The 115,343-nt window shown below is 51.2% G+C and carries 94 protein-coding genes and 1 riboswitch (2 of these 95 cut by a window edge); of the genes, 58 read left to right on the top strand and 36 right to left on the bottom strand.

Going from position 1 to position 115,343, the window contains the following annotated elements; all coding sequences use genetic code 11:
- From folE to mglC, 6 genes are all read left to right on the top strand, one after another.
- A protein-coding gene (gene folE, locus OH773_RS06990; RefSeq protein WP_270144252.1) for a GTP cyclohydrolase I FolE crosses the window boundary here: on the top strand, positions 1–38 show its 3' end. The gene continues 628 nt to the left of window position 1, outside the view; the window shows 38 of its 666 coding nt (coding positions 629–666); its start codon lies beyond the left edge, outside the window; the stop codon is at positions 36–38.
- A gap of 19 nt (positions 39–57) precedes the next feature.
- The gene (gene yeiB / locus OH773_RS06995) at positions 58–1,215 is read left to right on the top strand and encodes a DUF418 domain-containing protein YeiB (RefSeq protein WP_270144254.1); all 1,158 of its coding nucleotides are present in this window, start codon (positions 58–60) and stop codon (positions 1,213–1,215) included.
- 155 nt (positions 1,216–1,370) lie between these two features.
- Entirely contained in the window at positions 1,371–2,393 is a 1,023-nt protein-coding gene (gene galS / locus OH773_RS07000; RefSeq protein WP_270144256.1) for an HTH-type transcriptional regulator GalS, read from the top strand.
- Between the two features lie 290 nt (positions 2,394–2,683).
- A complete protein-coding gene (mglB, locus tag OH773_RS07005; RefSeq protein WP_270144258.1) occupies positions 2,684–3,682 on the top strand; it encodes a galactose/glucose ABC transporter substrate-binding protein MglB in 999 nt (332 codons plus the stop codon).
- Positions 3,683–3,757: 75 nt separating this feature from the next.
- Positions 3,758–5,278, top strand: coding sequence for a galactose/methyl galactoside ABC transporter ATP-binding protein MglA (gene mglA / locus OH773_RS07010; protein ID WP_270144259.1), 1,521 nt, complete (start codon positions 3,758–3,760; stop codon positions 5,276–5,278).
- A gap of 19 nt (positions 5,279–5,297) precedes the next feature.
- Complete coding sequence (gene mglC, locus OH773_RS07015) at positions 5,298–6,308, top strand: galactose/methyl galactoside ABC transporter permease MglC (protein ID WP_270144261.1); 1,011 nt, start codon at positions 5,298–5,300, stop codon at positions 6,306–6,308.
- A 153-nt stretch (positions 6,309–6,461) separates the two neighbouring features.
- Here mglC and sanA read toward each other — a convergent pair whose 3' ends face one another.
- The 5 genes from sanA to ldtB all read right to left on the bottom strand — a co-directional run bounded on the left by sanA (position 6,462) and on the right by ldtB (position 10,759).
- Positions 6,462–7,181, bottom strand: coding sequence for an outer membrane permeability protein SanA (sanA, locus tag OH773_RS07020; protein ID WP_183269921.1), 720 nt, complete (start codon positions 7,179–7,181; stop codon positions 6,462–6,464).
- A 234-nt stretch (positions 7,182–7,415) separates the two neighbouring features.
- The gene (gene cdd, locus OH773_RS07025; protein ID WP_270144264.1) at positions 7,416–8,300 is read right to left on the bottom strand and encodes a cytidine deaminase; all 885 of its coding nucleotides are present in this window, start codon (positions 8,298–8,300) and stop codon (positions 7,416–7,418) included.
- Positions 8,301–8,443: 143 nt separating this feature from the next.
- A complete protein-coding gene (locus OH773_RS07030; RefSeq protein WP_270144267.1) occupies positions 8,444–9,139 on the bottom strand; it encodes a CidB/LrgB family autolysis modulator in 696 nt (231 codons plus the stop codon).
- Positions 9,136–9,537, bottom strand: a complete 402-nt coding sequence (locus tag OH773_RS07035) for a CidA/LrgA family protein (protein WP_270144270.1) — start codon at positions 9,535–9,537, stop codon at positions 9,136–9,138. The genes OH773_RS07030 and OH773_RS07035 overlap by 4 nt, the downstream gene beginning before the upstream one ends.
- 301 nt (positions 9,538–9,838) lie before the next feature.
- The gene (gene ldtB / locus OH773_RS07040) at positions 9,839–10,759 is read right to left on the bottom strand and encodes a L,D-transpeptidase (protein ID WP_270144272.1); all 921 of its coding nucleotides are present in this window, start codon (positions 10,757–10,759) and stop codon (positions 9,839–9,841) included.
- Positions 10,760–10,992: 233 nt separating this feature from the next.
- Between ldtB and OH773_RS07045 the strand changes: the two genes are divergently transcribed.
- Entirely contained in the window at positions 10,993–12,588 is a 1,596-nt protein-coding gene (locus tag OH773_RS07045; RefSeq protein WP_183269916.1) for an ABC-F family ATPase, read from the top strand.
- 104 nt (positions 12,589–12,692) lie between these two features.
- On the opposite strand, the gene OH773_RS07050 is transcribed toward OH773_RS07045, so the two are convergent.
- Positions 12,693–15,056, bottom strand: a complete 2,364-nt coding sequence (locus tag OH773_RS07050) for a glycoside hydrolase family 31 protein (RefSeq protein WP_270144274.1) — start codon at positions 15,054–15,056, stop codon at positions 12,693–12,695.
- A gap of 17 nt (positions 15,057–15,073) precedes the next feature.
- Entirely contained in the window at positions 15,074–16,375 is a 1,302-nt protein-coding gene (locus OH773_RS07055) for an MFS transporter (protein ID WP_270144276.1), read from the bottom strand.
- Between the two features lie 300 nt (positions 16,376–16,675).
- Between OH773_RS07055 and OH773_RS07060 the strand changes: the two genes are divergently transcribed.
- Complete coding sequence (locus OH773_RS07060; RefSeq protein ID WP_270144278.1) at positions 16,676–17,749, top strand: LacI family DNA-binding transcriptional regulator; 1,074 nt, start codon at positions 16,676–16,678, stop codon at positions 17,747–17,749.
- On the opposite strand, the gene moeB is transcribed toward OH773_RS07060, so the two are convergent.
- Positions 17,737–18,498 (bottom strand): molybdopterin-synthase adenylyltransferase MoeB, encoded by a 762-nt coding sequence (gene moeB, locus OH773_RS07065; RefSeq protein ID WP_270144280.1) that lies wholly within the window; start codon positions 18,496–18,498, stop codon positions 17,737–17,739. The two genes, OH773_RS07060 and moeB, sit on opposite strands and share 13 nt — an antisense overlap.
- 2 nt (positions 18,499–18,500) lie before the next feature.
- Positions 18,501–19,733, bottom strand: coding sequence for a molybdopterin molybdotransferase MoeA (gene moeA / locus OH773_RS07070; protein ID WP_270144282.1), 1,233 nt, complete (start codon positions 19,731–19,733; stop codon positions 18,501–18,503).
- Between the two features lie 323 nt (positions 19,734–20,056).
- Here moeA and OH773_RS07075 point away from each other — a divergent pair, with 323 nt between their 5' ends.
- The 6 genes from OH773_RS07075 to OH773_RS07100 all read left to right on the top strand — a co-directional run bounded on the left by OH773_RS07075 (position 20,057) and on the right by OH773_RS07100 (position 26,604).
- Positions 20,057–21,004, top strand: a complete 948-nt coding sequence (locus OH773_RS07075; protein ID WP_270144284.1) for an isoaspartyl peptidase/L-asparaginase — start codon at positions 20,057–20,059, stop codon at positions 21,002–21,004.
- Positions 21,004–22,854: a glutathione ABC transporter ATP-binding protein GsiA gene (gsiA, locus tag OH773_RS07080; protein ID WP_270144286.1), complete on the top strand. Its 1,851-nt coding sequence runs from the start codon at positions 21,004–21,006 to the stop codon at positions 22,852–22,854. Before OH773_RS07075 ends, gsiA begins: the two co-directional genes overlap by 1 nt.
- A 16-nt stretch (positions 22,855–22,870) precedes the next feature.
- Entirely contained in the window at positions 22,871–24,409 is a 1,539-nt protein-coding gene (gsiB, locus tag OH773_RS07085; RefSeq protein WP_270144288.1) for a glutathione ABC transporter substrate-binding protein GsiB, read from the top strand.
- A 106-nt stretch (positions 24,410–24,515) separates the two neighbouring features.
- On the top strand, positions 24,516–25,436 hold the full coding sequence (gene gsiC / locus OH773_RS07090) for a glutathione ABC transporter permease GsiC (protein ID WP_270144290.1): 921 nt from the start codon (positions 24,516–24,518) through the stop codon (positions 25,434–25,436).
- A 2-nt stretch (positions 25,437–25,438) separates the two neighbouring features.
- Positions 25,439–26,350 (top strand): glutathione ABC transporter permease GsiD, encoded by a 912-nt coding sequence (gene gsiD, locus OH773_RS07095; RefSeq protein ID WP_270144292.1) that lies wholly within the window; start codon positions 25,439–25,441, stop codon positions 26,348–26,350.
- Positions 26,347–26,604, top strand: a complete 258-nt coding sequence (locus tag OH773_RS07100) for a hypothetical protein (protein WP_270144298.1) — start codon at positions 26,347–26,349, stop codon at positions 26,602–26,604. Before gsiD ends, OH773_RS07100 begins: the two co-directional genes overlap by 4 nt.
- A gap of 425 nt (positions 26,605–27,029) precedes the next feature.
- Here the strand turns inward: OH773_RS07100 and rimO are convergent, their stop codons facing one another.
- On the bottom strand, positions 27,030–28,343 hold the full coding sequence (gene rimO, locus OH773_RS07105; protein ID WP_270144300.1) for a 30S ribosomal protein S12 methylthiotransferase RimO: 1,314 nt from the start codon (positions 28,341–28,343) through the stop codon (positions 27,030–27,032).
- Positions 28,344–28,552: 209 nt separating this feature from the next.
- Here rimO and OH773_RS07110 point away from each other — a divergent pair, with 209 nt between their 5' ends.
- The 4 genes from OH773_RS07110 to OH773_RS07125 all read left to right on the top strand — a co-directional run bounded on the left by OH773_RS07110 (position 28,553) and on the right by OH773_RS07125 (position 31,834).
- Positions 28,553–28,861 (top strand): hypothetical protein, encoded by a 309-nt coding sequence (locus OH773_RS07110; RefSeq protein ID WP_270144303.1) that lies wholly within the window; start codon positions 28,553–28,555, stop codon positions 28,859–28,861.
- On the top strand, positions 28,862–30,082 hold the full coding sequence (locus tag OH773_RS07115) for a serine hydrolase domain-containing protein (protein ID WP_270144306.1): 1,221 nt from the start codon (positions 28,862–28,864) through the stop codon (positions 30,080–30,082). It abuts the gene before it with no gap.
- A 143-nt stretch (positions 30,083–30,225) separates the two neighbouring features.
- Complete coding sequence (locus OH773_RS07120) at positions 30,226–30,609, top strand: biofilm formation regulator BssR (RefSeq protein WP_270144308.1); 384 nt, start codon at positions 30,226–30,228, stop codon at positions 30,607–30,609.
- A 106-nt stretch (positions 30,610–30,715) separates the two neighbouring features.
- The gene (locus tag OH773_RS07125) at positions 30,716–31,834 is read left to right on the top strand and encodes a PQQ-dependent sugar dehydrogenase (RefSeq protein ID WP_270144310.1); all 1,119 of its coding nucleotides are present in this window, start codon (positions 30,716–30,718) and stop codon (positions 31,832–31,834) included.
- Positions 31,835–31,837: 3 nt separating this feature from the next.
- Here the strand turns inward: OH773_RS07125 and OH773_RS07130 are convergent, their stop codons facing one another.
- Positions 31,838–32,464 carry a glutathione S-transferase family protein gene (locus OH773_RS07130; protein WP_270144312.1) on the bottom strand — a complete coding sequence of 209 codons (627 nt, stop codon included), beginning with the start codon at positions 32,462–32,464 and terminating at the stop codon, positions 31,838–31,840.
- A gap of 248 nt (positions 32,465–32,712) precedes the next feature.
- On the opposite strand from OH773_RS07130, the gene dacC reads away from it, so the two are divergent.
- Complete coding sequence (gene dacC, locus OH773_RS07135; RefSeq protein ID WP_270144314.1) at positions 32,713–33,918, top strand: serine-type D-Ala-D-Ala carboxypeptidase; 1,206 nt, start codon at positions 32,713–32,715, stop codon at positions 33,916–33,918.
- A gap of 3 nt (positions 33,919–33,921) precedes the next feature.
- Here dacC and deoR read toward each other — a convergent pair whose 3' ends face one another.
- On the bottom strand, positions 33,922–34,686 hold the full coding sequence (gene deoR, locus OH773_RS07140) for a DNA-binding transcriptional repressor DeoR (protein WP_183269898.1): 765 nt from the start codon (positions 34,684–34,686) through the stop codon (positions 33,922–33,924).
- A 90-nt stretch (positions 34,687–34,776) separates the two neighbouring features.
- On the bottom strand, positions 34,777–35,385 hold the full coding sequence (gene ybjG / locus OH773_RS07145) for an undecaprenyl-diphosphate phosphatase (protein WP_270144317.1): 609 nt from the start codon (positions 35,383–35,385) through the stop codon (positions 34,777–34,779).
- 199 nt (positions 35,386–35,584) lie between these two features.
- Between ybjG and OH773_RS07150 the strand changes: the two genes are divergently transcribed.
- Positions 35,585–36,805: an MFS transporter gene (locus tag OH773_RS07150; protein ID WP_270144319.1), complete on the top strand. Its 1,221-nt coding sequence runs from the start codon at positions 35,585–35,587 to the stop codon at positions 36,803–36,805.
- An 88-nt stretch (positions 36,806–36,893) separates the two neighbouring features.
- Here OH773_RS07150 and OH773_RS07155 read toward each other — a convergent pair whose 3' ends face one another.
- From OH773_RS07155 to metG, 4 genes are all read right to left on the bottom strand, one after another.
- Positions 36,894–37,613 (bottom strand): autotransporter domain-containing protein, encoded by a 720-nt coding sequence (locus tag OH773_RS07155; RefSeq protein WP_270144321.1) that lies wholly within the window; start codon positions 37,611–37,613, stop codon positions 36,894–36,896.
- Complete coding sequence (locus OH773_RS07160; RefSeq protein WP_270144323.1) at positions 37,568–39,016, bottom strand: hypothetical protein; 1,449 nt, start codon at positions 39,014–39,016, stop codon at positions 37,568–37,570. The genes OH773_RS07155 and OH773_RS07160 overlap by 46 nt, the downstream gene beginning before the upstream one ends.
- A gap of 364 nt (positions 39,017–39,380) precedes the next feature.
- Positions 39,381–40,070: a helix-turn-helix domain-containing protein gene (locus OH773_RS07165; RefSeq protein WP_270144326.1), complete on the bottom strand. Its 690-nt coding sequence runs from the start codon at positions 40,068–40,070 to the stop codon at positions 39,381–39,383.
- A gap of 236 nt (positions 40,071–40,306) precedes the next feature.
- On the bottom strand, positions 40,307–42,340 hold the full coding sequence (gene metG / locus OH773_RS07170) for a methionine--tRNA ligase (protein WP_270144328.1): 2,034 nt from the start codon (positions 42,338–42,340) through the stop codon (positions 40,307–40,309).
- A 160-nt stretch (positions 42,341–42,500) separates the two neighbouring features.
- On the opposite strand from metG, the gene apbC reads away from it, so the two are divergent.
- The gene (gene apbC, locus OH773_RS07175; RefSeq protein WP_183269891.1) at positions 42,501–43,613 is read left to right on the top strand and encodes an iron-sulfur cluster carrier protein ApbC; all 1,113 of its coding nucleotides are present in this window, start codon (positions 42,501–42,503) and stop codon (positions 43,611–43,613) included.
- A 78-nt stretch (positions 43,614–43,691) separates the two neighbouring features.
- Here the strand turns inward: apbC and OH773_RS07180 are convergent, their stop codons facing one another.
- Entirely contained in the window at positions 43,692–44,144 is a 453-nt protein-coding gene (locus OH773_RS07180; RefSeq protein ID WP_270144331.1) for a GNAT family N-acetyltransferase, read from the bottom strand.
- A 123-nt stretch (positions 44,145–44,267) separates the two neighbouring features.
- Between OH773_RS07180 and OH773_RS07185 the strand changes: the two genes are divergently transcribed.
- From OH773_RS07185 to OH773_RS07195, 3 genes are all read left to right on the top strand, one after another.
- Positions 44,268–45,956, top strand: coding sequence for a sensor histidine kinase (locus OH773_RS07185; protein ID WP_270144333.1), 1,689 nt, complete (start codon positions 44,268–44,270; stop codon positions 45,954–45,956).
- Positions 45,950–46,678 (top strand): two-component system response regulator BtsR, encoded by a 729-nt coding sequence (gene btsR, locus OH773_RS07190; protein ID WP_270144335.1) that lies wholly within the window; start codon positions 45,950–45,952, stop codon positions 46,676–46,678. The genes OH773_RS07185 and btsR overlap by 7 nt, the downstream gene beginning before the upstream one ends.
- A 73-nt stretch (positions 46,679–46,751) precedes the next feature.
- Positions 46,752–47,228, top strand: a complete 477-nt coding sequence (locus tag OH773_RS07195) for a DUF1456 family protein (protein ID WP_183269885.1) — start codon at positions 46,752–46,754, stop codon at positions 47,226–47,228.
- A 39-nt stretch (positions 47,229–47,267) separates the two neighbouring features.
- Here the strand turns inward: OH773_RS07195 and OH773_RS07200 are convergent, their stop codons facing one another.
- Both OH773_RS07200 and OH773_RS07205 read right to left on the bottom strand, forming a co-directional pair.
- The gene (locus tag OH773_RS07200) at positions 47,268–48,236 is read right to left on the bottom strand and encodes an XdhC family protein (protein ID WP_270144338.1); all 969 of its coding nucleotides are present in this window, start codon (positions 48,234–48,236) and stop codon (positions 47,268–47,270) included.
- Positions 48,223–48,813, bottom strand: a complete 591-nt coding sequence (locus tag OH773_RS07205; protein WP_270145737.1) for a nucleotidyltransferase family protein — start codon at positions 48,811–48,813, stop codon at positions 48,223–48,225. The genes OH773_RS07200 and OH773_RS07205 overlap by 14 nt, the downstream gene beginning before the upstream one ends.
- 203 nt (positions 48,814–49,016) lie before the next feature.
- Between OH773_RS07205 and OH773_RS07210 the strand changes: the two genes are divergently transcribed.
- From OH773_RS07210 to OH773_RS07225, 4 genes are all read left to right on the top strand, one after another.
- Positions 49,017–51,806, top strand: a complete 2,790-nt coding sequence (locus tag OH773_RS07210) for a xanthine dehydrogenase family protein molybdopterin-binding subunit (protein ID WP_270144340.1) — start codon at positions 49,017–49,019, stop codon at positions 51,804–51,806.
- Positions 51,803–52,357 carry a (2Fe-2S)-binding protein gene (locus OH773_RS07215; RefSeq protein ID WP_270144342.1) on the top strand — a complete coding sequence of 185 codons (555 nt, stop codon included), beginning with the start codon at positions 51,803–51,805 and terminating at the stop codon, positions 52,355–52,357. Before OH773_RS07210 ends, OH773_RS07215 begins: the two co-directional genes overlap by 4 nt.
- Positions 52,354–53,595 (top strand): cytochrome c, encoded by a 1,242-nt coding sequence (locus OH773_RS07220; RefSeq protein ID WP_270144344.1) that lies wholly within the window; start codon positions 52,354–52,356, stop codon positions 53,593–53,595. Before OH773_RS07215 ends, OH773_RS07220 begins: the two co-directional genes overlap by 4 nt.
- A gap of 241 nt (positions 53,596–53,836) precedes the next feature.
- The gene (locus tag OH773_RS07225; RefSeq protein WP_183269880.1) at positions 53,837–55,636 is read left to right on the top strand and encodes a carbon starvation CstA family protein; all 1,800 of its coding nucleotides are present in this window, start codon (positions 53,837–53,839) and stop codon (positions 55,634–55,636) included.
- A gap of 42 nt (positions 55,637–55,678) precedes the next feature.
- On the opposite strand, the gene OH773_RS07230 is transcribed toward OH773_RS07225, so the two are convergent.
- Positions 55,679–56,059 (bottom strand): hypothetical protein, encoded by a 381-nt coding sequence (locus OH773_RS07230; RefSeq protein ID WP_270144347.1) that lies wholly within the window; start codon positions 56,057–56,059, stop codon positions 55,679–55,681.
- A gap of 218 nt (positions 56,060–56,277) precedes the next feature.
- The gene (locus tag OH773_RS07235; protein WP_270145739.1) at positions 56,278–58,701 is read right to left on the bottom strand and encodes a DUF3772 domain-containing protein; all 2,424 of its coding nucleotides are present in this window, start codon (positions 58,699–58,701) and stop codon (positions 56,278–56,280) included.
- Positions 58,702–58,948: 247 nt separating this feature from the next.
- A riboswitch (TPP riboswitch) is annotated at positions 58,949–59,045 on the top strand.
- Positions 59,046–59,079: 34 nt separating this feature from the next.
- Between OH773_RS07235 and thiM the strand changes: the two genes are divergently transcribed.
- The 3 genes from thiM (at position 59,080) to OH773_RS07250 (ending at position 61,598) form a co-directional block, all read left to right on the top strand.
- Entirely contained in the window at positions 59,080–59,868 is a 789-nt protein-coding gene (thiM, locus tag OH773_RS07240; RefSeq protein WP_270145741.1) for a hydroxyethylthiazole kinase, read from the top strand.
- On the top strand, positions 59,865–60,674 hold the full coding sequence (thiD, locus tag OH773_RS07245) for a bifunctional hydroxymethylpyrimidine kinase/phosphomethylpyrimidine kinase (protein WP_270144349.1): 810 nt from the start codon (positions 59,865–59,867) through the stop codon (positions 60,672–60,674). The genes thiM and thiD overlap by 4 nt, the downstream gene beginning before the upstream one ends.
- Before the next feature lie 177 nt (positions 60,675–60,851).
- Complete coding sequence (locus OH773_RS07250) at positions 60,852–61,598, top strand: GntR family transcriptional regulator (RefSeq protein ID WP_270144352.1); 747 nt, start codon at positions 60,852–60,854, stop codon at positions 61,596–61,598.
- Here OH773_RS07250 and OH773_RS07255 read toward each other — a convergent pair.
- The 3 genes from OH773_RS07255 to OH773_RS07265 are packed head-to-tail and all read right to left on the bottom strand — an operon-like array spanning position 61,572 to position 64,832.
- Positions 61,572–62,552 (bottom strand): PfkB family carbohydrate kinase, encoded by a 981-nt coding sequence (locus OH773_RS07255; protein WP_270144354.1) that lies wholly within the window; start codon positions 62,550–62,552, stop codon positions 61,572–61,574. The genes OH773_RS07250 and OH773_RS07255 overlap by 27 nt on opposite strands.
- Positions 62,539–63,555: an ADP-ribosylglycohydrolase family protein gene (locus OH773_RS07260; protein ID WP_270144356.1), complete on the bottom strand. Its 1,017-nt coding sequence runs from the start codon at positions 63,553–63,555 to the stop codon at positions 62,539–62,541. The genes OH773_RS07255 and OH773_RS07260 overlap by 14 nt, the downstream gene beginning before the upstream one ends.
- A complete protein-coding gene (locus OH773_RS07265) occupies positions 63,555–64,832 on the bottom strand; it encodes a nucleoside permease (protein ID WP_270144358.1) in 1,278 nt (425 codons plus the stop codon). Before OH773_RS07265 ends, OH773_RS07260 begins: the two co-directional genes overlap by 1 nt.
- 402 nt (positions 64,833–65,234) lie before the next feature.
- On the opposite strand from OH773_RS07265, the gene fbaB reads away from it, so the two are divergent.
- A complete protein-coding gene (fbaB, locus tag OH773_RS07270) occupies positions 65,235–66,287 on the top strand; it encodes a class I fructose-bisphosphate aldolase (RefSeq protein WP_270144361.1) in 1,053 nt (350 codons plus the stop codon).
- Between the two features lie 164 nt (positions 66,288–66,451).
- On the opposite strand, the gene yegS is transcribed toward fbaB, so the two are convergent.
- Both yegS and trhP read right to left on the bottom strand, forming a co-directional pair.
- Positions 66,452–67,351, bottom strand: coding sequence for a lipid kinase YegS (yegS, locus tag OH773_RS07275; protein ID WP_270144364.1), 900 nt, complete (start codon positions 67,349–67,351; stop codon positions 66,452–66,454).
- Between the two features lie 260 nt (positions 67,352–67,611).
- A complete protein-coding gene (trhP, locus tag OH773_RS07280) occupies positions 67,612–68,973 on the bottom strand; it encodes a prephenate-dependent tRNA uridine(34) hydroxylase TrhP (protein ID WP_064545158.1) in 1,362 nt (453 codons plus the stop codon).
- A gap of 197 nt (positions 68,974–69,170) precedes the next feature.
- Between trhP and OH773_RS07285 the strand changes: the two genes are divergently transcribed.
- From OH773_RS07285 to OH773_RS07300, 4 genes are all read left to right on the top strand, one after another.
- Positions 69,171–69,818 (top strand): helix-turn-helix domain-containing protein, encoded by a 648-nt coding sequence (locus OH773_RS07285; RefSeq protein ID WP_270144369.1) that lies wholly within the window; start codon positions 69,171–69,173, stop codon positions 69,816–69,818.
- A gap of 372 nt (positions 69,819–70,190) precedes the next feature.
- Entirely contained in the window at positions 70,191–72,446 is a 2,256-nt protein-coding gene (locus OH773_RS07290; RefSeq protein WP_270144371.1) for an inverse autotransporter beta domain-containing protein, read from the top strand.
- Positions 72,447–72,491: 45 nt separating this feature from the next.
- Positions 72,492–73,379 carry a SinI family autotransporter-associated protein gene (locus tag OH773_RS07295; protein WP_270144373.1) on the top strand — a complete coding sequence of 296 codons (888 nt, stop codon included), beginning with the start codon at positions 72,492–72,494 and terminating at the stop codon, positions 73,377–73,379.
- 90 nt (positions 73,380–73,469) lie between these two features.
- Positions 73,470–74,564 (top strand): Ig-like domain-containing protein, encoded by a 1,095-nt coding sequence (locus OH773_RS07300; RefSeq protein WP_270144376.1) that lies wholly within the window; start codon positions 73,470–73,472, stop codon positions 74,562–74,564.
- A 30-nt stretch (positions 74,565–74,594) separates the two neighbouring features.
- Here the strand turns inward: OH773_RS07300 and baeR are convergent, their stop codons facing one another.
- The 6 genes from baeR to OH773_RS07330 form a co-directional block, all read right to left on the bottom strand.
- On the bottom strand, positions 74,595–75,317 hold the full coding sequence (gene baeR, locus OH773_RS07305; protein WP_183269864.1) for a two-component system response regulator BaeR: 723 nt from the start codon (positions 75,315–75,317) through the stop codon (positions 74,595–74,597).
- A complete protein-coding gene (baeS, locus tag OH773_RS07310) occupies positions 75,314–76,708 on the bottom strand; it encodes a two-component system sensor histidine kinase BaeS (protein WP_270144378.1) in 1,395 nt (464 codons plus the stop codon). The genes baeR and baeS overlap by 4 nt, the downstream gene beginning before the upstream one ends.
- Positions 76,705–78,120, bottom strand: a complete 1,416-nt coding sequence (locus OH773_RS07315; RefSeq protein WP_270144380.1) for an MFS transporter — start codon at positions 78,118–78,120, stop codon at positions 76,705–76,707. Before OH773_RS07315 ends, baeS begins: the two co-directional genes overlap by 4 nt.
- Positions 78,121–78,235: 115 nt before the next feature.
- The gene (gene mdtC / locus OH773_RS07320; protein WP_270144382.1) at positions 78,236–81,325 is read right to left on the bottom strand and encodes a multidrug efflux RND transporter permease subunit MdtC; all 3,090 of its coding nucleotides are present in this window, start codon (positions 81,323–81,325) and stop codon (positions 78,236–78,238) included.
- Entirely contained in the window at positions 81,326–84,460 is a 3,135-nt protein-coding gene (locus tag OH773_RS07325; RefSeq protein ID WP_270144385.1) for an MdtB/MuxB family multidrug efflux RND transporter permease subunit, read from the bottom strand. It abuts the gene before it with no gap.
- Entirely contained in the window at positions 84,460–85,698 is a 1,239-nt protein-coding gene (locus tag OH773_RS07330; protein ID WP_270144387.1) for an MdtA/MuxA family multidrug efflux RND transporter periplasmic adaptor subunit, read from the bottom strand. Before OH773_RS07330 ends, OH773_RS07325 begins: the two co-directional genes overlap by 1 nt.
- A 355-nt stretch (positions 85,699–86,053) precedes the next feature.
- On the opposite strand from OH773_RS07330, the gene OH773_RS07335 reads away from it, so the two are divergent.
- Together OH773_RS07335 and OH773_RS07340 are read left to right on the top strand one after the other, a co-directional pair.
- A complete protein-coding gene (locus OH773_RS07335; protein ID WP_270144388.1) occupies positions 86,054–86,407 on the top strand; it encodes a type II toxin-antitoxin system RelE/ParE family toxin in 354 nt (117 codons plus the stop codon).
- Entirely contained in the window at positions 86,404–86,700 is a 297-nt protein-coding gene (locus OH773_RS07340; protein WP_270144389.1) for a helix-turn-helix domain-containing protein, read from the top strand. Before OH773_RS07335 ends, OH773_RS07340 begins: the two co-directional genes overlap by 4 nt.
- Before the next feature lie 32 nt (positions 86,701–86,732).
- Here OH773_RS07340 and yegD read toward each other — a convergent pair whose 3' ends face one another.
- On the bottom strand, positions 86,733–88,091 hold the full coding sequence (gene yegD / locus OH773_RS07345) for a molecular chaperone (RefSeq protein ID WP_270144390.1): 1,359 nt from the start codon (positions 88,089–88,091) through the stop codon (positions 86,733–86,735).
- A gap of 121 nt (positions 88,092–88,212) precedes the next feature.
- Between yegD and alkA the strand changes: the two genes are divergently transcribed.
- Positions 88,213–89,103 carry a DNA-3-methyladenine glycosylase 2 gene (gene alkA, locus OH773_RS07350; RefSeq protein WP_270144392.1) on the top strand — a complete coding sequence of 297 codons (891 nt, stop codon included), beginning with the start codon at positions 88,213–88,215 and terminating at the stop codon, positions 89,101–89,103.
- On the opposite strand, the gene OH773_RS07355 is transcribed toward alkA, so the two are convergent.
- A complete protein-coding gene (locus tag OH773_RS07355) occupies positions 89,071–92,403 on the bottom strand; it encodes a diguanylate cyclase (protein WP_270144394.1) in 3,333 nt (1,110 codons plus the stop codon). The two genes, alkA and OH773_RS07355, sit on opposite strands and share 33 nt — an antisense overlap.
- Positions 92,404–92,758: 355 nt before the next feature.
- Here OH773_RS07355 and udk point away from each other — a divergent pair, with 355 nt between their 5' ends.
- The 3 genes from udk to asmA all read left to right on the top strand — a co-directional run bounded on the left by udk (position 92,759) and on the right by asmA (position 96,002).
- Positions 92,759–93,400 (top strand): uridine kinase, encoded by a 642-nt coding sequence (gene udk, locus OH773_RS07360; RefSeq protein ID WP_064545187.1) that lies wholly within the window; start codon positions 92,759–92,761, stop codon positions 93,398–93,400.
- A gap of 152 nt (positions 93,401–93,552) precedes the next feature.
- Positions 93,553–94,134: a dCTP deaminase gene (dcd, locus tag OH773_RS07365; RefSeq protein WP_183269855.1), complete on the top strand. Its 582-nt coding sequence runs from the start codon at positions 93,553–93,555 to the stop codon at positions 94,132–94,134.
- Between the two features lie 23 nt (positions 94,135–94,157).
- On the top strand, positions 94,158–96,002 hold the full coding sequence (asmA, locus tag OH773_RS07370) for an outer membrane assembly protein AsmA (RefSeq protein WP_270144398.1): 1,845 nt from the start codon (positions 94,158–94,160) through the stop codon (positions 96,000–96,002).
- Positions 96,003–96,112: 110 nt separating this feature from the next.
- Here asmA and OH773_RS07375 read toward each other — a convergent pair whose 3' ends face one another.
- A complete protein-coding gene (locus tag OH773_RS07375) occupies positions 96,113–97,693 on the bottom strand; it encodes a TerC family protein (RefSeq protein ID WP_270144400.1) in 1,581 nt (526 codons plus the stop codon).
- A 735-nt stretch (positions 97,694–98,428) separates the two neighbouring features.
- On the opposite strand from OH773_RS07375, the gene OH773_RS07380 reads away from it, so the two are divergent.
- The 16 genes from OH773_RS07380 to wcaJ all read left to right on the top strand — a co-directional run.
- The gene (locus OH773_RS07380; RefSeq protein ID WP_270144402.1) at positions 98,429–99,562 is read left to right on the top strand and encodes a polysaccharide export protein; all 1,134 of its coding nucleotides are present in this window, start codon (positions 98,429–98,431) and stop codon (positions 99,560–99,562) included.
- 6 nt (positions 99,563–99,568) lie between these two features.
- Positions 99,569–100,012, top strand: a complete 444-nt coding sequence (gene wzb, locus OH773_RS07385; RefSeq protein WP_270144404.1) for a low molecular weight protein-tyrosine-phosphatase Wzb — start codon at positions 99,569–99,571, stop codon at positions 100,010–100,012.
- 2 nt (positions 100,013–100,014) lie between these two features.
- Positions 100,015–102,183, top strand: coding sequence for a tyrosine-protein kinase Wzc (gene wzc, locus OH773_RS07390; protein ID WP_270144406.1), 2,169 nt, complete (start codon positions 100,015–100,017; stop codon positions 102,181–102,183).
- Between the two features lie 155 nt (positions 102,184–102,338).
- Entirely contained in the window at positions 102,339–103,175 is an 837-nt protein-coding gene (gene wcaA / locus OH773_RS07395; protein WP_270144408.1) for a colanic acid biosynthesis glycosyltransferase WcaA, read from the top strand.
- 2 nt (positions 103,176–103,177) lie between these two features.
- On the top strand, positions 103,178–103,663 hold the full coding sequence (gene wcaB, locus OH773_RS07400; RefSeq protein WP_270144410.1) for a colanic acid biosynthesis acetyltransferase WcaB: 486 nt from the start codon (positions 103,178–103,180) through the stop codon (positions 103,661–103,663).
- Positions 103,660–104,877, top strand: a complete 1,218-nt coding sequence (locus OH773_RS07405) for a glycosyltransferase (protein ID WP_270144412.1) — start codon at positions 103,660–103,662, stop codon at positions 104,875–104,877. The genes wcaB and OH773_RS07405 overlap by 4 nt, the downstream gene beginning before the upstream one ends.
- The gene (wcaD, locus tag OH773_RS07410; RefSeq protein WP_270144414.1) at positions 104,852–106,072 is read left to right on the top strand and encodes a colanic acid polymerase WcaD; all 1,221 of its coding nucleotides are present in this window, start codon (positions 104,852–104,854) and stop codon (positions 106,070–106,072) included. Before OH773_RS07405 ends, wcaD begins: the two co-directional genes overlap by 26 nt.
- An 11-nt stretch (positions 106,073–106,083) precedes the next feature.
- Positions 106,084–106,836, top strand: a complete 753-nt coding sequence (gene wcaE, locus OH773_RS07415; protein ID WP_270144416.1) for a colanic acid biosynthesis glycosyltransferase WcaE — start codon at positions 106,084–106,086, stop codon at positions 106,834–106,836.
- A gap of 67 nt (positions 106,837–106,903) precedes the next feature.
- Positions 106,904–107,443, top strand: a complete 540-nt coding sequence (wcaF, locus tag OH773_RS07420; RefSeq protein WP_270144418.1) for a colanic acid biosynthesis acetyltransferase WcaF — start codon at positions 106,904–106,906, stop codon at positions 107,441–107,443.
- 157 nt (positions 107,444–107,600) lie between these two features.
- On the top strand, positions 107,601–108,722 hold the full coding sequence (gene gmd, locus OH773_RS07425) for a GDP-mannose 4,6-dehydratase (RefSeq protein WP_183269843.1): 1,122 nt from the start codon (positions 107,601–107,603) through the stop codon (positions 108,720–108,722).
- 2 nt (positions 108,723–108,724) lie between these two features.
- Complete coding sequence (fcl, locus tag OH773_RS07430) at positions 108,725–109,690, top strand: GDP-L-fucose synthase (protein ID WP_270144421.1); 966 nt, start codon at positions 108,725–108,727, stop codon at positions 109,688–109,690.
- Between the two features lie 2 nt (positions 109,691–109,692).
- Complete coding sequence (locus tag OH773_RS07435) at positions 109,693–110,172, top strand: GDP-mannose mannosyl hydrolase (protein WP_270144423.1); 480 nt, start codon at positions 109,693–109,695, stop codon at positions 110,170–110,172.
- Positions 110,169–111,389, top strand: coding sequence for a colanic acid biosynthesis fucosyltransferase WcaI (gene wcaI, locus OH773_RS07440; protein WP_270144425.1), 1,221 nt, complete (start codon positions 110,169–110,171; stop codon positions 111,387–111,389). Before OH773_RS07435 ends, wcaI begins: the two co-directional genes overlap by 4 nt.
- Before the next feature lie 2 nt (positions 111,390–111,391).
- Complete coding sequence (gene cpsB, locus OH773_RS07445; RefSeq protein ID WP_270144427.1) at positions 111,392–112,822, top strand: mannose-1-phosphate guanyltransferase; 1,431 nt, start codon at positions 111,392–111,394, stop codon at positions 112,820–112,822.
- 73 nt (positions 112,823–112,895) lie between these two features.
- On the top strand, positions 112,896–114,269 hold the full coding sequence (gene cpsG / locus OH773_RS07450; protein ID WP_270144429.1) for a phosphomannomutase CpsG: 1,374 nt from the start codon (positions 112,896–112,898) through the stop codon (positions 114,267–114,269).
- Between the two features lie 124 nt (positions 114,270–114,393).
- Positions 114,394–115,343: the 5' portion of an undecaprenyl-phosphate glucose phosphotransferase gene (wcaJ, locus tag OH773_RS07455; RefSeq protein WP_270144432.1), read on the top strand. 445 nt of this gene lie beyond the right edge of the window; only the first 950 of its 1,395 coding nucleotides appear in the window; the start codon lies at positions 114,394–114,396; its stop codon lies off the right edge, out of view.

Genomic DNA, 115,343 nt, shown 5'->3' on the forward strand with positions numbered 1-115,343 from the left:
CACGTCAGGAATTTCTGCGCGCTGTGCGTCATAACTAACAATAATCAGGCAGGGTGTATGGAGAGAAACGTAACGCTGGATTTTGTCCGTGGCGTCGCTATTCTCGGCATTCTGCTGCTTAATATCGTGGCCTTCGGTTTACCTAAGGCTGCGTATCTCAATCCCGCATGGTCCGGTGCAATTACCGACCGCGACGCCTGGACATGGGCAATTCTTGATCTTTTTGCTCAGGTTAAATTCCTCACCTTATTCGCTCTGTTATTTGGCGCAGGCCTGCAGATGTTGTTACATCGCGGCAAACGCTGGATCCAGTCGCGTCTGACGCTATTAGTCCTGCTCGGTTTCATACACGCTATCTTCTTGTGGGATGGCGATATATTGCTGGCCTACGGACTGGTCGGGCTGGTGTGCTGGCGCTTGATTCGTGACGCACCGGGTATTCGTTCGCTGTTTAATACAGGCGTATTGTTGTATCTCACCGGCATTGGTGTGCTGTTGTTGCTGGGCTTGATCTCGGGGGATGCGGCAAACCGTTCGTGGGTTCCGGATGCAGCTAATGTGCAGTATGAGCAATGGTGGAAACTCAATGGCGGCAGCGAGGCTATCAGTAATCGCATTGACTTACTCTCCTCGAATTTGGTGGCGCTAGGCGCACAATACGGCTGGCAACTGGCCGGGATGATGCTGCTGGGGGCGTCATTAATGCGTAGCGGCTGGTTGCGAGGGACGTTCAGTTTGCATCATTACCGCCGCACCGGTTTGTGGCTCATCATCGTCGGGTTGTTAATCAATATTCCAGCTATTTACGCCCAGTGGCACCTCGGCTGGACGTATCGCTGGTGCGCTTTCTTGTTGCAGGCACCGCGGGAATTGAGTGCGCCGTTTCAAACTATCGGTTATGCCGCGCTGGCATTTGGTTATTGGCCGCAGCTTTCGCGTTTGCGCGTCGTCAACGCGGTGGCACATGTTGGGCGCATGGCACTGTCGAATTACCTGCTGCAAACACTGATATGCACCACTTTCTTCTTCCATATGAATGGGTACATGAAGTTTGACCGCCTCTCCCTGTTGGCGTTTGTGCCGTTCGTCTGGGCAATCAACATTCTGTTCTCTCTTCTGTGGTTGCGTTACTTCCGCCAGGGACCGGTTGAGTGGTTGTGGCGGCAGCTAACCGCCCGCGCTGCCGGGGTCTCCCTGAAGCATCCAGCAAGATAATGATATACATCACAAACGTTAACGAATTGTATGTAACCGTTTTCATTGATGTGATCATCCTCACGTAGTCATTCCTGAGTCGCTGCCAGAATACTCACCTAGCCAAATACAGGGTGTATTCATGAGACTAACTCCTCTTTCGACTGGTGAAAAAAATGATCACCATTCGTGACGTTGCCCGCATCGCCGGTGTCTCAGTGGCGACCGTTTCCCGTGTACTTAATAACAGCGCGCTCGTCAGTGCGGACACCCGTGAAAATGTCATGCAGGCGGTGTCGCAGCTGGGATATCGGCCAAACGCCAACGCCCAGGCGTTAGCAACGCAGGTCAGCGACACCATCGGCGTCGTGGTGATGGATGTGTCTGACCCGTTCTTTGGCGCACTGGTTAAAGCAGTGGATGTTGTGGCGCAGCAACACAACAAATATGTGCTTATCGGCAACAGTTATCACCAGGAAGAAAAAGAGCGTCATGCCATTGAGGTGTTGATTCGCCAACGCTGTAACGCATTGATTGTTCATGCTAAAGCACTTAGCGATCAAGAGTTAGGTGAGTTCCTCGATCACATTCCAGGCATGGTATTGGTTAACCGCATTGTTCCGGGCTACGAGCACAGATGCGTGGGTCTCGATAACGTCAGCGGTGCGTTGATGGCAACGCGAATGCTGTTTAATCAAGGTCATCAACGCATTGGCTATCTGGCATCCAGCCACGCGATTGAAGATAACGCACAGCGCCGGGAAGGGTGGATGCGCGGTATGACGGAGCAGGGCATTACACCGCCAGAAAGCTGGGTCGGCGTGGGCTCGCCCGATATGCAGGGTGGTGAAGCGGCAATGGTGGAATTACTGGGCCGCAACCTGCAACTCAGTGCGGTGTTTGCTTACAACGACAGCATGGCGGCTGGTGCGTTAACTGCCCTGAAAGACAACGGGATTGTCGTGCCACACCATGTTTCAGTGATTGGTTTTGATGACATTCCTATCGCGCGTTACACCGATCCACAGCTGACAACAGTGCGTTACCCCATTGTTTCAATGGCGCGACTGGCCACTGAGCTGGCGTTACAGGGCGCAGCAGGAACGCTCGATAATGGTGCAACACACTGTTTTATGCCGACTTTGGTACGTCGTCATTCAGTGGCTCCACGGCAAATTGCGGCATCGATCACTCTCTGAACAAAGTCTTTTATGTAACCGGTTTCAATTTGTGAGTAAATTCACAGTTAATTAACATTGCGATGACTATGATGTCAGCGTTTTATCAGTTGAAACTATATGTAACGGTGATTAATCAGTTTATGTATAGGTGATCAGCCAAAAACTATCAATAAAAGCAGTTACGGATCGTTATTGAACACGGAAGAGTTTTTTAATATAGAAAATTTTCGGCTTTCAGTAACGTTTTCATAACAATGCTGCCTGCCTGAATACCACTAAGAACTACCCTGCAAAAAACCGGAGATACCATGAATAAGAAGGTTTTGACACTGTCCGCCGTTATGTCTTGCATGTTGTTTGGTGCAGCCGCTCATGCTGCTGATACCCGTATTGGTGTGACCATTTACAAATACGACGATAACTTCATGTCTGTGGTTCGCAAAGCGATTGAGAAAGACGCAAAAGCTTCACCAGGCGTAGAACTGCTGATGAACGACTCCCAGAACGACCAGTCCAAGCAGAACGATCAGATTGACGTGCTGTTGGCTAAAGGCGTTAAAGCGCTGGCAATCAACCTGGTTGACCCAGCAGCAGCGGGTACCGTTATCGAAAAAGCTCGTGGTCAGAACATTCCAATTGTGTTCTACAACAAAGAACCTTCGCGTAAAGCACTGGATAGCTACGACAAAGCTTACTACGTAGGGACTGATTCTAAAGAATCAGGCATCATTCAGGGCGACCTGATTGCTAAACATTGGGCGGCTAACCCAGCATGGGATCTGAACAAAGATGGTCAGATTCAATTCGTTCTGCTGAAAGGCGAACCAGGCCACCCGGATGCTGAAGCACGTACCACCTATGTCATTAAAGAGCTGAATACCAAAGGCCTGAAAACTCAACAGCTGCAGTTAGATACTGCAATGTGGGACACCGCTCAGGCGAAAGATAAGATGGACGCATGGTTGTCCGGCCCGAACGCTAACAAAATCGAAGTGGTCATTGCCAACAATGATGCGATGGCAATGGGTGCAGTTGAAGCGCTGAAAGCGCACAACAAATCTTCTATTCCAGTATTTGGTGTAGATGCCCTGCCAGAAGCGTTGGCCTTGGTTAAATCTGGCGCAATGGCCGGTACCGTTCTGAACGATGCTAACAACCAGGCTAAAGCCACCTTCGATCTGGCTAAAAACCTGGCCGATGGTAAGCCTGCTGCTGAAGGCACTAAGTGGAAAATTGAGAACAAAATCGTTCGTATCCCTTATGTCGGTGTTGATCAAAGCAACCTGGCTGAATTTACAAATAAATAAGTAATGTAGTTGGTTTACACCGGGCGCGTTATGCGCCCGGATTTGGGCCTGATACTCAGTGACATAGGTATAACTATGGTCGACAATACTATAAATTCGTCGTCGGAATATTTGTTGGAAATGACCAACATTAATAAATCATTCCCCGGCGTTAAGGCACTGGATAATGTTAATTTAAAAGTTCGTCCTCACTCCATTCACGCATTAATGGGAGAGAACGGTGCAGGTAAATCAACATTATTAAAATGCCTATTTGGGATCTACAGCAAAGATTCCGGCAGCATCCTTTTTCAGGGAAATGAAGTTAACTTCGCCAGCACCAAAGAAGCGTTGGAAAACGGTATTTCTATGGTGCACCAGGAATTAAACCTGGTTTTACAACGTACCGTAATGGATAACATGTGGCTGGGTCGTTACCCAACCAAAGGTGTATTTGTCGACCAGGACAAAATGTACCGTGATACCAAACACATTTTCGATGAGCTGGATATTGATATTGATCCGCGCGCCCGCGTTGGCACGCTGTCAGTGTCGCAAATGCAGATGATCGAGATTGCTAAAGCGTTTTCTTACAATGCCAAAATTGTCATCATGGATGAACCAACATCCTCGCTGACAGAAAAGGAAGTTAACCACCTTTTCAAAATCATTCGTAAATTAAAAGAACGTGGCTGCGGTATCGTTTATATCTCTCACAAAATGGAAGAAATCTTCCAACTGTGTGATGAAATTACTATTTTACGTGACGGACAGTGGATTGCCACCCAGCCTTTAGAAGGGCTGGATATGGATAAGATCATCTCTATGATGGTTGGCCGCTCGTTAAACCAGCGCTTCCCGACAAAAGAAAACGTGCCGGGTGAAGTGATTATGGAAGTCCGTAATCTCACCTCTTTGCGTCAGCCATCGATTCGCGATGTTTCCTTTGATTTGCATAAAGGGGAGATTCTCGGGATTGCCGGTCTGGTCGGTGCAAAACGTACTGATATTGTTGAAACACTTTTTGGTATCCGCGAAAAGTCAGACGGTACTATTACGTTGCACGGCAAAAAAATTAATAACCATACCGCGAATGAAGCTATTAACCACGGTTTTGCGTTGGTTACTGAAGAACGCCGTTCCACCGGTATTTACGCGTACCTCGATATTGGCTTTAACTCGCTGATTTCTAATATTCGCAATTATAAAAACAAAGTGGGTTTGCTGGATAATTCGCGCATGAAAAGCGATACCCAATGGGTAATCGACTCAATGCGTGTCAAAACACCCGGTCACCGCACTGCAATTGGTTCACTGTCAGGTGGTAACCAACAGAAAGTGATTATCGGCCGTTGGTTATTAACCCAGCCAGAAATTTTAATGTTAGATGAGCCAACGCGTGGGATTGATGTTGGGGCTAAGTTTGAAATTTATCAGCTCATTGCTGAACTGGCCAAAAAAGGGAAAGGAATCATTATTATTTCGTCCGAAATGCCAGAGTTGTTAGGGATTACAGATCGTATCCTGGTAATGAGTAATGGTCTCGTTGCCGGAATTGTAGACACTAAAACAACCACGCAGAACGAAATATTACGTCTTGCGTCTGTGCACCTTTGATAATTTAGGGGCTATTAAAATGAGTGCGTTAAATAAGAAAAGTTTTCTAACTTATCTGAAAGAAGGCGGCATTTATGTCGTATTGCTGGTGCTACTGGCGATTATTATTTTCCAGGATCCAACGTTTTTAAGCTTAATGAACTTAAGTAACATCCTGACTCAATCTTCGGTGCGTATCATTATTGCACTGGGTGTGGCAGGGCTGATTGTGACTCAGGGTACTGACCTTTCAGCGGGTCGTCAGGTGGGGCTGGCTGCGGTTGTTTCTGCGACCTTCTTGCAGTCGATGGAAAACGTGAACAAAGTTTTCCCTGATATGCAAACCATGCCAATTCCATTGGTTATCCTGATCGTGTGTGCTATCGGCGCAATCATTGGTCTGGTGAACGGTATAATCATCGCATACCTGAACGTGACGCCGTTTATCACCACATTGGGCACGATGATCATCGTTTACGGTATCAACTCCCTGTACTACGACTTTGTTGGCGCATCACCAATTGCGGGGTTCGATAGCGGCTTCTCGACCTTTACCCAGGGCTTTATCAAGATGGGTAACTTTAAGCTCTCGTACATTACGTTCTACGCGTTGATTGCGATTGGCTTTGTCTGGATTCTGTGGAATAAAACGCGCTTTGGTAAGAACATCTTTGCCATCGGTGGTAACCCTGAAGCGGCTAAAGTTTCTGGTGTTAACGTTGCCCTGAACTTGATCATGATTTATGCGCTGTCTGGTGTGTTCTACGCCTTCGGCGGGATGCTGGAAGCCGGGCGTATCGGTTCTGCAACCAACAACCTTGGCTTCATGTACGAACTGGATGCGATTGCAGCGTGCGTCGTTGGCGGCGTGTCGTTCAGCGGCGGTGTGGGTACGGTAGTGGGTGTGGTGACCGGTGTTATCATCTTCACCGTCATCAACTACGGCCTGACGTATATCGGCGTGAACCCTTACTGGCAGTACATTATTAAGGGTGCGATTATTATCTTCGCGGTGGCACTGGATTCACTGAAATACGCGCGTAAGAAGTAATACCCTTCATACTTCAAGTTGCATGTGCGTTGGCTGCACTCACTCACCCCAGTCACTTACTCAAGTAAGCTCCTGGGGATTCCTGAGTTTGCCGCCTTCCTGCAACTCGAATTATTTTGGGTAGATTGAAGCCTTCCGATCTGGAAGGCTTTTTTATTTCTTCTCTTCTTTCTGCAATTCGAGCAATTGCTCAGGCGTTACAGCTGGATAAGCTTGCGCATCTTCCGGTACTTCATGCATTGCAGGGATCGGCACCAGAGGCCCAAGAAAACGCGGTTCACGCTTGAATATGTACAAATCCGCCAGCGCCCCTAAACGAGCGCCAAACTCGCGAACACGCACAGTCATCATATTTTTAGGTGAAGGAACGGCATAACACTGCGCCTGGATCCCCATATGCAGGGCGATAAACAACGCACGTTCGCAATGGAAACGCTGAGTGATAATGATGAAATCGTTGGTATCAAAGACCTTGCGGGTACGAACGATGGAGTCCAGAGTTCGAAATCCGGCGTAATCCAGCACGATATCGGCCGGGTCAACACCACCGGCAATCAAATCTTTACGCATCGTCATGGGTTCGTTGTAACTTTGCAGCGCATTATCGCCACTTAACAGCAAGTAGTTCACTTTACCGCTGTTATAAGCGTTTAACGCACCCTGGATACGATATTGATAGTACTGGTTAATCACACCAGTCCGGTAATACTTGGCGGTTCCGAGCACCACACCGACCTGGCGATACGGTAAATCTTGCAGATCGTCGTAGACGTAAGGTGCGGTTTTCCAGCTTATCCAGCGGTCAAGACAAAGCGCAGCTACCACAGCCAATCCGATTATGACCAACAGGCTATAAAACACGCGCTTCAACATGGACTTGCGGCTCAATAAAGGGAGGGAATTTTATTCAAGGCTACTTTACCTGGTGGTGAAGAGCAAGTGTATCCCCTTCGTCTTTCAAGCTGCATGTGCGTTGGCTGCGTTCAATCGCCCAAATCACTTACTCAAGTAAGCTCATTGGGACTCTTTCACTTGCCGCCTTCCTGCAACTCGAAATCCATTGGGTATATCAGCGATGCGGGCGGTTTCACGCCCGCAACGCACTTATTAATTTAACAAGGTGCGATCGATGTTCATGCAGCCCAGCGCTTTGAGTGTCGCAGCGGTGGCGTCCCACTGTGTCAATGGTGCATCAGCTTTTTCAGCAAGGATGGCACGCTGAATATCGTTATAGTCGTAACCCGACAGGCTTAACAGATTCAGCGCCGCTTGCAGTGGCGGCAGGGAAGGGTTGAATGCCGCATTTTCTGCATAGCTGCCTTTGAAAATCGTCCCGTCACGCATTTCCAGCGCAACACCTGAAGGTGCATTGCTGTACGGCGCATGGCTGCGGTTTGCCGCTGTAATGGCGGCCTTGCTTAACTCATCGCCCTGCAAGGCAAAACCATGATCCATTTCATCCAGCAGCAGGGTTTTGATTTCTAAATCACGTGGGCCAAATGCATCAGGCAGATAATCGCCGAGGGTGGCAGGATTACGGCCCGGCAAATTAATGCGCAGTGCCACACCGCTATTCAGTTCATTCATAAACTGGCGGCAGTGGCCACAAGGCGTGTAGTTAACGGTAATGGCGGAAAGGGCTTTTTCACCGCGCATCCACGCGTGGGTAATGGCGCTCTGCTCGGCATGAACGGTCTGCTGCATGGTGGTGCCAGGAAACTCCATATTGCCACCAAAATAAAGATTACCGCTTACGCCGCGGGCTACGGCGCCCACGTAGAACTTTGATAAATCAGCACGGGCACATGAAGCGGCGAGTGGCAATAATGCAAAAGCCAATGCATCGTCATCCAGCCCGGTCTGAGCTTTCAATGATTCGACTTCTGACGCACTAAACATTGCCGGGAAATGAGCATCAGTAAGCAAAGGTTGCAGAGCGGCTTGCAGTGAAGCCGGGAGTTGTGCGAGAGCTGCCTGAAAACGTGAGCGCATTGGAAGAGCCTCATAACAAGTAATTGAGCTGTCTTTATTGATCGACAGTTTACGGGTCTGCATAGGCTTTATATGTGATCTTTATCCAATTACAAATGCAACATATGAAATAAAGAATGAAAATGCGCGATCTCTCGCAAGTTTTAACCCACAACCGCCAAAATAACAGGGAACAGGAACGGGGCAATCAGTGACGTGATGATGCCGCAAATCACCAGTGCCAATGAACTAAACGCACCCTCCTGGAAATCCACTTCCGCGCAACGAGCGGTGCCCAGGGCGTGTGAAGCCGCGCCCATCGCCAGCCCTCGCGACGATTTAGTCGTAATACGCATCAGATTTAACAACGTATGACCAAACACGGCCCCCAGAATACCGACGAAGATCACGCAAACTGCGCTAATTGCCGGAATACCACCAATGCTTCCGCCAACGGCCATGGCAATCGGTGTGGTGACTGATTTAGGCAGGATTGATGCGGCAATTTGTGGTGTTGCGCCCATCAGCAGTGCCACAGACGTACCGGTAATCATCGCTACCATGCTGCCAATAAAGCAGATAGTGATAATTGATTTCCAACGAGCGCGGATCTGGTGAAGCTGTTCGTAAAGAGGGAAGGCGAGAGCAACAACTGCGGGTTGCAACAAGTCATTCAATATTTTACTGCCTTCGAAATAATGTTCGTAAGGCGTACGGGTGAATACCAGGATTGGAATGATCACAATCATGGATATCAGAAGCGGATTCAGGATCGGCGATTTATAACGTACAGCGACCTGCCGGGCGAGGAAGAAAGTCACCAGTGTTAAGGGTAAAGACCACCAAATATGATGCATCATTTTTCGTCACCCTCGCGTTCACCAACCACATTACGTTCGCCATGGATTAAATGGGAACTCCAACTCACCACCACTAACACCACCAACGTACTGATAAAACATGACACCACCACCGGGCCAAATTGCTGTTTTATCACATCGACATATTGCATAACGCCAACGCCAATCGGCACAAACAACAACGCCATATTACGAATTAATATCTGGCAACCAGGCTTAACCCATTTAGCGGGAACGATTTGCAGTGAGAGCAAAACAAACAGAATTAGCATGCCAATAATACTGCCGGGAATAGTAATAGGAAGCAGTGATGAAATAGCAATGCCTGCATATAAACATATGTAAATTAAGATAAATGCCCGCAGGTACTGCCATATTGCGGTAAATGAGTTACGCATAGTGATTACCTTTTAGAAAACGCATTCATCATACAATTAAACTCAAAAATGTGCTACCGGTCACATCATGAATTATTAGCATACCAAACATTCCTGATGGGAACGTTTATACCCTTCATTCTTCAAGCCGTAGGTGCGTTGACTGCGCCCGCGCGCCCCAGTCACATAGTTAGCTATGCTCCTGGGGACTTACGGCCTGGTAGCCTTCCTGCAACTTGAATTATTTCGGGTATAACAAGATGCTGTTTTTCAGGTATAAAAAAAGCGGCCCGAGGGCCGCTTTCAAAAGGGTAATCTTCGCTTAGTTCAAACGCACCGGCATACCGGAACGGCTCTGAATCGCTTGATCCAATACGGTGCTATCAACGTCTGGCTGAGCGGTGATGGCTGTAACGTTGTTTTTCAGCGTGATTGGAACAATTTCACGAGAGTTGAACTGCGCTTCAGTTGTAGACAGTGGGTTGTGCACTTCAATGTAGCGCGAACCATCTGGCTCAACGGTGGCTTTAACCGGTTCGTTGATGAACTGAACACGCGTACCGACCGGCACTTTTTCGAACAGGAATTTGATGTCTTCGTTACGCAGACGCACACAACCGTGGCTCACGCGCAGGCCGATACCAAAGTTCGCGTTGGTGCCGTGAATCGCGTACAGACGACCAATATACAGCGCATACAGACCCATAGGGTTGTCCGGGCCTGCGGGAACAACGGCTGGCAGTGGTGTACCTGCAGCAACATATTCCGCATGCATTTTCGCCGTCGGCGTCCAGGTTGGGCCTGCTTTTTTACGTTCTACTTTTGTCGTCCAGTTCATTGGGGTGTCTTTACCCAACTGACCGATACCGATCGGCAGCACGATAACCGTGTTGGTGCCAGCAGGGTAGTAGTAGAGACGCATCTCAGCGCTGTTGATGACGATACCTTCATGAACGGTGTCCGGCAGAATCAACTGCTGAGGAATGTTCAGGATAGTGCCAGCTTTTGGCAAGTACGGGTCAACACCAGGGTTGGCTTCCAACATGTTGGAAAGGCCCATCTGGTAACGTGCCGCGAATTCTTCCAGCGGTGCGGTGCTACCTTCAGGAATCGTGACAACCTGGTTTTGACCAATCAAACGGCTGCCATCAGTCGGCAGAGGATAGGTCACGGCAGAAGCTGTTTTGCTAAAAGACACGACAGCCACAAATGCCAGTAAAATAGTGCGTAATTTCATATTCATGGTATGCAAAGTATTTATGGCCATGCAGGCTAGTTAGTGAAGAAACGGAGCGGTTTAGCCGCGCATTATATGTGCATTCGCTCGACCAGGGAAATCAGATGTGGATTAAATCACATTTTTTTCCGCATTGATTATTTTATGACCAATGCATAAGCAGAGCGATCTGCACGTTGAGTTATGGCATAATGTGCCCGATCTCACATCTTAAATAATTCTTTTACCAGGACATCTCTGTGCTAGTTTCCAGTAACGTCACAATGCAGTTCGGCAGTAAGCCGCTGTTTGAAAATATTTCTGTCAAATTTGGCGGCGGCAACCGTTACGGCTTGATCGGCGCCAACGGTAGCGGCAAGTCTACCTTTATGAAGATCCTCGGTGGCGATTTAGAGCCAACGCTGGGCAACGTATCACTCGATCCGAACGAGCGTATCGGTAAATTGCGTCAGGATCAGTTCGCCTTTGAAAAATTCACCGTACTCGACACGGTGATCATGGGCCACGCAGAACTCTGGGAAGTGAAAGAAGAGCGCGACCGTATTTATGCGCTGCCAGAGATGAGCGAAGAAGATGGCTACAAAGTGGCTGATCTGGAAGTTCTGTACGGCGAAATGGATGGTTATACCGCTGAAGCACGCGCGGGCGAACTGCTGCTAGGTGTAGGCATTCCTGTAGAACAGCATTACGGCCCGATGAGCGAAGTGGCTCCAGGCTGGAAACTCCGCGTATTGCTGGCGCAGGCGCTGTTCTCAAACCCTGATATTCTGCTGCTCGATGAACCGACGAACAACCTGGACATCGACACCATTCGTTGGCTGGAAACGGTGCTCAACGAGCGCAACAGCACCATGATCATCATCTCGCACGACCGTCACTTCCTGAACATGGTGTGTACGCACATGGCGGATCTGGACTACGGCGAACTGCGCGTGTATCCGGGTAACTACGATGAATACATGACAGCTGCGACTCAGGCTCGTGAGCGTCTGTTGTCTGACAACGCGAAGAAAAAAGCGCAAATTGCTGACCTGCAATCCTTCGTTAGCCGCTTTAGCGCCAACGCATCGAAATCTCGCCAGGCGACTTCTCGTGCGCGTCAGATTGATAAAATCAAGCTTGATGAAGTGAAAGCATCAAGCCGTCAGAACCCGTTCATTCGCTTCGAGCAAGACAAGAAACTGTTCCGTAATGCTCTGGAAGTTGAAGGGCTGGCGAAAGGTTTCGATGACGGCCCGCTGTTCAAAGGCGTCAACATGCTGCTGGAAGTGGGTGAAAAGCTCGCTATCCTCGGGACGAACGGCGTGGGTAAATCTACCCTGCTTAAAACGCTGGTGGGCGAACATACTCCAGATGCTGGCACGGTGAAATGGTCTGAGAACGTACAGATTGGTTACTACGCGCAGGATCACGAGTACGAGTTTGAAAACAATCTGACCGTGTTCGACTGGATGAGCCAGTGGATGCAAGAAGGTGACGACGAGCAAGCGGTGCGCAGCATCCTGGGTCGTTTGTTGTTCAGTCAGGACGATATTAAAAAGCCTGCGAAGGTGCTGTCCGGTGGTGAAAAGGGCCGCATGTTGTTTGGTAAGTTAATGATGGAACGTCCAAACGTTCTGGTCATGGATGAACCAACAAACCACCTGGATATGGAATCTATCGAGTCGCTGAACATGGCGCTGGAAATGTACCCTGGTACGTTGATCTTCGTTTCTCACGACCGTGAATTTGTCAGCTCGTTGGCTACGCGTGTGATTGAGATTACGCCTGAGCGTGTGATTGACTTTACCGGTGGGTATGAAGATTACCTGCGTAGTAAAGGGATTGACGGTTAAGTTTTAATAAGCCCCTCACCCCGGCCCTCTCCCTCAAGGGATAGGGAGAAAACCGTCGATTCCCTCTCCTGGGGGAGAGGGTTAGGGTGAGGGCAAAACATTGACTACAGCACGAAGCAATCCTGCTCTTTCCCATCAACGACCAAACGGCGTTTTTCCCCCGCAGGCAGCGTCAACTTCATCTCTTTCCAGGCCGGTAGATAATCACCTTTACGGCTAAACACCACCTGAATTTCATCCGCCGTGCAGCGAATTTCCCAGTTCAGCCACAGCGCATTGCCTTGCTGGTAACCCCAGGATTCGCCGTCATCTTCAAACAGGCTACCGTGTGAAACGCCAGTTCCTTGCAGCGGATACACTTTCAGCTCGCGCACACTATCCGCTTTGGCATCCACATGCGTAATGCGAGCGCTGTGCGGCAGGGCAGCACCTGCGCGGACCAACAGCGGCAAGCGTTCCAGTGGCGCATCAACCACAATCGTCTGGCCGCCGCTATACCATTGGCCGGTGTAGTAGTCGTACCAACCCGCGCCGTTTTCAGGCAGCCATACTTCGCGCTGACGTTGACCCTCTACGACCACGCTTGCGACCAGCAAATCGCGGCCCAGCATAAAGTCGTCGCACTCTTCGAAGGTCTTGGCGTCGTGCTCATGGTCGAGGAAAGTGGAACGCAGCATCGGTTCGTCATCCGCATGCGCTTGCCACAACAGGGTGTAAAAATACGGCAACAGGCGATAACGCGTTTCGATGGCGCTACGAATCGCTGGAGTAATGGCCGGATACATCCACGGTTCATTCACCGTCTGGTCGTCGTTCCAGGAGTGAATCGTGAAGCGCGGGTGCATCACGCCGTTTTGTACCCAGCGCACAAACAGTTCGGCATCAGGTTTATCACCAGAGAAACCGCCGACATCGTGCCCCACGTTATACAAACCGGACAAACTCATACCCACGCCCATGCGGGTGTTATAGCGCAACGTCGTCCAGTTGGTGCGGTTATCACCGCTCCAGGTCTGCACATAACGCTGCATCCCGGCGCAACCGGAGCGTGAAATCAGATACGGGCGCTTTTCTGGCGCAAAGGTTTGCTGGGCTTCGAGCGAGGCACGCATCATCAGCAGCGGCATCACCGGGCGGATATTTTTGATGGCAATCTCTTCGCCAAAACCGTGGCAGCGCGCTTCACCATCCCACACTTCAAACTCGTTATTGTCATTCCACGTTGAACCGATGCCCATCTCAAGCAGCTGTGTGGTGACGCCATTTTTCCACCATTTCACCGTTTCAGGGTTGGTGAAATCAAGATGCGAGCCTTCATCATCCCAGAAGCTGGAACGCTCCGGTCCGTCCTGCTCGGAATCCTTAATAAACAGCCCACTCTCTGCCACTTCCGAATAGCGCGGATGATCCTGCAACAGGCACGGCTTGATGTTTGCAGCAAGCTTGATTCCAGCATCCAAAAACGCCTGGCTCATCACCTTCGGCTGCGGCACTTTGTCGTAGTTCCAGTTAAACACGTAGCGCTTATTGTTAATCGACGTGTAACCCGAGGACAGCTGGAACGAATCGCAAGGGATCGCGTGTTCGTTGCACAGGCGGATAAAGCTCATCAGCTGATTTTGTGCGTCCGGCGCGTCGGTGTAATGCATGGTGGAGCCGCTGTAACCGAGACTCCATTTTGGGCCAAACAGCGTTTTCCCGGTCAGGCGTACAAAGGCTTTAGTGACGTCTAAAACTTGAGGGCCGAGGAACAGGTAGTAATCGACGTCGCCAGACTCGGCCTGCCAGCGGCGATAGGGCAGGTGGTAGTTGTCAATTTCGTTGCCCAAGTCCAGCCAGCAACTGCTCAGGTTGTCGTAAAACATCCCGAAACTCACATCCGGACGCTTAGTGATGGTAAACGGAATATGCTTGTACAGTGGGTCGGTGGACTCGGCGTTATAGCCCATCGCATCCAGGTTACGCATTTCATAGCGTTTACCGGTACGCTGAAGTGGACCCGCTTTCTCACCCAGCCCGTAATAACGCTCATCTTTATAGCGACGCTGGTAATGCGCGACGCCGTCTCCGTGAGCATTCAACAGATAAGCGCTGGTTGGGCGGTCACTTGCCAGCGGCTGCCACTCAGAAGCCTCGTTGAGATATTCCCACTCTAGCCACAGCGGCTGGTGGACGGTTACGCGCAGCTTATCGGTGCCGATGCGCAGGGTTTCATCGCGTTCTTCGACAGTGAATCCCGGCAGAGCGAAACCTTCGAGACTTTCGCGATCGCGGCCTTCCCACGGCACGTCATTTTTCGGCGCGATGCTCCAGGTGCGGTTTAACGCCAGTTTGTTTTCGCGCTTAATCAGCACGCGGAACATGCCTTGCTCCAGCACGAACACATTCAGGCGATGTTTCCCATCCACGCTTAACTCAACGTGGTTGGCATCAGATTTTAACAGTGTCCAATTTTTCAGGGTTTTCATCGTTCACAATCCATCTATCAGGCGCGCTTAGCGCGGCGTTCAGCAATAAAAGAAACCAGGAATACAGCGCCAATCAGGTCAAAGAAGCCCATGGCGATAAACAGGGGGTTGTAGCCAATTTTGTCGGCGGTGACGCCAATCAACAGTGAGAACAAGAAGCTGGCTATCCAGGCGGCGGAGCCACGCATACCGTTAACCGTCGCCATCTGGCCTTTGTCGAAGGAGTCCACCACCAGAGCGCTCAACATGCAGGAGATAATCTGGTGCCCGAAGCCGCCAACAGAAATCAGCGCAATGGTGACGTACGGGTCTTTGGTGATGGCAACCAGTGCCAGGGAGATCATCAGGAATGCGCCCGTCACTGAACTGGCCACAATGGAGTTAGTGCGTGAGCAACCAAACCAGCGGGTATAAACCTTCGTCAGATAACCACTTGCTACGCTGCCGAGGTCGGCGGCGAGGAACGGTAACCAGGCGAACATGGCAATTTGTTTAAGGTCCATACCGCGTTCATTGGCCAGGTACAGCGGAACCCAGAAGCTCAACACCGCCCAGGCCGGTTCGGCCATGAAAGCCGGGATAGCGATACCGTAGAAACGTTTGTTTTTACCGACGGTTTTCAGAGCAGTCAGGAAAGGCAGTTTCACCGCAGCAGGTTCGTTATCCTGTTTGATAAACGCCAGTTCGTCTTTGCTGAGGTTCGGGTGTTGTTCCGGGTTGTGATAGAACACCCACCACAAAATGACCCATAACATGGCCAGCACACCGGTAAACATGAACGCGCCCTGCCAGCCGAAGGAGGCATGAGCAAAATAGACAATGGGCGGTGCGAGCATGGCACCAATCGAGAAGCCAACGCCCGCCCAGCCTGCGGCAATAGGACGTTCTTTTTTCGGGAACCATTCGCCGATGGTTTTGGCGTTTGCAGGGGTTGCTGCTGCTTCCGCGCCACCCATAAAGAAGCGCAAAATTGCCAGATGCAACCAGCTACCGGCACCCGCATGCATAATGCACACCACCGCCCAGATCCCCGCGCAAATCAGGAAGCCCAGCTTTAGACCAATCACATCAATCAGCCAGCCACAAATCGGTTGGAAGAGGGTATAAGCAAGCTGGAATGAGGCGACAATCCATGAATATTGTTCAGTAGTAATACCCAGACTGGATTTAAGCTCCGGGGCCAAAATACCTAACGAGTTACGGGTGATGTAGTTAACAGTAACGCCTAACAAGAACAGCACCAGAACCCACCAACGCAGGTTACGGACGGTGCGTTTGGCCTTAACGGCGGTCACACCAGGATTTATGCCATGACTCATTTCGTTCTCCACGTATTACCCTTCATTTTTATGCAGGGTAAATCGAATAATTTAAAAGTTTAAAAATACTTATGCTTTTGATTAATAATTATTTTATTGGTTAATCACCGCGAAATGGCAGGTTAAGATACGGCGATGGAAAGAGCGTAAAACAGTCAGAAAATGCCAGGTAGCGACTTTGATGAAAAATTTTTCATATGAAAGCGAAAATCGTGCGTTCGATAACGAAAACACCAGTGATTAAGCCATACACTTTGGTGTGAAAATTTTTTCATGGTCGAAATGGGCGCAGATCACAAAATGAGTAAAAAGCTAAAAATCGCCGAAATTGCTGCGGAAACCGGGCTTTCAATCAGCACGGTTTCCCGCGTGCTGGCGGGAAAATCAAACACCAGCGAACACGCCCGACAACAGGTTCTGAACTGCGCAGGGCAAAAAGGCGTGCTTGAGGGCATGGCAGCAGGGCGCATGTTGCTTAATAGTTTGGTGGTTTTTGCTCCACAGCGCGCTTTTGATGAGCGCTCTGATGTCTTTTATTATCGTGTGATTCAGGGGCTGACAAAGGCGCTCTTACCCCATGAAGTTCGGCTGCGTTACTGTGCGCTTGAAGAGAACGACAGTGACGCAAATATGTTCCTGAACAAAATGAATGAGGTGGAAACGGAAGCCGCGATCCTGCTGGGCATAGACGATCCTCATATTCACGATCTGGCGGTGGATCTCGGTAAACCTTGCGTGTTGATTAACTGCCGGGATCGCAAAATGCGCCTGCCGGGCGTCGCGCCGGATCACCAGTTAATTGGTGACTTTGCCGCGAGTTATCTGTTTGAGCAGGGCCACAAAGAGGTGGTGACCTTGCTGTGCTTGCGCCGTTACACCATGGAGTTACGTCTTGCAGGGATACGCGATGCCTGGGACGCCAGTAATCTGCAATTTGATGACTCACGCCATCTGATTACCGCGCAAAGTTTTAGCGCCAAAGAGAGTGAAAAATTAATCAGCGATTTTCTGGCGGCAACTCCCCGTCATTTGTTGCCAACAGCGCTGCTGGTTGGGGGGGATTTTATGGCGGCGGGAGCGGTAAGTGCGCTGCAAAATGCAGGATTGCGCGTACCGCATGATATTTCAGTGATGAGTATCGACGGCTTTAACTTGGCGGCGATCCACGATGTACCGCTGACTTCAGTGCATGTTCCACGCGACCAACTGGGTGAAGAAGCGGTGCATATTCTCCAGCAACGCTTAATCCGCCCGGATGCGCCAGTCGGGAACTTACTGCTAAACGGTACGCTGATGGTGCGCGATTCAGTGCGCCGTATTCGCTCAAACAAAAGCCATACGGCGGTCAGTAGCGTGGGGCTTTATGACGAGTGAGATCCGCATACTTCACATTGCGGATTGCGCGGCAGTTTCATCTCGCGGAACTGGCAGGTCATCGCATCGTACATCACAATTTTGCCTGCGGCAGGCGTGCCGTAATGTGCCAGCAGTTTGATGGCTTCCATCGCCTGCAATGAGCCGATGACGCCGACGAGCGGTGCCATGACGCCCGCTTCCACGCAGGTCAGTGCGTTTTCACCGAATAGACGGCTCAGGCAGCGATAACAGGGTTCGTCATCCTGATAGGTGAAGACGCTGATTTGCCCTTCCATACGAATCGCCGCGCCCGAAACCAACGGTTTTTTTAGTGTGAAACAGCACTGATTGAGTTGGTTGCGGATGGCCACGTTATCGGTGCAATCCATCACCAGATCGTGGCGGGAGATGAGTTCCAGCAGTTGCGGCTCATCAAGTAGCGCATTGATCGTTTCAATCTGAATATGCGGATTGATCGCCGCCAACGCAGCTTTAGCTGAATCCACTTTCGGCTGCCCAATCGCGGCATCATGGTGAAGCGTCTGGCGCTGCAAATTGGACAGCGCCACGGTATCAAAATCTAACAATGTTAGATGCCCGACACCCGCCGCAGCCAGATACGGTGCGGCTGCGCACCCCAGGCCGCCGAGCCCAACAATCAACACGCGTGCGGCTTTCAACGCTTCCTGGCCGTCAAAATCAAAACCGCGCAAAATAATCTGCCGGTTGTAGCGCAGCATTTCCTGATCGCTAAGTTCAGCGTGCATGGTTAGCCCCCAAACAGGTGATTGAATGGCTCAACGTCGACCCAGTCGCCCGCGTCAACGTTACCGCGTTCGCGCTCCAGCACGATAAAACAGTTGGCCTGGCTAAATGAGCTGAAAATATGCGACCCCTGATGACCGGTGCTCAACACTTCTAATTGCCCATCAGCGCCGGTACGCATAATTCCACGCTGGAAGTCGAGGCGGCCTGGGGATTTTTTCAGTTTGCCAACCGTACGCGCACGCTGGCGTGGCGGCAGGGCATTATCTTGCTGGCCGCTTAATTTCGCTAATAACGGCTGAACCAGTTGATAGAACGTCAGCGCCGCAGAAACCGGGTTACCCGGCAGGCCGCAGAACCAGCTATTTTTCAGACGACCAAAGGCAAACGGTTTGCCCGGCTTGATGGCCAGTTTCCAGAAACCGACTTCTCCGAGTTCTTCCAGCAATTGTTTGGTGTAATCAGCCTCGCCAACGGAAACGCCGCCGCTGCTGACAACCACATCTGCCTGACTGTCGGCCTCAACAAACGCAGCACGCAAGGCTTCGGGGTCATCGCGAATAATACCTAAGTCGATGACCTCACAACCCAACTGCTCGAGCATGATATGCACCGCCAGACGGTTGGTATCGTAAATTTGTCCTTCGCCAAGCGGAGTGCCCGGCAGTTGCAGTTCATCACCGGTTGAAAATACCGCAGCGCGGACTTTGCGTAACACGGCAACTTCCGCGATGCCCAGTGAGGCAATCAGCGGCAACTCAGCGGCGGTGAGTTTTTTCCCGGCAGGTAACACGAGGCCACCCTGACGAATATCTTCCCCACGCAGACGAACGTTTTGCCCGTTTTTGACTGCTTCGTTAAAACGCACGCCGCTTTCGGTAACGGTGGTTTCTTCCTGCATCACTACGGCATCAGTACCTTCTGGTACAGGTGCGCCGGTCATGATGCGAATACAGGTGCCTTGCGGCCACTCGCCGTTAAAAGGTTGCCCGGCAAAGGCTTTACCCGCGACCGGCAGGGCTGAACCCAGGGTTAAATCTTGCAGGCGAACCGCGTAACCATCCATAGCTGAATTATCAAAACCAGGGACATCTATCGGCGACGTGACAGGGTGCGATGTAATACGCCCAGCGGCCTCCAGCAAAGGGATGGATACAGATTCGGTGACAGGAACAATACGCGACAACATCTGTTCCATTGCGGTTTCAAGCGGGATAAGCCCGGCGGTAAATTCCATGAAAAGCTCCAGCGGCGCGGGAAAAAATATGTCGGACATTATGGCAGAGAAAGCCGTATCACAGAATGCCCTCTTCGTACTAGACGCTATAGCCGCGTTGGCTACACTCACTTACCCCAGTCACTTACTTATGTAAGCTCCTGGGGATGCATTCGTTTGCCGCCTTGCTCTACCGCCCATTACTTTGAGGGGGGAGTTAAAGTCATTTTCCTTTACATCACATTTACATCTTTCTATATTCGAAAATCGTATCAATCTGTTTCAACTATTCTGATATCTATAGAGAAAGTGAATCTGGATCTATCTGACAGGGTTACGTCGACATGAGCATACAAGTAATCGCAATCCACGGTGGCGCGGGAGCAATCACTCGTGCGCAACTCAGCCCCGAAAAAGAACGGCTTTATATTAACGCCCTATCGGAAATCGTCGAGGCAGGTCAGGCGTTGCTTGAAGCCGGCGGCAGCGCACTGGATGCGGTGACCGAAGCGGTGCGCTTGCTCGAAGAATGCCCGCTGTTTAACGCCGGAATTGGCGCGGTATTTACTCATGATGGCACGCACGAACTCGATGCCTGCATTATGGACGGCAACACCCTCGAAGCGGGAGCGGTGGCGGGTGTGAGCCATATTCGTAACCCGATTCTGGCCGCGCGACAGGTTCTGGAATATAGCCCGCATGTTTTGCTGATAGGTCGTGGCGCTGAAACATTTGCGCAACAGCAAGGGCTGGAGCCGGTATCGCCGGACATCTTCTTTACTCAGGAACGCTGGGAGCAACTACAGCGAGCGCAGGCGAATCATCAAACCGTGCTCGACCACGACGCCCCGATCAACTCCGATACCAAATTTGGCACCGTCGGTGCCGTCGCGCTCGATCAATATGGCAATCTGGCGGCGGCAACGTCCACGGGCGGCATGACCAATAAAATGGCAGGACGCGTCGGTGATTCCCCCATTATTGGCGCTGGTTGCTACGCCAATAACGCCAACGTAGCGGTGTCCTGCACCGGAACCGGCGAAGTGTTTATGAGAACGCTCGCGGCCTATGACATTGCGGCGTTGATGGAGTATGGCGGGCTGAGTCTGCAACAGGCCACCGATCGCGTGGTGATGGAAAAACTTCCGGTGCTGCAAGGGAGTGGCGGGGTCATTGCTATCGATTGTGAAGGCAATGTCGCATTGCCCTTTAACAGCGAAGGGATGTACCGCGGCTACGGTTATGTCGGGGATGCCCCAAACGTCGGAATTTATAAAAACCAGGAGCATTGATGCCCCACAGTCATGAACTGCCCGACGACGAGGTGCTGTCTGTTAGCGCCCTCAATGTTTTCTTTCGCCAGGAAAAAGTTGACACCCAGGCGGTGTCCGACTTGTCGTTTTCGCTAAAACGTGGCGAGACACTGGCGATTGTCGGGGAGTCGGGCTCCGGGAAATCGGTCACCGCACTGGCCTTAATGCGCTTGTTGGATAAGAACGCGAGCGTTGTTGATTGTGAAAAAATTCTGCTGCGCCGCCGTAACGGCCAGGTCATTGAACCCGCCACGCTAAGTTCATCGCAAATGCGCCATGTGCGTGGCGCGGATATCGCCATGATTTTCCAGGAGCCGATGACGTCGCTCAATCCGGTGTTTCCGGTGGGCGAACAAATTGCCGAATCTATTCGCTTACATCAGCGGCTGGATAAGCAGGCGGCGATGGAGGAAGCACGTCGCATGCTGGATCGCGTGCGTATTCCGGAAGCGAAAACCATTCTGGGACGTTATCCGCATCAGCTTTCGGGTGGCATGCGTCAGCGTGTGATGATTGCGATGGCGCTTTCGTGCCGCCCGGCAGTGCTGATTGCCGATGAACCGACCACCGCGCTGGACGTGACAATTCAGGCGCAAATCCTCCAGCTTATCCGCGTGTTGCAAGATGAAATGCAAATGGGCGTGATTTTTATCACCCATGACATGGGCGTGGTGGCCGATATCGCTGACCGGGTGCTGGTGATGTATCGCGGCGAAGCGGTCGAAACGGGGTGCGTTGAACAGATATTTAACGCACCTGTTCATGCTTACACCAAAACGTTACTGGCTGCGGTTCCGCGTCTTGGGTCGATGAATGGCCGCGACTTACCGCGTAAATTTCCGCTGATTAATCCTGCAAACCCGAACAATCCCGAACCCGAAACCGAGCAAAATACGATTGCGTCGGGTTCAACGCCCATTTTGCAGGTTCGTGATTTAGTGACGCGCTTTGATCTTCGCAGCGGTATTTTCAACCGCGTCACCCGTCGGGTACACGCGGTTGAAAACGTGAGTTTTGATTTATGGCCGGGTGAAACGCTGGGGCTGGTGGGGGAGTCGGGAAGTGGTAAATCCACCACCGGACGTGCGCTGCTGCGGTTGGTTGAAACGCAGGGTGGCAGCATTCACTTCAACGGCCAGCGTATCGACACGCTGTCAAATGCCGATATGCAGCACGTCCGCAAGGACATCCAGTTTATTTTCCAGGACCCGTATGCCTCGCTCGACCCGCGTTTGACCGTTGGTTTTTCAATTATGGAACCGCTGCTGGTGCACAACGTGATGCCCAAAGAACAGGCGCAACAGCGGGTGGGCTGGTTACTGGAGCGGGTCGGCCTGCTGCCTGAACATGCGTGGCGTTATCCACATGAGTTTTCCGGTGGGCAGCGACAGCGAATTTGTATTGCTCGTGCGCTGGCGCTCAATCCGAAAGTGGTGATTGCCGATGAGTCTGTTTCCGCATTGGATGTCTCGATCCGTGCGCAAATCATCAACTTACTGCTCGATCTCCAGCGTGAGTTCGGCATCGCCTTTTTGTTTATTTCCCATGATATGGCGGTCGTTGAGCGTATTTGTCACCGCGTGGCGGTGATGTACCTCGGGCAAATTGTCGAAATCGGCCCTCGTCGAGCAGTGTTTGAAAACCCGCAACACCCGTATACCCGGAAATTAATGGCGGCTGTGCCGGTTGCTGATCCTGAGCATCGTCGGCCAAAACCCGTTTTGCTTTCTGATGACATTCCCAGTACCACGCACAAACTGGGATATGAACCGCACGTTTCAACGCTTGTGAATGTCGGGCCTGGGCATTTTGTCGCTCGCGCTAAATAATAATCTGGAGAACACAATGACCGTATTTGAAAATAAAAAGTGGCTGTTGGCGGCGGGTCTTGCCACCAGCGTCATTGCCTCACCGGCATTTGCCGCCAAAGATGTCGTCGTCGCTGTCGCATCCAATTTCACGACACTTGACCCGTATGATGCCAACGACACGCTTTCACAAGCGGTGGCAAAGTCGTTTTATCAGGGGCTGTTCGGCCTCGATAAAGAGATGAAACTGCAAAACGTGCTGGCAGAAAGCTACTCTGTTTCTGACGACGGCCTGGTCTATACCATCAAACTGCATCCGGGTGTGAAATTCCAGGATGGCACTGATTTCAACGCCGAGGCAGTCAAAGTCAACTTAGACCGCGCCAGCAATCCAGAAAACCATCTCAAGCGCTACAACCTGTACAAAGCGATTGCGAAGACCGAGGCCGTTGACGCCAACACGGTGAAAATTACGCTCAAGCAGCCATTCTCTGCGTTTATCAATATTCTTGCCCATCCCGCGACAGCGATGATTTCGCCAACGGCGCTGAAAAAATACGGTAAAGAGATTGGCTTCCACCCGGTCGGCACCGGCCCGTATCAGCTCGACACCTGGAACCAAACCGACTTTGTGAAGGTGAAGAAATTCGACGGTTACTGGAAACAGGGGCTGCCGAAACTCGACACCATCACCTGGCGTCCGGTTGTCGATAACAACACCCGTGCGGCAATGCTACAAACCGGTGAAGCGCAGTTTGCGTTCCCCATCCCTTACGAGCAGGCCAGCGTGCTGGAGAAAAACGACAAGCTGGAACTGGTGGCTTCGCCTTCCATCATGCAGCGCTACCTCAGCATGAACGTCACGCAAAAGCCGTTTGATAATCCCAAAGTCCGCGAGGCTATCAATTACGCTATCAACCGCCAGGCGTTGGTGAAAGTCGCATTCGCCGGTTACGCGACGCCAGCAGAAGGCGTTGTGCCGCCGTCAATCGACTTCGCGCAACAGTACAAACCATGGCCCTATGACCCGGCAAAAGCGCGTGAACTGTTAAAAGAAGCGGGCTATCCGAATGGTTTCGAAACCACTTTATGGTCGTCGCATAACCACAGTACCGCGCAGAAAGTGTTGCAGTTCACCCAGCAGCAACTGGCGCAGGTGGGCATCAAAGTGAAAGTGACGGCGATGGATGCCGGGCAGCGTGCCGCTGAAGTTGAAGGAAAAGGACAAAAAGAGAGTGGCGTGAGAATGTTCTACACCGGCTGGTCGGCGTCGACGGGTGAAGCGGACTGGGCATTATCGCCGCTGTTTGCTTCAGCTAACTGGCCGCCAACGCTGTTTAACACGGCTTTCTACAGCAATCCTCAGGTTGATAAAGATCTGGTTGAAGCGCTGAAAACCACAAACCGTGATGAAAAAGCGAAGCTGTATAAAGAAGCGCAGGACACTATCTGGAAAGAATCCCCTTGGGTGCCGTTGGTGGTCGAAAAACTGGTTTCCGCGCACAGCAAAAACCTCAGCGGTTTTTATGTGATGCCTGATACCGGATTTAGTTTTGATGATGCGGATTTGAAATAAGGTGGCGGTTTTTGCCCTCACCCTCATCCCGGCCTTCTCCCCCAGGAGAAGGAGAAAAACGAACAGTCCCCTCTCCTGGGGGAGAGGGTTAGGGTGAGGGCCTGCCATGTTTAACTATTTCCTCAAACGCCTGTTAGGCCTGATCCCCACACTGCTGATCGTCGCCGTGCTGGTATTCCTGTTCGTCCATATGCTGCCGGGCGACCCGGCGCGTTTGATTGCCGGGCCGGACGCTGACGTCACGGTCGTAGATATGGTGCGAAAACAGCTGGGACTGGACTTGCCGCTGTGGCAGCAATTTTTGCACTACATCTGCAACATTGTGCAGGGCGATTTTGGTACCTCGATGGTGTCGCGCCGTCCGGTATCTGAAGAGATTGCCAGCCGCTTCATGCCGACATTTTGGCTGACGCTGACCAGCATGAGCTGGGCGATGGTGTTTGGCCTGTTCACCGGCATTATTTCCGCCGTCTGGCGCAACCGCTGGCCGGACAGAATGAGCATGACCATTGCGGTTTCCGGTATCTCTTTCCCGGCGTTCGCGCTCGGCATGTTGCTGATGCAGGTATTTTCCGTTGAATTAGGCTGGCTGCCGACGGTGGGGGCGGATGGCTGGCAGCATTACATTCTGCCCTCCGTGACGTTAGGTGCGGCGGTCGCGGCAGTGATGGCGCGTTTTACTCGAGCCTCGTTTGTCGATGTATTGCAAGAAGATTACATGCGTACCGCGCGGGCAAAAGGGGTGAGCGAAACACTGATCGTTCTCAAACACGGGCTGCGTAACGCGATGATCCCGGTGATTACCATGATGGGCTTGCAGTTCGGATTTTTGCTCGGTGGTTCCATCATTGTTGAAAAGGTCTTTAACTGGCCAGGGCTTGGACGCTTGCTGGTGGATTCGGTCGAGATGCGTGACTACCCGGTGATTCAGGCGGAAGTGTTGCTGTTCTCGCTGGAATTTATTGTTATCAACTTAGTGGTGGATTTGCTCTACGCCGCCATTAACCCGGCTATCAGGTACAAGTAAGGATGCGACTTTTTAACTGGCGACGCCAGGCAGTACTGAATGCGGTGCCGATGGTTCGGCCAAATCAGGTGCGTACCCCGTGGCATGAATTTTTGCGTCGTTTACGCAAGCAGCCGGTGGCGATGTTCGCCGGGTCATTTGTGCTTTTCCTGATTGCCATCGCACTGATTGCACCGTGGATTTCGCCATTCGATGCGGAAAACTATTTTGATTACGACCGGCTCAATGATGGTCCGTCGATGCTGCACTGGTTCGGTGTGGATTCGTTAGGGCGTGATATTTTCAGCCGCGTGTTAGTGGGGGCGAAAATCTCGCTGGCGGCAGGCGTGTTCTCGGTATTGATCGGCGCGTTAATCGGCACTTTTTTCGGTTTGCTGGCGGGTTATTACGAAGGCTGGTGGGATCGCGTGATTATGCGCATTTGCGATGTGTTGTTCGCCTTTCCGGGCATTCTGCTGGCGATTGCCGTGGTCGCGGTGATGGGCACCGGAATGTCGAACGTCATTATTGCGGTCGCCATTTTTAGTATTCCCGCGTTTGCCCGACTGGTGCGTGGCAACACGCTGGTGCTAAAACACCAAACCTTTATCGAGTCGGCCCGCAGTATTGGCGCATCAGATACGACAATTATCTTCCGTCATATTCTGCCGGGGACCGTGTCATCGATTGTGGTCTATTTCACGATGCGCATCGGCACATCGATAATTTCGGCCGCCAGCCTGTCATTTTTAGGGCTAGGCGCTCAACCACCGACGCCGGAGTGGGGCGCGATGCTCAACGAAGCGCGAGCGGATATGGTGATTGCGCCACATGTGGCTATCTTCCCAAGTCTGGCGATCTTCCTGACGGTACTGGCGTTTAATTTGTTAGGGGATGGGCTGCGGGATGCGTTGGATCCTAAGATAAAGGGGTGATTGGAGTTCATCTTCTTCTGGATAGATATGCCACTTTGCTGTTTTTCCGTTCACCCGTACGGTTGGTTATCTCTTCAACCGTTGTTAACGGTGAACGTGCCAGGTGGCTCACGCCAGCCCCCTGGCAACCCCGGCGCCCGGTCTTTAAATTGCCGCTTCGCGGTAAACCCCTGCTTATCTCCAACGTTCAGGGTCGTTCGCGACTCGCTCCCGGCGATCGCTCACTGGCGTGGTTCCCGACCACGCCACCCTGACTTATGGGGAACGCTGGGGCAATTTATACCGGGAACAAGGTCAACACCGCTTCGGCTTTTGACCCTGGGTTTTGACGTTGATTTTGATTCCGGCTTAAATCGCGCCGTTTTTTGCCCTTCAGTCGGGGTTGAGCCGCCGGGAGCGGCGAAAGAGAGCGATCGTCGGGAACGAATCGCGAACGACCGCGAATGTTGGGTGAAAAACGGTGTTTACCGCGCAGCGGCGATTTATTTGCCGGGAGTCCGGGTTCTTAGGGTGGCGACGGTGGCCACCCTAAGTCGTTCACCGGTTCGGTGACTGCATATGAAGGAATTCTTTTAGTGAACGGAAGTTTCACTATTTCCAACATAAACAGCTAAACCTCGTCATCAATGAGCTGATGAAGAAACAGCTCACTGGGAGAGTGTGGATGAAAAGCGGAATCTTAAACCACCGTTCCCCACAAATCATATTCGTCCGCGTTCTCAACTTTCACGCGCACCACATCACCTGGCTTCAGCTTGGTTTCGCCATTCAGGTAAACCACGCCGTCGATTTCTGGAGCATCAGCCATGCTGCGGCCAATCGCGCCTTCTTCGTCAACTTCATCAACGATCACCAGAATTTCGCGGCCCACTTTCTCTTGCAGGCGTTCAGCAGAAATTTGCTGTTGCAGCTGCATGAAACGGTTCCAGCGTTCTTCTTTCACCTCTTCCGGTACAGGATCTGCCAGTTCGTTGGCGGTCGCACCTTCAACCGGGCTGAACTTAAAGCAGCCAACGCGATCCAGACGCGCTTCTTTGAGGAAGTCGAGCAGCATCTGGAAATCTTCTTCAGTTTCGCCAGGGAAGCCGACAATGAAGGTGGAACGCAAAGTCAGGTCCGGGCAAATTTCACGCCATTGCTTAATGCGCTGTAACTGACGGTCAACGCTGCCTGGGCGCTTCATCAATTTCAGAATGCGCGGGCTGGCGTGCTGCAATGGGATATCCAGATACGGCAGGATTTTACCTTCTGCCATTAATGGAATCACATCATCAACGTGTGGGTACGGGTAAACGTAGTGCAGACGGGTCCACACGCCGAGTTTTGCCAGTTGCTCACACAGGCTCACCATGCTGGTTTTAACCGGCTCACCGTTGTAGAAACCGGTACGATGCTTCACATCCACGCCGTAGGCAGAGGTATCCTGAGAGATAACCAGCAGCTCTTTAACACCGGCATCAACCAGGCGTTTAGCTTCAGACAGCACATCGCCAATTGGGCGGCTATCGAGATCGCCACGCATGGAAGGAATGATGCAGAACGTGCAACGGTGGTTGCAGCCTTCAGAAATTTTCAGATACGCATAGTGACGCGGAGTCAGCTTCACGCCTTGCTCTGGCACGAGGCTCAGGAACGGGTTGTGTTTTGGTTTTGGCACATAGTGGTGAACGTGCTGCAAAACTTGCTCGTAGCTATGGGGGCCCGTGATTTCCAGAACTTTAGGGTGCACTTCGCGGATTTGATCTTCTTTGGCCCCTAAACAGCCGGTCACAATCACTTTGCCATTTTCGTTCAGCGCTTCACCGATCGCTTCGAGCGACTCTTGTACGGCACTGTCGATAAAGCCACAGGTGTTAACGATAACCATGTCGGCATCATCATAGCTAGGCACTACATCGTAACCTTCGGTGCGCAGCTCAGTCAGGATCCGTTCAGAATCAACGAGGTTTTTTGGGCAGCCGAGGGAGACAAAGCCAATACGGGGTTGTTGCATACAGGTCACGCTCACAAAGTAAACAGAAAATAAAAACCGGGCGATTCTACACGTGTTTGGCGTGAGGCTCTACTGGTTGTTTTTCCCGGCGCACAAGATGATTTTTCAGAATCATCGTGGGGCTTAGGTTTTGCTTACCAGGTGAGCAGGCTCTATTATCTTTGCGCTTTACATTATCGTAACGTCCCGCTTAAAGAGAGAACCGCATTATGCGCAAGATTTTAGCCCTTTCCGGGATGCTGGCGGGTGCCTTGTTGGTATCAGCCTGTAATGTCATCCCAACACCGCTCAACACGCCACCGGCCTCTGCACTAAAGTTTGTTTGCGGCAGCAGCGATAAACTGGCGTTAGAGGGCGATTATGCCTGGCTCAACGGCAACCGCTACTCCTACCAAAATATGACCGGGGGTCAGGCATTTTACCGCTATCACAGCAGTCATTTCGGTCTGAAGAAAGTCGGTGAAAATCGCACGCTGATGATGGGTCTGGATGCCAAACCTTGTGTTGCGGTGAACTAATTGAAGAATTTACCCCGTCGCGTCACGCGCCTGAGTACCATGCTGCTCGGTTTTATGCTGGCGGGGTGCGGCACGTTGTCTAACGTGGCACCTGTTGCTGAGGTGCCGCAAAAAGCCCAGCGTGTGTGTGGTTTGTCTGCAAGTCACGATATTAACCAATGGTTGCCCATGCTGGTTGTACAGCAATCGCCCGCGATGGTCGTTGGCGTGATTGACGCTAAAAACCAACGCCATTACTGGCAATTTGGTGTCACCGATACGACGCACAAACATCCCGTCAATGAACAGACGTTATTTGCTGTCGGTTCACTGAGTAAAGGGATGACCGCCGAAGCGACTGCGGTATTAGTGGCGCAGGGGCGGCTGCATTGGTCTGATACGCTTGAAACCTTAATGCCGCCGTCGGTGCCGTTAAGTGCCGATGCAAAGAAAATCACGCTTCTGCAACTGGTCACCCATACCTCCGGTTTGCCCCGGCAGAATATGGATTTGCCAATGCTGACCGCTTTTATTCGTTATCTGGGGAATGGCGAGAATTTTTACTCGCATCTCGACAGTGACGAAGTGGTCACCGATCTGGCTGATTTTTCAAAACCAGACAGCACAGAACCCCATTATTCGAATCTGGGTTATGCGGTACTGGATTATGTTTTGCGTTATCAAACCGGGCAGCGTGCCGACCAACTGGTGCAAACGCTTATCTTCGATCCGTTAAACATGCAAAACAGCAGTTTTACGCCACAAAAACTCAGAAGTTACCCGTTGCGTGCCATTGGACATGCAGGCAGCCAACCGAAGTTTATTCCGCGTGGGCAAGTGGTACCTGACTGGCAGTTCTCCGGCAACATGCTCGGGGCGGGTGGCTTGTATACCGACACCGCAGATTTGCTCACGTTTGCCGCCGCGCATCTTAATAAGACCGGCAATGCCACGCCCGATCAAGCGCTCAGCGAAACGATGCAGGTCTATTACCCGCGTGACAAAGAAGCCGCCAACATTGCCTGGGTGACGGATACCTATGGTGAGCAAACCATCACTTTCCAGGTCGGCTATATTGGCGGCTATTCGAGTTACATTGGTATTGATCGCAAGAATCATTTCGCCGTCGTCGTTTTGCAAAACAGCTTTACCTGGCAAAACAACCTTGGACACAGTGTGTTACGTCAAATGTTTGAAGAGCAGCATCAAACCGCCTCTTGCCGTGCGTCAGTTTCAGTCTAGCGCTTTGTTATTTATGTAAATTTTACTGATTGTAAAACTTGTTGCGGAAGATCAAAAAACACGGTGAAAAAGCCCGGTTAGCCTAATATTTATCCATACTATAAGTGTGTGTTATGAATTCTTATCACACGGAGGATAAATGTATGACTGGGGAGTCACTCAAACGCGATCTCTTGAAAAAGATGATTATCGCCAAAATAGACATCGCCGCTTATCTCTCACTGAGAAAAGCAAAAGGTTATATGTCTGTGAATGAAACCGAGCATCTGCGCGATAACTTGTTCGACTTGTCTACTGAGTACCGTGAAAAGTCTTTACGCCTCAAATCCCATCTTAGCGAACAAGAAATGGCGAGCATCCATCAGGGAATAAATGCGGTATCGTCAGCCGCCGTTTGCCTGATGACCGGGTGTCACGACTGCCCGCAATATATCGCCATTGATGCCGATAAACTGGAAAACTGCCTGCGACAACTTTCCGACAGCCTGAAAGATATTATGGGTCACCAACTGGCGGTTGAAAGTTGAAATCTCGAGGGGAGGCGACTCCCCTCTGGTAAAGTTTTTGTAAAACTCCCATTTCTGAATGTCTTGAAAGCTAACCTTATCGGGTAGATCCGAAAAGGAGAAAGCTATGCTACGGCTGCCGTTCCGCTCATTCATTACCGCGTCTTTACTAATCTGCGCAAGCGTTACGCTGGCCGCAGAGGTTAAGGTAGAGGTGCTGCAAAGTAAGCTCGATCATCCCTGGTCGTTAGCTTTTCTGCCCAATAATCAGGGGATGTTGATCACGCTGCGCGATGGGCAATTACGTCGCTGGCAGCCCGGTGAAGGGTTAAGTGACCCGATTGTCGGTGTGCCAAAAGTTTGGGCGCATGGGCAGGGGGGCTTGTTGGATGTGGTTCTGGCACCGGATTTTGAAAAAAGCCGCCGCGTCTGGCTAAGTTTTGCGGAAGCCAATAGTGATGATAAAGCAGGAACGGCCGTGGGCTACGGCACGCTGAGCAGCAATATGCAGCGTCTGGAAAACTTCAAAGTCGTCTTCCGCCAGATGCCAAAACTCTCTACCGGTAACCATTTTGGCGGACGGATGGCGTTTGATGGCAAAGGTTATTTGTTCATTGCACTGGGTGAGAATAATCAACGCTCGACGGCGCAGGATTTGGATAAGCTACAGGGCAAACTGGTGCGTCTGACGCAAAACGGCGATGTGCCGCCCGATAATCCCTTTGCCGGTAAACAGGGGGCCAGAAGTGAGATCTGGTCGTATGGGCACCGCAATCCACAGGGCCTGGCGTTTAATCCCGCCAATGGGGAATTGTGGCTCAATGAACATGGCCCGCGCGGCGGAGATGAAATCAACGTGGCGATGCCGGGCAAGAACTACGGTTGGCCAATTGCTACGTGGGGCATTAATTACAGCGGATTGCCAATCCCTGAAGCAAAAGGTGAAATTGTGGCGGGCACCGAACAACCGCTTTATTACTGGAAAGTCTCGCCCGCTGTGAGCGGTATGGCGTTTTATCACGCCGACAGATTCCCACAGTGGAAAGGAAAGCTGTTTGTGGGAGCGCTCAAAGAGAAAAACCTGATTGAGCTGACGCTCTCTGGCGACAAGGTTCAGGCCCAAAAACGGTTACTTGATGACAGAGGGGAGCGAATTCGTGATGTGCGCGTCGGCCCGGACGGTTATCTGTATGTCCTGACCGACGAATCTGACGGGCAATTACTGAAAATCAGCCCAGCGAGTTAGTGTTTAACTCAGTGGAATCATGACGACTTTCTTGAACGCCGGACGCTGGGTCAGTTGCTGATACCAGCGTCGCAGGTTAGGGAAATCATTCCATTGGATATCGAGGTTGAGCAGGTTGTAGACACTCGGCGCCAGCGCAATGTCGGCAGCACTGAATTCATCGCCACCCAGCCACGGCTGCTTCGCGAGCTCAGCATCTACGATGGCAAACAGTGAATTACACTGAACGATGCTATCGGCAATCAGCTTTTCATCGCGTTGCTCAGGTGCGACGCGTACCAGGCTGATAAAGACGCCACGATGCGGGCCCGCAAGCGATGTTCCCGCCCAATCCATCCATTTTTCCCCGCGCGCACGTGCCGCAGGTTCTGCAATCCATAGCGACTCTTTGCCATACTGCGCCGCCAGATAACGCACGATGGTATTGGACTCCCACAATGTCAGGTCAGTGGCGTCGTCGTGAATACACGGCACCAGCGCATTGGGGTTCATCGCCAGATATTCCGCATCATGGGTTTTGCCAAACTTACCGCCAGCCGGAATCGAGCGATATTCCACGCCCAGCTCTTCCAGGCACCACAATACTTTCTTCACATTCGTTGAATTGTCTCTGCCCCAAACTGTGATCATTTTGTTTCCTCATTGTTAGTTTGCACTTCAGTATGCCGTGCACTGGCGAAGAAAACAGCACGTAAGCTCAACAGCGGGTAAAAATCTTATCAACGTGGCGGCAAGTCGCGCAGTTATCGAATAAACTTAAAAAACTTTACCAACGTTATGTTTCTTTAAGCGATTCCACAGGCTAGTTTACTGGCAACTTGAATTTTCGGGTAACGACGCGCGTCGTGACTTTTTTAGAATGGATACTGGGTGGTGTTATGAAAACTTTGCAAATCCCTGCTTCGCTACGAGCATTACTCGCAGGTACAACCCTGCTGTTGATAGCCGCGCCTGCGGTGAGTGCCGAACAGACAGCTGACGCACCGCAAGTTGATGCTAAAGCCTGGATCTTAATGGATTACGCCAGTGGCAAAGTGTTGGCAGAAGGAAATGCCGACCTCCAATTAGATCCGGCGAGTCTGACTAAGCTGATGACCAGCTATGTGGTTGGCCAGGCCATCAAAGCGGATAAAATCAAACTGACTGACATGGTCACCGTCGGAAGAGATGCCTGGGCCACCGGTAACCCGGCGCTGCGCGGGTCTTCGCTGATGTTCCTCAAGCCGGGCGATAAAGTCTCGGTTGAAGATTTGAATAAAGGCGTGATCATCCAGTCCGGCAACGATGCCAGCATTGCGATTGCGGATTATGTGGCGGGCAGCCAGGATTCGTTCGTCAGCCTGATGAACAACTATGCGCAAAAGCTGAACCTCAAGAACACCACCTTTAAAACCGTACACGGTCTGGATGCGCCAGGGCAATTCAGTACCGCGCGTGATATGGCGTTGCTGGGCCAGGCATTGATTCACGACGTGCCAGAAGAGTACGCCATCCACAAAGAGAAAGAGTTCACCTTTAACAACATCAAGCAGCCGAACCGTAACCGCTTGCTGTGGAGCTCGAACCTTAACGTTGACGGAATGAAAACCGGCACCACTGCGGGCGCAGGCTACAACCTGGTGGCATCCGCAACCTCCGGCGACATGCGTTTAATTTCCGTGGTGCTGGGCACCAAAACCGACCGTATTCGTTTCAATGAAAGCGAAAAATTGCTGACGTGGGGCTTCCGCTTCTTTGAAACCGTCACGCCGATTAAACCGGATGCTACTTTTGTCACGCAGCGCGTATGGTTCGGTGATAAAAGCGAAGTGAATTTGGGCGCGGGTGAAGGTGGCTCGGTCACGATTCCACGCGGCCAACTGAAGAACCTGAAGGCCAGTTTCACCCTCAATGAGCCACAACTGACCGCTCCGCTGAAAAAAGGCCAGGTGGTGGGCACTATCGACTTCCAGCTTAACGGTAAATCAATCGAACAGCGCCCGCTGATGGTGATGCAGCCTGTGGAAGAGGGTGGTTTCTTTAGCCGTATGTGGGACTTTGTGATGATGAAATTCCATCAATGGTTCGGCAGCTGGTTCGCTTAACTTCTACCAGTTGAGTTCAATATTCTCTGACGCGGCGTAGTCAACAAACGCCGCGTCAGGTTTTTCATTACTGATAATCAAGTCAAAAGCAGAAACCGGCCCCATGCACGCGGCGCGGACTTTGCCAAATTTGCTGCTGTCCACCACCAACACTCGCTGTTGCGCCATCGCTAACGCCCAGTGTTTTACCGGCAATTCATCCAGATTAAAACAGGTCGCCCCATGGCGGATGTGGATCCCTGCCGCGGAGAAAAAAGCGATATCCGGGCAAAAGTTATTCAGGCATTCCTGGAAATTAATCGGTTTGAAAATCGCATTGCTGGCGTGAAATTCACCGCCGCTCAAAATAACCCGACAGCCCGGTTTGTCCTGCAACGCCAGAAAAGTGTTTAACGAATAGCAAACCCCGGTGAATTGCAGATCGTCATCGATGGCTTCGATGATGTACGGCGTCGTGGTGCCACAATCAAAAAACACCGTTTGATGCGGGCGCACCAACGCCGCCGCCAGACGCGCAGCATGGCGCTTTTCTTCGATGCGGCGGGTTTTCTGATCGCTTAACAGGTAGTGATTGGCGGTGACGCTACGGGGTTCCAGAACCACATAACCGCCTAACAGGACAACCGGCCCAGCGTCATTGCTCAGGTCACGGCGAATCGTCATTTCTGAGACACCCAGCAAAGCAGATGCTTCTTTCAGGTGAATTTTGTCGCTGCGTTTAAGCGCCTGAATCAGGCGGTTGATGCGTTCGTCGCGCCGGGTTTCCATAATGTGCAACTAAACCTTTTTGTTCCCTCTCCTGGGGGAGAGGGCTAGGGTGAGGGCGTTATTAAACGCATATTACCTTTGCAAAAACACTTAGTCACGTACCCAACCCTTGCGGATGAACGGGGCAAAACAGAAACGATAGGCCTGATGCAGGCGTGCGTATATCTGCTTACCGAACAGGTTCCATGTCATTTGAGCCAGCAGGCAAGAGCACAGGCCCACCAGTAAACCCCCGAGCATATCCAGCGGCCAGTGCACGCCGAGATAAACACGTGACCAGGCAATGGCGCAGCCAATGGCAAACAACACTAGCCCTGACCACACACGGTGCCAGAGCAAAAATGCCAGCGCGAAGGTGAAAATCACCGTGCCATGGTCGCTTGGGAAAGAGTCGTCCGGGGCATGATGCAGGAAGTTGTAGCCAAACCCGCTGACAAACGGCCTGTCATGCGGAAAAATATGGCCAATAATCCAGGATAACGACACGCAAATAAGGAGAGCCATCGCGGTCTTGATGACCATCATTCGTTGGGCGGTCATTTGTTTACGCTGGCCCCACAACCAAAGAATGGCAATCAGCAGCGGTACGATACTTATCAAATCTTTGGCGATAAAAATCGCAAGCTTTATGAGCCACTCAGGGGATTGCGGGGTGGCGTTAATCAGCAAAAAAAGAGACTGATTCAATTGTTCAATCATAACGTTATGAGTTCCTTAACCCGTCAAATGAAGATGATGCCGTACACCCTGCATCGTGACCATAGGACGACAGCCTACTTTGGGCTCCTTAATAAAACCTTAAACAACTGAACGATTACCCTGGGTAAATAACAATTCGCTATCTACCCCGAAGACAATTTATTACACTTCGAGCGTTTTCTTTTCTCTTGAGTTTCTAATGCAAAATAATAAGCGACTGGGTCGCCAGGCACTGCTGTTCCCGCTGTGCCTGGTACTCTATGAATTTTCTACGTATATCGGTAATGACATGATCCAGCCAGGCATGCTGGCGGTGGTCGAGCAGTACAACGCGGGAATCGAATGGGTGCCGACATCCATGACGGCCTATCTGGCGGGCGGCATGTTCTTACAGTGGCTACTTGGGCCGCTATCTGACCGTATTGGCCGTCGCCCGGTGATGTTGACCGGCGTGGTGTGGTTTATCGTCACGTGCCTTGCCACATTGCTGGCGCAGAACATTGAGCAATTCACCTTCCTGCGGTTTTTGCAGGGAGTCAGCCTGTGCTTTATTGGCGCGGTGGGGTATGCCGCCATCCAGGAATCCTTTGAAGAAGCGGTGTGTATAAAAATCACGGCGCTGATGGCGAACGTTGCGCTGATTGCGCCTCTGCTTGGCCCGCTGGTGGGGGCTGCATGGATCCACTACGCACCGTGGGAAACCATGTTTGTGCTGTTTGCGGCACTGGCGGCGTTTTCGTTTTACGGTTTGCACCGTGCGATGCCGGAAACCGCAACGCGTCTGGGCGAAAAGCTGTCGCTGCGTGATTTAGGCCATGATTACAAACTGGTGCTGAGCAACGGGCGTTTTGTTGCGGGGGCGCTGGCGATTGGTTTTGTCAGCCTGCCGCTGCTGGCGTGGATTGCGCAATCGCCGATTATTATCATCAGCGGTGAGAAGTTATCGACCTATGAATACGGTTTACTGCAGGTGCCGATCTTTGGCGCGTTGATCCTCGGGAATCTGGTGTTGGCGCGTTTAACCTCACGTCGTAGCGTGCGTTCGCTGATTATTATGGGCGGCTGGTGGATTGTGCCAGGCCTGGTGGTGGCGGCCGTCGCAACCGTTGCGTCATCTCATGCATATCTGTGGATGACCGCCGGGCTGAGTATTTACGCCTTTGGTATCGGTCTTGCCAACGCCGGTCTGGTGCGCCTGACGCTGTTCGCCAGCGACATGAGCAAAGGCACGGTATCGGCCGCGATGGGCATGTTGCAGATGCTTATTTTTACCGTCGGCATTGAGCTGAGTAAGCATGCTTATCTGTTCGGCGGCAACGGTTTGTTCAGCCTGCTGAATTTGCTGGGCGGGGTTATCTGGCTGGGCTTAATGTTTGCTTTCTTAAAAGATAAGAGTGTCGGTAACCGAACCGATATTTAAGATAATTTCGATAAAAAAATCCCCCAGCCTTGCGGTTGGGGGATTCCGGTAAAAGGCGCTAAGCGCCCTGAGTTTTAGATGTGATTAACTAGAACGTAAACTCTGCACCCAAATACGCATGTACCTCGTTATTCACGTCTTTGGCCACCACCGTATTCACCTTCGCGGTCGCACTCCAGTTTTTGCTCAACGTGGCGTTCAGGCCTGCGCCAATGCTGCCGCCGTTAAGGTTCTGGCCACCGAAGCTGTAGTCTGATGTGTTGAACTCAGTATCATCATCGAAGCGCCCGATATAAGCCGTTTCGATGAACGGGCTGAGCGTCTGGCCACCTTTCAGAGTGATATTTTTACCCGCTTTCACACCTGCACCGGCAAAGCCTGTGCTGTATTTGCCGTCAGAAACATGGCTGTACCCGTCGCTGTAGGCATCGGTTTTCGTCTGGCTGTAACCGAGAACACCATACGGCTGAACCCACCAGTTGTCGGCCAGATTCACCTGTGCACCGAGACGCGCCTGCCACAACCAGGAATCACCGTCGTAATCGCCGCCCGCTTTCAGCTTGCCGTCTTTGCCCGATGCGGAATATTCCATGTCGCCGTAAGTCGCAACGGCATCGGCAAACAGGTGCCAGTTCTGGCCTTCGGCCTGGTGCTGCGTCCAACTGGCATACAGGCTGTAGTAATTCCCGTCGATGTCATTGCTGCCGTCGCTGCTGGTGACATCCAGGTTGTTATGCAGATAACCCAGACCCGCGCCCAGCGTTAACAAATCACCGTTAGACAGCGCCCATGAGTTATCAGCACCCAACTGGAAACCGCTAATCTCGTTGCTGTATTGCGTGGTGCCGCTTCACGGTCGCCGCCGGAATAAATGCCGTCCATCCAGACATTGCTATTGGACGTTTGTGGGCCGTTTTCACCCATATGACGGGCGTCCAGATGCTGGGTCATGCTGTTGGCGATGCGGTGGATCATATCGTCACTGGCTAATAATCCAGCCTGTGCTGCCTGCAAATCAGCAGCAATTTTTGTAAAAGGTGCCGGAGTCGGTGCTGGTGTTGGGTCAGGTGTTGGGTCAGGCACTGGATCCGGAACAGGGTCAGGTACTGGATCTGGCGTCGGTGCCGGTGGTGTTGGTTCTGGTGGCGCTGGTGGTGGAACCGGGTCAGTGTTGAATGCAATGCTGTAATAGCCTTTGTCGGCTAAGCCTTGCGCGGAGCTTTCATCGGTGACTTGATAATTAATGTGGTCCAAAATGTAAGAACCGCTGCGCACGGAGTCCAGAACAGAGCTTTCACCAACCTTGTTGGTAATGGTGACGTTTTCACCATCGTTGAAGAAGAAGTAGGAGGATTTGCCAGTATCGATCAGTGATGGGTCGACATAATTAATATTCGTGTCGACCTGGTTAAAACCGGTAATGCGCTGAGATTTATCAATTTCTTCACCACCAATAATACCGCCGTTATTTACATTTAGCGTTAAAGAATCATCAGCAATATTATTAGTTGAGGTTATATTTCCTCGATACGTTGCGTTTGTTACATTAATGGTTGTGTCAGTGGCATTTGTGGATCTATCATTATAGTTCCCAGTGTTAATGTTATTTAGAACAGAATCATCAATATTTACCAGTATATTCGAGCCGTAGAGGGTGGTATCTCCATTAATCACGCTGCCGTTGGTGATATTTAAGACGGCATCCCCTGCATTTGCCTGATTGTTTACTGCAACATTATCGGCTACTTTGGTGTTCTGCATATCTAGTTCAGCAATTCCTAATTCCTTATTCGAACTTATAGATATTAAATTTCCAACATAGTCATTTTCCCCCATATTACCGACTTGGCTATCAGCTATTTTTAATTTTGAACTGGTGCCACCCATTATCGTGACAGAGTATGAAAACTGGGAGTTTGTAATATTCACTGCACTATCTCGCCCGGAAATTAATTGTAAGCTCGGCGAAGAGGGCAGATTTCCTGAATAAGTTGAGGAGTTGCTAATCATATGATCGACGGTGGCTGTAATATTTCCGCTCTGAGCCATAAAACTTAATGCCTTATTAAAGGTTGAATTATTTATTGTAACACTAATATCTCCAGAGGTAGTTTGATTATCTATTGCGGTGTTAATGGTTTGATTGTCGTAGCTATAACTCTGTGCATTGGCTTGATGAGTTAATGTCATTGATATTAAAGAGGCGAGCATCAGTTTCTTGGTATGACAGGTGTTGGGTATTCTTTTTTTTATGATTTAAATCCTTCTATATTTGCTATTCGACAGCTAATTAATCCCATGCGCGCTAATGTTTTATTTACAGGAGATAAATACAGAATCAGACAGGGTTTATTGTCATTCCTTACAGAAGATAAACAATAAAGCTGCCTGAAATTAGCTGCCGCTTCCTAAGATTCTATGCGCCTAGAATACCCTTTTTTTTATTTAAATAAGTGTCCAGTTTTGGATGGAATTAGAAGATTTTCAAACAACAGGCTTGCAGTTTGGTTGTGTTGCATAAAAATATTTAAATAACATATTACAAACAATTATTGTTATAAAACTCAACCTACAATCAGGCTTTGTTCGCAATAATTCCATGCTCACTGGTATTGACTTGCATAGGGAGGTTTTTAATTAGTTGAATTAATTTGCCATTTTCAACTTTGATATACCCTTCTTCGCGTAGGGTGGCGAGTGTCTTCATGACTCCACTGCGCGCCAGATTACTGCGGTCCAGCACGTATTTTGAAATGCTAATTTTAGCCCTTTCTTCAGGCTTTAATCTGGCCAGTTCTTCAATTAAACCACAAACAATATGAAGAGATGTTCTGTGAATCAACAGGTTATTACGGCTTGCCTGATATTCGTTGAGGTAAGTTTGGTACGCCAGTGTTTGCGGGAAGGCATGGTGTTTAATGATGATTTTCAGTGCTTTTTCCAGAGGGAGTACGCTGATTTTAGCGTTTTTCAAGGGCTGAAGTTTAAAGAGGGTGTACTGGAAAAGTGAGCCTTGTAACCCAAAAATAAAAGGGGCTTTAGCATTGGTCAGCAGCATCATATTCGAGCGGTGATAGATGTTAACTTCTCCTTCAGTCACCAGCGCGACTAACAGCTGGTCATTGTTATATAAATGTAAGCTGTCGGCATTTTTCTCCTGAATAGGTTCTGCATAAGGAAGAAGGAGGGTAATAAGTTCTTCCAGTATTAATAGCGGTTTTTCCATAGGTAGTAGGGCGGGCTTTATCATTCCGGTAGCATCCATTCTTTATAAAATCATGAATCGAGTATGTGTTGTATTAATAACGGGAACCATTATTAAAACAAAAACATTATCAAGCAAGAACATAGACTATCCATATTTAGATAGCGATATAGATTTGCTCAAGAACGGTATGGGAAAACAGAAGGATATAAAGATTTTGAAGGAAGAATTTAGCGGAGAATATCTTGCGATACTCTCCGCTATTTTTAACGTGGGATATTAGAAGAGGGCTTTTATTACTTAACCGCCATACCCGCTTGCGCACCGCTGTCCGGGCTTAACAGGAAGATATCTTTCCCGCCAGGACCTGCCGCCATCACCATCCCTTCAGAGATGCCGAAGCGCATTTTACGCGGTGCCAGGTTTGCCACCATAATGGTCAAACGGCCAACCAGCGCTGCAGGGTCCGGATAGGCTGAACGGATACCAGAAAACACGTTACGTTTCTCGCCGCCCAGATCCAGCGTCAGGCGCAGCAGCTTGTCAGAACCTTCAACAAATTCTGCGTTTTCAATCAGCGCAACTCGCAGATCGACTTTGGCGAAATCATCAAAGGCGATGGTTTCAGCAATCGGGTCGTCAGCCAGTGGGCCAGTCACGGGGGCGCTTGTGGCTTTCACTTCTTCTTTCGACGCTTCAACCAGCGCTTCAACCTGTTTCATGTCAATGCGGTTATACAGCGCTTTGAAGGTGTTCACTTTATGGTTCAGCAGCGGGGTGTTGATGCTGTCCCAGGTCAGTTCACAGTTCAGGAAGGCTTCAGCGCGTTCCGTCAGCGTCGGCAGAACCGGCTTCAGCCAGGTCATCAGCACGCGGAACAGGTTAATGCCCATGGTGCAGATGGCTTGCAGGTCGGCATCACGGCCTTCTTGTTTCGCCACAACCCACGGTGCTTGCTCATCCACATAACGGTTTGCCACATCGGCAAGCGCCATGATTTCACGGATGGCTTTGCCAAATTCACGGCTTTCCCACGCTTCGCCAATGGTTTGCGCGGCGTCGGTAAAGGTTTTGTACAATGCAGGATCGGCAATTTCTGCAGAAAGCTGGCCGTCAAAACGCTTGGCAATGAAGCCCGCGTTGCGCGATGCCAGGTTAACCACTTTGTTGACGATGTCGCTGTTCACGCGCTGCACGAAATCTTCCAGATTCAGGTCGATATCGTCGATGCGTGAAGACAGTTTTGCGGTGTAGTAGTAACGCAGGCTGTCAGCGTCAAAATGGTTCAACCAGGTGCTGGCTTTAATGAACGTACCGCGCGATTTGGACATTTTCGCACCGTTCACCATCACATAACCGTGGACAAACAGATTGGTTGGCTTGCGGAAACCGCTGCCTTCCAGCATGGCTGGCCAGAACAGGCTGTGGAAGTAAACGATGTCTTTACCGATGAAGTGATACAGCTCAGTCGTGGAATCTTTCTTCCAGTATTCGTCGAAGCTTTCGGTATCGCCGCGTTTGTCGCACAGGTTTTTGAATGAACCCATGTAACCGATTGGCGCATCCAGCCAGACGTAGAAATATTTACCCGGCGCATCAGGGATTTCAAAGCCGAAGTACGGCGCATCGCGGGAGATATCCCACTGTTGCAGGCCAGACTCAAACCACTCCTGCATTTTGTTCGCCACTTGCTCTTGCAGTGCGCCAGAACGCGTCCAGGCTTGCAGCATTTCGCTAAACGATGGCAAATCAAAGAAGAAGTGCTCGGAATCACGCATTTCAGGTGTTGCGCCAGAGACGACTGACTTCGGTTCGATAAGCTCGGTTGGGCTGTAAGTTGCGCCACACACTTCGCAGTTATCGCCGTATTGGTCTGGTGCTTTACATTTCGGGCAGGTGCCTTTTACGAAACGGTCTGGCAGGAACATGCCTTTTTCCGGATCGTAAAGCTGAGAAATCGTCCGGTTTTTAATAAAACCGTTTTCTTTCAGACGACCATAGATCAGCGACGCCAGATCGCGGTTTTCATCGCTATGCGTGGAGTGATAGTTATCATAGCTAATGTTAAAACCAGCAAAATCAGTCTGATGCTCCTGACTCATTTCGGCAATCATCTGTTCTGGAGTAATACCTAACTGCTGTGCTTTCAGCATGATAGGCGTACCGTGTGCATCGTCTGCGCAGATGAAGTTAACCGTGTTTCCGCGCATTCGTTGGTAACGGACCCAGACATCAGCCTGAATGTGCTCCAGCATATGACCGAGGTGGATTGAGCCGTTAGCGTACGGCAGAGCGCACGTTACCAATAATTTTTTCGCGGTATGAGCCATAGTAGAAATTGCATCTTCTAAAGAGAAAAGGGCTTTGATGTTAACCGAAAGGCCGCCTCGTGGTAAACCACACAAGGCTATCAAGGAAATTTTATCCGCATGTAATGGTTCTGGTATGCTTAACACACTGCAATGTCCGACAAAAAAATAAGGAGTCGGGATGAACTCTCAATCCCAGGCAAGCAAATCCCCCGAGCAGCTACGTGCGATGGTCGCAGGGACACTGGCTAATTTTCAGCACCCAACCCTCAAACATAATCTGACCGCCTTAAAGGCCCTGCATCACGTTGCGATGCTCGATGACACTCTGCACGTCGAGTTGTTGATGCCGTTTGCCTGGCGCAGCGGTTTTGAGGCTTTGCAAGAGCAATGCAGCTCAGATTTGTTGCGTATTACCGGTGCGAAAGCGGTGGACTGGAAACTTAGCCACAATATCGCCACCTTAAAGCGTGTGAAAAACCATCCTGGCATTAACGGCGTGAAGAATATTATCGCCGTCAGTTCTGGCAAGGGCGGAGTCGGGAAGTCGAGTACTGCGGTGAATCTGGCGCTGGCGCTGATCGCCGAAGGGGCAAAAGTCGGGATCCTGGATGCGGATATTTATGGTCCATCCATTCCTACTATGCTGGGCGCTGAACATGAACGTCCAACCTCACCAGACGGCACGCACATGACGCCTATCATGGCGCACGGCCTGGCGACTAACTCTATTGGTTACCTGGTCACGGATGAAAATGCCATGGTGTGGCGCGGGCCGATGGCCAGCAAAGCGCTGATGCAAATGTTGCAGGAAACCATGTGGCCGGATCTCGATTATCTGGTACTGGATATGCCACCGGGTACAGGCGACATTCAGTTGACGCTTGCGCAAAACATTCCGGTAACCGGCGCTGTGGTCGTCACCACGCCGCAGGATATTGCGCTAATTGATGCACGCAAAGGCATTGTGATGTTTGAAAAAGTCGATGTGCCGGTACTGGGCATCGTTGAGAACATGAGCATGCACGTTTGCAGCAATTGCGGTCATCATGAGGCGATTTTTGGCACCGGTGGTGCGCAGAAACTGGCGGACCAGTACCACACCAAACTGCTTGGGCAGATGCCGCTGCACATTACGCTGCGTGAAGATCTTGATGCCGGTAAGCCGACCGTAGTCAGCCGCCCGGAAAGCGAATTCACTGCGGTTTATCGCCAACTGGCAGGAAGCGTAGCGTCCACGCTTTACTGGCAAGGTGAAGTGATTCCGGCGGATATTGCGTTTAGGGCTGTTTGATTGGGAACCCCCTCATCCCGGCCTTCTCCCTGAGGGAGAAGGAGATAACAGAGCTGTTCCCTCTCCTGCGGGAGAGGGCTAGGGTGAGGGCGAATTCCCCCCAAACCCCATCAAATAATACTCACCATCCTCGCTGTCCCCACGCGATTCCACCAACCAGCCGTGGCGTTGGTAAAACTCAAACGCAGACTGATTCTTCACCAGACATTTCAATGTTCCGCGGGCGACAAACTCAGCTTGAACCTTCTCCAGCAACGCTTTGCCGACTCGTTTTCCCAGGTGAGCGGGGGCCACATACAAGCTATGCAGGAAATCATCAACAACCCATACCGAGGCAAACCCCAATAGTTCACCATTCTCTTCTGCCACCCAGATTTGCTCATCTTTCGTGACGCTATCGAAATCCTCTGGCCGCCATGCGCTGCTATCCAGCCATGTCCAGGCGTGTAGACGAGTGTGTAAATAGAGGTCGCGCAACGGCAGACGATCGTGTTCTTCAAAAGATCGAATCAACAAATTGCCTGTCTCCATGGTCAAAAATGCGATGAATTATCTGATTGTGAAATCCAAATCAAAAATTATTGAAACCCTTCAAAGAAAGTTATCACGCATCGTTGTATGTTACGCGCCCATTATTGTTCAACGGCAGACGCAATGTACGAATTTAATCTGGTATTACTGCTGCTTCAGCAGATGTGCGTCTATCTGGTTATCGCCTGGTTGATGAGTAAAACACGGCTGTTTATCCCGCTGATGCAGGTCACAGTACGGTTACCTCACAAGCTTTTGTGCTACGTCACATTTTCCATCTTCTGCATTATGGGCACCTATTTTGGCCTGCACATTGACGACTCCATCGCCAACACGCGTGCGATTGGTGCAGTGATGGGCGGGTTGCTCGGCGGGCCGCTGGTTGGCGGGCTGGTCGGGCTTACGGGCGGGCTGCACCGTTATTCAATGGGCGGCATGACCGCGTTGAGCTGCATGTTTTCAACCATTGTTGAAGGGCTGCTCGGCGGGTTGTTACACCGCTTACTCATTCGCCGTGGACGCAGCGATTTGTTGTTTAATCCGCTGACAGCAGGCGGCATTACGCTGGTGGCAGAGATCTTCCAGATGGGTATTATTCTTTTGATTGCGCGCCCATTTGCTGACGCCCTGCATTTAGTGAAAAGTATTGCCGCGCCAATGGTCGTCACCAACACGGTGGGGGCCGCGCTGTTCATGCGTATTTTGCTCGACAAACGTGCGATGCTTGAAAAGTACACGTCGGCATTTTCGGCTACGGCGTTGAAAGTCGCCGCGTCCACAGAAGGGATTTTGCGCCAGGGGTTTAATCAGGAAAACAGCATGAAGGTGGCGCAGGTGCTGCATCATGAACTGGATATCGGCGCGGTCGCCATTACCGATAATGAAAAGCTGCTGGCGTTTACCGGTATCGGTGCGGATCACCATTTGCCCGGTCGTCCCATTTCTTCTGATTACACCTGGCAGGCCATTGAGCGCGGCGAAGTGGTCTATGCAGATGGTAATGAAGTGCCATATCGCTGCTCGTTGCATCCCCACTGCAAACTTGGTTCGACGCTGGTGATCCCGCTGTACGGCGAAAACAGCCGTGTGATTGGCACCATCAAACTGTATGAGGCGAAAAACCGCCTGTTCAGTTCGATAAATCGCACCCTCGGCGAAGGCATCGCGCAACTGTTATCCGCACAGATTTTAGCGGGGCAGTATGAGCGGCAAAAACAGATGCTGACGCAGTCAGAAATCAAACTGCTGCACGCTCAGGTCAATCCGCATTTCTTATTTAACGCCCTGAATACGCTGGTGGCCGTTATCCGGCGAGATAACGAACAGGCGTGCCAGTTGGTGCAATATCTCTCGACCTTCTTCCGTAAAAACTTAAAACGCCCGAGCGAGATAGTGACGCTTGCCGATGAAATCGAGCATGTGAACGCCTATTTGCAAATCGAACAGGCGCGTTTTCAGACCCGCTTAAAAGTGCAACTTAATGTGCCGACGTCGCTGGCACAGATACGATTACCGGCTTTCACTTTGCAGCCCATTGTCGAAAACGCGATTAAACACGGCACGTCACAATTGCTGGGCGTCGGCGAAATTACGATTAACGCCTGCCAGGCGGGCGAATATTTGCATCTTTCTATTGAAGACAATGCCGGTTTATACCAACCAAACACCCTGGCTAGCGGGTTGGGCATGAGCCTGGTGGATAAGCGCCTGCGTGCCCGCTACGGCGATGACTGCGGGATTAAAGTGGATTTTGAAACCGACCGATTTACCCGCATTACCCTACGTTTACCTCTGGAGGAAACCCCATGTTAAAAGTGCTGATTGTCGACGACGAGCCGCTGGCGCGTGAAAACCTGCGCATCATGCTGCAAAACGAGCCTGACATTGAAATTGTGGGGGAGTGTGGTAACGCGGTCGAGGCGATTGGCGCGGTGCATCGTTTGCACCCTGACGTGGTGTTTGCGGATATTCAGATGCCACGCATCAGCGGGCTTGAAATGGCGAGCATGCTTGATCCTGAGCAGCGGCCTTACATTGTGTTTCTCACCGCTTTTGACGAGTACGCGGTGCGTGCATTTGAAGAGCACGCGTTTGACTATTTGCTCAAACCCATTGATAGCAAACGTCTGGAGAAAACGTTGCATCGCTTACGCCATGAACGCGTCGATCAGGACATGACGTTACTTGCGCCGAACCAGGAAGATCTCAAATTTATCCCTTGTACCGGGCAGAGCCGAATTTACCTGCTGCAAATGGACGATGTGATGTTTGCCAGTAGCCGGATGAGCGGCGTGTATGTTACCAACGCGCAAGGGGCAGAAGGCTTTACTGAGTTGACGCTGCGCACGCTGGAAAGCCGCACGCCGCTGGTACGCTGTCATCGGCAATATCTGGTGAATATGGCGCATCTTAAAGAGATCCGCTTTGAAGAGGGTGGTCAGGCCGAATTGATGCTACGCGACGGGCAGTTTGTTCCGGTCAGTCGTCGTTATTTAAAGAGTTTGAAAGAGGCATTAGGCTTGAAGGCGGTGTAGTTTTATTTAGTGTATATGCGCCTGTGCCGATATACTCCCCGCTTTCAAGATTTAGAACGAGAGAATCACCACTATGATGAATAACGACGTATTACGCAGCGTGCGCTACATGCTGAATTTGGGCAATGACGATATGGTGAAAATCTTCGCCCTGACCGACACCGCCGTGACGGCTGAGCAGATTGTCACCTGGACAAAAAAAGAAGACGAAGAGAACTTCAAACTTTGCCCGGACATTCTGATGGCAAACTTCCTTAACGGTTTGATTTACTTCAAACGCGGTAAGGATGAAAGCAAGCCAGCACCAAAAATTGAACGCAAGATGACCAATAACATCATCCTGAAAAAGCTGCGTATTGCGTTTGATTTGAAAACTGATGACGTACTTGAAATTCTGACGACTCAAGAATTCCGCATCTCAATGCCAGAAATCACCGCGATGATGCGTGCACCTGAGAACAAAAACTTCCGCGAGTGTGGCGACCAGTTCTTGCGCTACTTCCTGCGTGGGTTGACGGCACGTGTTCACGTTGAGAAAAAACCAAAGTGATCGTTGGGCGGGTAAGCGTAACGTGCAGCCCGCCATAAATTAACCCCGCGCTTCGTTTTTCCTCTTCACGATATCCGCCATCACCGCCAGGGCAATTTCTGCAGGTGTCTTGCTGCCTAACGGCAAACCAATCGGCGCGTGAATACGTTGAAGCTGAGTCGGGTTTAATTCCGCAATGTTCTGCAAACGTTCCAGCCTGCGCGCACTGTTCTTCTGCGACCCCATCGCACCAATGTAAAACGCGGGCGTATTCACCGCTTCCATCATCGTCAGGTCATCCATACGTGGATCGTGCGTGAGCGCGACAATCGCCGTGTTGGCGTGGCAAGCGTGCTGTTCGAGATAGTTCGCCGGAAATTGTTTGAGCAGCGTAATGTCAGATTTTAGAGAGGCGGCGAAATTCTCAAGTGCCTCCGGGCGATTCTCGCAAACCAACACTTCGAAACCCAACGAATTGGCAAACTCAGCGCAGTACAACGCCACGCTCGACAGCCCGGCAATCAGCAGGCGCGGGGCGGCGGCAACGTGCACTGTAATCTGTTGCCCGCGGCGTTCTACCTGAGTGATATCGGCAAATTCGGTGACTTCAAGATGGCGGCAAGGCTCGGGAAGGGTGAGGCATTTTTGCAATGCAAAATGGCCCGCCAGTGCATCAGCCATTTTTTCGAGATACTGCACATTACCGACTGTGGCTGGCAGATATTCAACCAGAATATCCAGAACGCCACCGCACGGCAGTGCGATACCCGGTTCCAGCCCGCCTTCGCCATAACGCACAATCTGGCTGGCCTGCTGATACTCACCCTGTGCAATACGTTGCAAAAAATCCTCTTCCACGCAGCCACCGGAAAGCGAGCCGCAAAAACGCCCATCGGCGCTGGCAACCATCAATGCGCCAGGTGAACGGGGCGATGAACCATAGGTATTTAAGACCGTACATAGCCAGACCGGTTGTTCGGCAAGCCAGATGCAAGCCTTACGAATCACACTGATATCAAGATGCTGCATGATTATTCTCGTTCTGTTGAGTCAGCTGTGAAGGAAGGTCGATGTCACGCTGTGATTCGACATCGTTAACATTGATGAAATGAATGTTTTCACCACGTAGCAACTCACGCGCGCCATTATCGCCGGTTAACTGACAAAGCTTGTTAAACCAGTCGTGGGAAAAACCCACCGGATGGCCCGGCTGTGCGTTTGCGCAAGGGCGCACCAACGGGTGAAACGCCAGAGCCTGCGCCACCTCGACAAAGACCACAGGTGTGACAAACGGCATATCCGCCAGATGAACCAACCAGCCATCCCAGTGAGGTGTTGCGCCAACACCTGCGGCAATCGACTCACCTAATCCGCTGCTCTCGATAAGCGTAACGGGAATCTGTTGTGCGCCGCACAACGCTTGAATTTGAATGTTTTCCGGCCGAGTCACCACATGAACCGCAAGATTTGAGGCCCGCGCATGGCGCAATGTTTGCGCAAACACGCTGCCATCGTTGAGCAACGCATCGAGTTTGTTGCCTGTTCCGCCGGCTTTTCGATAGCGTTCTGCACGCCCCGCGGCGGCGATGATAATGCCCGGCTTCATGCTCAATACTGATTCCTCGATACTTTTTTGTTGCGCTGAGGGAGTTATTATTTGCGCAACAATGTTTTTTTTATGAAAATGAGATGTTAATTCTCACATGATTTACCTTAAATGCATATACTTATAATCACTACGGAGATGCATTTTTAATGTACTCAATGTGTTCAAAAAAAAGACAATAATAATTTTTAACGGGATGTTTTATGAGCAATTTCAATCCATCACGGCGCCTCTTTATTAAGCGCGCTGTGGTCGCAGGGGTCGCAGTCTATCTTGCTCCTCTTTATAGCCGAGCTTATGCCGCGCTATTCGAACAAAAAATACTCCAGTCTCCAGAGTGGGATGCTAAAAACAAACGCGTCCGCTTCCGCATTGATGGCCGCTCGAAAGTCATGGGGCAGAAGGTCTTTGCGCGTGATATCCGTGCTGTCGATATGCCGCACTGGCCGCAAAAACAAGCGCACGCCTTTATTTTGCGCACCACCAAAGCGGACAGGTTGTTCAGCGGTATTGATCTCTCCTTACTCGGGGATGACCTGAAGCCTGACCGTCTGGTGACCGCTGAAGATTTGGCGCGTGATGGCCTGGCATTCCCGGCGTTTTACGGTGAAGACATGCTGCTGCCAACTGGCAAAACCCCGGCGTATCTCGGCCAGGCTGTCGCTATTCTGATTTACCATGATTTTGCCCGCTTCCGTTTTGCCAAAGACAAACTGAAATTCAAAGACGAAGTTATCCAGTACGGTGCTGAAACCGGGCCGCTTGAGCGCGATCCGTGGGGAACCTTCCGCTTCGTGCGTGTCGGCGGTGCAACTTCCCAGGACGACGACAAATTCTCCAGCCTGAAAGATATGCCGATTTTCCCTACATCAATGAGAAAGCATTTGCCGGTCTGGCCAGAAGGGCGTGAAGGCGGCAAGCTGGATGAAGAAGGCATGTATTACGCGGGCATGATCGCCGACGAGCTGAAGAGCCCGCCGGAAGACTGGCTGGTGATGTCACGTCGTTATACCACTCAATCTATTGATACCGCGGCCCTTGAGCCAGATAACGCCAACGGCTGGTTTGATGAATCCACACAAACCTTGCATCTGGTGGCGCCAACGCAGTCCCCGCAGGAAGTGGTTGAAAACATGCCGCCGATGTTGGCAAAACGCACTCAGCCGGTAAAACAGCTGATACTGCATCCGTGTTACACCGTCGGTTATGGTTCCAAAGACCATTACAACTTCCCGTATTACGGCGCGGTGGCGGCGATGTATGGCGACGGGCATCCGGTGCGCCTGGCTAACGACCGTTACGAGCAGTTCCAGAGCTCGCTCAAGCGTCACGCCTTTGACATGAACTACACCATCGCGGTGAACAAAAAGACCGGCATCATGCAGTCGTTCCTGGGTGACATGACGGCCAACGGGGGCGGGCGCAGCAACTTTACGCCGTCTGTAGCGATGGTTGGCGCAACGGCTGCGCAATCCATTTATTACTTCCCGAAAAGTGATTTGTCGGCGGTGGGTGTGGCTTCTCGTGCCATTGATGCCGGTTCCGCTCGCGGCTACGGCACGTTGCAAAGTATGGCGGCCACCGAAATGATGGTCGATGAACTTGCTGCTGAACTGAATATCGACCCGATTGAATTCCGCATGCGCAACGCGCTGAAATCTGGCATGAAAAACACCCAGGGTGCGATCCCTGCAGGGGCGATTCGTGTAGATGAAGTGCTGGCAAAAGCCGCAAAACATGACATGTGGCTGAAGCGTGCTGAACGTAAAGCCGAGTTTGAAATGAAAAACCCAGGCAAACGCTTTGGTGTGGGCTTCGGTTGCGTGCAAAAAGACTTTGGTACAGGGGCCGAAACCTCGTTTGCGCGGGTGGAAATCAGCGCTGAAGGCCGTATTAGTTTACACCACAGCGGCGCAGAAATGGGCACCGGTATGTCCACATCGCAAGCGGTATTGTGCGCGCAGTGGTTGGGTAAACCGGCTGACGAATCGCATTTCTCAGTGACCGACTGGACATCACTCCCTGTAGTCACCAGCGGTGATCCGTACATTATGTCGCAGGAAGAACAAGACAAACTGGCGGCTAATCCTTCCTGGTCACCGTCTTATTGCTCGCCTTCCAGCGCCAGTAACTCCGCCTATTACTTCTCTCATAGCACGCGCGAAGCAGCACGTCTGGTGTTTGAACACGGCTTGTGGCCTGCGGCGATGTCTATCTGGACCACCGGTATTGGCGGCGGTCAGGCGGCACCTTTGGTTGTGCGCATCGAAGACGCCCGTTGGGTTGAGGGCGGGTTAACCGCAGCCGGAATGGAAATTTTAAGCCTCGAGCTGTTGGCGAAAAAAGCGCATGAAATGGGCCTGATGACAGGTGCTGTCGTGCACGTATTTAACCGCTGGCAGTGGGCTGAAGCAGATTTCACGTTGGGTCAACAAAGCAAACGCCTGCCGATTGATGGCCTGGCGGTGCGCAACGGTAATGGCGAGTTTGTCACGCTTGCTCGTTCGCAGGTTTATTACCCGCCAACGCAGCGTAACAATGCGTCTGTGACGTATTACAGCGCCGTCGGCACGCTGGCCGAAGTGGCTGTGAGCCTGGCAACCGGCGATGTCGAACTTTTGAATCATCACTCGATTATGGAGTGCGGCAACTTAATCGTACCGGAACTGGTGTCCGGGCAGTTGCAGGGCGGGCTGGCGATGGGTATCGGCCACGCGCTACACGAATATTTACCTCTGTATGAAGACGGACCAGGTAACGGCACATGGAACTTCAACCGTTACCACATGCCGCGTGCCAGTGACGTTGCAGTCTGGAAACAGACTGGCGATGTGCTGCCTGCGCTTTCGGAAACCGACCCGCCAAAAGGTATGGCTGAAGTCGTGATGATCCCGGTTGTTGCCGCGATTGTTAACGCCATTGCCGATGCTACCGGCCACCGTTTCCGTGATTTGCCCGTCCGTGCTGAAAATATTCGTGAGGTATTACCATGAGCATCAAAACTAAACCAATGACCCTGACCATCAACAACAAACCGTACGGCCCGATTGATGTGCCAGAAGGGTTGATGATGATTGATTTCCTGCACGAATATGTCTATTTGACCGGTTCACGTCTGGGTTGCGGGCAGGGCATTTGCCACGCGTGTGTGGCGATTGTTGATAACCCAAGCGGCACCAGCGAAGAAGTGCGTACCTGCATCACGGGTGCCCATTTCTTTAACGGCAAAAAAGTCCGCACCGTTGAAGGCCACGCCAAAGTCGATGAGCAGGGCGAAGTCGTTGAGCTCTCGCCGATTCAACAATCGTTCCTCGACCATTACAGCTTCCAGTGTGGCTACTGCACACCAGGCTTTGTGAATGCCGCGACGATTTTCGTCGAAAAACTCAAGCGCGAGCCTATCGAACGTGACGAACTGGAAGGGGCGATTTCAACCGCGCTGGAAAACCACATCTGCCGCTGTACCGGATACGTGCGTTACTACGAAGCTGTGCGCGACGTGGTGCTGAAAACGCCGGGACTGGTGAAGGAGGCGGTGAAATGAAAAAGCGTCTCACGCTCATTGTTCTGGCGATTATCGTCATTATCGTAGCGATTCTTTATTGGCGGGAATACCGCACGTACGATGGTCCGGTACAGAAAGTGACGGCAAGTCCTGCGCAAATCGAACGTGGTAGTTACCTGGCGAAAGCCGCTGACTGCGCGGCTTGTCACACGGCTTCTGGCGGCGCACCAATGGCGGGTGGTTTTCCTCTGGAATCCCCTTACGGCACCATTTACGGCAGTAACCTGACGCCTTCTGCGGATTACGGTATTGGCCGCTGGACGAAAGAGGATTTCTATAAAGCGCTGACCGAAGGCGTGACCCCAACCGGGCGTCACCTGTTCCCGGCGATGCCTTACACCTCATATAAAAACATCTCGCGTCAGGATTCCGACGACATTTATGCTTATCTGATGACGCGCCCAGCCGTTGACGTGGCGACGCCAGATAACGAAATGAGCTTCCCGTTCAACCAGCGTATCGCGCTGATCGGCTGGAATATCATGTTCCATAGCAATGACCCACTACCGGCGATTTCAGCCGGTAATTCAGCTGACTGGCATCGTGGCCGTTATCTGGCTGATGTGTTGGGCCACTGTGGCGAATGCCATACTGAGCGCGGATTGCTCGGCCAAATGAAGCTGGATAAAGCGATGCAGGGCGGGGAATTAGGGCGCTTTATGGCTCCTGACATTACGCCAAAAGCGTTGGCGAACCGTGGCTGGACACCACAGGATATACAGCAATTCCTCAGCACCGGTTTTGCACCACAAGGCAGCGCATTTAGCGAAATGCACATGGTGGTTGATCTCAGCACGCAGCACCTGACGCCAGCCGATCAAAAAGCGATGGCGACGTATCTGATGGGTGAAGCGCCTCCGGCTGCGGTTCCGGCGCCTCTTGGCAAAGGGAATGAAGCTGGGCGAATGACTTATCTCGACCAGTGCGCCGGTTGCCACGCGCGTGAAGGCGAGGGCAAGCCGCACGTCGCGGTTTCGATGCTTAACAATGCGACGTTGCGCCAGCCTGATGCCAAAAACCTGATCGTTTCGGTGCTTGACGGTCTGCCTGCGCAGAATTTCCCGAACGGGGAAAGCATGCAAAGTATGCCAGGCTTCGGCTCCCGCCTGAACGATGAACAAGTTGCCGAACTGGTGAACTACCTGCGTGTGACCTGGGGTGGATTGCCAGGTGATGTGACGGCTGAACAGGTTAAGGCATTACGTTCGGAGAAATAAAACCCCCATTATTCCCTCTCCCTGTGGGAGAGGGTTAGGGTGAGGGCAAACAGGGGATGACAGCATCATCCCCTCATCCCGGCCTTCTCCCAAAGGAGAAGGAGAAAATCCAAAACCACTCATTCCCCAAATCCAACCGTTTAACTCGTGATTTGACCGCTCACTCAAACACCCTCCTGTTGCGTCTCAAACCTATGCCAGCATATCCATGATCTTTTTATCTATGGCACTGGAGTGGGTTATGCAACACGCACTAACTTTTGTTATCGCGACCCTGTGTATTCTGGCTATCTGCTATCGCCTTTACGGGGTGTTTTTCGTCCGTAAAGTCTTGAATGCTGATGACTCAGAAATCACACCGTCACATATTCTTGAGGACGGCAAAGATTACGTCCCGACCAAAAAATGGGTTAACTTCGGCAGTCACTTTGCCGCCATTGCAGCAGCAGGCCCGCTGGTTGGCCCGGTGCTGGCAGCACAATACGGTTATCTGCCAAGCTTCCTGTGGTTATTAATTGGCTGCGTGGTGGGCGGTGCGGTACACGATACCGTGGTGCTTTTCGCCTCCATGAAACACCGTGGTAAGTCACTCTCAGAAGTGGCAAAAGCGGAGCTTGGACCAGTGGCTGGCTGGTGTACTGGCCTTGCGATGCTGTTCATCATCACCATTACCATGGCGGGTTTGTCGATGGTGGTGGTTCACGCGCTGGAACGTAACCCATGGGGTACATTCGCGGTGTTTATGACCATCCCTGTGGCGATTTGCGTCGGTCTGTGGGAGCGTTTCACCGGCAGCATGCGGGGCGCAACCTGGGTGGGCATTATCGTCATTTTCGGCTGCGTGATTGCAGGGCCCTATATTCAGGAGTCTGCATTCGGCGAATGGCTGAGCTTCCGTGCTTCTACAGTAAGCCTGGTGCTGCCGTTCTATGCGTTCTTTGCCACCGCGCTGCCGGTGTGGATGCTGCTTACGCCGCGTGGATACCTCTCCAGCTTTATGAAAATTGGCGTATTCGGTGCGCTGGTGATTGGCGTGGTGTTCATTAACCCAGAAATCCAATTCCCGGCAGTGACCCAGTTTATCCATGGTAACGGCCCCGTGCTCGCTGGTCCGGTTTGGCCATTTATCTCTATCACCATTGCTTGTGGAGCAATCTCTGGTTTCCATGCGTTTATCGGTTCCGGCACCACGCCGAAGCAAATCGACAAATGGAACGATATTCTGCCGGTGGCTTTCGGTGCGATGCTTGCTGAATGCGTCGTGGGTGTGATGGCATTAATCGCGGCGACTGCACTGCATCCAGCGGATTACTTCGCCATTAACGCGACGCCTGAAGTCTTTGCGGGCCTTGGCATGGACGTGGTCAATCTGCCACAGCTTAGCGAGTCTATCGGCCTGGATTTATACGGACGTACCGGTGGGGCAGTCACCCTGGCGGTGGGTATGGCAGATATCTTCACGCGTATCCCATGGTTTAGCCATTTAGCCTCTTACTTCTTCCAGTTCGTCATCATGTTCGAAGCGGTGTTTATCCTGACCGCAGTGGATTCCGGTACCCGCGTTGCGCGCTATTTGCTGCAAGATTTCCTCGGCGATATCTGGGCTCCGCTCAAACGCACCAACTGGATGCCTGGCGCAATTGGTTGCAGCATCGTGGCCTGTGTGCTGTGGGGTTACCTGTTGAACTCCGGCGATATCAACTCCGTGTGGGCGCTGTTTGGGGTATCTAACCAACTGATGGCTTCCATCGGCCTGATGATCGGGACAACCATTATTCTGCGTATGTCAGAAAAACGCTGGTATGCACTGACCTGCCTGGTCCCGCTGGCGTATCTGTACGTGACGGTAAACTATGCAGCGTACTGGATGGTGAAAAACGTCTACTTCAATAGCGCAGCTAAAGGTTTCAACATCTTCAACGGTACGATTTCGATTGTAATGGTCGCGCTGGGTCTGGTGATTATGGTTGCGTCGATTCAACGCTGGTTTGTGTTGTGGCGTGCTCGCGGTAACGACGAGCCGATTGAATTGTTGTCGTAATTTGAGACGTGCTAAAAGCCGGTCCTCCGTGACCGGTTTTTTTTATTGGCAGGCTTTCATTTCTGCGTTGGTCAAGTCTGGGCGGCTGCAATCCAGATCACGGCCTGATGGACCTTTGGTGGCTGCGGCCTGGTTGGCTGGAGTGATCTCGCCGTGAGCACGGTTTTTGCCGGTCCAGCTTACTGATGGGGTACCGTCTGGCATGATAGCGATAGACAACACCACACCCTGACCCGTGGCTTCATAGAAGTTGTCATTGATTTTCTTCAGCTTCATCTCTTTACCGTTCAGGTACACCGGGCCGTTCTGATCGATATGCACATCGCCCGGATGACCTTTGCCGTTAAAAAGCGGGAGTGCTGCACTGGCGGAAAAGGCGACAAAACCCAGAACCAGCGCCATTGTTTTCAGTTTGTTCATCATTAACTCTCTTATCAAAATTTTTTTTAAAATTATCGGCGCGAAATGATGCTGCCGCACGACCCCGGTTATGTTGATTTGTATCAATTCGATGAATTGGTTAAACGGTAAATATTCTGAATAATGATAGTTTGTTTGCGGGTAGAAGGCGGTTTGTTGCGAGGTGTGGTGCAAAGTCAAAGAAAAGCCACAGCCTGTTTTAGCAGACTGTGGCCTTCAACTTACTCTTCTGTTGGCAATTTATGTACCGGTTGCTCAAGAACCATCGTTTGAGTCTGGCTGAGGCTTATCTCCGCAGCGCGCAGCATTTTAAGGATCTCGTACAGCAGATCGCTACGCGTCGAGCTGACCATACGCGGACTATTCACATAGCCGGTGACACTCAGCACGATCCCGCTTGGCCCCAGCTCTTTAAAGCTGACGGACGGTGGTGGGTTTTCCAGAATTGATTCATGCAACTTATAGGCTTCGAGCAGCAAATTGCGCACTTGCTCAGGGTCGATATCGAGCGGGAAAGTCAGGGCGATGGTCGCCACGCCTTGCGCATTACCCATTGTGGCGTTACGCACGTTCTGCGAAATAAGCTGTGAGTTGGGCACAATTACCGTGGATTTATCCCCTAACTGGATTTCCGTTGCGCGCACGTTGATGCGGCGGATATCGCCTTCAACGCCACTGATACTCACCAAATCACCCACTTTCACAGGGCGCTCGGTTAACAGAATCAGCCCGGAGATAAAGTTCTTCACTATCTCCTGTAAACCGAAACCGATACCCACCGATAAGGCGCTGACTATCCAGGCCAGTTTGTTCCATTCGATGCCGAGCATTGACAGCGTCAGCATGATAATCAGCACATAGCCGACGTTGGTAAACAACGTAACCAGCGAGGCGCGCAGGCCGCGATCCATATTGGTTTTTGGCAGGAAATCGTTATCCAGCCAGCGGCGTGTGGAACGCAATACATACCAGCCGATCACCAGGCACAACACCGAATTGACTGCGTGAGCAGGGATAATATTCATCCCCTCGAGGCCTTTTCCGCCCCACATCTCCGCAATTTTGATGAGCAATTCCATCGGCGTTGTGGTGCCGAAGGTGCCATTAAGCAGCGCAACAGCAGCCATTAACAACAGGCTGGTTTTCCCCAACGCGGAGAACAACGTCGCTGCAAGGGAAAGATGGCGGTCATTCAGGCTCAGCGTGCTTTTGAGGATTTTCCCGGTCTGTGTGGCAGGTGAAAAGACCGTTTCACAGAGATCCACCACGAAATGAATCAGTAGATACAGGCTGCAAACCACCAGGCCAATCCACAGCAATTCGAACGTGACGAAGCGCGCCAGCGGAATGTAGCCAATCAGCAATGCCAGCAAGATAACGAATGCGGTCAGGCTGATGACCAGATGGATCAGACCGGCAACCGTGGAACGAGCTTCGGTTTGCTCGCCCTCGGCACTCATTTTTCGGCGGATCCTGTTGACCCGAATCGGGGCAATCAGGCAATTGAGCGCCACCAGTAAAGCCGCCAGACCGTTGCCAAAAAGCGTAGCGGCAATACTCGCACCGACCAACGCATTAAGCTGTTCGATGATGCCAAAGATAAAGATGAAGGTCGCCAGCAAAATCGGGAACGAGGACAGCGTTTTCGCAAGCGGGTCTGCAATGCCAGGCAGACGCCAGGACGGGTGGCTATTCGACAGTAACGCGATACCCAAACCGGCAATCACCGCAGAAAAATAGGTTAGCTCGACCAGTTGATCGGCAAACTCCATCACCCATTGCGAGGTGTCGGGCAGGCGGGTAAAGGTATAACACAACAACTGCATACAGATACCCAGCGTCAACGTGGTGCTTAACGTGGTAAAGCAGGCGAGGAAGCTGCGACGAAAACGCCCTTGCGGCAGCCAGCGAGGCAACACCCAATTCAATGGCCTGTCCATTGCGCGGCGGCCAAATAATCCAATACCTAACGCCAGCAGCAGATAAATCGTGCTTCCCACGCGCCAGTCTTCGCTCCATGCCTGATGCCAGGCATCGCTGACTTGTGTTCCGAATTCGTCGAATCGCGCCGCATCTTTATCGCTTGGGTCAAATACCGGCGACCAGAAGCTCTCACCCAGAATGCTGCCGGTGTTCAGTGCGATTTGCGTCTTCAGCGCGTCACGACGCAGTCCGGCAATTTGTGATGAGAGGTTTTGTGCACCCACGACAACGGCTTTCGCTTGCTCGATTTGCATCGTGAGCAACGCTTTGCTGCTGTTCAATTGTTTGCGCTGACTGATGACCTGCGGTGTTTCCGTCAAAGTACCCGGTGCCGGAGCAGGCCCAAGGACATCCAGTTGCGCCTGAACCTGCGCTAACTGAGGTGTTAACGAGACGGCGAGTTTATCCGCTTCAGCGACCAGCTTTTGCGCGTCGTCATTAAGGATAGTGAACTGTTTGTCAGCTTTCGCAGCGGATACACGTTGCTTGAGTGAATCCAGGCGCTTTTGCAGTGCAGGCAGTGCTGTGCTGGCGTTAACCTTAACCGGTTCTTCAGTGGCAGATTGCCCAGTAGCCTCCTCCGCCTGAGAAAGGAGGGGGGTCATCAACAAACAAGACAACAATGCCAGCAACAACAGCGGCACTCTTAATGGTTTACGCATCGTACGCATAGAAAAATAATTCCGGGATTTCGAAAAAAATGAAATAAAGGACAATCAGCTAGGATACCTGTAATTCTCCGGATTCCAACCAGGGTTAGTCTGTATATGTTGTTTTGGCGTTCAAATCCGATAACCGGGGCTTATGGTTGGAATGGATGCGTCGCGCAAGGGGGGCGGAGACACTAGCGGTTTACAGCGCGCCACGCAGGCTTTATTCTGATGGCCGATTAATCACAAGTTTCGATTAATCAATGACTCGGGGTGCCCTTCTTTGTGAAGGCTGAGAAATACCCGTACCACCTGATCTGGATAATGCCAGCGTAGGGAAGTCAGATGCCTGTCCGGCATCCCTTCTTCGCGCCGGACAGGAGCTTTATGATGCAACCTGACCTGCTACCCGGCCATATCGCCGCGTCGATTTTACTGCAACTTCGCACCACTTCCCCTCTTGTTCACTGCATGACTAACGATGTGGTGCAGAGTTTTACGGCTAATGTTTTGCTTGCCATCGGTGCCGCTCCGGCCATGGTGATTGAAGCGCAAGAAGCCGCTCAATTTAGCCCTGTTGCCCATGCGCTGCTGATCAATATTGGCACTCTGACCGCTGAACGTCGTCACGCCATGCTTGCAGCTATTCATGCGGCAAATGAATCTTCCACACCCTGGGTGCTTGATCCGGTTGCTGTTGGCGGCCTGGCGTTTCGCACGCAGTTTGCCCATGAGGCGCTCGCCCTAAAACCGGCAGTTGTTCGCGGGAATGCGTCGGAAATCCTGGCGCTGGCGAGTGGCCATTCCGGTGGGCGAGGTGTGGATAGCATCGATGACGCACTTTCTGCACTTCCTGCAGCACAGGCTCTGGCACAACGGGTGGGGACGATTGTTGTGGTAACCGGTGAGCGAGACTACATCACAGATGGTGAAAATAGCTGGAGTGTTTCGGGGGGCGGCGTTTTGATGACACGGGTGGTCGGCACCGGTTGTGCGTTATCTGCTGTGGTGGCCGCTTGTTGTTCATTGCCTGGCTCGCGGCTTGATAACGTCGCCGCCGCCTGCCAGTTTATGAAAATTGCAGGTCAACAGGCCATTTCAGAGAGCCGTGGCCCAGGCAGTTTTATTCCTGCCTTTCTCGACGCGCTTTACGGGCTTCAGGCGGAGGCACTGGTATGAAAGGATTAAAACGTATCAATGCGCTGACCATTGCCGGAACCGATCCAAGCGGTGGTGCGGGCATTCAGGCCGACCTGAAAACTTTCTCGGCGTTGGGCGCGTATGGCACCAGTGTGGTGACCGCGCTCGTGGCGCAGAACACGCGTGGGGTGCAGTCGGTCTATCGCATTGAGCCCGCGTTTGTTGCCGCCCAACTGGATTCAGTGTTGAGTGACGTGCGCATCGATACCATAAAAATCGGCATGTTAGCTGAAACCGATATTGTTGTGGCGGTGGCGGAGCGGCTGGCGTTTTACCATGCGCAAAATGTGGTGCTCGATACAGTGATGCTGGCGAAAAGTGGCGATCCTTTGCTTGCTCCTTCGGCGGTTGACAGCTTACGTCGCAGACTTTTACCGCAAGTGGCACTGATTACGCCGAACCTGCCGGAAGCCGCGGCTTTGCTGGATACCGCTCATGCAAAAAACGAACGTGAAATGAAAGAGCAGGGCGATGCCTTGTTAGGGTTAGGCTGCCAGGCCGTGCTGATGAAAGGCGGGCATCTCGATGATGCGGAAAGTCCGGACTGGTTATTTACGCGAGATGGTGCGCAGCGCTTTACCGCGCCGCGAGTAAAAACGCGGCATACACACGGTACAGGTTGTACGCTTTCTGCGGCACTCGCCGCACTTTATCCGCGCTATAACGACTGGCCGCAAACGATAAGTGCCGCGAAAAAATGGTTATCTCAGGCCTTAGAACAGGCGGATTCGCTGGAAGTTGGCGGCGGAATCGGGCCGGTGCATCACTTTCACCAATGGTGGTGACCCCCTTCATACTTCAAATTGCAGATGCGTTGGCTTTCCTCGCGCACCCCAGTCACTTACTTGTGTAAGCTCCTGGGGGTTTGCTGCGTTGCCGCCTTCCTGCAATTCGAATTATTTTGGGTGTATTTAAGTATATACTTGGGCTCTTTCTCTCCATCTTCCGGATACTTGTGCGACATGGAACAGGTTCACACTCAGCTCATTGAACAGCTTATCCAGCGGTTCTCGCAGGCCGATAACACGCCGTTGTATTTGAAATTTGCCGAAACGGTGAAGGCGGCAGTGCGCAGCGGTATTTTGCCGCAGGGCAATATTCTGCCGGGTGAGCGCGATCTCAGTCAGTTGACGGGGGTTTCGCGCATCACAGTGCGCAAAGCGATGCAGACGCTGGAAGATGATGGGGTGGTGACTCGTTCAAGAGGGTACGGCACGCAAATTAACACCACGTTTGAGTATTCGCTCAAAGAGGCGCGTGGATTTTCTCAACAGGTGGTTTTGCGCGGTAAAAAACCGAACACACTGTGGGTCAATAAACGGGTGGTGAAATGCTCGCCGGAAGTTGCAGAACAACTGGATGTGGCGACGGACAGCGACGTGTTCTTACTCAAACGTATTCGTTACGTGGATGAAGATGCGGTATCAGTCGAGGAATCGTACGTGCCTGCGCAATTGATTGCCGATGCCGATGATATCGGTGTCTCGTTGTATGACTACTTCCGCAGCCAGAACATTATTCCGCAACGCACCCGTAGCCGCGTGAGTGCCAGAATGCCGGACAGCGAATTCCAGTCGCACATCAAACTGGAAACACCGGTGCCGGTTCTGGTAATCAAACAAGTTGCCTTTGATCCCCAAAACCGGCCTATCGAATACAGCATCAGCTACTGCCGCAGCGATTTATACGTTTTCGTCTGCGAGGAGTAGCGCTTCATTGAGTTGTTCAAGGTGCGGCGCGCAGTCGCCGCCACGATGGCCAACGACGTAAGACGCGACTGCATTCCCAAGACTTACCGCATCTGCCAGACTCCACCCCGCGGCAAGACCTGCCAGGGTGCCGCCCGCATGGCTATCACCCGCGCCTATGGTATCGACGACAATTGCCGGGAACGGGGCCACGTGCCCAATTGCCGTATGTGAGCAGTACCACGCGCCTTGTTTATCTAGCCGCACAATGAGTGGCGCATCATAACGTTCAAGCCAGGCGCGGCAAATGCCATCAATGTCGTCGCCAGCCACCTTCAACCCTTCGGCGGCAATGGCGGCTTCCTGGCGATTAAGCGAGACGATCGGTTTACAGGCCATAATCCGCGCCAGCAGGGTTGCTGGAATATCGGCAATGCGTGGCCCAAAGTCGATAAAAGCGGTGACCGCATCGAGCGATTCGAGCCAGTTCACTAACAACTCTGCGCACGGGCCGGCCAGTTGATACCCCGAAAGTGAAAGCAGAGTGCCTGGCGCGAGCTGTAGCTTATCCAGCCATTGCTGATTCCACTGATGCTCAACGCCACGAAATGACATAAACGTTCGTTCGCCGTCTGGCTCAACCAGCGCCAGGCACCAACCGTTATCGCCGCTGCTCGTGTGGATTTCACTCTCGATACCTTGTTTATCAAGGCTTGCACGAATGATATCCGCCCAGGTACCCTGGCCAATCGGTAGCGCATTTTTCGAGGCGATACCGAGGCGTGAAAGTGTCAGCGCGATATTCAACGCGCAGCCACCGATATTCACGCTTTGCTGCTGCAGTTCTATATCGCAACCGCGCCACGGCAGGGAATAAGCGTCGGCGATCACATCAATGACCGCCGAGCCCAACACACAAACCGGGCGCTGCGCCACCAATGTTGGCAAGCGGGAATGTAATTCACCGGCCTTCATAATGCGCCTCCCGCAGCTTTCGATACGCCATAAACAGGCGGCTGTAACGCGTAAAATCGAGCTGGTTAACATCATCAAGCTGTTGTTTTAGCTCGCTATCAATGCTTTCTACGCCGTGGAGTGCGCCACAAATCGCCGTCGCCATCGCACCGATGGTATCGGTATCGCCACCGAGGTTTGCGCATAAAATCGCGCAGCGATTGGGATGGGTTTGCGCCAGTTCCACCATCGCAATCGCCGCAGCAACAGACTCAATGGTGCTGGTGCCTGTACCAACCAGTTGATAAACCTGCTCCATAGCGGACTCCGTTCCGCGCGCGTTTCTGACAACGTTCAGCGCCAGCTCAATACGTGCACCGAGTGACGCATTAAATGTTGTGATCCGTTTTTCCTGAGCATGGCGAGCGATCGAAGGCAATTCGTCGCAAATAGTCTCCCAACTTGCCCCTTCAATCGCTTTTGAAACAGACCAGGCGATAACCACGGCACCGGCCAGGGCGAGATCGGATTTGTGCGTCGGGCTTGAAGCAAGTGCCACTTCATCAATAAAAGCATCGAGATTGTGCGTTGGAAGCAGGCAACCCAGTGGCGATGCGCGCATTGCCGCACCGTTAGTCACGCCGTTGTTTTCTAGCTCGCTAACCGGTGTGCCTTGTTTAATCGCCTTCAGGGCAATTTTGGATGTCGGGCCGAGCACGTTTTTATTAAACGCATCAAACCCTTCAGCCCAGGTCAAAATATGGCGGCCAATGGCGTCCGCGTTAATCGCGCCGTCATGTTCGATAATCGCATCCGCCAGCGCCAGCGCCATTGAGGTGTCGTCGGTAAACTCAGCGCGATTGAAATAACAGGCGGCGTTGTTTTCCGCGGGCCCAGGAAGGAAGCGGTCAATCCAGCCGAAATGTGCCTTCACCCGCGCACGAGGCCACAACTCCGACGGCATTCCCATCGCATCACCTAACGCCTGGCCGTAAAAGGCTCCAAGAATTCGATTTTCCATCATTATGCTTCCTTTAAATCTTTTTCAGATTGATTGCCTGCAACATCAATTGGGGTGATTTCTTTATCCGATTCACGGAAAAATACCAGGAACAGTACGGTAATCACCGCGATCATAATGGCACCGAAGCCCCACATTCCGGCCCAGTTGAACGTCTGGCCGTTTACCGGAGCAGGGAGGGCGAACATTTTTTCCATTAGCTGAGCGCCAATGCGATAACCGAGCAAACTCCCGAAGCCCTGGCAACATAGCGTGATAAGCCCTTGTGCCGCGGTGCGCATATGGACGGGCGTTTTTTTATCCACGTAGATATAGGCGGTGACGTAGTAAAAGTCGTAACTCACGCCGTGCAGCAGAATGCCAAGGAACAGCAGGCCGTAAGTAAAGATATGATCGGCACCACCGTAGACGAAGAAACCGTAACGAATTGCCGCGGTGATAAGACCAAGCAGTAATACCTTTTTAATGCCAAAGCGCTTAATAAAGAAAGGAAGCGCCAGCATAAAGAAGATTTCGGAGAACTGTCCGAGTGTCATCCATCCAGTGGCGTTATGCATACCCACTTCGGTCAGATAACCGTTGGCAAAGATGTAATAGAACGCCAGCGGCATAGCAAACAGGAATGAGCAGAAGAAAAAGACCAGGAAGTTTTTATCTCTTAGCAACACGATAGCGTCGAGGCCGAGCATCACTTTCAGGCTCATTTTACCGGTACTTTTCGGTGGCGTATTTGGCAGCGTCAGGGCAAAGACACCCAGCAGCGCTGAGCTACCGGCGGTGATGAGCAAGGGAACGTTGGTCGGTGAAATATCGCTAAAACCCAACATTTGCGGCAGGAAACCGCACACCAGACCGGAAGCAATCCAACCGATAGTCCCCATGACCCGAATGCGCGGGAAGTCGCGCTCAACGTCTTCAACATTGGAGAATGCGATGCTGTTGGTTAGCGCAATTGTCGGCATATAAGTCAGGGAATAGGCCAGCAATAGCGGGAAGAAGTAAACGAACTCAGTTTGCTGAGCGGCCAGGTACATCAGCACGGTACCGACAAACATCAGCAGGGCCAGCACCTTTTGCGCAGCAAAGAAGCGGTCGGTCAGCGAGCCGACGAGAATTGGCGACAAAATAGCCGCGATTGCTGTACAGGCGTAGGACCAGCCTATTTCGGTTGGACTAAAACCACTTTTACTCAGGAATAGCCACAGAGGAACGAACCAGGCGCCCCAGATAAACCATTCAATAAACATCATGAATGAAAGACTCATTGTTGTACGTTTCATACGTATACCCCAAATAATTGAAGTTGCATCAAGGCGGTAAGTGAGCGAATCCCGATGAGCTTACTCAAGTAAGTGATTCGGGTGAGTAAACGCAACCAACACAGATGCGACTTCAAGTATGACGGGTATAGAATCTTCATGATTGTGTTGGGTACACCATAACCATACCAATCAATAATACCTTTTAAATACCTTTGCATTGATTCTTTGAGCGCTGTAGCAAAAATACCCTCGATAGCAGCAAAGTGTTACACCTTAAATGCAACCAAAAGTGCTCTCCGGGTGGCGAAGCCGACCCGTCACGACCAGGATTAGGACTGCCTGTTTGTCTCTACTCTCATGCAGGTCAGGACTATTCATTCTCAGTGGGCAGGGGGCTCGCTGAAATAACGGGAGCGTATTATGACTGATATTGCGCAGTTGCTTGGCAAAGATGCCGACAGCTTGTTACAGCATCGTTGTATGACTATTCCGGCAGACCAGTTGTATCTGCCTGGCTCGGATTATGTAGATCGCGTAATGGTGGATAACAACCGTCCGCCTGCGGTGTTACGTAATATGCAGACGCTATATAACACCGGTCGTCTGGCTGGCACCGGTTACCTCTCTATTTTGCCCGTAGACCAGGGCGTTGAGCACTCCGCCGGAGCATCATTTGCGGCAAACCCGCTCTATTTTGACCCTAAGAACATTGTTGAACTGGCGATTGAAGCGGGTTGTAACTGTGTGGCTTCAACCTATGGCGTGCTGGCTTCGGTTTCGCGTCGCTACGCGCATCGCATTCCTTTCCTCGTCAAACTGAACCACAACGAAACCTTGAGTTACCCCAATACCTTCGACCAGACGTTGTACGCAAGCGTTGAGCAGGCGTTCAATATGGGAGCCGTGGCAGTAGGCGCGACCATTTACTTTGGCTCACCGGAATCACGTCGTCAGATTGAAGAGATTTCTGTGGCGTTTGAACGCGCCCATGAACTGGGGCTGGTGACGGTGCTGTGGGCGTATCTGCGTAATCCAGATTTCAAAAAAGAGGGAGTGGATTACCACGTCAGTGCTGACCTCACAGGGCAGGCGAACCATCTGGCGGCCACAATCGGCGCGGATATCGTGAAACAGAAGATGGCGGAAAATAACGGGGGCTACAAGGCGGTAAACTTTGGTTATACCGATGACCGCGTTTACACCAAACTGACCAGCGATAACCCGATCGATTTGGTGCGTTATCAACTGGCAAACTGCTACATGGGACGCGCCGGGTTGATTAACTCAGGCGGCGCTGCCGGGGGTGAAACTGACCTCACTGACGCCGTTCGTACCGCAGTCATTAACAAACGTGCAGGCGGTATGGGTTTAATACTGGGGCGCAAAGCCTTTAAGAAATCCATGTCTGAGGGCGTGAAGTTAATCAACGCAGTCCAGGATGTTTATCTGGATGGAAAAGTCAGTATCGCCTGATCAATCGCCCTCACCCTAACCCTCTCCCACAGGAGAGGGGATAGTTTTGTTTCTCCCGTGGGTGAGGGAACCATGATTTTTCTCCCTCTCCCTGTGGGAGAGGGGCGGGGTGAGGGCATTCATATAACCAGCCAGGCACCTTCTTTATTTGCAGTAAATAACCGCTAGCCCAACAGCGGGCAATTTGGTGGCAGGCGGCAACTGAGCGCATTGGGGTGGATATCAATACGGAATTTCTGTCCGGTCAGCGGCTCGCCATCCAGGTTAAACGTAATATCGTGCGGGGCGGTTATTTCAAACCAGGATGAACGCCCATCAATAATATTCGGGCTGTCATCCGGACGCGTAAGCGTGTTAAAAATGGCTGGCAGTAGTTCTTCGCCAGTAAAAATACGCAGCTCCAACAGCCCGTCATTAATCAACGCTTGTGGGCAAAGTTGTTGCCCACCACCTGCCTGGCGACCATTGCCAATACCAATAACCAGCGCGTCACCTTGCCACTCGAAATCTTCCCCGCGAATTTCGCAACGGTCCGGTTTGAGTGTATCCATACGAATCAGGCCGTGAATAAAATAGGCGATACCACCGAGGGCGGCTTTCAATTTTTCTGGGGTTTCGGTGGTAATGCGTGTGCCAAATCCACCGGTAGCCATATTAATAAAGAAGGAGGATTCGTTAACCTGAACCAGGTCTATTGCCACGCCTTTGCCGACAATCGCCAGTTGTAGTGCTTTATCCAGTTCCTGAGGAATGCCGACGCTGGTGGCAAAATCGTTTGCGGTACCCAGCGGTAAGATCCCCAACACCGGACGGTGTTCCGGGGCAAGCTGTGCAAGTGCGGTCGCCACTTCGTTGATGGTGCCATCGCCGCCGCCTGCGACGACAGTCTCCACACCCATACGCCAGGCCTCTTCGACATAACGTATCGCATCCCCTTTTTCCCAGGTTACACGGATATGCACTGTGTATCCCTCTTCACGCATGACTTTCACCGCGCTGCGTAAAGTGTCATTTTCTGCACCTTTACCGTTCAGGATAACAAGCGTTTCTGGTAACTGCTCCATGGCATACCTCAGGAATTATCGTTGAATGGAGAGTGTATCTTATGCGGGGCGTTTACGGTTAAGAACGAGATGAGTCTGAGGGCTTGAGCAAAAAAGAAGGCCTGTGAAAGGGAGATTTCACAGGCCAATGAGGTGGTTCCTGGTATAGCTAGCATTTATGGGTTATGTTTTTCAGCGCTGAGATAATAACCGCATCTAACGAAGCGGTGTGTGATCGATTTCTAAGAATTTTCTCAGCGCGAAAAAATAACGCAAATTAACTATTTAGCGTGCGGATCACGTGAGGTCTGACCTGCCAGGTTGCGCATTAGCAGCGCATAATCCAGTGATACATCTTCCGGTACAGGCATCCATACGGTATGACCATCCCCAGGCGCGACATCAATCGGCTGCGCTTTGGTGTTTTCCAGCACTTCGAGAGTGAAAGTGACGTTACCTTGCGGCGTCATTAACTCCAGGCTGTCGCCCAGCAGGAATTTATTCTTCACTTTTACCGCTGCCAGCTCGCCACGACGTTCCCCGGTGAACTCACCCACAAACTGCTGAGTTTCAGAAACCGAGTGGCCGTAGTCATAGTTCTGATAGGAATCATGATTATGGCGACGCAAGAAACCTTCGGTATAGCCACGGTGCGCCAAACCTTCGAGTGTCGTCAGAAGCGTTGGGTCAAACGGTTTGCCTGCTGCTGCATCATCAATCGCGCGGCGATAAACCTGAGCGGTGCGTGCGCAGTAATAATAGGATTTGGTACGGCCTTCAATTTTCAGCGAATGCACGCCCATTTTAGTCAGGCGTTCAACGTGTTCAATCGCCCGCAGATCTTTCGAGTTCATGATGTAGGTGCCGTGTTCGTCTTCGAACGCCGTCATGTACTCACCTGGGCGTTTGGCTTCTTCCATCATGAATACTTTGTCAGTCGGAGCACCTGCGCCAAGCGTAGGCTCGATGTTTTGCACTGGAATCGGTTCGTGAAGATGCACGATATTGCCGACATCATCTTCTTTGCCTTCTTCAACTTTGTATTCCCAACGACAGGCGTTGGTGCAGGTTCCCTGGTTTGGATCGCGCTTGTTGATGTAACCAGAAAGCAGGCAACGGCCAGAGTAGGCCATGCACAATGCGCCATGAACGAAGATTTCCAGCTCCATGTCTGGCACTTGTTCACGGACTTCAGCAATTTCTTCAAGGGAGAGTTCGCGAGAAAGAATGACGCGGGTCAGCCCCATTTGTTTCCAGAACTTCACGGTCGCCCAGTTTACGGCGTTGGCCTGCACGGACAGGTGAACATCCATTTCCGGGAACGCTTCGCGCACCATCATGATAAGGCCTGGGTCGGACATTATCAGAGCGTCTGGGCCCATATCGATAACCGGTTTCAGGTCACGGATAAAGGTTTTCAGTTTGGCGTTGTGCGGGGCAATGTTGACAACCACGTAGAATTTTTTACCCAGTTCGTGGGCTTCGTTAATACCCAACTGGAGGTTTTCGTGATTGAACTCGTTATTGCGCACGCGTAAGGAGTAACGCGGCTGGCCCGCGTAAACCGCATCGGCGCCATAGGCAAAAGCGTAACGCATATTTTTCAGCGTTCCGGCTGGCGAAAGAAGTTCTGGTTTAAACATGATGTTCTCGTTCTGATATCAGGTCAGAACCGCCTCACCTGATGAAGCGGCTTGGAAAAGTGGGATTGCCACAATTTTAGGATGGGAATTGTAACGTTATGGGAAAGGGGAGTAAACCATCGTTGCCGGTGCATACTCTTATACCTTGAATTATTTAGGGTATACTTAGGGAAAATTACAATGAATTTGGCTATTTTATGAATGGTTTGAATAATCGAAGTGTTATAGAAAAGCCTCTGGAAAGCCTGAATCGCCTGATTGCTGCTTTTATCAATACTGCTAAACCTTTTCCTCTTGATGGCAAGCACACGGAAGCACGCTTAAAAGATAAAAAAGTGGGCTTTGAGGTTTTCATTGTGACGAAAGGGCGAGTGGATATATGGCGTGAGGTGGATAATCGCCTGGTCGAAACCGCTTTTGCACCGACAATACTCGGGTTGCAAGGCTCTGTGTACCGCTCTCAATATTATCACTTACAGTTCCCTGCAGGCAGTGAAGTCAGAACGCTACCATTGCAAACGGCAATAGAAATAATCGAGCAGCAGTCGTTGTGGCGTGATGTGTTTTACTACCAGGGCTATCTCAATGACAGGCAACTGCATCATGAATCAATGCTGATAAACAGTTCTACTTATGAAACTGTTTGTTTATTTCTTAAAGAGTTAGCGCATTACACTGATAGTGAACGAGCGAAGTTAAGTGTGGCTGATTATATTTTACAGCGTTCAAATCTTGCGCGGAGCGGTGTAATGAAAGTGCTGGCAGATCTGCGTTTTGGTGGCTATATCGAAATTCATCACGGGAAACTGATAAAAATCCTCAATAACTTCCCCAAAAATTACTGAAAGATATCCTGTTTTTCATTGACCCTAATCCTTTCGGACTGATTGTATTAATACAATCAGCCCACCTTCTTACACTTCGGTTCGTGATCGGTTCATCGTCCAGGAACTAACTTGTTTCATATATCTTACCTATGTAAAAAGCTGAATCATGTAAATGATCAATTATTTAGCTTGTTGTATTCTCAGGGTTTTATATTTTTTGCGGGTTGTATCATCGCTGGTGAATTTTTATAAAGTGAAAGTTCTATCCAGTTTTGTATATTTCAATAGTCAATAAACACGTTCATAATTTGCCTTATTCGTAACATGAAAAGAGAATTTAATTGTTAATACTATAAATTAACTCTCTTCAAATAATGCTTTTCGGTGCATATGAAAAAGATAGTCTTATATTTCCTGATAATGCCATCGCTAAGCATGTTATTTACAGATGTTAGCCACTCCGCTAATAATATCGCTTTGCCTGACCTGGGAGGTAGTGATTCTTCTGTCAGTGAACATAATTCGTCCACCGCTTCGCCTTCAAGCGATAAAAGTAATCCCGTTGAGAAAAAGACTTCTGAAATTTTGGTCAATGAAGCACAAAGCAATTTCCATAATCTGACACCAGAAGGGATGAAATCTGAAGCGCTACAATATGGTAAAAATTTGGCAACAGAAGCGGCCCAATCAAAAATTGAGGAACTGCTTTCGCCCTATGGTCATATTGCAACAAGTATAAATATTAATGATAAAGGCAATCTTGACGGTTCTTCCCTGGATTATTTACTCCCTTGGTACGAAGGGGAAAGCAATCTCTGGTTCAGTCAGTTTTCAGCTCATAATAAAGATGGGCGTACTATTGCAAATATGGGCGTGGGTGTCCGCCATAATATTTCAAAAGACTGGATGCTGGGTTCCAACCTTTTTTATGATCATGATATTACCCGGGGTCATCATCGCGCTGGGTTAGGTGGTGAGGCCTGGACTAATTATTTGAAACTGAGTGGGAACTATTATCTCCCGCTTTCTTCATGGAAAGACTCACCGGATCTAGATGATTACGAGGAGCGTCCTGCCCGTGGTTGGGATTTGCGTATGCAGGCTTATTTGCCTGCTTATCCGCAGTTAGGTTCATCATTGGTGTATGAAAAATACTACGGCGATCAGGTCGCGTTATTTGGTACCGATAATTTGCAGGAAGACCCGTCTGCGGTGACTGTGGGCGTTGATTACACGCCGGTTCCGTTGATTACCCTGCAAGCTGGCTACAAAAAAGGGGATGCGGATACAAACGAAGCGACGGCAAATCTGAGTCTGGATTATCGCATCGGTGTCCCTTTATCAAAACAGCTTGATGGTGATGAAGTCGCACAGATGCGCACGCTCGCCGGTAGTCGTATGGATTTTGTCGATCGTAACAACGACATCGTGCTGGAATATCGTGAGAAAAATGATCTTGATGTAGGGCTTTATCTCAAACCTACCGGGACAGCGGCAGCCTGTATTCTGGCTGATGACCCCGATAGCGCTGAGGCTTATGAAGGCTGCCACTGGACAGTCAATGCTACCGTGACCTCGCATCTTAAACTTAAGAGCGCACAGTGGGTACCGATGGGCAGCTTCAACCCGGAAAACACACTTGGGTTACCCGCTTTAACATCAGGAAATATTAGTAACGGGGAGGACAACCATTGGACGTTGACCTTCCCGGCATGGGTGGATTCAACCGATCCTAATGCGAACAAATACAGACTCGCGCTAACACTGGTGGATGATAAAGGGCATACGAAACAATCTAATGCAGTGAATATCATCGTGACAGAAGCGCCGATTAATTATCAGTTAGTCATTGATGATAATGGTGAAGCGAAAAAGGCCATCAAGTTACTTGCCAATGGTAATAGTTTTGCAAATCTTGTCGCCAGTGGTGCCAAAATTTCAGGTCTTGCTGGTGAAACGACGCCAGTAGATGCCCAGAACCTGGGGTTAACTTTCCATGCATATAAAATGGAAGATAAATCGCATTCTCAGGAAGTCACGATTCACGCTTCGAAAAGCGAATGTACTTCCGGTAGCGAATGCCTTTTTTATAAAGAACCACCATCCGGTTCTGAAGCAGTATTAGGCAGTACGATGAGCGGTGTATTTTCGGTAATAGCGGAGAAGGATGATGATAATACCAAGAAAACGAACACGGTATTAGTCGATTTTAGTCCCGCGAGCACCATGATTTACACTGCAATCGTTGATAGCGAGAACCCTACCGTTAATTTAACGGCGACGAAAGGCAATGTGCTTAAATTAGGTCGTAAATATGAATTCAAAATTGCCTATGACAGCAATAATAACGGGCAGTGGGATGCGACAGATCGTGAAACAGTTTCTGATACTAACGCGACACCATTAATTTCATTAGTGGATTATAAATGGTTTTTTGATGGAACTTCGCCCAATGGAACCCAAGGTGGGTATGCAGTGAATTCAACAATTAACAACGACATTTCAATTCCCGACACTAACGCACAAGCGAGTCAGGTTTTTGTTAATGCCGGTGCTGATGGTATTCAGGGATTTAAATTGAAAATTGATTACCAGTTAACACCCGCAGGTCAAAAAATCATGAATAATCTTCGCGCTCAAAAATAAGCACGGAGTATTCAAGTAATATTAACTTTATGAGCTATTACCAATATGAAAAATTTTAATAGAACACTGCTTGCGACCATTATTTTCGCAAGCTGTAGCCCGCTGGCGATGGCGGTTATGACAGACTCAGCTGGGACACTTAACGGTACCGTTCCGGTGCTTAAAGCCAATACGGGCGCTGCTGCGCACACTGTGGCGTTTGCAAACGATCATCATAGTGGTTCCACCGACGCTATGACACCGGGTGACAAAATCACGCTCAGTCATATATTGCAGGATGCTGAAGGGGATACTGATAGCAGTAATGCGTCCATTAAATGGTTCACCACTACTGATGGCGTGGGGGCGAATAAAAAGATGCTGACCGGCAGTGATGGTCAAGCCGATTATACCATTCAGGCAGCAGACGCCGGGCTTTACCTGGGGGCAGAGATTGTTGAACAAACTTCAACGGGTGTGCCAACGACCGGGCAAACCATAGTGATTAATGACGTCAGTAAAAACGACAGCGGAGATAACATCCCTGATGGTCCAATTGTCGGCGGCACCATCGGTACTGCCATCGTTGATGCCGCAGAACCAACGGTTAACTTGATCGGTAAAGCCGATAGCAAGCTGCTGGTTGGCCACACCTATCAGTTCAAAGTCTGGTATGACGTAAACAACAACGGGAAGCAAGATGCAGGCGAACTTGATGCGTCAGCTAACTATACCTACAAATGGGTCTTCGATGGCACCAGCGCAACAACCAGCACTGCGGGTGGTAATGCTGTAAGCAGTACAGATAACAAAGACTTGACCATTCCGGCTACCAATGCGGGAGCGAAAGATGTGTTTGCAACTGCGGGTGCAGATGGTGTCCAGGGTTACGGTCTAAAAGTTGATTACACCGCGAAGGTTAAAGCGGTACTGAAATCGACCAAGCGTAAATAATCTGTGGGAAGAGTGGGAGTTGAGCACTTTGGCGCTCAATTCCCATGACAAGGATGTCACTTATTCATTGAGCCATTGCATGGTGAATGTATGAAAATAAAGTCTCTCAACTGCCAGGCAGTGGCATTTATTTTGTTTATATCTTGTGGGGCATTGAACAAAGCCCATGCGACTGATTTAACCGGCAGTGCCGGAGTGATTAATGGTACACCTCCGGTTATTTATAATGATAAGAATGAAGCCGGGAAGGTCAGCTTCACTCGTGTCAATGAAACGATGTCCGAAGACGATGAATTAGATATCACCGATATCATTAAATTGTCGTGGACAGTTGCTGATGCTGAAGGTGATGAAGAAACCACTCTCCCGACGGTAGAGTGGATTTGCACTGATACAAGCAACAATAAACATGTGCTGGCTACCGGTGTTAATCAATATATCCTCCATCCTGATGATAAAGGTTGCACCGTAGGGGTTCACATAATACCTACAACAGTCACTGGCGTTCCACGGGAAAATATCGCACTAAACATCAATGATATATCGACTTACGATGCAAACGATAATATCCCCACTGGTCCTGTTAACCCACACTCTTTAAATATAATTGGTTATCTCATTGCGCCAGAAAATAGTGCTGCGACATTGAGTGTCTCTGCCAGTAAAACAATCAATACCGCGTTCCCTGGTGCTCAAATACAGTTAGGAACCGATAACGTAGTTGACCAGATTGATGAATGGACGACAACTAATCCCGGCATTGCGACAGTGAGTGATACAGGACTTGTGACCATCAAGGCAAAAGGGGCATTCCGAATCACTGCACGACATAATGAGTCGAAAGGGTCGATTATTTTCAATCCACAGAAATTCTTTATTTTTAGAAGCGAATCAGCAGGAAAACTCAACTGGTATGACGCAAAAGCCTGGTGCGAAAACCAGGGCTACCGTATGCCGACTCGTGATGATTTGTCATCAGAGGAAGGAAAGCGAGAAGTACCGAGTAATTCATTATGGCAGGAGTGGGGAAGCAGCCTTGATGATGTTTCACACGCGGGTTCGGTGTTCTGGACTTCCGATGAAATGGTTGCGGAAAATGATGCCTATGCCTACATGTACACTGCAACGGGCCATATAAGTTCTAACACAGCTGATAAACCTGAAGGCGTGGCTTGTATTGAGTAATAAATGTGCGGGGTATATTACCCCGCAGTTTTATGCAATACGGCAGGCGTCCGCTTCCCAACGGTATCCCACACCGTACACCGCACGGATAAATGACTGCTCTTCATCCAACGCTTCGAGCTTACGGCGCAGGTTTTTAATATGGCTGTCGATCGTGCGGTCGGTGACCACGCGATAATCGTCATACAGCTGATTCAGCAATTGTTCGCGCGAGAACACTTTGCCCGGTTCGTGAGAAAGGGTTTTGAGCAGGCGGAATTCCGCTGGCGTTAAATCTAACAGTTTGTCGCGCCAGCTTGCCTGAAAACGGCCCTCGTCGATAATCAACGGGCTGATTTCGTCGGCAAGAATCGGATCTCGCTGGCGTTTGCAGCGACGCAAAATCGTTTTGACGCGAGCCACCACTTCCCGCGGGCTGTAAGGCTTGCAGATGTAATCATCGGCACCAATTTCCAGCCCTAGCAGACGGTCAATTTCCTCGATTTTCGCTGTGACCATCACAATCGGCACTTCAGAGAAGCGACGGATTTCGCGGCACAGTGTCAGTCCGTCGGTGCCGGGCAGCATCAAATCGAGCAGGATCAGGTCTGGCGGCGTCTGGCGCACAAACGCCAGCACTTTATCGCCGTGGGTAATGAGTTCCGGTGCGTAGCCGGCAGCGCGCAAGTAATCAATCAGCAACTGCCCAAGCTTCGGTTCGTCTTCAACAATTAAGATGCGCGGTGTGTTTTCGTCTATAGGTAACTCGATCATACAGGTCTCAAAGATTCTGACTGTAGAGGTAGCTCTACTGTAATGCTAACCCCACCGAAAGGCGAATGCGTAGCGTAAAGCTTGCCGTTATGGGCCGCGACAATGTTCTGGCAGATGGACAACCCAAGCCCTGAACCGCCACTGGCTCGGTTGCGCGAGCCTTCGGTGCGGTAGAATCGCTCAAACAGCATGGTTAGCTGTTCGTCGCTCACGCCCGGTGCGCTGTCGGCGAAATGCATCACGAAACGCTGCTGGATAATTTCGCCGGAGATAACCAACTGGCCGCCCGTATCGGTATAGCGCAGGCTGTTTTCCAGTAGGTTATTGAATAGCTGCATTAAACGGTCGCTATCACCAAAAATGCTCACGCTGTCCGGTAGGGCAAGGCTAATGGTTAACCCGCGAGAATTGAAGCGTTCACGAAACGCACCCGCCGCAATTTCCAACAGGTTAATGATATCCAACGACTGTTTCTGATAGGCCAGCGCCCCTTCGTCAGACATCGACAACTGGTGTAGATCGTCGACAAGTTTGGTTAGCGTGGCGACTTCCATTTGCAACGAAGCCACCGATTCGGGCGTGAATTTACGCACGCCATCCTGAATCGCTTCCAGTTCGCCGCGTAAAATCGCCAGCGGAGTGCGTAACTCATGCGAAATATCAGCCATATATGCACGTCGCATATTGTGATTTTTCTCAAGCGTGCTGGCGAGTTGGTTAAAGTCTTGCGCCAGTTTGCCCAGCTCATCCTGGCTGGTGGAGTCGACACGGGTTGAGAAATCCCCCGCCGCCAGTTTATGCGTGCCTTCTACCAGGCGTTTCACCGGGGCAAGTAAACCACGAGCCAGCAAGAAGGTCGCCGCTGCTGCCAGCAGCGAGGAAAGGGCGACGATAATCCAACTGGTGCGGCGTTGCTGCCTGTCGAAATTGATATCGGTATTGCGCGTTAAGCGCTCAACGGGTGAGGCGACCACCCATCCGGCATCACGGCCATTGACGTTAATGGAACGGCGCATGCCGTCTGTCGGCACCGGGCCGCGCGGGCCTACCAATACTTTGTAATCCTGATCGACCACCCAAAACTGCGTGCGCCAGCCATGCGGTGGCAAATTACGGTTTTCTTCATCGCCATGCTCAAAAGAGCGCAACAGTTTGAACATAAAACGGTCGTTATTGCGCAGAAACTGCCAGTTACCGTGCTGGGCATACTGTTCGCCAAGTGCGTCACTTAACATTTCCAGGCGCTGCTCATTGCCGCGTTTGATGTAATCAATAAACCCATGTTCGAAGCTGAGCCGCACGCCCCAATGCATAATGGCCAATACCAGTAAGCAGGTGGAGAAAATGGCCAAAAATAGTTTGCCGGTAATGCCTGGACGCCAGAGCTTCATGAGCTCCTCCTTTTACGCCGTGCAATCACGACATTTTTTGTGGTGTCTTTCGGGACGCGAGCAAAAATCAACGCGGGGAGGGCGATAACCAGTGCCATGCTCAGATAGGTGTACATAAAGACGCTATGGACCACCGTGCTATCCGCTGTCAGTTGATGATGACCGTACATCCCAAGCAGCATCCCGGCGATGGTAACGCCGATGCTCATAGACAGTTGCATCACCATCGACAGCATACTGTTGCCGCCGCTTGCGAGGTCATCAGGTAAATCTTTTAGCGTCAGGGTGTTCATTGACGAAAATCGTGTGGAGTTCACCATGCCGAGCAAGAACAACACTACCGGCAGCAGGTAATACCAGCCCATCAGTGCGGTACCCATGAACATCAGAATCACCAGCGCCAGACCTAACGTGGTGGCGACTAACACATTGCGATAGCCAAAGCGGTTAACCACCTGCACCACAATACGTTTCATGCCCATACTGCCGAGCACCATCGGCACCATCATCAAGCCCGCATGGAACGGGGAAAATCCAAGGCCGATTTGCAGGAATACCGGCGTCATAAAGGGGATCATGCCGCTGCCGATGCGCCCGCAAAAACTCCCCAGCAGACCGAGTGAGAAGGTTTGAGTCTTAAATAAATTGAGGTTGAACAAGGCGCTGTCATTGGCTTTGGCATGCCATAAGTAGAGTGCTATCGCTGCGGCGCCACCGCCCACTAACAGCCAGAGCGTAGATTGTGGGATGCCTAAACCTTTTGCGCCATCCAGTGCGATGGTCAGTGCCGCCATGCCAAACGCAAGAAAGACAAAACCCATCATGTCGAATTTACGTGTCTGCATGGTGTAGTTCGGCATCAGCCACAACGTCGCTATCGCACCGATAATGCCAACCGGTAGATTGATCAGGAAAATCCAGTGCCAGGACGCGTACTCCACCAGCACGCCGCCTAACGCCGGGCCGAGCAATGGGCCGATTTGTCCGGGCAACGTAACGAATGTCATGGCCGCCATATACTGTTCGCGTGGGACAATTTTCATCACCGTCAAACGCCCAACGGGGACCATCATCGCCCCGCCAATCCCTTGTACGACTCGCGCCATGACCAGTTCGTTAAGTGTCGATGCATGCGCACAAAACAGCGAGCCAATGGTGAACAGGACGATGGCGGTGAAGAAAATATTGCGTACGCCAACCCGGTCAGCCAACCAACCGCTGGCAGGCAGCATCACCGCCACCGTCAGCACATAGGCAACAATCACCGAGTGCATGTGTAACGGGCTCTCCCCAAGGCTTGCCGCCATAGAGGGGAGGGCGGTGTTGACGATGGTGGTGTCGAGCGACTGCATGAAGAAGCCGAAAGCGACGATCCACAGTTGCCAGCGGACGGCTGCGGGCAGTTCGGTCATTTAAATATCCTTCATTCTTGAAGTTGCAGCGGCGTTGCTGCATTCTCTCACCCGAATCACTTACTTAAGTAAGCTCATCGGGATTCGCTCTCTTGCGGCCTTGCTGCAACTCCAATTATTTTGGATATTCAGGAGTTTCAAGGCGATTAACTTTACGCGTAAAACGCAGCCGCAAACGGTCAAAGAACAGATACACCACCGGCGTGGTGTAGAGCGTCAGTAACTGACTGACGACCAGCCCACCCACAATGGTAATGCCGAGCGGCTGGCGAAGTTCCGCACCGTCACCGCTGGTTAGCACTAATGGCAATGCCCCAAACAGCGCTGCTAAAGTCGTCATCATTATGGGCCTAAAGCGTAACAAACAGGCCTGGAAAATAGCCTCTTCTGGCGACAAGTTGCCGTTGCGCTGTGCATCAATGGCAAAGTCCACCATCATGATGGCATTTTTCTTCACGATGCCGATTAACAGCATGATGCCGATGAGCGCAATCAGGCTAAACGGTGCTCCAAATAATTCCAGCGCCAGCAGTGCTCCGACCCCTGCCGAAGGCAGCGTAGACAGAATCGTCAGTGGGTGAACGTAGCTCTCATACAAAATCCCTAACACGATGTAAACCGTGGCAATGGCGGCGATAATCAGCATCACCTGGGATTTCATGGTGTCCTGGAAAACTTGCGCGGTTCCGGCGTACATGCCGCGCACCGTTGAAGGCACGCCGAGTGCGGTCATGGTGCGATCTATCGCTTCGCTTGCTTCCGATAACGACATGCCGGTTGGCAGGTTAAATGAGACGGTGGAGGCGGCTGATAGCCCCTGGTGATTGACCGACAGCGGAGCATTTGCAGGCTGCCATTTCGCAAACCACGACAACGGAATCGCCTTGCCGTCTTTGTTAATGACGAACATTTGATCTAACGCGCTGATGTCCTGGGTGTAGCGTGAGTCAACTTCCATCACCACTTTGTACTGGTTAAGCGGTTGATAGATCGTTGAAATCTGGCGCTGCCCAAAGGCGTTGTTCAGCAAGGCATTGGCGTCTTCGACGCTAATTCCCAGACGCGCCATGGATTCACGATCATAAATCAGATCCATTTCCGCTCCGTTGTTCTGGCTGTCTGAGTTGACGTCGGCAAGCTGCGGCAGTTTTGCCAGCGCCTGGCGAATTTTAGGCTCCCAGGTTCGCAGGTCGGCTAAATTATCAGACAGCAGAGTGTACTGATAACTGGCGTTGGCCTGCCTGCCACCGACACGAATATCCTGTACCGCCATCAAAAACAGACTGGCACCTGGCTCTTTCGCCAACGATTTACGCAGGCGATCGATGACCTGCTGCGCCGTCTCTTTACGCTCAGAAAGTGGTTTTAGCGAGATAAACATCATGCCGCTGTTGACCCGCGATCCGCCGGTGAAACCGGTCACATTCTCGACGGCAGGATCATCGCGAACAATCTTCATGAAATCCTGTAATTTACCGCGCATCGCCTGGAAGGAGATGCTCTGGTCTGCCTGAATATTGCCCATCAATCGTCCGGTATCTTGCTCCGGGAAGAAAGTTTTGGGGATGGCGATATACAGCCAAACGTTAAGCGCGATGGTCGCTAACAACACCACGCCGACCAGTTTAGTATGATTGAGCACCCATTTAAGTGAGCGCCCGTAGCCCTGCTGCATCGCCACTAACAGGCGTCCAAAACCCCGGTTTCGGGCAGGAGTATGCTTCGGTTTGCTCTTTAACAGCCAGCCGCACATCATCGGCGTGAGGGTAATCGACACCACCAGTGAAATCCCAATGGCGACCGACAACGTGACGGCAAACTCTTTAAATAATCGTCCAGGCAATCCGCCCATCAACAGCAGCGGCAAGAATACCGCCACCAGCGACAGGCTCATCGACAGCACGGTAAATCCGACTTCACGTACCCCTTGCAGTGCAGCCTGTAACGGTTTCACACCCGCTTCGAGATGGCGCGAAATATTTTCCAGTACCACGATGGCGTCATCCACCACAAAACCGGTAGCGATGGTTAACGCCATCAACGACAGGTTATTCAGGCTGAAACCGCACAGATACATGGCGATAAAGGTCCCGATAAGTGATACCGGAACAGCCACCGCAGGGATAAGTGTTGCCCGGCCTGAGCGTAGAAACAGGAAGACCACCAGAATCACCAGCGCGACTGAGATAACCAGCGATTGCTCGACTTCAGCCAGCGACGCACGAATGGTCGGCGAACGATCCTGCGCAATTTGCAAATCTATTGAAGCTGGAATGGTTTCACGCAGTTCAGGGAGTTTTGCCCGGATCCTGTCCACCGTTTCGATGATATTCGCTTCCTGCGATTTACGAATCATCAGCAAAATAGCTGGTTTTGCATTGGCCATCCCGGCGTTGCGCACATCCTGAACGGAGTCGGTAACGGTGGCGACATCGCTCAAATGCACCGCACCGCCGTTGTTGTAATGGATGATTAACGGCTGATATTCCGCCGCCGTTTTCAACTCATCGTTGGTCTGTAACTGCCAGCGCTGTGAGCTATCTTCCAGCGCACCCTGTGGGCGACGTACGTTGGCATCGCTAATGGTTTTGCGCACCGCATCCAGTGAAACGCCCTGGTTAAACAGCGCTTGCGGATTGAGTGCCACGCGTACCGCCGGGAGCGAACTGCCGCCGATGTCCACATCGCCCACTCCATCAATCTGTGCGACGGTTTGCGCCAGTTGCGTGGAGGCGAAATCATATAATTGTCCCTGAGAAAACGTGTCCGAGGTCAGCGTCAGGATCATAATGGGCGCATCTGACGGGTTGGCTTTGCGATAGGTCGGACGGCTTGGCATACCGCTGGGCAACAGACTCTGTGCAGCGTTGATGGCGGCCTGCACATCACGCGCAGCACCGTTGATGTCACGATCAAACGTAAATTCGAGAATAATGCGGGTGCTGCCGAGCGAACTTGATGATGTCATCTCGTTCACGCCTGCAATGCGCCCGAGCGCACGTTCAAGCGGTGTGGCGACCGACGAGGCCATGGTTTCCGGTGAAGCGCCCGGCAGTGAAGCACTGACCATGATCACCGGGAAATCTACCTGTGGCAGTGGAGCAACCGGCAGCAAACGGAAGCCCAATATGCCGCACAAGGTGATGGCGACCGTCAGCAAAATGGTGGCGACCGGTCGATAGATGAACAGTGCGAAGAATTTCACTTACACTTCCTCTTCACGACTAACTTCATGGCGACCAAAACGGCGGCGTACAAAGTGCGACAGATTATCAAACAGTAAATAGATAACCGGTGTGGTGAACAGCGTCAGCACCTGGCTGACCAGCAACCCACCGACCATGCCAATCCCCAGCGGGCGGCGCAGTTCCGCACCGGCACCCGTTGACAACATCAGCGGGAGTGCGCCTAACAGAGCGGCCAGCGTGGTCATCAGAATCGGGCGAAAACGCAGCAAACAAGCCTGATAAATCGCATCGTAGGGTTTCATCCCTTGTTCACGCTCGGCCGCCAACGCAAAGTCGATCATCATGATGGCGTTTTTCTTGACGATACCGATGAGCAAAATAATACCGATGATGGCAATCACATCCAGTTCGGCACCCGCCAGCATCAGTGCCAGCAAGGCGCCGACTCCGGCGGTCGGCAGCGTAGACAAGATGGTTATCGGGTGAATAAAGCTCTCGTATAACACGCCGAGTACGATATACATCGCCACAACGGAGGCAATGATAAGCCAAATTGTGTTGCCCAATGCGGCCTGGAAGGCGAGAGTGCTGCCCTGGAATTGAGTGGACATATCTGTCGGCATTGCGAGATCTTTTTCCGCAGCCGTAATCGCCTCCACCGCTTCTCCCAGCGAATGGTCACTGGTTACGTTGAAGGAGAACGTGGTAGACGGGAATTGGTCGAGATGGTTGATGGTCAACGGTGCAAAACGCTGCTCGATTTTGGCAATGCTACTTAACGGGACGCTGCCGCCATCAGTGCTGGCAAGGCGGATGTTATCCAGCCCACTGAGGCCTGGTGTGGCGCGGGTATCGTGTTCAAGAACGACGCGATACTGATTGGCTTGCGTATAAATAGTGGAAATCAGGCGCTGACCAAAAGCGTTGTACAGTGCGTTGTCCACATCGGACATCGAAATACCCAGACGGCTGGCGCTGGCGCGGTCAACATTCACATACGCCACCAGACCTTGATCCTGCCAGTCACTGCTGACATCCGCCAATTCTGGCAAAGCCCGCAGTTTTTCGGTTAGCTTCGGCACCCAGGTGCTGAGTTCGTCAAGGGATGTGGCCTGCAAGGTGAACTGATATTGCGTGCGGCTGACGGTGGTATCAATGGTCAGGTCTTGCACTGGCTGCAAATAAAGCTCAACGCCTGGCACTCGGTCTACGGCATTTTGCAGCCTTTCAATAACGACCGGAATACGATCGTCACGGTCGCTGAGCGGCTTGAGGTTAATTTGCAAACGCGCGCTGTTTAGCGATGGATTCGTGCCGTCTACGCCAATAAACGACGTCAGGCTTTCTACCGCCGGATCTTTCATCACCACATCGGCAACTTGCTGCTGACGCTGCGCCATACTGGCAAATGAAACCGACTGTGGCGCTTGTAACGTTCCCTGAATAATGCCGTTATCCTGAATCGGGAAGAAGCCTTTCGGAATGAAAATCCACAGCACGATGGTCAACGCCAGGGTGCCAAAAGCCACGCCCAACGTCAGCCACGGATGGTGTAAAACGCGGGCTAAAAAGCGGCCATATCCGGCAATGACACGGTCAAAGAAGCGCTCGCTGGCGCGAGAAAAACGGTTCTGTTTGCGCAGCGACTCGTGGCTTAACATGCGGGCGCACATCATTGGCGTTAGCGTCAGCGACACCACCGCCGAGATCAAAATGGCGATAGCCAGCGTGACGGCAAATTCACGGAATAAGCGCCCTACAATATCGCCCATAAACAGCAAAGGAATCAGTACCGCGATCAGCGAAAAGGTCAGGGAGATAATCGTAAAGCCAATCTCGCCAGCCCCTTTTAGCGAGGCGGTCAGCGGCTTTTCACCTTTTTCGATGTATCGCGAAATGTTCTCGATAACCACAATCGCATCATCGACCACAAAGCCGGTGGCTATCGTTAACGCCATCAGCGTGAGGTTGTTGATTGAGAAGTCGAGAAACACCATGACGGCGAACGTCCCAATCAGAGACAGTGGAACCGCCACTGCGGGAATAATGGTTGCCGGGACATTGCGCAGGAACAGATAAATAATCATCACCACCAGTGCGATGGCGAGCATCAACTCGTGCTGTGTGTCGGTGACGGAGGCACGAATATTGGTGGTGCGGTCGCTGAGTAATTTGACCTCAACCGATTTCGGCAGACTTTTGGTTAATGCGGGCAACATCGCACGAATACTGTCGGCGGTATCGATGATGTTCGCGCCAGGTTGACGTTGCACGTTCATCACAATGGCGGGCTGTTTGTTGGCCCAGGCTCCGAGCCAGGTGTTTTCGGCACCTTGTTCAACGGTTGCCACATCGCCAAGGCGAATTGGCGCGCCGTTCTGGTAGGCAATAATCAGATTGCGATATTCATCTGCCGACTGCATTTGGTCGTTTGCCGAAAGCGTCACGGCACGCTCCGGACCATCCAGGCTACCTTTTGCCGAGTTCACGTTGGCGCTGGTAATGGCGGTGCGCACGGTTTCACTGGTTAAGCCAAGGGCGGCAATCGCGGGCGCGTTCAGTTTCACGCGTACGGCAGGGCGCTGGCCGCCGGAAAGCGTCACCAGACCGACGCCGGAAACCTGTGAAATTTTCTGCGCGACACGCGTTTCCACCATATCTTCGACTTGCGTCATCGGCATCGCGGTTGAGGTCACGGCGAGCGTCATAATCGGCGGATCGGCAGGGTTAACTTTGCTGTATACCGGCGGATTTGGCAGATCGGTTGGCAACAGGTTAGTGGCGGCGTTAATGGCTGCCTGAACTTCTTGTTCGGCCACGTCGAGCGGCAGCGTGAGCTGGAATTGCAACGTCACAACTGAGGCACCACCGGCACTTTGCGAAGACATCTGTTTGAGTCCGGACATCTGCCCAAACTGACGTTCAAGGGGGGCGGTAATTGCCGATGTCACGACATCCGGGCTGGCACCTGGATAGAGCGTAACGACCTGAATCGTCGGGTAATCGACTTCGGGCAGTGCTGAAACCGGCAGAAAACGGTAACCGATAATCCCGGCAATTAAGATAGCCACCATCAAAAGCGTGGTGGCAACAGGCCGCAGAATAAACAGGCGTGATGGGCCACCTGTGGCGCTGGGTGGTAGCACCTGCATCAGGAGTTCGCTCCGTTACGTTTGTGTTTTGTCTGTGTTTCCTGAGCGGCGGATGTTGTTGAGTGCGCCTCGACCACTTCCACCTTCGCGCCTTCTGTCAGGCGGTCAATGCCGTCTGTGACCACACGGTCACCGGTCGAAATCCCGGCGGTAATCACGACTTTCTGGCTATCCTGAATGCCGACCGTCACCCGATGTTTACTGACCTTATCTTCGCTGTCGAGTACCCAAACGAAGTGACCTTCATTGCCCATTTGCACGGCTGCAGTCGGGATAACAACCGCGTTTTGCTGGGTATCAACCAACATGCGCGCATTCACGAACTGGTTGGGGAACAAGGCGTCATCTTCGTTATTGAAACGCGCTTTGAGTTTGATGGTGCCGGTTGTGGCATCGATTTGGTTATCGAGACTTAGCAAAGCTCCGCTGCTGAGTTTCTGCGTGTTGGTACGATCCCAGGCTTCAACGCTCAGTGTCAATCCTGCTTTCTGCGCTTTTACCACGGTGGCAATATCGTTTTCTGGCAGGGTAAAAATTAGATCGATGGGATGGGTTTGGGTCAACACCACAATACCCGTGGTGTCGCTACTGGAAATCTGGTTACCAATATCAACTTGTTTCAGGCCGACTCGGCCATCAATCGGCGCGGTGATTCGGCTCCAGTCGAGTTGTAATTGCGCGTTGGCAACAGTGGCTTCATCGGCTTTGATCGTCCCGACAGATTCATTGACTAACGCTTGTTGTGCGTCCAGTTCCTGGCGTGACACCAGGTTGGTTTTGACCAGTTGCTGAAAACGCGCGAGGTCGCGGCGAGCATTTGCCAAAGTAGCCTGATCTTTTGCGAGTTGCCCTTGCGCCTGAGCCAGCGCAATTTTGAATTGGCTAGGGTCAATTTCTGCCAGCAAATCACCAGCTTTAACTTGTTGCCCTTCCTGAAAATGAATCGCCAGAAGCTGCCCGTCGACACGGCTGCGAACCGTCACGGTATTCGCGGCAGTAATCGTTCCAAGCCCGGTCAGATAGCGCGGCACCGATTCACTGGTCGCTGTGGCCGCCTGAACCGGGGCCAACGCACCGCCGCGCATCCCGCGGCTACCGCCAGCAGTGCGTTGTTGTGCAGATTGCGTACCCGAGGTGTCGTTACTGGAACTCGTGTTGCGCCAGTAAAAAATGGCGGCAATAACGACAATGACTGCGGCTGCAATCCCTATCCAACGTGCGGTGAACGTGCCTTTCATATGTGTCCGTCTTCTCTTCCTGAAACGATTTGGCCTAATGATATACCCGTCATACTTCAAGCTGCATCTTTGTTGGCTTCGTTCTCTCACCCGAATCACTTACTTATGTAAGCTCATCGGGATTCGTTCCCTTGCCGCCGCAATGCAGCTCGAATTATTTTGGGTACTACTAGTGTAGTGAGTGAGGGCGGCGGAAAAATGGAGGAAATATGAAGTACTGTATGGATAAGTCTTAATGGGGGTTTTTCTGCGTGGATCCTCGTAGGAATGTGATGACATAGTAGCCAGCCAGATTCTTCGAAAATAAACTGTGGTTTATATTTTATATATAAACTATAGTTTATAAGGAGTGAGTATGGCGTGGACCGTAATCTATACCGATGATTTTTATTGTTGGTATAACGAGCAGCCGTTGGACCTGCGTAAACGCATTGTGGCGATGACGCTCAACATATCAGTGTGGGGGCCTCAACTGGGGCGTCCGTTAGCCGATACGGTGAAAGGTTCGCGCTTTACTAACATGAAAGAATTGAGAGTTCAGTGGTGTGGAAAACCTTATCGCTTGTTTTTTGCTTTTGATCCGCTTCAGCGTGCCGTCGTGTTATGCGGTGGCGATAAAACGGGACGTAAACGCTTTTACGGCGATCTGATAAGGCTCGCAGACACACAGTTTTCTCGGTATCTGGATGAAATGGAGAGGGATGAATGAAAAAGCTACAAGACGTTATGGCTGAGTTTTCGCCTGAAGATCAAAATGATATCTGGCGCATGGCGCAAGAACTGGTGCTGGAAACGGGTTTGCAACTGATGCGTGAAGAATTGCAATTCTCACAGAAGCAGGTAGCAGAGGTGATGGGCGTTACTCAGCCCGCAATAGCGGCTATTGAGCAGCGTGGTAATGATTTAAAAGTGCTGACGCTTAAGCGCTATATCGAAGCAATGGGCGGGAAACTCTCTTTGTTAGTTCAGCTACCGGAAGGTAATAAAGTGTTCCGAATTTAAGCAACGCCGTGAGTATCCCCACGGCGTGTTATTTAGTCTTTAAATACGACATCAGCCCAGCGCGCAAGGCCTGCGGTCACCGAACCGAAATCATCGCCACCGGCCAGCGGAATCCCCGGCAATTGTTGAGCCAGAGCCTGTTTTAGCAACGGTGAGCGAGCGCTGCCGCCGGTAAGATAGATCACGTCAGGTTTCACGGCGCTGTTTTCCAGTGCCAGCGTGACTTGCTCCATAATCCGCTGCAACGGCTGGCTAATCGCACTTTCCAGCTCGGGTTGGCTGATATCGCAGCCCAACTCTTTGCTAATAAACGGTAACAGCGTAGCGACCTGCTGACTGTCTGAAAGGGCAATTTTGCTCTCTTCTGCGGCACGCACCAGGCGATAGCTCAGGCGCTGACGCCAGACTTTTTGTAAGTGCGCGACTTTTTCCGGGTCACGAGAATCGCGTACCAGTTCATTGAGCATGCGGCCATTGGCGCTACTGTAAAAATCGTTTTGCGCGGGAACATCGTTTATCGCCACAGCATTCCACCATGGCAATACCGGCAGTGCGATGCCTTTTTCGGTTTGACCACCCATCCCCAATAACGGGGAAAGCTGTTTAAATGCCAGCATAATATCGAGGTCATTACCCCCCACACGGCAACCACTGTGGCCGAGCAGGCTATGTTCGCGGTCACGACGGGCGCGCCATTGTGGCCCCATCAGTAAAACTGAGCAGTCCGTTGTACCGCCACCGATATCGACTACCAGTACCTGTTTTTCTTCGGTTAACGTGGCTTCAAAATCCAGGCCTGCGGCAACCGGCTCAAACTGAAAGACGACGTCTTTAAAGCCAGCACGATGTGCTGCGCGATCGAGGATCCCTTGAGCCTGCTGGTTAGCCTCGTCTCCACCTAAACCCTGGAAGTTTATCGGACGGCCAATGACGGCCTGAGTGATGGGTTCGTCAACCTGGCTTTGTGCCTGATTACGAATGTGCAGCATCATGGCGCAGACCAAATCTTCAAACACGGCGACTTGCTGTGGCTTTAAGCCTGTCGCGCCGAGAAAAGATTTCGGTGATTTAACAAAGTAAACCTCTTCCGGATCTTCCATATACTGGCGCAACGAACTCAGTCCGAACTGCACGCTGCCGGGCAAAACGTCGATATCTTCTTCGCGGTTAAATGAGACCGCGCGGCGCAGCAAGGCCTGAGTTTCAGTCCCTGTTGCCGGAACGTCGTGATGGCGATATAACCACTCACTGACCGATTCACGCGTTGGCGCACACAACATCGACGGAAGCAGTGTTGAACCGTTTTCCATCTCCAGCGCCTGTGGAACACCATCGCGCATCACTGCTACAGAGCAGTTTGCAGTACCATAATCAAAGCCTATAAATTGCATAACGTCCCCATGCCGGTGAAGAAGGGGGGCGACTTTAGCGGAATGTTTCGCTTCGGGCAATAGAATTACCCTGCATAATTCAAGCGGTATTCATGGCGAGACTCAACGACAGGACGAAAAAATGTATCAGTTGGACTACAAGCCACCGTATGACTGGAAGTGGATGTTTGGTTTTCTCGCAGGCCGCGCAGTCAGTGGAATTGAGACGGTCAGCGAAACCCGTTACTGCCGGAGTTTTGCACTTGATAACCATCAGGGATTACTGAAGCTTGTGCCTGACGAAGCCGCTTGTCAGTTGAACGTGACCATGAGTGCGGGTTTGCAACCTGTCGCCAGTGAGGTTTTGCAGCGAATCAAACAACTGTTGGATCTCGACTGCCAGCCCCAGACCATTCTTGAAAGCCTGGGAGATTTATCGGCCGCACGTCCAGGTCTGCGTTTGCCGGGCTGCATGGATACGTTTGAGCAGTCGATACGTGCCATTTTGGGCCAACTGGTGAGTGTGGCAATGGCGGCAAAACTAACCAGCAAACTGGCACAAGATTTTGGTGAGCCGTTGGCGCAAGATCCTGACTGGCGGCTTTTTCCTACGCCCGAACGCCTGGCATCATTACGTCCTGAACAGCTAAAAGCGTTGGGAATGCCGCTTAAGCGCGGTGAAGCGATCATTCATATGGCGCGTTTAATGGTGGAGGGGAAGTTTGCGCACAACCGTCCAGCGGATGTTGAACACGGGGTAAAGGTGTTGACCACTTATCCAGGCATTGGTCGGTGGACGGCAAACTACATCGCCTTACGTGGATGGCAGGCAAGTGATGTGTTCTTGCCTGATGATTACCTGATTAAGCAACGATTTCCAGGCATGACGCCCGCGCAAATCCGGCGTTATGCGGAGCGCTGGAAACCCTGGCGCTCCTATGCGTTATTGCATATCTGGTATAGCGACGGCTGGGTGCCGCCGATGTCAGAACCTTCAGGGTTAGTTAATGGCGAAATAACTGGTATTCAATAACGTCTCCAGTGGAACCGGTTGGGAGACGGCTTCACCATAAATCAGGTCGAAGCCGATACCGGAAAGCGTATCCATCACCATCGGCATATCGGCAGGCCCTGCAATGGCTTGCAAAGATTGACGATGCGCGTGTCCATGGATGATGGTTACCATCATTTCGTCCATCAGGTTGTTATGCACATTTTGAATCAGTTCATCATCAACAATGATGTAGCTGAACTTTTGGCGCGAAATTCGTTTAAAGATGTCGAGATCACGGCCTACGTGGCTGAGAATTAAATGACAGCCGCTGTCGCGCAGGCGTTGCAGATTGTTGTCGATCTTCTCATCTTCGATGAGCAGCGCTTCGCTATGGATATTCAAATGTAATAAACGTGCAGGCAGCGAATTGCGTGCTAAACGTGCCAGTATTTCATCGATAACCTTGTCATTAGCGAGGCCGTGGGAGGAGAGAGGAAGCGCCACGCCAAAACCTTTGTTGGCCACCTGAAGTGCAAATTTACTGAAGAATTCATTGAAAATTCGCAGGTCGAGCGCGCATTGCAGCTCTTTGTCTTTCACTGTGGCGCGGAACATCGACTCATCCAGTACCACGTCGTCATTTTCTTTGAAACGTAATGACAGCAGATAGAAACTGGTTGATTCGGGAATGCGCGGCGGGGCAACAGCTTTTGCGATCATCAGGATAGGGTTCTCGTTGATGATGCGTTTTTGCTCGTCTAACGGCAGATTTTGGTTCTCTTTGCGAATGGCATGCTGAGAAGATTCAAACACCGTCACCCGACCACGCCCACCGTTTTTCGAGGCGTAGCAGGCAATGTCAGCCTGAGACAGGACTTCAGGTGCGATGCGGTTATCAGCATCAATTTGTGTGATACCCGCGCTTGCGCCAATACGATGTAAACGCCCGTTCCACGTAAAGTGGTAGTCGTTAATACTTTGGATAATACGCTCCGCAATATGTCGCGCATTATCCGATGAGCAATCCGGAAGCAGCAGACCAAATTCATCGCCGCCTAATCGAGCGAGGAAATCGCCGGTGCGTAACATGCTGAGCATCAAAGAGGAGAGTTCACGCAGTAACGCATCACCCGCAGCGTGGCCGGCGGTGTCATTCACCGCTTTAAAACGGTCAAGGTCGATGAACACCAGGGCGTGGCGCTGATGGTTTTCACCGGCACTTTGCAGCAAACGTTTGAGATGATTTTCGAAACTGACGCGGTTTGCCAGGTGGGTCAGCCCATCGTGTGAAGCGCTATAGCTCAACTGTTTGAGCATTTTACGCGATTCGGTCACATCCTGAATAACCAGCACTGAGCCAATACTTTGCCCATCAAGCGTGGTCAGTGGCGTTATGCTGTAATGGATATCGTGGCTACCGCCGTTGCGACAATGTAGGACGACGTCATGTTCGATGGTGGTGCGGGAATAATCACCGCTATGAATATTCTCCATTATCGGACCAGTGTCGCCGAATGTGATGTGGAGAATCGTCAGAATATGTTGGCCGATTGCCTGCTGTTGCGGCCAGCCGCTGAGCTTCTCGGCAATGGGGTTCATAAAGGTGATGTTCATATCAACATCGGTACAAATTACCGCTTCACCGATGGAATCCAGCGTAATGTGCAGGCGTTCTTTTTCCTGATACAGCGCTTCATTCAGCTGTTTGACTTCCGTCATATCCATGTTGATACCGAGCAGGCGTTCAACATCCCCATTTTTATTCAATACGCGGTTGGCGAGGGATCGAATATGACGAATGCCATCTTTAACGTGAATGCGGTATTCCATCTTAAAGGGAATACGGGCGCGTAGGGCATCGTGAACGGTCTTCTCCGCGCCTGGTGCGTCATCGGCAACAAGACAATCAAGCCACAAAGCGTAGGTCGGTTTCACATGCGCCGGGATTTCGTAGAGATCAAACATACGTTTATCCCAACTGATGACATCGCTCCCCAGGTCCCATTCCCAAATGCCAATGCCACCCGCTTCATTGGCAAGCGTGATGCGCTCCATCAGGCGCTTATTCACCCACTCGGTATGCTTGAGATCGTTAATATCTTCTATTTGTGCGATCAAATAGAGTGGTGAAGCGTCGATATCACGCACGATAGATACGGCGAGTAACGCCCACACCACATCACCTTTACTGGTGTAATAGCGTTTTTCCATCGAGTAACTATTAATACTGCCGCTTATCAGCATATTAAGTTGCTGCAAATCACCGTGTAAATCTTCCGGATGGGTGATTTGTTGGAAGGTCAAAGAACGAAGTTGTTCTGCCGTATAGCCCAGGAATTTACTCAGCGATTTATTGACTTGCAGCCACTGGCCATCAATCGAGACCAGTGCCATCCCAATGGCGGAATATTCCATCGCGTTACGAAAACGCGCCTCGCTTTCTGTAATGTGTTTACGCTCTTCGCGGAACGAATACATCACCATCGTCATCACGTTAGCAGGCAGTAAAATCAGCAGGAATGGCAGCCACGGAGCATTGTTCATCACGGTGGTATGCGGCTGTAAAAGGTCTGCGCTGTTGGTCGCCACCATCAACGAGACAACCATCAGCGTGGAGAGGAAAATAATGAAGGCTTCCAGACGCGGCAGGCGAATCGCGCTCCACATCAGAAAAACGATAATAAAGGTAAATGGCCACGGCATATAACGCAGCGATAAATAGCTAAGTACCAGAGTAATAACAAAAGTGAGTATTGTTTCTATGAATAGTTTTGGATTTTTATGCCGCAATAAATAGGCGGGTTTGAATAATAATGCGATGGGAACCAGCGCCAGAGTGCCAATAGTTTCAGACAGAACCCAGACGAAAAATGTTTTTGCAATGCTCTCGTTTGCAGAATCGGTAAAAACTATAGCCAGTAGCCCCCCAATCAGCGGAGGAATTAGCGCGCTACAAGCGACTAACTTAGCCCAATTATTTAGGTTTTGTAATGGGTTATGCTGCGTGATAAAACGCCGCATTAACGATGCGCCTAGTAAAGCTTCAGTAATATTGATAGCCGTATAAATGAGATCTATCTCACCGACGGGAAGTAATACTGCCGAAGCACACAAACTCCCCGCAGAACAAACAACGATGATCATCGGCCATTGGCGCAAAGGGTTCCGGAACAGTGCGACCATCATCAGAGCAGTCGGGAACCATAGCGGTGCTAAAACAGTCCCCACCAGAGATAATTCCAGGGAGTAAAAAGTAAATATAAAGCTTAAAACCCCCAATCCCACCGGCAGTACGAAGGAAGGCATTGCGATTAACTCTTTTGTGCTTTGTTTGATCATTACCGCAAATCCGTTAAGGCGTGCCGCCAGGTGCCATGCCCGGATGCAAATAAAAAGATAATTTCGGTTTATGCTAGTACAAACAATTTACATTTCCTATGCAGTACGCTCATAAATTAACATCAAGAAGTCACAAAAAGTGATATTTGGCAGACTTATTTTCCTTGCCTGTTACTCGGCACGTGTTCAGGGCGGACATTCGCGCCACTCATTCAGCCCATCCGCCCGTCAGCTAAAATCACCCGCCAGAGCGCATTACTCTGGTATCAGAGGGCGGATCTCCCTATAATTGCCGCGTTTGACGTCTTTCGCGTCGCCCTTCCTCAACATTTAAGTCAACAAGGCTCGTTACAACATGACTGACAAGTCCCATCAATGCGTCATCATCGGGATAGCCGGTGCGTCGGCTTCAGGAAAAAGTCTTATAGCCAGCACACTGTATCGCGAACTGCGTGATCAGGTTGGTGATGAACACATTGGTGTCATTCCAGAAGATAGTTACTACAAAGACCAAAGCCATCTTTCGATGGAAGAACGAGTTAAGACGAATTACGACCATCCCAACGCGATGGACCACAACTTACTGTTCCAACATCTTCAATCTCTGAAAGCCGGCAATCCGATTGAACTGCCCGTTTATAGTTATGTGGAACATACCCGTACCGGTAACACCGTTCACTTAATGCCGAAGAAAGTCATCATTCTGGAAGGGATTTTGTTGCTGACGGATGCCCGTCTGCGCGAAGAGATGAATTTCTCCATTTTTGTTGATACGCCGCTGGATATTTGTCTGATGCGCCGTATGAAACGTGATGTTAACGAACGTGGCCGTTCAATGGATTCCGTTATGGCCCAGTATCAGAAAACCGTTCGCCCTATGTTTTTACAATTCATCGAACCTTCCAAGCAGTATGCCGATATTATCGTGCCGCGTGGGGGCAAAAACCGTATCGCCATCGATATTCTGAAGGCGAAAATTAGTCAGTTCTTTGAATAACCATCAGGCATAACCGCCTCTGGACGAGCGCGTTCTTCTGGCCCGCTCGCAAAAAATAATGTAATCCCAGAGTTTACCTGTCTTAGCGTGGCTATATTAGCCCCGCTGTGGCAGGGTAAATAAAACTGAGCATGAGATAAGGAGCATCACTGATGCGTTTGTGTGACCGCGATATAGAAGCCTGGCTTGATGACGGGCGCTTAACGATTACCCCTCGTCCGCCAGTTGAACGCATTAGCGGTGCTACCGTTGATGTCCGTTTGGGTAACAAATTCCGTACTTTCAGTGGCCATACCGCGCCGTTTATTGATTTAAGCGGCCCTAAAGATGAAGTCAGTGCTGCGCTGGATCGCGTGATGAGCGACGAAATCGTTCTCAATGAAGGCGATGCCTTCTACCTGCATCCGGGCGAACTGGCTCTGGCGGTAACACTTGAGTCCGTTAAGATCCCTGCTGATTTAGTCGGTTGGTTAGACGGTCGTTCATCATTGGCTCGTTTGGGCCTGATGGTGCACGTCACCGCACACCGTATCGATCCGGGCTGGCATGGCTGCATCGTCCTTGAATTCTATAATTCCGGTAAGCTGCCATTAGCGTTACGCCCTGGCATGATGATTGGCGCACTCAGCTTTGAGCCGCTCTCAGGCCCGGCTGCGCGTCCTTATAACAGCCGCCAGGATGCGAAATATCGCGATCAGCAAGGTGCGGTTGCTAGCCGTATCGATAAGGACTGAGTTCCCATCTGTATGAGGGCTGTATGAAACGATTTTTAACCACGCTGATGATCTTGCTGGTGGTAGTTATAGCCGGCCTTTCTGCGTTGGTGCTATTGGTTAACCCCAATGATTTTCGTGAATATATGGTGCGCCAGGTTGAATCCCGCAGCGGCTACCAGCTGAAGATAGAGGGTTCGCTGCGTTGGCACGTCTGGCCGCAACTCAGTATTTTGTCCGATCGTATGTCTCTCACTGCACCTGGGGCTAGCCAGCCTTTGCTCAGCGCTGAAAACATGCGTCTTGATGTGGCGTTAATCCCGCTGATATCCCACCAGTTAAACGTTCATCAGGTGATGCTCAAAGGGGCGGTGATTCAACTCACGCCGCAAACGGAAGAGCGTCGCCCGAAAGATGCCCCTGTGGGGCCATCAAGCAGTATCCCTGAACCCGGCGAAGAACGCGGTTGGTCTTTTGATATTGCGAAATTAAAAGTGGTCGATAGTGTTCTGGTGTTCCAGCATGACGGCGACGAGCAAATTACCGTACGCGATATCAATCTGCGTATGGAGCAGGATGATAAAAAACAGGCGCATCTTGAGCTCAGCAGCCGTATCAATCGCGACCAGCGTGATTTGAATCTCTCACTGGTGGCTGATTTGAATGCTGCTGATTATCCGCAGCAGCTTGTCGCCAATATCTCTCAGCTCAATTATCAGATTCAGGGGGCCGATCTTCCCGCAAATGGGATTTCCGGCACCAGCACGCTGACGGCTCGCTGGTTTGAACCCGAACGTCGAGTCGAACTCAGCCAGTTGCAAATGACTGCAAACGACAGCGATTTACAAGGTAATGCGAGTGTAGTGCTGAAAGAGAAACCCCAGTGGGTACTCGATCTGCGTTCCAGTAAGCTGAATCTTGATGCTCTGGTCGCTGCGAATGCCGTGACCAGCACTCAGGCGGTACAGAAGGCGCAGCAACAACCGACGTTGCCACGTCCGATAATTGCGTCAGGTGGCGAAGATACCGCTTATCAGAATTTGCGCGGCTACAGCGCGCAGGTGAACATTGCCGCTTCCAGTGTGCGCTGGCGCGGGCTGGACTTCACCGATGTGCAATCGGCGATGACCAACCAGTTCGGCCTGCTGACGGTGTCTGAACTGACGGGGAATTTGGGCCACGGCAGTATGTCGTTCCCCGGTCAACTTGATGCACGCAAGAATCAGCCGCAATTAACCTTCAATCCTAAAGTGGATAACATTGAAATTGGGCCGATTCTCACCGCCTTCGACTATCCCATTGCGTTGTCGGGTTTGCTGTCGATGGAAGGGGAGTTTAGCGGTGACAAACTCAATGCCGAAGCTTTCCGCCGCAGCTGGCAAGGTGATGCGAGCATAACGATGTCGCATTCCACGATGACGGGGATGAATTTCCAGCAGCTGATTCAACAAGCGGTAACTCGCAGCAATGATGACGTGAAGGCGAAAGAAAATTACGACAATGTCACAACCCTGGATAGCTTCTCGGCGCAGGCAACTCTCGACAACGGTGACCTGGCGCTGAAGAAAATGGAAGGTAAGTCTTCCGTGTTGGCGCTGACCGGGCAAGGTTCGTTAGATTTGGTCAAACAGCTTTGTGATACCCAATTTAATGTCACCGTGCTGGGCGGTTGGGAAGGGGACAGTAAGCTGATTGACGTGCTGAAAACCACACCTATTCCATTACGTGTTTACGGCCCGTGGCAGAAGCTTAACTACTCATTACAAGTTGACCAGGTCTTGCGTAAGCAGTTGCAGAGCGAAGCGAAACGTCGCCTGAATGAGTGGTTAGAAAAGCATAAAGACAGCAGCAAATCGAAAGATGTGAAGGAACTGCTCAATAACCTGTAATGCTAAGACGCGCTGAGTGATTGGGTGGATGCCGCGGTTGCGAATCCACCCAACAACTCCATTGCCCAGGTCGGATTAGCGTTAGCGACATCCGACCTTATCTTCTGTACTCATACCTCGTAATCCGCCTTATCATCGGCCTCCAAAGGCACAATCTGCACTTTCTGCACTCGGTGGCTTTCCACCTGCAGCGTGCGTAACAGGAAATTCCCCACCTCAACCGTTTCGCCTGTCACCGGAATATGCTGTAGCGACTCCATCAATAACCCGGCAATGGTGTGATAGTTGCGTTTGTCTTCCAGCGGCAACGGCACGTACTGGACTAAATCATCAAGCGGCATGTGGCCGTTTGCCGTCCAGCTTCCATCCGGATTTTTCTGGATGTCATGGCGCGCGTCTATCTCTTCCACTTCATTTGGCAAATTACCGGCGATGGTTTCCATCACGTCACTTAACGTCACCACCCCTTCGACTGAACCAAACTCATCCACAACAAAGGCAAAGTGTGTTCTGGCATTACGGAATTGCTCCAGTGCGGCCAGCAAAGGCAGAGTCTCCGGGAAGATCAACGGCTGGCGTATCAGCACTTCAAGATCGAACGGCTCACCTTTTAACGTTTGCTGAAGCAGATCAATGACGTGCACCACACCCAAAATTTCATCGCCGCTGCCGGTGACCACGACGCGGGTATGTTGGTTTTTATCCAGCAGCGCACGGATTTCAGTTTCTGGGGAGCTTAGGTTGATGTACTCGACGTCATGACGCGAGGTCATGATGCTGCTCACCGTACGCTGGTTCAGGTTCAGCACGCGTTCAATCATCAGCCGCTCTTGCGGGTCAAAGATTTCATCTTGTGGCGTATGATCGGCAATCAACGATGCGGTTTGCGCATCCAGCTCCGCCTCTTCCTTTTTACCGTTCAACAAACGCAGCACCGCTTCGGCCGTGCGCTGGCGTAGCGATTGATCGGCTGATAAGAAGCGGCGGCGATTGAAAATGGCAAGCTGATTGAGGCTTTCAATCATCACTGAGAAGCCGATGGCCGCGTACAAATAACCTTTAGGGATATGGTAACCAAACCCATCCGCCACCAGGCTAAAACCAATCATCAGCAGGAAGCTCAGACACAAAATCACAATAGTCGGATGGTTATTCACAAAGCGTGTCAGCGCTTTGCTCGCCAACAACATCAGGCAAATGGCAATAATCACCGCGGCCATCATGACAGCCAGATGGTCAACCATCCCCACTGCGGTAATCACTGAATCCAGAGAAAACACCGCATCCAGAATCACTATTTGTGCCACAACGGGCCAAAATCTTGCGCCGCGCCGTTGTGAGTGTGTTTCGCTGTCTTTGCCCTCAAGTCGCTCATTGAGCTCAACGGTGGCTTTGAATAGCAGGAACAAACCGCCGAAAAGCATGATCAGATCCCTGGCGCTAAAGGTGAGTTCACCGGCATGAAAGAGTGGGCGAGTCAGTGTGACAAGCCAGGAGATTGAGGCCAGAAGCAATAAGCGCATCAACATGGCGAGGAGCAGCCCAGTGACGCGGGCGCGGTCGCGTTGCGCCGGAGGCAATTTTTCGGCAAGGATGGCGATAAACACCAGGTTATCAATACCAAGGACTAGCTCAATAACCACCAGGGTTATGAGGCCTGCCCAGATCGATGGGTCGGCAATCCATTCCATAAATCGTTCATAACCTTTTATAAGATGACAAATGTCACAATGAAATGATGGATAATCGAGTGGGAAATTGCAATATTCGTGCGGGATAAATCCTGTATGGATTAATGTGGGTGTTTAAATTTGCTCAATCCCGCTTAATAACCAAGGTAAATAGTTAATCATTTTCCGAATTGTCTTGCCATTTAATTTCCCAGTAATGAAATTCACATGAGATAGTTCTGTATATTATCCCTGGACGTATCAGTAATTAATTTTCTGTCAATATAAAGAAATTCCTAAAGCCGTCTAATTGTGTTGTTAATACTATTCTTAAAAGTCTCGGTATTGTTATAGGGTGCCTTGCCTGATATAGGGTTAACTGCAACAATCCGTATCGGTGTCTGATATTAGATGTATTTTTTATATTCGCTGAAGCCATGATATTTAACCTGGCGGTGGGTTTTTTGTTCCTCAGATAATTCTTTGGATTTAACTTATGCCACTTTTACTCCTTATAAATTGTCTCTTTTCAGTAGGTTGGTGACTGTAAGCCAGGGGCGGTAGCATGCTCAAAGGCCAGAGAATAAGCCTCAATTATTCTGTCAATAGGATGTCGGGAAATAAGCGTTTTTTTAGGATTGATGCCAGTTATTTCAAACGGCAAGTAGGTTTCAATTCATGCCTCATTCAAAAACCTAACGAGTCACTTATTTTATTCGTTCAGGATAATTACTCTGCCATAGTGATAAATACTCAATGATAAAATACAAACTTAAATTGATGCCTTTATTGGTGTCGGTAGCCCTTATGAGTGGCTGCACAGTCCTCCCCGGTAGCAATATGTCGACGATGGGGAAAGATGTCATCAAACAGCAGGATTCAGATTTCAATCTGGATCGTATGGTTAACGTGTATCCATTAACACCGCGCCTGGTTGAACAATTACGTGTTCGCCCCGCGGTCGCGCAGCCAAATATGTCTCTCGACCAGGAGATCGCTGCTTACCAATATCGTGTTGGTCCGGGCGATGTTTTGAACGTCACAGTCTGGGATCACCCAGAACTGACGACGCCCGCAGGCCAGTACCGTAGCTCAAGCGATGCTGGTAACTGGGTACAGTCGGACGGCACCATGTTCTATCCCTACGTTGGTAAAGTGAAAGTCACCGGCAAAACACTCTCTGAAATCCGCAGTGATATTACCAGCCGCCTTGCGACGTACATTGCTGACCCGCAGGTGGACGTTAATATCGCTGGGTTCCGTTCCCAAAAAGCCTATGTCTCAGGCCAGGTCAACAAATCCGGCCAACAGCCCATCACCAACGTGCCACTTACAGTACTGGACGCCATTAACGCCGCGGGCGGCCTGACTGATGCAGCCGACTGGCGCAACGTCGTTCTGACACACAACGGCAAGGAAAAACGGATTTCCCTGCAAGCGCTGATGCAAAACGGTGACCTGAGCCAGAACCATCTGCTTTATCCCGGCGACATTTTATTTGTTCCGCGTAATGACGACCTGAAAGTGTTTGTGATGGGCGAAGTGAAGAAACAGACCACCCTGAAAATGGACTTCAGCGGTATGACGCTGACCGAAGCGTTGGGTCAGGCCGAAGGTCTGGATATGACCGCATCGAACGCCAGCGGGATATTTGTGATTCGCCCACTCAAAGATAAGCAGAGCGGAAAGATTGCCAACATTTACCAGCTTGATATGTCGGATGCGACATCGCTGGTCATGGGCACCGAATTCCAGTTGCAGCCATACGATGTGGTGTACGTGACGACCGCACCGGTAACACGTTGGAATCGTCTGATTAACCAACTGCTGCCAACCATCAGTGGCGTTCGTTATATGACGGATGCAGCCAAAGATATCCATACCTGGTAGGGCGCTATGTTCAACAAAATTTTGGTTGTCTGTGTGGGGAACATCTGCCGTTCTCCAACCGCTGAGCGGTTACTGAAAAGCTATCACCCGGAACTTACCGTGACGTCTGCGGGGCTCGGGGCGCTCGTAGGAAAAGGGGCTGATGTCGGTGCCATTCGTGTGGCGCAGCAGCATAACCTCTCTCTTGAGGGGCATTGTGCAAAACAGGTCTCCGGCAAAATGTGCCGCGAATACGACCTGATCCTCGCCATGGAAAAACGCCACATCTCCGCAATTTGCGAAATGGCTCCAGAAATGCGCGGCAAAGTGATGCTGTTTGGTCACTGGGATGCGGAACGGGAAATTCCCGATCCGTATCGCAAAAGTCATGACGCTTTTGAAGCGGTTTACGGTCTTCTGGATCTCAGTGCCCAAAAGTGGGCTCACGCACTCAACGCTCATCAGGGATAACAATGACAGAAAAATCAAGCCGTTCGAGCGCCCTCACTGAGGGCAATGATGAAATTGATATTGGCCGATTGTTTGGTACGGTGCTCGAAGCCCGTTGGTGGGTTTTGGGGATCACGGCCATTTTTGCGGTACTGGCGACGGTTTATGCGCTGTTTGCCACGCCAGTCTATAAAGCCGATGCGTTGGTGCAAATTGAGCAAAATTCGGGTAACTCGCTGGTTAAAGATATTAATTCTGCGCTCTCTAACAAGCCGCCGGCCTCTGCTGCAGAAATACAGTTGATCCAGTCCCGTCTGGTGTTGGGTAAAACGGTTGAAGATCTCAATCTCGATATAGCGGTTGAGAAAAATAGCCTCTGGCTGTTGGGCGCAGGCTGGGACCGTTTGCAAGGCCGTCAGAATGACAACGTCGTCATCAAAACCTTTAACCTTCCTGCAGGTCAGGCTAAAAATACCTTTACGGTAGAGGTGCTTAGCCCGACGCAGTATTTACTGACCAGCGATAACGGATTTAGTGCGAAAGGGCAGGTCGGTCAAATGCTGAATCAGGGGGGCATCACCCTGAACGTGACGGCGATCAACGCGCAAGTTGGGGATACCTTCACGGTAACTCGATACTCGACGCTCGGCATGATAAACCAGCTTCAGGGCAACCTTGTGGTGGCCGAAAATGGCAAAGACACCGGGGTGCTGAGCCTGTCTTATACCGGTGAAGATCGCGACAAAATCCGCAATATTCTCGATAGCATCACCCGTAATTATCTTGAGCAGAACATCCAACGTAAGTCAGAAGAGGCGGCGAAAAGCCTGAAATTCCTCGCCGAACAACTGCCGGATGTGCGCACGCGCCTTGATGCGGCTGAAAATAAACTCAATGCCTATCGCCAACAGCAAGATTCGGTCGACCTCTCTTTGGAAGCGAAATCCGTGCTCGACACCATGGTGAACATCGATGCACAACTCAATGAATTGACCTTCAAAGAAGCTGAAATCTCCAAGCTGTACACCAAAGTTCACCCGGCGTATCGCACGCTTTTGGAAAAACGCCAAACCCTGGAAGAAGAGAAAGCCCGCCTGAATGGGCGCGTGACGGCGATGCCGAAAACCCAGCAGGAAATCGTGCGTCTAACGCGAGATGTGGAATCTGGCCAGCAGGTTTATATGCAGCTGTTGAATAAACAGCAGGAGCTGAAAATCACAGAGGCCAGCACCGTCGGTGATGTGCGTATTGTCGATGCGGCGATTGCTCAGCCGGGTATGGTCAAACCACAGCGTGCGCTGATTATTCTTGGCAGCATAATCCTTGGTCTGATGTTGTCGATTATGGGTGTGCTGTTACGTTCACTGTTTAATCGTGGCATCGAAAGCCCGGCGGTACTGGAAGAGGCGGGAATCGGCGTCTATGCCAGCATCCCACTGTCCGAATGGCAGAAATCCCGCGACAACGCCACGGTGCGTAATGTCAAAGGGGCCAGGCGTAACAAGCAAAGCCAACTGCTGGCCGTCGGCAACCCGACGGATCTGGCCATCGAAGCGATTCGTAGTCTGCGTACCAGTCTGCACTTCGCCATGATGCAGGCGCCAAACAATGTCCTGATGTTAACGGGCGTGAGCCCATCCATCGGTAAGACGTTTGTTTGCGCCAACCTCGCCGCGGTGATTAGCCAGACCAACAAACGGGTGCTGCTTATCGACTGTGATATGCGTAAAGGCTATACCCACGAACTTTTGGGCACCACCAACACCAATGGCCTGGCGGATGTGTTATCCGGCCACGCTGAAATCAGCCGCTGCGCACAAAAAACCTCCGTGCCTAACTTTGACCTCGTACCGCGCGGAGTCGTGCCATCTAATCCTTCGGAACTGTTGATGAGCGAGCGTTTTGCTGAACTGGTGGCGTGGGCAAGCAAGAGTTACGACCTGGTATTGATTGATACCCCGCCAATTCTTGCTGTCACCGACGCCGCTGTCGTGGGTCGTCATGCAGGCACCACGCTGATGGTGGCGCGTTACGCGGTCAATACGCTGAAGGAAGTCGAAACCAGCCTCAGTCGCTTTGAGCAAAATGGCATCAAGGTACGTGGCGTAATTCTCAACTCTATCATCCGCCGTGCCGTGGGATATGAGGATTACGGTTACTACGAGTACGAATATAAATCTGATGCTAAATAGCCTTCGCCCTCACCCTAACCCTCTCCCCCAGGGAGAGGGGATTAAACCGTCTTCTCCATCAGGAAAAGGGATCGATTTTCTCCTTCTCCCTCAGGGAGAAGGCCGGGATGAGGGTGGGTTAACTTGCCATCAACGAGACTTCTTTGGGGAACGCCATGAATAACCCACTTATCTCTATTTATATGCCGACATGGAACCGTCAGCAGCTGGCGATCCGCGCCATAAAATCGGTGCTTCGCCAGGATTATGAGCACTGGGAAATGTTAATCGTTGATGACTGTTCTTCCTCGTATGAGCAGTTGCAGCGTTTTGTTGAAGAACTGGGCGATGCGCGAGTTCGATACGTCCGCAACGATTTCAACTCCGGTGCATGTTCGGTGCGTAATCAGGCTATCAGCCAGGCAACAGGTGAGTTGATTACAGGTATTGATGATGATGATGAATGGACGCCCAATCGCCTGTCGGTATTTCTGGCGCATCAACACCAGTTGGTCACCCACGCCTTTTTGTATGCCAATGATTACGTTTGCGAAGGGCAGGTTTACTCGCAGCCCGCCAGTTTGCCGTTGTACCCAAAATCGCCATTTTCTTTAAAGCTGTTTTATAAGCGCAATATTATTGGTAATCAGGTGTTTACCTACGCCAGCCGTTTCAAAGCCTGCCTGTTTGATACTACGCTGGCAGCCGCTCAGGATTACGATATTTTCTTGCGCATGGTGGTGGAATACGGCCAACCGTGGAAAGTGGAGGAGGCGACGCAAATTCTGCATATCAATCACGGCGAAATGCAGATAACTAAATCGCCAAAGAAATTCGCGGGGTACTTCCATTTTTATCAAAAGCACAAAGACAAATTCGACCGAGCCAGCAAGAAATACCAGCTGTTTACGCTTTATCAAATCCGCAATAAGCGCATGTCTTTGCGCACCTTATTAGCGCTGTTAAGTGTGCGAAACACCAAACGCCTGGCCGATGGATTACGGGGGAAATAACGGTGCTTGACGATCTTCGCGCAAACTCCTGGAGCTTACGACCTTGCTGCATGGTGCTGGCTTATCGCATCGCACATTTTTGCTCGGTGTGGCGAAAAAAAAGCGTCATCAACAATCTGTGGGCGGCTCCGATCATTCTGCTGTATCGCTTTTTCACCGAGTGCCTGTTTGGTTATGAAATCCAGGCGGGAGCAACGATTGGACGGCGTTTCACTATTCACCACGGTTATGCCGTGGTGATTAATAAATTCGTGGTCGCCGGGGATGATTTCACCATCCGTCATGGTGTCACCATCGGCAATCGCGGCAAAAGCCTCGCCTGTCCGGTTATCGGTAATGGCGTCGAACTGGGTGCCAACGTGGTGATTATTGGCGACATCACGCTCGGCAATAACGTCATCGTTGGAGCTGGCAGCGTGGTGCTGGATAGCGTTCCCGATGATGCTCTGGTGGTGGGGCAGAAAGCGCAGATAAAGGTTCTAAAATGAATATTATGCAATTTAACGTTCGCCTTGCCGAAGGCGGTGCTGCGGGTGTGGCGCTCGATCTTCACCAACGCGCACAAGCGGCAGGTTTTAATTCACGTTTTATCTACGGGTACGGTAAAGGGGGGAAGAAAAGCGCCAGTCACGATAAATTCTCTGGTGTTGAAAAACACACGCCGCGTTTGACGTCGATTGCCAACATTGTGTTATTTCGCTTTTTTAACCGCGACCCGTTCGGCAACCTGAATAATCTGTATCGCAAAGTGACGCGCGCCACAGGTCCGGTGGTGCTGCATTTTCATGTCGTCCACAGCTATTGGTTGAATCTTGAAGAAATGGTGACGTTTTGCCAGCGCGTGAAAGCGCATAAAGCGGATGTCACTTTTGTCTGGACGCTGCACGATCACTGGAGCATCACCGGACGCTGTGCGTTTCTCGACGGGTGTGATGGCTGGAAAACAGGTTGCCAGAAATGCCCTTCTTTGAATAACTACCCACCGGTGAAACGAGATCGTGCTCATCTGCTGGTGGATTCAAAGCGCCAGCTGTTCCGTGAAATGCTGGCGTTGGGTTGCCAATTTATCTCCCCAAGCCAGCACGTGGCCGATGCCTTTAACCGAATTTATGGGGCAGGGAGCTGCAAAATTATTAACAACGGAATTGATGTGGCAACCGAGACTATCCTAGCGGAACTGCCTCTCACGCAAGCGGCGGGCGAAAAGCCAAAAGTGGCGATCGTTGCCCACGACCTGCGCTATGACGGCAAAACGAATCAACAACTTGTGCAGGCAATAATGGCACTGGGCGATGAAATCGAATTGCATACTTTCGGTAAATTCTCGCCATTTAACGGCCCGAACGTCGTGAACCACGGTTACATGACGAATAAAAAAGCGTTGATGAGCCAACTCAACCAAATGGACTCGCTGGTATTTAGCTCGCAGGTCGATAACTACCCGCTGATTTTGTGCGAAGCGTTGTCGATTGGCGTGCCGGTAATTGCCACTCAAAGTGACGCCGCAGATGAAGTGCTGCAAAAAGTAGGCGGTAAAACCTTTAACGATGCGCGGGTGCTTGAATTGGTAAAAATGCCAAAAGAGCAGCTAGCGCAGCAGGTGTTTGGCAAAACGTTGCAGGCGTTCAAAAGCGCCAGTCGCCAGGCTTTCAGTGGACAACAGATGCTGGAGGAGTATGTCTCGTTCTATCAAAATCTGTAGTTATCTGCTGTTACCGTTCATCTATTTGGTGGTCAACGTCAAGTTGGCCTCACTCGGAGAAAGCTTCCCCGTTACGATAGTCACCTTCTTGCCCGCCATCCTCTTTTTGTACATCGAACGTATTAGTGTCAAAAAATTGATGATTGCGTTAGGCATTGGTGGGGGACTGACGGCATTTAACTACATCTTTGGCCAATCTCTGAATGCCAGCAAATACGTCACCTCAACATTATTGTTTGTTTATATTGTGCTGATTCTGGCGATGACCTGGAGCTGCCGCTTCAAAACTATTTCACAGCATAATCACCGTAAAATTTTAAGGGTATTTTATTGCGTGGTGGGCATTATCGTGATGCTGGCCGCCGCGGAAATGGCACAAATTATTCTCACGGGCGGCAGTAGCCTGATTGAGAAAATTTCGAAGTTTCTTATATACAGTAATAGCTATGTTCTGAACTTTATTAGCTTTGGTGGTAAGCGAACGACTGCGCTCTATTTTGAACCCGCATTTTTTGCTCTGGCATTAATCTCAATTTGGCTCAGCATCAAACAGTTCGGTATCAAAACACCAAAAATTGATGTTATGATTCTGTCAGGGATAGTTCTTTCAGGATCGTTTTCAGGGGTAATGACATTTATCCTGTTTTATCTTCTTGAATGGGCATTTCAGTACCTTAATAAAAATGCCATCAAGAAGAAGTTGCCTCTGGCAATTATTTCTCTGTCCGTATTTTTAGTGGGGTTAGTATTCGCGTTTCCTTATATTGCTACACGATTGGGTGATTTAGGAACCGAAGGTTCGTCATCGTATTATCGTATTATTGGCCCGTTAGCGATGGTCGGATATTCATTGAGCAATATCGATGGGGTAGTGCGTTTCGGATCTTTATATGAATATGTTGCATCATTCGGAATCTTTAACGGTGCGGATGTCGGTAAAACAGTAGACAATGGTTTGTATCTTCTGATTATTTATTTTTCCTGGTTCGCAGTATTACTGACAGTATGGTACATGTGGAAAGTCATTAAAATGATGCGCACGGCGTTTGGTAATAATGAGAATTACCGCGTGCAGCTTTGGCTTTTTATGCCGATGTCGCTATTTTTTACCGGCTCAATTTTTAGCCCTGAATATGCGTTCTTAATTGTGTGTCCATTTATTTTGCGCAAGGCACTTAATATTACGAACACCTGAGGTCAATAATAATGCTATTAAGTGTTATCACTGTTGCTTACAAAAATCTCGCCGGAATTGAAAAAACCTGGCAGTCGCTGGCTCATTTAGCGAAGGCACCAGGCATCACATTTGAGTGGATTGTGGTTGATGGGGGTTCGCAAGACGGTACGGAAGAATTCCTGAAAAATATCAATGAACAGTACAACTTACGCTATGTCAGCGAACAAGATAACGGTATCTATGATGCCATGAACAAAGGGATTGAAATGGCTCAGGGCCGCTATGCCTTGTTCCTCAACTCGGGTGATATTTTCCACCCGGAGATAGCAAACGTTGCACATCAGCTCGCCGCCATGCCCGAGACTGATAATGCGATGGTCATTGGCGATGCATTATTAGACTTCGGTGATGGGACAAAAATAGAACGCCGCGCAAAACAGGGTTGGTATATTTACCACAGCTTACCCGCCAGCCATCAGGCCATATTTTTCCCAGTATCTGGGTTACGTAAACACCCTTACGATTTGCAATATAAAGTTTCATCTGATTATGCGCTGGCTGCGAAAATGTACAAAAGCGGTTATGCCTTTAAACGTATTAAAGGCCTGATCTCTGAGTTTTCCATGGGTGGCGTGTCAACATCGAATAATGTTGAGTTGTGTCATGATGCAAAAAATGTGCAACGTAAGATATTAGGCGTACCTGGTTTTGTCGCGGAATTATCATTCAAGTTTCGTTTGCGTACCACTGGAAAAGCAAAAGCACTTTATAACAAGACTTAAATTTTCGGATGAGTCCGCAGATCGAATTCACACAAGCGATATCCGATAAAATCCTCAAGAGGATAATATGCAGGAATTAAATGGCTTCTCGGTGCCGAAAGGTTTCCGGGGTGGGAATCCTATTAAAGTACAGCTGTGGTGGGCAGTGCAGGCAACATTATTTGCCTGGTCGCCGCAAATATTTTATCGCTGGCGTGCATTCTTATTACGTTTATTTGGCGCACGAATTGGTAAAGGGGTGGTGATTCGTCCCTCAGTCAAAATTACCTATCCATGGAAATTAACGCTCGGTGATTATGCGTGGGTAGGGGATGACGCGGTGTTATATACGCTGGGTGATATTACCATTGGTGCTAATTCTGTGGTGTCACAAAAGTGTTATTTATGTACCGGCAGTCACGATTATATGAGCAAGCATTTTGATATTACCGCTTCACCGATTGTTATCGGTGAAAAGTGCTGGTTGGCAACAGATGTATTTGTTTCACCTGGTGTGACGATAGGTAATGGCACCGTCGTCGGTGCTCGCAGCAGTGTTTATAAATCATTACCGGCGAATGCCGTTTGTCGGGGAAATCCGGCGGTAGTGATTCGGGAGCGCGCATAGAACTTTCGCCCTCGCCCTCACCCTAACCCTCTCCCCCAGGAGAGGGGATCGTACGGTGTTCTCCCTCAGGAGAGGGGATCGTATGGTTTTCCCCCTCACCCTCAGGGAGAGGGCCGGGGTGAGGGTGGTACAAAAATGTTAACAGAGGAAAAACATTATGACTAAAGTAGCTCTCATCACGGGTGTTACCGGACAAGACGGTTCCTATCTGGCGGAACTGCTGCTGGAAAAAGGTTACGAAGTTCATGGCATCAAACGTCGTGCTTCTTCATTCAATACTGAACGTGTTGATCATATTTATCAGGATCCTCATGCCAGCAATCCAAAATTCCATCTGCACTACGGTGATCTGACGGACAGCTCAAACCTGACCCGTATTCTTTCCGAAGTGCAGCCGGATGAAGTGTATAACCTGGGCGCCATGAGCCACGTCGCGGTTTCTTTTGAATCCCCGGAATACACCGCAGATGTTGATGCAATGGGAACGTTGCGTCTGCTGGAAGCGATTCGGTTCTTAGGTTTAGAGAAGAAAACCCGTTTCTATCAGGCATCCACGTCCGAGCTTTACGGTCTGGTGCAGGAAACTCCGCAGAAAGAAACCACGCCTTTCTATCCGCGCTCCCCATATGCCGTCGCCAAACTTTACGCTTACTGGATAACCGTCAACTACCGCGAATCCTACGGTATGTACGCCTGTAACGGCATTCTGTTTAACCACGAATCCCCACGCCGTGGTGAAACCTTCGTGACCCGTAAAATCACTCGCGCTATCGCCAACATCTCTCAGGGCCTGGAAAAATGTCTGTACCTCGGCAACATGGACTCCCTGCGTGACTGGGGCCATGCCAAAGATTACGTGAAAATGCAGTGGATGATGCTGCAACAAGACACGCCAGAAGACTTCGTGATTGCCACCGGTGTGCAGTACTCCGTGCGCCAGTTTGTGGAGATGTCCGCCGCGCAACTCGGTATCAAACTGCGCTTTGAAGGCACTGGTGTTGATGAGAAAGGCATTGTTGTTTCCGTGACCGGCCATGATGCACCAGGCGTGAAACCCGGCGATGTGATTGTTTCCGTCGACCCGCGCTACTTCCGTCCTGCTGAAGTGGAAACCTTGCTCGGCGACCCAACCAAAGCACATGAAAAACTGGGCTGGAAGCCAGAAATCACGCTCAGGGAAATGGTCGGCGAAATGGTCGCTAAAGACCTGGAAGCGGCGAAAAAACACTCGTTGCTCAAATCACACGGTTACGAGGTTGCCATCGCGCTGGAGTCCTGAGCATGAATAAACACCGTATCTTTGTTGCTGGCCATCGTGGGATGGTCGGCTCTGCCATTGTCCGTCAGCTTGAGCAACGTGCTGACGTTGAGCTGGTGCTGCGTGGCCGTGATGAACTGAATCTGTTGGATGGTGCCGCAGTTAATGCTTTCTTTGCCGAACAGCGAATCGATCAGGTTTATCTGGCGGCGGCGAAAGTGGGCGGTATTGTGGCGAACAATACGTATCCTGCTGACTTCATCTACGAAAATATGATGATTGAGGCCAACATTATTCATTCTGCCCATACGCATAACGTGAATAAGCTGTTATTCCTCGGTTCATCGTGCATTTATCCAAAGATGGCCAACCAGCCGATGGCGGAAAGCGAGCTGCTGCAAGGCACGCTTGAAGCAACCAATGAGCCGTACGCGATTGCCAAAATTGCGGGCATCAAACTGTGCGAGTCATACAACCGCCAATTTGGTCGCGATTATCGTTCGGTGATGCCAACCAATTTGTATGGCCCGCACGATAACTTCCACCCGAGCAATTCACACGTCATCCCGGCGTTGCTGCGTCGTTTCCATGAAGCGACAGAGCAGAACTCTCCTGACGTCGTGGTGTGGGGGAGCGGTACGCCAATGCGTGAGTTCCTGCATGTTGATGATATGGCGGCAGCCAGCATCCACATTATGGAGCTGGCGAGTGAAGTGTGGGCCGAAAATACCCAGCCCATGCTTTCACATATTAACGTCGGTACCGGGGTCGATTGCACCATCCGCGAGCTAGCGCAAACCATCGCGAAAGTGACGGGCTACCGTGGGCGCGTGGTGTTCGATGCCACCAAACCGGACGGCACGCCACGTAAATTGCTGGACGTGACACGTCTGCGCCGTCTGGGTTGGTATCCGGAGATCACGCTGGAGCCAGGTCTTGCCAGCACCTACCAGTGGTTCCTCGAAAACCAACAACGGTTCCGGGGGTAAGTATGTTCCTGAGTGCTGAAGACTTCGCAACGGTCGTGAGTTCCACCCCGCTTATCTCCATCGACCTGATTGTTGAAAATCAGGACGGCGAGTTCTTGTTGGGGCAACGCACTCAGCGCCCGGCGCAGAACTTTTGGTTCGTGCCGGGTGGCCGGGTGCAGAAAGATGAAACGCTGGAGCAGGCTTTTGCACGCTTAACCGAAGCCGAACTGGGTAAGCGTTTCGTGATGGCCGACGGCGAGTTTTACGGCGTTTGGCAGCACTTCTATGACGACAACTTCTCCGGGACGGATTTCTCAACGCACTACGTGGTGCTGGGATTCCGCCTGCGTGTCGATGCGACCGCGTTGCAACTGCCAACCGCGCAGCACAGTGCATATCGCTGGTTAACGTCAGAGTCGTTGTTAGCACGTGACGATGTCCACGACAATAGCCGCGCTTATTTCCTCGCGGATAAAGCTAATAAGGTCATCGGGTTATGAAAATACTGGTGTATGGCATCAACTATTCTCCGGAACTGACGGGCATCGGCAAATACACCGGCGAAATGGTTGAGTGGATGACGCGCCAGGGCCATGAGGTGCGGGTGATCACCGCACCACCTTACTATCCGGTCTGGGAAGTGCATCCCGAATATTGCGCCTGGAAGTATAAAAAAGAAGTCGGTGCGGCCACCGTCTGGCGCTGCCCATTATATGTGCCAAAACAGCCGTCAACGTTAAAGCGCCTGATCCATCTCGGCAGCTTTGCGCTGAGTTCATTCTTCCCGCTGCTGGCACAGCGTCGCTGGAAGCCGGATCGCATTATTGGCGTCGTGCCTACGCTGTTTTGCGTACCAGGTATGCGCCTGCTCGCGAAACTCAGCGGCGCACGTACGCTGCTGCATATCCAGGATTACGAAGTGGACGCGATGCTTGGCCTGGGAATGGCAGGTAAAAAGCAGGGGAAAGTAGCCCGACTGGCTCAACGTTTTGAGCAAAGTGGTCTGCATAACGTTGATAACGTTTCGACCATTTCGCGTTCGATGATGAACAAAGCGGTGGAAAAGGGCGTGGATCAGAAAAAAGTGATCTTTTTTCCTAACTGGTCGGAAGTTGAACGTTTTCGCGGTATTTCCCACGAGGATGTTCTTGCGGTGCGCACCCGCTTACAGCTGCCTGTTGATAAAAAAATCATTCTCTATTCCGGCAATATCGGGGAGAAGCAGGGGCTGGAAACCGTCATTGAGGTGGCTGCGCATTTCGCTCATCAGCCATGGTTATTTGTGATTGTCGGCCAGGGCGGTGGCAAAGCGCGCCTGCAAAAACAGGCGCAGGAGAAGGGTTTGCAAAACGTGGTGTTCCATCCATTGCAGCCTTACGACGCACTGCCAGCGTTACTGCATCTCGCGGATTGCCACTTGGTTATTCAGCGTCGGGGTGCGGCAGATGCAGTGTTGCCTTCCAAACTGACCAATATTCTTGCCGTGGGCGGCAATGCGGTGATTACCGCAGAACCGGAAACCGAGCTCGGCCAACTTTGCGAGGCTTATTCCGGCATTGCCGTATGTGTTGAGCCTGAATCGGTTGATGCGCTAGCCGATGGCATCGAGCGCTGTTTGCAATTGCCGGTACTCAATACCGTGGCATGTGAATATGCCGAGCGCACGCTGGAGAAAGACAGCGTACTGAATCAATTTATTACTGACATTCGGGGTTAAAAATGAGCCAACTTTATCCGGTGATCATGGCTGGCGGGAACGGTAGCCGTTTATGGCCGTTGTCCCGCGTGCTTTACCCGAAACAGTTCCTGTGCCTGAAAGGGGAGCTGACCATGTTGCAAACCACCATTAGCCGTTTGAACGGTGTGGCGTGCGAAAGCCCGGTGGTGATTTGCAACGAAGAACATCGTTTTATCGTGGCTGAACAGCTACGTGAGCTAAACAAGCTGACGGAAAATATCGTTCTGGAACCCGCAGGCCGTAACACGGCCCCGGCTATTGCGCTGGCAGCCCTCGCGGCATTACGCAATCAACCTGAAAGCGATCCGCTAATGCTGATCCTCGCAGCCGATCATGTGATTGAGAACGAAGAAGCCTTTCGTGAAGCGGTTCGCAGCGCGCTGCCGTTTGCCGAAGCAGGGAAACTGGTGACGTTTGGTATCGTTCCTGACCTGCCGGAAATCGGATATGGCTATATTCGCCGTGGACAACCTCAGGCGGCTGAAACGGATGCCGTTGCGTTTGGTGTCGCACAGTTTGTGGAAAAACCCGATTTATCGACCGCACAGGCGTACGTCGCCAGCGGTGAGTATTACTGGAACAGCGGCATGTTCTTGTTCCGTGCCGGGCGCTACCTTGAAGAGCTGAAAAAATTTCGCCCGGATATTCTTAGCGCCTGCGAAAAAGCCATGGCAAACGTTGACCCGGACCTGGATTTTGTCCGCGTGGACGAAGCGGCCTTCCTGAGCTGCCCGGATGAGTCTATCGACTATGCCGTGATGGAAAAAACCGCTGATGCCGTCGTTGTGCCGATGGATGCAGGCTGGAGCGACGTGGGCTCGTGGTCATCGCTGTGGGAAATCAGCACCAAAAACCCACAGGGCAATGTGCATCACGGCGATGTGATCAGCCATGATACTGAAAACAGCTATATCTATGCAGAGTCGGGACTTGTCACCACCGTTGGCGTGAAAGATCTCGTCGTCGTGCAGACCAAAGATGCGGTACTGATTGCCGACCGCGACCACGTGCAAAGTGTGAAAAAAGTCGTTGAGCAAATCAAATTTGATGGTCGCCACGAACACCACAATCACCGCGAAGTGTATCGCCCGTGGGGAAAATACGACTCCATTGATGAAGGCGAGCGTTACCAGGTGAAACGCATTACCGTCAAGCCTGGCGAAGGGTTGTCTTTGCAGATGCATCACCACCGTGCTGAGCACTGGATTGTGGTGGCGGGCACCGCAAAAGTCACGCTGGGTGAAGAGACAAAACTGCTGGGCGAGAACGAGTCCATCTACATTCCTCTGGGCGTGACGCATTGCCTGGAAAACCCCGGAAAAATCCCGCTCGATCTGATTGAAGTGCGTTCCGGCACTTACCTCGCAGAAGACGATATCGTTCGTTTCGAAGACCGTTACGGGCGTATCTAACCCCATCACAATTTAATCATTCCCGCAGCCCGCGAGCCTGCGGGTTGGGTAACTGTTGCCCGAAGGAGTGGATATGACACAGAAATTAACCTGTTTTAAAGCCTACGACATCCGTGGTCGCCTGGGCGAAGAGCTGAACGAAGAGATAGCCGAACGTATTGGCCGCGCCTATGGCGAGTACCTGAAACCGAAAACGATTGTGCTGGGCGGCGATGTACGCCTGACCAGTGAAACGTTGAAATTAGCGCTGGCAAAAGGGTTGCAGGATGCGGGCGTGGACGTGCTGGATATCGGCCTGTCCGGCACCGAAGAGATCTATTTCGCCACCTGGCATCTGGGCGTGGACGGTGGCATTGAAGTGACCGCCAGCCATAACCCGATGGACTATAACGGCATGAAGCTGGTACGCGAAGGCGCGCGCCCCATCAGTGGTGACACCGGCCTGCGCGATGTGCAGCGTCTGGCGGAAGCCAATGACTTCCAGCCTGTTGATGCAATCCAACGCGGTAGCTACCAGAAAATTTCCGTGGTTGAGGCTTACATTGATCACCTGTTCTCGTACATCAACATCAACAACATCAAGCCCCTGAAGCTGGTGATTAACTCCGGTAACGGCGCGGCGGGCCCGATTATCGATGCCATCGAAGCCCGGCTTAAGGCACTCAACGTGCCGCTGACGCTTATCAAAGTCCACAACCAGCCTGACGGACATTTCCCGAACGGTATCCCGAATCCGCTGCTGCCGGAATGCCGTGCCGACACCCGCAACGCGGTGATTGAACACGGCGCGGACATGGGGATTGCTTTTGACGGCGATTTTGACCGCTGCTTCCTGTTTGATGAGCACGGGCAATTTATCGAGGGTTACTACATCGTCGGCCTGCTGGCAGCGGCGTTCCTCGAAAAACAGCCGGGGGCGAAGATTATTCATGATCCGCGTCTGTCATGGAACACGGTGGATATCGTGGAGCGCGCAGGCGGCACGCCGGTGATGTCAAAAACCGGGCATGCGTTTATCAAAGAGCGTATGCGCGAGGAAGATGCGATTTACGGCGGCGAAATGAGTGCCCATCACTATTTCCGTGATTTTGCTTACTGCGACAGCGGGATGATCCCGTGGCTGCTGGTGACGGAGTTGCTGTGCCTGAAAGGGAAAAGTCTGGGTGAGCTGGTGCACGACCGTATGGCGGCGTGGCCGGCAAGCGGGGAAATCAACAGCAAGCTGGCGGACCCGAAAGTGGCCATCGCCCGAGTGCAGCAGCATTTTGCGCCACGTGCTACCGAGGTGGACCACACCGATGGCGTGAGCATGGCGTTCGCGGACTGGCGCTTTAATTTGCGCAGCTCCAACACCGAGCCGGTGGTGCGTTTGAATGTGGAATCTAAGCGTAACGAACAGCTCATGCAGGCGCGAACACAAGAAATCATGGAACTGTTGAATCAGTGATTTGGGTATCACAGGTCGCCCTCACCCTAACCCTCTCCCCCAGGAGAGGGGATTGACGGTTTTCTCCCTCTCCCTCGAGGGAGAGGGCCGGGGTGAGGGGAAAATAGTGAATAAAGGTAAAACGATGACAAACCTAAAAAAGCGCGAGCTACCAAAAACGAACGCATCGTTAATCTCTATGGTGCAACGTTTTTCTGACATCACCATTATGTTTGTTGGGTTATGGATTGTGTGTCAGGTCAACGCGTTACCGTTTTTGTACATGCATTTACTGATGGCCTTACTGGCCCTAGTTGTTTTCCAGATGATTGGCGGTATGACCGATTTTTACCGGTCCTGGCGCGGGGTGAAGATTTCCAGCGAACTGATGTTGTTGCTGCAAAACTGGACATTGAGCCTGATTTTTAGTGCCGGTTTACTGGCCTTTAATCCTGATTTTGACGGGTCTTTCTGGGTCTATCTCGCCTGGTACGTGCTCACCAGTTTCGGCATGATGTTCTGCCGCTCGTTTATCCGCCTGGGCGCCGGTTGGTTGCGCAATATGGGGTACAACACGCGCCGCATTGCAATCGCAGGTTCGATGCCCGTGGGCTATGCGCTTGCCGAGAGTTTCCGCAACGAGCCATGGCTGGGATTTGATGTCACTGGTGTGTATGACGACCAACAGCCGGAATCACCCCATGGCGATTATGCGGGCTGTTTCGCAGATTTGGTGGAACAAGCGCGGGCAGGGCGCATCGATAATATCTATATCGCGATGGCCATGAGCGAAGAAGCGCGGATTAAATCACTGGTGCGTGAACTGACCGATACCACCTGCTCAGTGCTGCTGATCCCGGATGTTTTCACCTTCAATATTCTTAATGCCCGCACCGAAGAAGTGAACGGTGTGCCGGTTGTGCCTCTTTTTGAAACCCCGTTAAACGGCATTAACCGTGTTCTGAAACGTCTCGAAGATATCGTGCTGGCTTCGCTGATCCTGCTGTTTATTTCGCCGGTGCTGTTGTGTATCAGCGCGGCGGTGAAATTGACCTCGCCTGGCCCAATTATTTTCCGCCAGACGCGCTACGGCAT

Origin of the sequence: Buttiauxella sp. WJP83, from assembly GCF_027594725.1 — a bacterium.
GTDB classification, from domain to species: Bacteria; Pseudomonadota; Gammaproteobacteria; order Enterobacterales; family Enterobacteriaceae; genus Buttiauxella; species Buttiauxella selenatireducens.

Bases quoted from the DNA above. Each gene is read 5' to 3' on its own strand.
- yeiB (WP_270144254.1), top strand. From the start codon at position 58: ATGGAGAGAAACGTAACGCTGGATTTTGTCCGTGGCGTCGCTATTCTC.
- galS (WP_270144256.1), top strand. From the start codon at position 1,371: ATGATCACCATTCGTGACGTTGCCCGCATCGCCGGTGTCTCAGTGGCG.
- mglB (WP_270144258.1), top strand. From the start codon at position 2,684: ATGAATAAGAAGGTTTTGACACTGTCCGCCGTTATGTCTTGCATGTTG.
- mglA (WP_270144259.1), top strand. From the start codon at position 3,758: ATGGTCGACAATACTATAAATTCGTCGTCGGAATATTTGTTGGAAATG.
- mglC (WP_270144261.1), top strand. From the start codon at position 5,298: ATGAGTGCGTTAAATAAGAAAAGTTTTCTAACTTATCTGAAAGAAGGC.
- sanA (WP_183269921.1), bottom strand. From the start codon at position 7,181: ATGTTGAAGCGCGTGTTTTATAGCCTGTTGGTCATAATCGGATTGGCT.
- cdd (WP_270144264.1), bottom strand. From the start codon at position 8,300: ATGCGCTCACGTTTTCAGGCAGCTCTCGCACAACTCCCGGCTTCACTG.
- OH773_RS07030 (WP_270144267.1), bottom strand. From the start codon at position 9,139: ATGATGCATCATATTTGGTGGTCTTTACCCTTAACACTGGTGACTTTC.
- OH773_RS07035 (WP_270144270.1), bottom strand. From the start codon at position 9,537: ATGCGTAACTCATTTACCGCAATATGGCAGTACCTGCGGGCATTTATC.
- ldtB (WP_270144272.1), bottom strand. From the start codon at position 10,759: ATGAATATGAAATTACGCACTATTTTACTGGCATTTGTGGCTGTCGTG.
- OH773_RS07050 (WP_270144274.1), bottom strand. From the start codon at position 15,056: ATGAAAACCCTGAAAAATTGGACACTGTTAAAATCTGATGCCAACCAC.
- OH773_RS07055 (WP_270144276.1), bottom strand. From the start codon at position 16,375: ATGAGTCATGGCATAAATCCTGGTGTGACCGCCGTTAAGGCCAAACGC.
- OH773_RS07060 (WP_270144278.1), top strand. From the start codon at position 16,676: ATGAGTAAAAAGCTAAAAATCGCCGAAATTGCTGCGGAAACCGGGCTT.
- moeB (WP_270144280.1), bottom strand. From the start codon at position 18,498: ATGCACGCTGAACTTAGCGATCAGGAAATGCTGCGCTACAACCGGCAG.
- moeA (WP_270144282.1), bottom strand. From the start codon at position 19,733: ATGGAATTTACCGCCGGGCTTATCCCGCTTGAAACCGCAATGGAACAG.
- OH773_RS07075 (WP_270144284.1), top strand. From the start codon at position 20,057: ATGAGCATACAAGTAATCGCAATCCACGGTGGCGCGGGAGCAATCACT.
- gsiA (WP_270144286.1), top strand. From the start codon at position 21,004: ATGCCCCACAGTCATGAACTGCCCGACGACGAGGTGCTGTCTGTTAGC.
- gsiB (WP_270144288.1), top strand. From the start codon at position 22,871: ATGACCGTATTTGAAAATAAAAAGTGGCTGTTGGCGGCGGGTCTTGCC.
- gsiC (WP_270144290.1), top strand. From the start codon at position 24,516: ATGTTTAACTATTTCCTCAAACGCCTGTTAGGCCTGATCCCCACACTG.
- gsiD (WP_270144292.1), top strand. From the start codon at position 25,439: ATGCGACTTTTTAACTGGCGACGCCAGGCAGTACTGAATGCGGTGCCG.
- rimO (WP_270144300.1), bottom strand. From the start codon at position 28,343: ATGCAACAACCCCGTATTGGCTTTGTCTCCCTCGGCTGCCCAAAAAAC.
- OH773_RS07110 (WP_270144303.1), top strand. From the start codon at position 28,553: ATGCGCAAGATTTTAGCCCTTTCCGGGATGCTGGCGGGTGCCTTGTTG.
- OH773_RS07120 (WP_270144308.1), top strand. From the start codon at position 30,226: ATGACTGGGGAGTCACTCAAACGCGATCTCTTGAAAAAGATGATTATC.
- OH773_RS07125 (WP_270144310.1), top strand. From the start codon at position 30,716: ATGCTACGGCTGCCGTTCCGCTCATTCATTACCGCGTCTTTACTAATC.
- OH773_RS07130 (WP_270144312.1), bottom strand. From the start codon at position 32,464: ATGATCACAGTTTGGGGCAGAGACAATTCAACGAATGTGAAGAAAGTA.
- dacC (WP_270144314.1), top strand. From the start codon at position 32,713: ATGAAAACTTTGCAAATCCCTGCTTCGCTACGAGCATTACTCGCAGGT.
- deoR (WP_183269898.1), bottom strand. From the start codon at position 34,686: ATGGAAACCCGGCGCGACGAACGCATCAACCGCCTGATTCAGGCGCTT.
- ybjG (WP_270144317.1), bottom strand. From the start codon at position 35,385: ATGATTGAACAATTGAATCAGTCTCTTTTTTTGCTGATTAACGCCACC.
- OH773_RS07150 (WP_270144319.1), top strand. From the start codon at position 35,585: ATGCAAAATAATAAGCGACTGGGTCGCCAGGCACTGCTGTTCCCGCTG.
- OH773_RS07160 (WP_270144323.1), bottom strand. From the start codon at position 39,016: ATGCTCGCCTCTTTAATATCAATGACATTAACTCATCAAGCCAATGCA.
- OH773_RS07165 (WP_270144326.1), bottom strand. From the start codon at position 40,070: ATGGATGCTACCGGAATGATAAAGCCCGCCCTACTACCTATGGAAAAA.
- metG (WP_270144328.1), bottom strand. From the start codon at position 42,340: ATGGCTCATACCGCGAAAAAATTATTGGTAACGTGCGCTCTGCCGTAC.
- apbC (WP_183269891.1), top strand. From the start codon at position 42,501: ATGAACTCTCAATCCCAGGCAAGCAAATCCCCCGAGCAGCTACGTGCG.
- OH773_RS07180 (WP_270144331.1), bottom strand. From the start codon at position 44,144: ATGGAGACAGGCAATTTGTTGATTCGATCTTTTGAAGAACACGATCGT.
- OH773_RS07185 (WP_270144333.1), top strand. From the start codon at position 44,268: ATGTACGAATTTAATCTGGTATTACTGCTGCTTCAGCAGATGTGCGTC.
- btsR (WP_270144335.1), top strand. From the start codon at position 45,950: ATGTTAAAAGTGCTGATTGTCGACGACGAGCCGCTGGCGCGTGAAAAC.
- OH773_RS07195 (WP_183269885.1), top strand. From the start codon at position 46,752: ATGATGAATAACGACGTATTACGCAGCGTGCGCTACATGCTGAATTTG.
- OH773_RS07200 (WP_270144338.1), bottom strand. From the start codon at position 48,236: ATGCAGCATCTTGATATCAGTGTGATTCGTAAGGCTTGCATCTGGCTT.
- OH773_RS07205 (WP_270145737.1), bottom strand. From the start codon at position 48,813: ATGAAGCCGGGCATTATCATCGCCGCCGCGGGGCGTGCAGAACGCTAT.
- OH773_RS07210 (WP_270144340.1), top strand. From the start codon at position 49,017: ATGAGCAATTTCAATCCATCACGGCGCCTCTTTATTAAGCGCGCTGTG.
- OH773_RS07215 (WP_270144342.1), top strand. From the start codon at position 51,803: ATGAGCATCAAAACTAAACCAATGACCCTGACCATCAACAACAAACCG.
- OH773_RS07220 (WP_270144344.1), top strand. From the start codon at position 52,354: ATGAAAAAGCGTCTCACGCTCATTGTTCTGGCGATTATCGTCATTATC.
- OH773_RS07225 (WP_183269880.1), top strand. From the start codon at position 53,837: ATGCAACACGCACTAACTTTTGTTATCGCGACCCTGTGTATTCTGGCT.
- OH773_RS07230 (WP_270144347.1), bottom strand. From the start codon at position 56,059: ATGATGAACAAACTGAAAACAATGGCGCTGGTTCTGGGTTTTGTCGCC.
- OH773_RS07235 (WP_270145739.1), bottom strand. From the start codon at position 58,701: ATGCGTAAACCATTAAGAGTGCCGCTGTTGTTGCTGGCATTGTTGTCT.
- thiM (WP_270145741.1), top strand. From the start codon at position 59,080: ATGCAACCTGACCTGCTACCCGGCCATATCGCCGCGTCGATTTTACTG.
- thiD (WP_270144349.1), top strand. From the start codon at position 59,865: ATGAAAGGATTAAAACGTATCAATGCGCTGACCATTGCCGGAACCGAT.
- OH773_RS07250 (WP_270144352.1), top strand. From the start codon at position 60,852: ATGGAACAGGTTCACACTCAGCTCATTGAACAGCTTATCCAGCGGTTC.
- OH773_RS07255 (WP_270144354.1), bottom strand. From the start codon at position 62,552: ATGAAGGCCGGTGAATTACATTCCCGCTTGCCAACATTGGTGGCGCAG.
- OH773_RS07260 (WP_270144356.1), bottom strand. From the start codon at position 63,555: ATGATGGAAAATCGAATTCTTGGAGCCTTTTACGGCCAGGCGTTAGGT.
- OH773_RS07265 (WP_270144358.1), bottom strand. From the start codon at position 64,832: ATGAAACGTACAACAATGAGTCTTTCATTCATGATGTTTATTGAATGG.
- fbaB (WP_270144361.1), top strand. From the start codon at position 65,235: ATGACTGATATTGCGCAGTTGCTTGGCAAAGATGCCGACAGCTTGTTA.
- yegS (WP_270144364.1), bottom strand. From the start codon at position 67,351: ATGGAGCAGTTACCAGAAACGCTTGTTATCCTGAACGGTAAAGGTGCA.
- trhP (WP_064545158.1), bottom strand. From the start codon at position 68,973: ATGTTTAAACCAGAACTTCTTTCGCCAGCCGGAACGCTGAAAAATATG.
- OH773_RS07285 (WP_270144369.1), top strand. From the start codon at position 69,171: ATGAATGGTTTGAATAATCGAAGTGTTATAGAAAAGCCTCTGGAAAGC.
- OH773_RS07290 (WP_270144371.1), top strand. From the start codon at position 70,191: ATGAAAAAGATAGTCTTATATTTCCTGATAATGCCATCGCTAAGCATG.
- OH773_RS07295 (WP_270144373.1), top strand. From the start codon at position 72,492: ATGAAAAATTTTAATAGAACACTGCTTGCGACCATTATTTTCGCAAGC.
- OH773_RS07300 (WP_270144376.1), top strand. From the start codon at position 73,470: ATGAAAATAAAGTCTCTCAACTGCCAGGCAGTGGCATTTATTTTGTTT.
- baeR (WP_183269864.1), bottom strand. From the start codon at position 75,317: ATGATCGAGTTACCTATAGACGAAAACACACCGCGCATCTTAATTGTT.
- baeS (WP_270144378.1), bottom strand. From the start codon at position 76,708: ATGAAGCTCTGGCGTCCAGGCATTACCGGCAAACTATTTTTGGCCATT.
- OH773_RS07315 (WP_270144380.1), bottom strand. From the start codon at position 78,120: ATGACCGAACTGCCCGCAGCCGTCCGCTGGCAACTGTGGATCGTCGCT.
- OH773_RS07325 (WP_270144385.1), bottom strand. From the start codon at position 84,460: ATGCAGGTGCTACCACCCAGCGCCACAGGTGGCCCATCACGCCTGTTT.
- OH773_RS07330 (WP_270144387.1), bottom strand. From the start codon at position 85,698: ATGAAAGGCACGTTCACCGCACGTTGGATAGGGATTGCAGCCGCAGTC.
- OH773_RS07335 (WP_270144388.1), top strand. From the start codon at position 86,054: ATGGCGTGGACCGTAATCTATACCGATGATTTTTATTGTTGGTATAAC.
- OH773_RS07340 (WP_270144389.1), top strand. From the start codon at position 86,404: ATGAAAAAGCTACAAGACGTTATGGCTGAGTTTTCGCCTGAAGATCAA.
- yegD (WP_270144390.1), bottom strand. From the start codon at position 88,091: ATGCAATTTATAGGCTTTGATTATGGTACTGCAAACTGCTCTGTAGCA.
- alkA (WP_270144392.1), top strand. From the start codon at position 88,213: ATGTATCAGTTGGACTACAAGCCACCGTATGACTGGAAGTGGATGTTT.
- OH773_RS07355 (WP_270144394.1), bottom strand. From the start codon at position 92,403: ATGATCAAACAAAGCACAAAAGAGTTAATCGCAATGCCTTCCTTCGTA.
- udk (WP_064545187.1), top strand. From the start codon at position 92,759: ATGACTGACAAGTCCCATCAATGCGTCATCATCGGGATAGCCGGTGCG.
- dcd (WP_183269855.1), top strand. From the start codon at position 93,553: ATGCGTTTGTGTGACCGCGATATAGAAGCCTGGCTTGATGACGGGCGC.
- asmA (WP_270144398.1), top strand. From the start codon at position 94,158: ATGAAACGATTTTTAACCACGCTGATGATCTTGCTGGTGGTAGTTATA.
- OH773_RS07375 (WP_270144400.1), bottom strand. From the start codon at position 97,693: ATGGAATGGATTGCCGACCCATCGATCTGGGCAGGCCTCATAACCCTG.
- OH773_RS07380 (WP_270144402.1), top strand. From the start codon at position 98,429: ATGATAAAATACAAACTTAAATTGATGCCTTTATTGGTGTCGGTAGCC.
- wzb (WP_270144404.1), top strand. From the start codon at position 99,569: ATGTTCAACAAAATTTTGGTTGTCTGTGTGGGGAACATCTGCCGTTCT.
- wzc (WP_270144406.1), top strand. From the start codon at position 100,015: ATGACAGAAAAATCAAGCCGTTCGAGCGCCCTCACTGAGGGCAATGAT.
- wcaA (WP_270144408.1), top strand. From the start codon at position 102,339: ATGAATAACCCACTTATCTCTATTTATATGCCGACATGGAACCGTCAG.
- OH773_RS07405 (WP_270144412.1), top strand. From the start codon at position 103,660: ATGAATATTATGCAATTTAACGTTCGCCTTGCCGAAGGCGGTGCTGCG.
- wcaD (WP_270144414.1), top strand. From the start codon at position 104,852: ATGTCTCGTTCTATCAAAATCTGTAGTTATCTGCTGTTACCGTTCATC.
- wcaE (WP_270144416.1), top strand. From the start codon at position 106,084: ATGCTATTAAGTGTTATCACTGTTGCTTACAAAAATCTCGCCGGAATT.
- wcaF (WP_270144418.1), top strand. From the start codon at position 106,904: ATGCAGGAATTAAATGGCTTCTCGGTGCCGAAAGGTTTCCGGGGTGGG.
- gmd (WP_183269843.1), top strand. From the start codon at position 107,601: ATGACTAAAGTAGCTCTCATCACGGGTGTTACCGGACAAGACGGTTCC.
- fcl (WP_270144421.1), top strand. From the start codon at position 108,725: ATGAATAAACACCGTATCTTTGTTGCTGGCCATCGTGGGATGGTCGGC.
- OH773_RS07435 (WP_270144423.1), top strand. From the start codon at position 109,693: ATGTTCCTGAGTGCTGAAGACTTCGCAACGGTCGTGAGTTCCACCCCG.
- wcaI (WP_270144425.1), top strand. From the start codon at position 110,169: ATGAAAATACTGGTGTATGGCATCAACTATTCTCCGGAACTGACGGGC.
- cpsB (WP_270144427.1), top strand. From the start codon at position 111,392: ATGAGCCAACTTTATCCGGTGATCATGGCTGGCGGGAACGGTAGCCGT.
- cpsG (WP_270144429.1), top strand. From the start codon at position 112,896: ATGACACAGAAATTAACCTGTTTTAAAGCCTACGACATCCGTGGTCGC.